This is a genomic window from Kordiimonas lipolytica (assembly GCF_001550065.1).
In genome coordinates this window covers 57,672-172,293 of record NZ_LRUB01000011.1, presented here as the reverse complement: position 1 = coordinate 172,293, position 114,622 = coordinate 57,672, and the positions used below count along the sequence as shown (strand labels likewise).

At 56.5% G+C, this 114,622-nt stretch carries 104 protein-coding genes (2 of these 104 only partly in view); 35 read left to right on the top strand and 69 right to left on the bottom strand.

Annotated features, from left to right (window positions below; genetic code table 11):
* Together KORM41_RS05360 and ssb are read right to left on the bottom strand one after the other, a co-directional pair.
* Window positions 1-467 carry the 5' portion of an SIMPL domain-containing protein gene (locus KORM41_RS05360; RefSeq protein ID WP_068145662.1) on the bottom strand. Its footprint begins 295 nt before the window's first position, so the window shows 467 of its 762 coding nt (coding positions 1-467); it begins with the start codon at window positions 465-467; the stop codon falls past the left edge of the window.
* Window positions 468-582: 115 nt separating this feature from the next.
* Entirely contained in the window at window positions 583-1,098 is a 516-nt protein-coding gene (gene ssb / locus KORM41_RS05355) for a single-stranded DNA-binding protein (protein WP_068145659.1), read from the bottom strand.
* 279 nt (window positions 1,099-1,377) lie between these two features.
* On the opposite strand from ssb, the gene KORM41_RS05350 reads away from it, so the two are divergent.
* From KORM41_RS05350 to KORM41_RS05340, 3 genes are read left to right on the top strand one after another with little or no spacing between them, the layout of a single operon-like run.
* Window positions 1,378-1,920, top strand: a complete 543-nt coding sequence (locus KORM41_RS05350) for a hypothetical protein (protein ID WP_068145657.1) — start codon at window positions 1,378-1,380, stop codon at window positions 1,918-1,920.
* Window positions 1,921-1,952: 32 nt separating this feature from the next.
* A complete protein-coding gene (locus tag KORM41_RS05345) occupies window positions 1,953-3,116 on the top strand; it encodes a DUF1624 domain-containing protein (RefSeq protein ID WP_068145653.1) in 1,164 nt (387 codons plus the stop codon).
* A gap of 37 nt (window positions 3,117-3,153) precedes the next feature.
* Window positions 3,154-4,212: a hemolysin family protein gene (locus tag KORM41_RS05340; RefSeq protein ID WP_068145650.1), complete on the top strand. Its 1,059-nt coding sequence runs from the start codon at window positions 3,154-3,156 to the stop codon at window positions 4,210-4,212.
* Here KORM41_RS05340 and KORM41_RS05335 read toward each other — a convergent pair.
* Window positions 4,209-4,616 (bottom strand): GFA family protein, encoded by a 408-nt coding sequence (locus KORM41_RS05335; protein WP_068145648.1) that lies wholly within the window; start codon window positions 4,614-4,616, stop codon window positions 4,209-4,211. The two genes, KORM41_RS05340 and KORM41_RS05335, sit on opposite strands and share 4 nt — an antisense overlap.
* 266 nt (window positions 4,617-4,882) lie before the next feature.
* Here KORM41_RS05335 and uvrA point away from each other — a divergent pair, with 266 nt between their 5' ends.
* On the top strand, window positions 4,883-7,744 hold the full coding sequence (gene uvrA / locus KORM41_RS05330; protein WP_068145645.1) for an excinuclease ABC subunit UvrA: 2,862 nt from the start codon (window positions 4,883-4,885) through the stop codon (window positions 7,742-7,744).
* Between the two features lie 141 nt (window positions 7,745-7,885).
* Window positions 7,886-8,689, top strand: a complete 804-nt coding sequence (locus KORM41_RS05325; RefSeq protein ID WP_068145643.1) for a substrate-binding periplasmic protein — start codon at window positions 7,886-7,888, stop codon at window positions 8,687-8,689.
* Window positions 8,690-8,708: 19 nt separating this feature from the next.
* Here KORM41_RS05325 and KORM41_RS05320 read toward each other — a convergent pair whose 3' ends face one another.
* Together KORM41_RS05320 and KORM41_RS05315 are read right to left on the bottom strand one after the other, a co-directional pair.
* A complete protein-coding gene (locus KORM41_RS05320) occupies window positions 8,709-9,248 on the bottom strand; it encodes a DUF924 family protein (protein ID WP_068145641.1) in 540 nt (179 codons plus the stop codon).
* A gap of 18 nt (window positions 9,249-9,266) precedes the next feature.
* Complete coding sequence (locus KORM41_RS05315; protein WP_068145637.1) at window positions 9,267-10,412, bottom strand: M28 family metallopeptidase; 1,146 nt, start codon at window positions 10,410-10,412, stop codon at window positions 9,267-9,269.
* Between the two features lie 134 nt (window positions 10,413-10,546).
* On the opposite strand from KORM41_RS05315, the gene trmFO reads away from it, so the two are divergent.
* From trmFO to KORM41_RS05300, 3 genes are all read left to right on the top strand, one after another.
* Window positions 10,547-11,881, top strand: coding sequence for a methylenetetrahydrofolate--tRNA-(uracil(54)-C(5))-methyltransferase (FADH(2)-oxidizing) TrmFO (trmFO, locus tag KORM41_RS05310; protein ID WP_068146123.1), 1,335 nt, complete (start codon window positions 10,547-10,549; stop codon window positions 11,879-11,881).
* A 65-nt stretch (window positions 11,882-11,946) separates the two neighbouring features.
* The gene (locus KORM41_RS05305) at window positions 11,947-13,350 is read left to right on the top strand and encodes a M28 family peptidase (RefSeq protein ID WP_082719768.1); all 1,404 of its coding nucleotides are present in this window, start codon (window positions 11,947-11,949) and stop codon (window positions 13,348-13,350) included.
* 114 nt (window positions 13,351-13,464) lie between these two features.
* A complete protein-coding gene (locus tag KORM41_RS05300; RefSeq protein WP_068145634.1) occupies window positions 13,465-14,049 on the top strand; it encodes a PAS domain-containing protein in 585 nt (194 codons plus the stop codon).
* A 68-nt stretch (window positions 14,050-14,117) separates the two neighbouring features.
* On the opposite strand, the gene KORM41_RS05295 is transcribed toward KORM41_RS05300, so the two are convergent.
* From KORM41_RS05295 to KORM41_RS05275, 5 genes are all read right to left on the bottom strand, one after another.
* Window positions 14,118-14,603, bottom strand: a complete 486-nt coding sequence (locus KORM41_RS05295) for a tetratricopeptide repeat protein (RefSeq protein WP_068145629.1) — start codon at window positions 14,601-14,603, stop codon at window positions 14,118-14,120.
* Between the two features lie 157 nt (window positions 14,604-14,760).
* Window positions 14,761-16,089, bottom strand: coding sequence for an RsmB/NOP family class I SAM-dependent RNA methyltransferase (locus KORM41_RS05290; protein WP_068145626.1), 1,329 nt, complete (start codon window positions 16,087-16,089; stop codon window positions 14,761-14,763).
* Window positions 16,090-16,101: 12 nt separating this feature from the next.
* Complete coding sequence (gene guaB / locus KORM41_RS05285; protein ID WP_068145623.1) at window positions 16,102-17,571, bottom strand: IMP dehydrogenase; 1,470 nt, start codon at window positions 17,569-17,571, stop codon at window positions 16,102-16,104.
* A 149-nt stretch (window positions 17,572-17,720) separates the two neighbouring features.
* On the bottom strand, window positions 17,721-18,434 hold the full coding sequence (locus tag KORM41_RS05280; RefSeq protein ID WP_068145621.1) for an RlmE family RNA methyltransferase: 714 nt from the start codon (window positions 18,432-18,434) through the stop codon (window positions 17,721-17,723).
* The gene (locus tag KORM41_RS05275; RefSeq protein WP_231727158.1) at window positions 18,427-19,458 is read right to left on the bottom strand and encodes a Ppx/GppA phosphatase family protein; all 1,032 of its coding nucleotides are present in this window, start codon (window positions 19,456-19,458) and stop codon (window positions 18,427-18,429) included. The genes KORM41_RS05280 and KORM41_RS05275 overlap by 8 nt, the downstream gene beginning before the upstream one ends.
* 459 nt (window positions 19,459-19,917) lie before the next feature.
* On the opposite strand from KORM41_RS05275, the gene KORM41_RS05270 reads away from it, so the two are divergent.
* Together KORM41_RS05270 and KORM41_RS22160 are read left to right on the top strand one after the other, a co-directional pair.
* Entirely contained in the window at window positions 19,918-20,103 is a 186-nt protein-coding gene (locus KORM41_RS05270) for a hypothetical protein (protein ID WP_068145619.1), read from the top strand.
* 215 nt (window positions 20,104-20,318) lie between these two features.
* A complete protein-coding gene (locus tag KORM41_RS22160) occupies window positions 20,319-20,465 on the top strand; it encodes a hypothetical protein (RefSeq protein WP_231727157.1) in 147 nt (48 codons plus the stop codon).
* 28 nt (window positions 20,466-20,493) lie between these two features.
* Here KORM41_RS22160 and KORM41_RS05265 read toward each other — a convergent pair whose 3' ends face one another.
* The 3 genes from KORM41_RS05265 to KORM41_RS05255 form a co-directional block, all read right to left on the bottom strand.
* Window positions 20,494-21,372, bottom strand: a complete 879-nt coding sequence (locus KORM41_RS05265) for an SPOR domain-containing protein (protein ID WP_068145618.1) — start codon at window positions 21,370-21,372, stop codon at window positions 20,494-20,496.
* A 165-nt stretch (window positions 21,373-21,537) separates the two neighbouring features.
* Window positions 21,538-22,305, bottom strand: a complete 768-nt coding sequence (gene pssA, locus KORM41_RS05260; protein WP_068145615.1) for a CDP-diacylglycerol--serine O-phosphatidyltransferase — start codon at window positions 22,303-22,305, stop codon at window positions 21,538-21,540.
* A 22-nt stretch (window positions 22,306-22,327) separates the two neighbouring features.
* Window positions 22,328-23,020: a phosphatidylserine decarboxylase gene (locus KORM41_RS05255; RefSeq protein WP_068145613.1), complete on the bottom strand. Its 693-nt coding sequence runs from the start codon at window positions 23,018-23,020 to the stop codon at window positions 22,328-22,330.
* 277 nt (window positions 23,021-23,297) lie between these two features.
* Here KORM41_RS05255 and KORM41_RS05250 point away from each other — a divergent pair, with 277 nt between their 5' ends.
* A complete protein-coding gene (locus KORM41_RS05250) occupies window positions 23,298-23,705 on the top strand; it encodes a hypothetical protein (RefSeq protein WP_068145611.1) in 408 nt (135 codons plus the stop codon).
* 29 nt (window positions 23,706-23,734) lie between these two features.
* Here KORM41_RS05250 and KORM41_RS05245 read toward each other — a convergent pair whose 3' ends face one another.
* Entirely contained in the window at window positions 23,735-24,769 is a 1,035-nt protein-coding gene (locus KORM41_RS05245) for a LysM peptidoglycan-binding domain-containing protein (RefSeq protein ID WP_068145608.1), read from the bottom strand.
* A 168-nt stretch (window positions 24,770-24,937) separates the two neighbouring features.
* Here KORM41_RS05245 and KORM41_RS05240 point away from each other — a divergent pair, with 168 nt between their 5' ends.
* Entirely contained in the window at window positions 24,938-25,543 is a 606-nt protein-coding gene (locus KORM41_RS05240; RefSeq protein WP_068145605.1) for an LOG family protein, read from the top strand.
* A gap of 188 nt (window positions 25,544-25,731) precedes the next feature.
* Window positions 25,732-26,946, top strand: a complete 1,215-nt coding sequence (locus tag KORM41_RS05235; RefSeq protein ID WP_068145600.1) for an NADP-dependent isocitrate dehydrogenase — start codon at window positions 25,732-25,734, stop codon at window positions 26,944-26,946.
* A gap of 34 nt (window positions 26,947-26,980) precedes the next feature.
* Here the strand turns inward: KORM41_RS05235 and KORM41_RS05230 are convergent, their stop codons facing one another.
* From KORM41_RS05230 to flgB, 12 genes are all read right to left on the bottom strand, one after another.
* On the bottom strand, window positions 26,981-27,715 hold the full coding sequence (locus KORM41_RS05230; RefSeq protein WP_068145596.1) for a transporter substrate-binding domain-containing protein: 735 nt from the start codon (window positions 27,713-27,715) through the stop codon (window positions 26,981-26,983).
* Between the two features lie 75 nt (window positions 27,716-27,790).
* Entirely contained in the window at window positions 27,791-29,032 is a 1,242-nt protein-coding gene (locus KORM41_RS05225) for an ion transporter (RefSeq protein ID WP_068145593.1), read from the bottom strand.
* A 23-nt stretch (window positions 29,033-29,055) separates the two neighbouring features.
* Window positions 29,056-31,701: an alanine--tRNA ligase gene (gene alaS / locus KORM41_RS05220; protein ID WP_068146116.1), complete on the bottom strand. Its 2,646-nt coding sequence runs from the start codon at window positions 31,699-31,701 to the stop codon at window positions 29,056-29,058.
* 212 nt (window positions 31,702-31,913) lie between these two features.
* Entirely contained in the window at window positions 31,914-32,762 is an 849-nt protein-coding gene (locus KORM41_RS05215) for a TIGR02285 family protein (RefSeq protein ID WP_068145591.1), read from the bottom strand.
* Between the two features lie 183 nt (window positions 32,763-32,945).
* A complete protein-coding gene (recA, locus tag KORM41_RS05210) occupies window positions 32,946-34,028 on the bottom strand; it encodes a recombinase RecA (protein ID WP_068145588.1) in 1,083 nt (360 codons plus the stop codon).
* Between the two features lie 208 nt (window positions 34,029-34,236).
* Window positions 34,237-36,627: a response regulator gene (locus KORM41_RS05205; RefSeq protein ID WP_068145584.1), complete on the bottom strand. Its 2,391-nt coding sequence runs from the start codon at window positions 36,625-36,627 to the stop codon at window positions 34,237-34,239.
* An 80-nt stretch (window positions 36,628-36,707) separates the two neighbouring features.
* A complete protein-coding gene (gene flhB, locus KORM41_RS05200) occupies window positions 36,708-37,787 on the bottom strand; it encodes a flagellar biosynthesis protein FlhB (RefSeq protein WP_068145581.1) in 1,080 nt (359 codons plus the stop codon).
* A 3-nt stretch (window positions 37,788-37,790) separates the two neighbouring features.
* Window positions 37,791-38,549 (bottom strand): flagellar biosynthetic protein FliR, encoded by a 759-nt coding sequence (fliR, locus tag KORM41_RS05195; protein WP_068145580.1) that lies wholly within the window; start codon window positions 38,547-38,549, stop codon window positions 37,791-37,793.
* 3 nt (window positions 38,550-38,552) lie between these two features.
* Entirely contained in the window at window positions 38,553-38,819 is a 267-nt protein-coding gene (gene fliQ, locus KORM41_RS05190) for a flagellar biosynthesis protein FliQ (protein ID WP_068145576.1), read from the bottom strand.
* A gap of 26 nt (window positions 38,820-38,845) precedes the next feature.
* Complete coding sequence (locus tag KORM41_RS05185) at window positions 38,846-39,169, bottom strand: flagellar hook-basal body complex protein FliE (RefSeq protein WP_068145573.1); 324 nt, start codon at window positions 39,167-39,169, stop codon at window positions 38,846-38,848.
* A 10-nt stretch (window positions 39,170-39,179) separates the two neighbouring features.
* Window positions 39,180-39,587, bottom strand: a complete 408-nt coding sequence (gene flgC, locus KORM41_RS05180) for a flagellar basal body rod protein FlgC (protein WP_068145571.1) — start codon at window positions 39,585-39,587, stop codon at window positions 39,180-39,182.
* Between the two features lie 43 nt (window positions 39,588-39,630).
* Window positions 39,631-40,053, bottom strand: coding sequence for a flagellar basal body rod protein FlgB (gene flgB / locus KORM41_RS05175; RefSeq protein ID WP_082719766.1), 423 nt, complete (start codon window positions 40,051-40,053; stop codon window positions 39,631-39,633).
* Window positions 40,054-40,205: 152 nt separating this feature from the next.
* Here flgB and KORM41_RS05170 point away from each other — a divergent pair, with 152 nt between their 5' ends.
* The 3 genes from KORM41_RS05170 to fliP all read left to right on the top strand — a co-directional run bounded on the left by KORM41_RS05170 (window position 40,206) and on the right by fliP (window position 41,687).
* Entirely contained in the window at window positions 40,206-40,589 is a 384-nt protein-coding gene (locus tag KORM41_RS05170; protein ID WP_082719793.1) for an EscU/YscU/HrcU family type III secretion system export apparatus switch protein, read from the top strand.
* Window positions 40,586-40,906, top strand: a complete 321-nt coding sequence (fliO, locus tag KORM41_RS05165; protein WP_068145565.1) for a flagellar biosynthetic protein FliO — start codon at window positions 40,586-40,588, stop codon at window positions 40,904-40,906. The genes KORM41_RS05170 and fliO overlap by 4 nt, the downstream gene beginning before the upstream one ends.
* A gap of 67 nt (window positions 40,907-40,973) precedes the next feature.
* A complete protein-coding gene (gene fliP / locus KORM41_RS05160; protein ID WP_082719792.1) occupies window positions 40,974-41,687 on the top strand; it encodes a flagellar type III secretion system pore protein FliP in 714 nt (237 codons plus the stop codon).
* A gap of 10 nt (window positions 41,688-41,697) precedes the next feature.
* Here the strand turns inward: fliP and KORM41_RS05155 are convergent, their stop codons facing one another.
* From KORM41_RS05155 to KORM41_RS05135, 5 genes are all read right to left on the bottom strand, one after another.
* Window positions 41,698-42,765: an SMP-30/gluconolactonase/LRE family protein gene (locus KORM41_RS05155; protein WP_068145563.1), complete on the bottom strand. Its 1,068-nt coding sequence runs from the start codon at window positions 42,763-42,765 to the stop codon at window positions 41,698-41,700.
* Between the two features lie 45 nt (window positions 42,766-42,810).
* Window positions 42,811-43,221: a VOC family protein gene (locus KORM41_RS05150; protein WP_068145561.1), complete on the bottom strand. Its 411-nt coding sequence runs from the start codon at window positions 43,219-43,221 to the stop codon at window positions 42,811-42,813.
* A gap of 38 nt (window positions 43,222-43,259) precedes the next feature.
* On the bottom strand, window positions 43,260-44,270 hold the full coding sequence (locus KORM41_RS05145) for a M14 family metallopeptidase (protein ID WP_068145558.1): 1,011 nt from the start codon (window positions 44,268-44,270) through the stop codon (window positions 43,260-43,262).
* Between the two features lie 2 nt (window positions 44,271-44,272).
* A complete protein-coding gene (locus KORM41_RS05140) occupies window positions 44,273-45,691 on the bottom strand; it encodes a glutamate--cysteine ligase (protein WP_068145555.1) in 1,419 nt (472 codons plus the stop codon).
* 117 nt (window positions 45,692-45,808) lie between these two features.
* Window positions 45,809-47,392: a peptide chain release factor 3 gene (locus KORM41_RS05135; protein ID WP_068145551.1), complete on the bottom strand. Its 1,584-nt coding sequence runs from the start codon at window positions 47,390-47,392 to the stop codon at window positions 45,809-45,811.
* A gap of 174 nt (window positions 47,393-47,566) precedes the next feature.
* Between KORM41_RS05135 and KORM41_RS05130 the strand changes: the two genes are divergently transcribed.
* Window positions 47,567-48,646, top strand: coding sequence for an alpha/beta fold hydrolase (locus KORM41_RS05130; protein ID WP_082719765.1), 1,080 nt, complete (start codon window positions 47,567-47,569; stop codon window positions 48,644-48,646).
* Window positions 48,647-48,975: 329 nt separating this feature from the next.
* On the opposite strand, the gene KORM41_RS05125 is transcribed toward KORM41_RS05130, so the two are convergent.
* From KORM41_RS05125 to KORM41_RS05115, 3 genes are all read right to left on the bottom strand, one after another.
* Window positions 48,976-51,201 carry a S9 family peptidase gene (locus KORM41_RS05125; protein WP_231727153.1) on the bottom strand — a complete coding sequence of 742 codons (2,226 nt, stop codon included), beginning with the start codon at window positions 51,199-51,201 and terminating at the stop codon, window positions 48,976-48,978.
* 66 nt (window positions 51,202-51,267) lie between these two features.
* The gene (locus KORM41_RS05120; RefSeq protein WP_197420969.1) at window positions 51,268-51,801 is read right to left on the bottom strand and encodes a DsrE family protein; all 534 of its coding nucleotides are present in this window, start codon (window positions 51,799-51,801) and stop codon (window positions 51,268-51,270) included.
* Between the two features lie 74 nt (window positions 51,802-51,875).
* The gene (locus KORM41_RS05115; RefSeq protein WP_068145546.1) at window positions 51,876-52,532 is read right to left on the bottom strand and encodes a TetR/AcrR family transcriptional regulator; all 657 of its coding nucleotides are present in this window, start codon (window positions 52,530-52,532) and stop codon (window positions 51,876-51,878) included.
* Window positions 52,533-52,717: 185 nt separating this feature from the next.
* On the opposite strand from KORM41_RS05115, the gene KORM41_RS05110 reads away from it, so the two are divergent.
* The 3 genes from KORM41_RS05110 (at window position 52,718) to KORM41_RS05100 (ending at window position 55,369) form a co-directional block, all read left to right on the top strand.
* On the top strand, window positions 52,718-53,590 hold the full coding sequence (locus KORM41_RS05110; protein ID WP_231727149.1) for an alpha/beta fold hydrolase: 873 nt from the start codon (window positions 52,718-52,720) through the stop codon (window positions 53,588-53,590).
* Between the two features lie 87 nt (window positions 53,591-53,677).
* Window positions 53,678-54,898, top strand: coding sequence for a threonine ammonia-lyase (locus KORM41_RS05105; protein WP_068145539.1), 1,221 nt, complete (start codon window positions 53,678-53,680; stop codon window positions 54,896-54,898).
* A gap of 78 nt (window positions 54,899-54,976) precedes the next feature.
* Window positions 54,977-55,369, top strand: a complete 393-nt coding sequence (locus tag KORM41_RS05100; RefSeq protein WP_068145535.1) for a bacteriohemerythrin — start codon at window positions 54,977-54,979, stop codon at window positions 55,367-55,369.
* Here the strand turns inward: KORM41_RS05100 and KORM41_RS05095 are convergent.
* The 4 genes from KORM41_RS05095 to KORM41_RS05080 form a co-directional block, all read right to left on the bottom strand.
* Window positions 55,366-56,151, bottom strand: a complete 786-nt coding sequence (locus KORM41_RS05095) for an alpha/beta hydrolase (protein WP_068145531.1) — start codon at window positions 56,149-56,151, stop codon at window positions 55,366-55,368. The two genes, KORM41_RS05100 and KORM41_RS05095, sit on opposite strands and share 4 nt — an antisense overlap.
* A 2-nt stretch (window positions 56,152-56,153) precedes the next feature.
* Window positions 56,154-59,255 (bottom strand): efflux RND transporter permease subunit, encoded by a 3,102-nt coding sequence (locus KORM41_RS05090; protein WP_068145527.1) that lies wholly within the window; start codon window positions 59,253-59,255, stop codon window positions 56,154-56,156.
* Window positions 59,252-60,325, bottom strand: coding sequence for an efflux RND transporter periplasmic adaptor subunit (locus KORM41_RS05085; RefSeq protein WP_082719762.1), 1,074 nt, complete (start codon window positions 60,323-60,325; stop codon window positions 59,252-59,254). The genes KORM41_RS05090 and KORM41_RS05085 overlap by 4 nt, the downstream gene beginning before the upstream one ends.
* A gap of 215 nt (window positions 60,326-60,540) precedes the next feature.
* Entirely contained in the window at window positions 60,541-61,410 is an 870-nt protein-coding gene (locus tag KORM41_RS05080) for a LysR family transcriptional regulator (protein ID WP_068145522.1), read from the bottom strand.
* A 127-nt stretch (window positions 61,411-61,537) separates the two neighbouring features.
* On the opposite strand from KORM41_RS05080, the gene KORM41_RS05075 reads away from it, so the two are divergent.
* The 4 genes from KORM41_RS05075 to KORM41_RS05060 are packed head-to-tail and all read left to right on the top strand — an operon-like array spanning window position 61,538 to window position 67,151.
* The gene (locus KORM41_RS05075; protein ID WP_068145517.1) at window positions 61,538-63,145 is read left to right on the top strand and encodes a carboxyl transferase domain-containing protein; all 1,608 of its coding nucleotides are present in this window, start codon (window positions 61,538-61,540) and stop codon (window positions 63,143-63,145) included.
* A 12-nt stretch (window positions 63,146-63,157) separates the two neighbouring features.
* Window positions 63,158-63,958 (top strand): enoyl-CoA hydratase/isomerase family protein, encoded by an 801-nt coding sequence (locus KORM41_RS05070; protein ID WP_068145515.1) that lies wholly within the window; start codon window positions 63,158-63,160, stop codon window positions 63,956-63,958.
* Window positions 63,955-65,961 (top strand): acetyl/propionyl/methylcrotonyl-CoA carboxylase subunit alpha, encoded by a 2,007-nt coding sequence (locus KORM41_RS05065; RefSeq protein ID WP_068145511.1) that lies wholly within the window; start codon window positions 63,955-63,957, stop codon window positions 65,959-65,961. Before KORM41_RS05070 ends, KORM41_RS05065 begins: the two co-directional genes overlap by 4 nt.
* Before the next feature lie 23 nt (window positions 65,962-65,984).
* Window positions 65,985-67,151: an isovaleryl-CoA dehydrogenase gene (locus tag KORM41_RS05060; protein ID WP_068145508.1), complete on the top strand. Its 1,167-nt coding sequence runs from the start codon at window positions 65,985-65,987 to the stop codon at window positions 67,149-67,151.
* 100 nt (window positions 67,152-67,251) lie between these two features.
* On the opposite strand, the gene KORM41_RS05055 is transcribed toward KORM41_RS05060, so the two are convergent.
* Both KORM41_RS05055 and KORM41_RS05050 read right to left on the bottom strand, forming a co-directional pair.
* On the bottom strand, window positions 67,252-69,384 hold the full coding sequence (locus KORM41_RS05055) for a TonB-dependent receptor (RefSeq protein ID WP_068145504.1): 2,133 nt from the start codon (window positions 69,382-69,384) through the stop codon (window positions 67,252-67,254).
* A gap of 433 nt (window positions 69,385-69,817) precedes the next feature.
* The gene (locus tag KORM41_RS05050) at window positions 69,818-70,846 is read right to left on the bottom strand and encodes an FAD:protein FMN transferase (RefSeq protein ID WP_068145501.1); all 1,029 of its coding nucleotides are present in this window, start codon (window positions 70,844-70,846) and stop codon (window positions 69,818-69,820) included.
* 230 nt (window positions 70,847-71,076) lie between these two features.
* On the opposite strand from KORM41_RS05050, the gene KORM41_RS05045 reads away from it, so the two are divergent.
* The 4 genes from KORM41_RS05045 to lpdA are packed head-to-tail and all read left to right on the top strand — an operon-like array spanning window position 71,077 to window position 76,040.
* Window positions 71,077-72,303 carry a 3-methyl-2-oxobutanoate dehydrogenase (2-methylpropanoyl-transferring) subunit alpha gene (locus tag KORM41_RS05045; protein ID WP_068145498.1) on the top strand — a complete coding sequence of 409 codons (1,227 nt, stop codon included), beginning with the start codon at window positions 71,077-71,079 and terminating at the stop codon, window positions 72,301-72,303.
* A gap of 3 nt (window positions 72,304-72,306) precedes the next feature.
* Entirely contained in the window at window positions 72,307-73,323 is a 1,017-nt protein-coding gene (locus tag KORM41_RS05040; protein WP_068145496.1) for an alpha-ketoacid dehydrogenase subunit beta, read from the top strand.
* Window positions 73,323-74,645 (top strand): dihydrolipoamide acetyltransferase family protein, encoded by a 1,323-nt coding sequence (locus KORM41_RS05035; protein ID WP_068145494.1) that lies wholly within the window; start codon window positions 73,323-73,325, stop codon window positions 74,643-74,645. Before KORM41_RS05040 ends, KORM41_RS05035 begins: the two co-directional genes overlap by 1 nt.
* Window positions 74,646-76,040: a dihydrolipoyl dehydrogenase gene (lpdA, locus tag KORM41_RS05030; RefSeq protein WP_068145491.1), complete on the top strand. Its 1,395-nt coding sequence runs from the start codon at window positions 74,646-74,648 to the stop codon at window positions 76,038-76,040. It abuts the gene before it with no gap.
* Window positions 76,041-76,097: 57 nt separating this feature from the next.
* On the opposite strand, the gene KORM41_RS05025 is transcribed toward lpdA, so the two are convergent.
* On the bottom strand, window positions 76,098-77,111 hold the full coding sequence (locus KORM41_RS05025) for a hypothetical protein (protein WP_156431903.1): 1,014 nt from the start codon (window positions 77,109-77,111) through the stop codon (window positions 76,098-76,100).
* Window positions 77,112-77,538: 427 nt separating this feature from the next.
* Between KORM41_RS05025 and KORM41_RS05020 the strand changes: the two genes are divergently transcribed.
* A complete protein-coding gene (locus tag KORM41_RS05020) occupies window positions 77,539-78,663 on the top strand; it encodes a Leu/Phe/Val dehydrogenase (protein WP_068145485.1) in 1,125 nt (374 codons plus the stop codon).
* A gap of 179 nt (window positions 78,664-78,842) precedes the next feature.
* Here the strand turns inward: KORM41_RS05020 and phhA are convergent, their stop codons facing one another.
* The 5 genes from phhA to hppD form a co-directional block, all read right to left on the bottom strand.
* Window positions 78,843-79,724, bottom strand: a complete 882-nt coding sequence (gene phhA, locus KORM41_RS05015) for a phenylalanine 4-monooxygenase (protein ID WP_068145483.1) — start codon at window positions 79,722-79,724, stop codon at window positions 78,843-78,845.
* A 28-nt stretch (window positions 79,725-79,752) separates the two neighbouring features.
* Window positions 79,753-80,400 (bottom strand): maleylacetoacetate isomerase, encoded by a 648-nt coding sequence (gene maiA / locus KORM41_RS05010; protein ID WP_068145479.1) that lies wholly within the window; start codon window positions 80,398-80,400, stop codon window positions 79,753-79,755.
* Between the two features lie 13 nt (window positions 80,401-80,413).
* Complete coding sequence (locus KORM41_RS05005) at window positions 80,414-81,421, bottom strand: fumarylacetoacetate hydrolase family protein (protein WP_068145476.1); 1,008 nt, start codon at window positions 81,419-81,421, stop codon at window positions 80,414-80,416.
* 64 nt (window positions 81,422-81,485) lie between these two features.
* Entirely contained in the window at window positions 81,486-82,034 is a 549-nt protein-coding gene (locus tag KORM41_RS05000; protein ID WP_068145473.1) for a VOC family protein, read from the bottom strand.
* 74 nt (window positions 82,035-82,108) lie between these two features.
* Entirely contained in the window at window positions 82,109-83,197 is a 1,089-nt protein-coding gene (hppD, locus tag KORM41_RS04995) for a 4-hydroxyphenylpyruvate dioxygenase (protein ID WP_068145469.1), read from the bottom strand.
* Window positions 83,198-83,350: 153 nt separating this feature from the next.
* Here hppD and KORM41_RS04990 point away from each other — a divergent pair, with 153 nt between their 5' ends.
* On the top strand, window positions 83,351-83,803 hold the full coding sequence (locus KORM41_RS04990) for a MarR family winged helix-turn-helix transcriptional regulator (RefSeq protein ID WP_082719791.1): 453 nt from the start codon (window positions 83,351-83,353) through the stop codon (window positions 83,801-83,803).
* Here KORM41_RS04990 and KORM41_RS04985 read toward each other — a convergent pair.
* The 3 genes from KORM41_RS04985 to ald form a co-directional block, all read right to left on the bottom strand.
* Complete coding sequence (locus KORM41_RS04985) at window positions 83,800-84,771, bottom strand: EAL domain-containing protein (protein ID WP_068145466.1); 972 nt, start codon at window positions 84,769-84,771, stop codon at window positions 83,800-83,802. The two genes, KORM41_RS04990 and KORM41_RS04985, sit on opposite strands and share 4 nt — an antisense overlap.
* A gap of 122 nt (window positions 84,772-84,893) precedes the next feature.
* The gene (locus tag KORM41_RS04980) at window positions 84,894-85,865 is read right to left on the bottom strand and encodes an asparaginase (protein WP_068145462.1); all 972 of its coding nucleotides are present in this window, start codon (window positions 85,863-85,865) and stop codon (window positions 84,894-84,896) included.
* A 24-nt stretch (window positions 85,866-85,889) separates the two neighbouring features.
* Window positions 85,890-87,008 (bottom strand): alanine dehydrogenase, encoded by a 1,119-nt coding sequence (gene ald / locus KORM41_RS04975; RefSeq protein ID WP_068145459.1) that lies wholly within the window; start codon window positions 87,006-87,008, stop codon window positions 85,890-85,892.
* 201 nt (window positions 87,009-87,209) lie between these two features.
* Between ald and KORM41_RS04970 the strand changes: the two genes are divergently transcribed.
* Window positions 87,210-87,683: an Lrp/AsnC family transcriptional regulator gene (locus KORM41_RS04970; RefSeq protein WP_068145456.1), complete on the top strand. Its 474-nt coding sequence runs from the start codon at window positions 87,210-87,212 to the stop codon at window positions 87,681-87,683.
* Here the strand turns inward: KORM41_RS04970 and KORM41_RS04965 are convergent.
* From KORM41_RS04965 to KORM41_RS04955, 3 genes are all read right to left on the bottom strand, one after another.
* A complete protein-coding gene (locus KORM41_RS04965) occupies window positions 87,680-88,678 on the bottom strand; it encodes a cysteine synthase A (protein ID WP_068145452.1) in 999 nt (332 codons plus the stop codon). The two genes, KORM41_RS04970 and KORM41_RS04965, sit on opposite strands and share 4 nt — an antisense overlap.
* Before the next feature lie 94 nt (window positions 88,679-88,772).
* Window positions 88,773-89,294 (bottom strand): PAS domain-containing protein, encoded by a 522-nt coding sequence (locus KORM41_RS04960; RefSeq protein WP_068145450.1) that lies wholly within the window; start codon window positions 89,292-89,294, stop codon window positions 88,773-88,775.
* Window positions 89,291-91,093 carry a DUF885 domain-containing protein gene (locus KORM41_RS04955; RefSeq protein WP_231727147.1) on the bottom strand — a complete coding sequence of 601 codons (1,803 nt, stop codon included), beginning with the start codon at window positions 91,091-91,093 and terminating at the stop codon, window positions 89,291-89,293. The genes KORM41_RS04960 and KORM41_RS04955 overlap by 4 nt, the downstream gene beginning before the upstream one ends.
* Window positions 91,094-91,247: 154 nt before the next feature.
* Here KORM41_RS04955 and KORM41_RS04950 point away from each other — a divergent pair, with 154 nt between their 5' ends.
* Window positions 91,248-92,249 carry an isoaspartyl peptidase/L-asparaginase family protein gene (locus KORM41_RS04950; protein WP_068145444.1) on the top strand — a complete coding sequence of 334 codons (1,002 nt, stop codon included), beginning with the start codon at window positions 91,248-91,250 and terminating at the stop codon, window positions 92,247-92,249.
* 3 nt (window positions 92,250-92,252) lie between these two features.
* Here the strand turns inward: KORM41_RS04950 and KORM41_RS04945 are convergent, their stop codons facing one another.
* The 13 genes from KORM41_RS04945 to KORM41_RS04880 form a co-directional block, all read right to left on the bottom strand.
* A complete protein-coding gene (locus tag KORM41_RS04945; protein ID WP_068145441.1) occupies window positions 92,253-94,070 on the bottom strand; it encodes an ATP-binding protein in 1,818 nt (605 codons plus the stop codon).
* An 86-nt stretch (window positions 94,071-94,156) separates the two neighbouring features.
* The gene (locus KORM41_RS04940) at window positions 94,157-94,915 is read right to left on the bottom strand and encodes an SDR family NAD(P)-dependent oxidoreductase (protein ID WP_068145437.1); all 759 of its coding nucleotides are present in this window, start codon (window positions 94,913-94,915) and stop codon (window positions 94,157-94,159) included.
* Between the two features lie 25 nt (window positions 94,916-94,940).
* A complete protein-coding gene (locus KORM41_RS04935; protein ID WP_082719760.1) occupies window positions 94,941-96,635 on the bottom strand; it encodes an AMP-binding protein in 1,695 nt (564 codons plus the stop codon).
* A gap of 29 nt (window positions 96,636-96,664) precedes the next feature.
* Window positions 96,665-97,732 (bottom strand): hypothetical protein, encoded by a 1,068-nt coding sequence (locus KORM41_RS04930; RefSeq protein ID WP_068145432.1) that lies wholly within the window; start codon window positions 97,730-97,732, stop codon window positions 96,665-96,667.
* 430 nt (window positions 97,733-98,162) lie between these two features.
* Window positions 98,163-99,137 (bottom strand): NADPH:quinone oxidoreductase family protein, encoded by a 975-nt coding sequence (locus KORM41_RS04920; protein ID WP_068145428.1) that lies wholly within the window; start codon window positions 99,135-99,137, stop codon window positions 98,163-98,165.
* A 63-nt stretch (window positions 99,138-99,200) separates the two neighbouring features.
* On the bottom strand, window positions 99,201-100,382 hold the full coding sequence (locus KORM41_RS04915) for an acetyl-CoA C-acyltransferase (RefSeq protein WP_068145424.1): 1,182 nt from the start codon (window positions 100,380-100,382) through the stop codon (window positions 99,201-99,203).
* A 16-nt stretch (window positions 100,383-100,398) separates the two neighbouring features.
* Window positions 100,399-101,316: an SDR family NAD(P)-dependent oxidoreductase gene (locus tag KORM41_RS04910; protein WP_068145421.1), complete on the bottom strand. Its 918-nt coding sequence runs from the start codon at window positions 101,314-101,316 to the stop codon at window positions 100,399-100,401.
* Between the two features lie 21 nt (window positions 101,317-101,337).
* A complete protein-coding gene (locus tag KORM41_RS04905) occupies window positions 101,338-101,802 on the bottom strand; it encodes a MaoC family dehydratase (protein WP_068145417.1) in 465 nt (154 codons plus the stop codon).
* Between the two features lie 139 nt (window positions 101,803-101,941).
* Window positions 101,942-102,730, bottom strand: a complete 789-nt coding sequence (locus tag KORM41_RS04900; RefSeq protein WP_068145413.1) for an SDR family oxidoreductase — start codon at window positions 102,728-102,730, stop codon at window positions 101,942-101,944.
* 22 nt (window positions 102,731-102,752) lie between these two features.
* The gene (locus tag KORM41_RS04895; protein WP_068145410.1) at window positions 102,753-103,991 is read right to left on the bottom strand and encodes an acyl-CoA dehydrogenase family protein; all 1,239 of its coding nucleotides are present in this window, start codon (window positions 103,989-103,991) and stop codon (window positions 102,753-102,755) included.
* Between the two features lie 30 nt (window positions 103,992-104,021).
* On the bottom strand, window positions 104,022-105,755 hold the full coding sequence (locus KORM41_RS04890; protein ID WP_068145407.1) for a class I adenylate-forming enzyme family protein: 1,734 nt from the start codon (window positions 105,753-105,755) through the stop codon (window positions 104,022-104,024).
* A 15-nt stretch (window positions 105,756-105,770) separates the two neighbouring features.
* Window positions 105,771-106,889 carry an acyl-CoA dehydrogenase family protein gene (locus KORM41_RS04885; protein WP_068145404.1) on the bottom strand — a complete coding sequence of 373 codons (1,119 nt, stop codon included), beginning with the start codon at window positions 106,887-106,889 and terminating at the stop codon, window positions 105,771-105,773.
* A gap of 14 nt (window positions 106,890-106,903) precedes the next feature.
* Entirely contained in the window at window positions 106,904-108,073 is a 1,170-nt protein-coding gene (locus KORM41_RS04880) for an acyl-CoA dehydrogenase family protein (RefSeq protein ID WP_068145401.1), read from the bottom strand.
* A 228-nt stretch (window positions 108,074-108,301) separates the two neighbouring features.
* On the opposite strand from KORM41_RS04880, the gene KORM41_RS04875 reads away from it, so the two are divergent.
* The 3 genes from KORM41_RS04875 to KORM41_RS04865 all read left to right on the top strand — a co-directional run bounded on the left by KORM41_RS04875 (window position 108,302) and on the right by KORM41_RS04865 (window position 111,516).
* Entirely contained in the window at window positions 108,302-109,735 is a 1,434-nt protein-coding gene (locus tag KORM41_RS04875; protein WP_068145399.1) for an MATE family efflux transporter, read from the top strand.
* A gap of 99 nt (window positions 109,736-109,834) precedes the next feature.
* Window positions 109,835-110,614, top strand: a complete 780-nt coding sequence (locus tag KORM41_RS04870) for a class II aldolase/adducin family protein (protein ID WP_068145397.1) — start codon at window positions 109,835-109,837, stop codon at window positions 110,612-110,614.
* A gap of 23 nt (window positions 110,615-110,637) precedes the next feature.
* The gene (locus KORM41_RS04865) at window positions 110,638-111,516 is read left to right on the top strand and encodes an acyl-CoA thioesterase (protein WP_068145394.1); all 879 of its coding nucleotides are present in this window, start codon (window positions 110,638-110,640) and stop codon (window positions 111,514-111,516) included.
* A 40-nt stretch (window positions 111,517-111,556) separates the two neighbouring features.
* Here the strand turns inward: KORM41_RS04865 and KORM41_RS04860 are convergent, their stop codons facing one another.
* The 4 genes from KORM41_RS04860 to KORM41_RS04845 all read right to left on the bottom strand — a co-directional run.
* On the bottom strand, window positions 111,557-112,258 hold the full coding sequence (locus KORM41_RS04860) for a methyltransferase domain-containing protein (protein ID WP_068145393.1): 702 nt from the start codon (window positions 112,256-112,258) through the stop codon (window positions 111,557-111,559).
* A gap of 179 nt (window positions 112,259-112,437) precedes the next feature.
* Complete coding sequence (locus KORM41_RS04855; protein WP_068145390.1) at window positions 112,438-113,511, bottom strand: phosphotransferase family protein; 1,074 nt, start codon at window positions 113,509-113,511, stop codon at window positions 112,438-112,440.
* Between the two features lie 9 nt (window positions 113,512-113,520).
* The gene (locus tag KORM41_RS04850; protein WP_068145387.1) at window positions 113,521-114,288 is read right to left on the bottom strand and encodes a glucose 1-dehydrogenase; all 768 of its coding nucleotides are present in this window, start codon (window positions 114,286-114,288) and stop codon (window positions 113,521-113,523) included.
* A gap of 18 nt (window positions 114,289-114,306) precedes the next feature.
* Window positions 114,307-114,622, bottom strand: partial view of an SDR family oxidoreductase gene (locus KORM41_RS04845; RefSeq protein ID WP_068145384.1) — the end only. The gene runs 488 nt beyond the window's last position; only the last 316 of its 804 coding nucleotides appear in the window; its start codon lies beyond the right edge, outside the window; the stop codon is at window positions 114,307-114,309.

The following is a 114,622-nucleotide window of genomic DNA, read 5'->3' as shown; positions in this document are numbered from 1 at the left end:
ACTTCATAGTCGAAATAGTTGAGCGCCAAGCCTGCCGCCTGTAGCCGGTCCACCAATGCCCTGAGCGCTGTATCGTTCCCAGATTGAAGCCGAATTGATTGGCGGGCGATCCACTTTGGCGCAACGTCTTTGGGCGCTGTGCCATTCTGCCTTTCCCACCGAGTGCCGCGCGTACCGTCATCATACCATGTCCGGTAGCCTTCAATTTTGGCCTCCACGGTCGACATGCTGGACGCGATTGCCCACGCGTCTGTCATTTTCTCGTTGAGTTGTTGTTGAACGGTATCCGACTCCGCACCCTCAACCCGGAAATAGAGCCAGGCGACAAGGATGTCTTCCTTGACGGTTTTTTTAACCATGACCGTCAACTCCAGGTCGGTCTCGCGTTGACCATCTACTGCATCTGCATTTGCAGATATACTGGCGGTCATCAGCCCAAGGATCATGATGTAGATGAAGTGCTTCATAGCTGCCTCTCCTTTAATGTTATATTATTACATATCATTTTACCAAAGAGGCGACAACCATAAAAAAAGCGCGGAGCAAAAGCCCCACGCTTTCATACTCAAATTACCAGATGCCTTAGAACGGGATTTCGTCGTCCAGGTCGGCACCGCCGCCGAAATTGCCACCTTGCTGACCGCCTTGTTGGCCGCCGCCTTGGCCGCCACCGGATGGGCCCGCGAAGTCACCAGCGCCGTAACCTGATTGGTTGTTGTCGGCAAAGCCGCCGCCCTGGCTGTCACCACGGCCGCCAAGCATGGTCAGTTCGCCGCGATAGCGCTGCAGCACGACCTCGGTCGAGTATTTCTCAACGCCCTGCTGATCGGTCCATTTGCGGGTCTGCAACTGGCCTTCGATATAAACGGTCGAGCCCTTCTTGAGATACTGCTGCGCCACTTTGGCCAGGTTTTCGTTGAAGATGACAACCCGGTGCCATTCGGTGCGTTCCTTGCGCTCGCCCGAATTACGGTCGCGCCAGCTCTCGGACGTGGCGATGGAGAGATTCACAACAGGTGAACCGTCATTCATCGTGCGCACTTCCGGGTCGCGCCCAAGGTTACCAACCAAAATTACTTTATTTACACTACCGGCCATCAGAGCCCCCTTATTCGTCATTCTTGAGTGCCTCTAGCACCCGTGTGGCAGCGACAATAGAACAAGCCAGCCAACGCTTCAAAGAGAAACATGGCCCTTCGCCAAAAAAGAAATTTGTTCTATATTTGTTCTCACCGTAATACAGCAGCCAGCGCGGGTCAAGCCACCGCTTTCACACACCCTGCCCCACGCCAAGCTCGGTTCGTCGCAAGCCTCTATTTTTGCATGAGGAAACGGCATCAGGCTACTGTCGGGGATAAAAGGACATAGGGGATTATTATGACAATCAAGAAGGTCTTCACTATCGCCGCCATTCTGGGCGCATCCTTAACAGCATCTGCCCAGAACCAGACACCGCCAGCAAACACCTGTGAGACCGATCCGGCTTTCCAGCAGTGGAGTTTCTGGGAAGGTGAGTGGTCGGTGACGGCCCGCGCCAACGGCGCGTTCCAGGGCACCAACAGGATCACGCCGGTGGAAAACGGCTGTGCCTTCCGCGAGGAATGGACCAGCGCGAACGGCGGCACGGGGCAAAGCCTGAATTACTATAATCCAAACACCAAGAAATGGCGCCAGGTCTGGGTGTCCGCCGGTGGTGGCGGCTATCTGATTGATTATGAAGGCGGCCTTGAGGACGGCTCCATCAAGCTTGAGGGCGAGATCTTCTATTATACAAACGGCAAGACCTTTCCGTTCCGCGGCAGCTGGACCAAACTGGACGACGGAACCGTACGCCAGTTCTTCGAACAATATAACCCGGAGAAAAAAGAATGGGCCGTTTGGTTTGATGGGGTTTACGCGCGCCTAGAAAAAGGCGAATAATACTCGCATTGCGATAATGTGGGGAGAGATATATGGCTGCTGCCAAGCGTGTGTACCGCCTGGATTCGATCGATTTTCTGCGCGGGTTGGTGATGGTGATCATGGCGCTCGACCATGTCAGGGACTTTTTCACGGACGTCCGCTTTGACCCGGCAGACCTCAGCCAGACAGATAGCGCCCTCTTCCTGACGCGGTGGATTACCCATTTCTGTGCCCCCACCTTTGTGCTCCTGTCCGGCATCAGTGCCGGACTGATGCATGAACGCAAATCCACGACTGAACTCAGCCGCTTTCTTGCCATCCGCGGGCTCTGGCTGATCGCCATCGAGATCACGCTTGTCAGCTTTGGCTGGCAGTTCAATCTTTCAAGCTTCACCTTCGGCCTTCAGGTGATCTGGGTCATCGGGGCTTCGATGCTGGTGATGGCCGCCCTCGTCTGGTTGCCCTTCTGGGCGATCATTGGCTTCGGCGCTGTCGTTGTTCTTGGCCATAACGCCCTTGATTACGGCCTGTTCCCGGCAAGCGACTGGACCAAGCCAACGCCCTTCTGGCATATCCTGCATAATCAGGGCTTCAGCCTGGTGGCTGGCTTGCCCGTGGCGCGCATGTATCCGCTTCTCCCCTGGATTGGCCTGATGCCCCTCGGCTATGCCCTTGCCAGGGCCTATAAGCTGGACCCGGAGGTGCGCCAGCGCTTCCTGCTGCAGCTCGGCCTAGCCCTCACCCTCGCTTTCATAGCTCTCCGGCTTCTGAACGGCTACGGCAACCCGTCACCCTGGTCGGCGCAGGATAGCGGCATTTTCACGCTGTGGTCCTTCCTCAACACCACCAAATATCCGCCCTCGCTGGCGTTCCTTTTGATGACGATCGGCCCGGGGCTTATCATCCTGGCATATGCCGAACGCTGGCAGGGCAAGGTCGTGGGCTGGATGGTCACATTCGGCCGGGTGCCCTTCTTCTATTATCTCGCTCACATTTACCTGGCGCACCTGCTCGCGCTTTTCGCCGCAGAAATGCAGGGCCTTGGCTGGCGCGCCATGGCCACAGCCATGTGGAACATGCCGCAAGGATACGGCTTTTCCATCGGCGTTGTCTGGCTTGTGTGGGTGGGTGTCGTGGCGGCGCTCTACCCAGCCTGTAAATGGTTCGCGGCCCTCAAGGCGCGGCGCAAAGACTGGTGGCTCAGCTATCTCTAGGCAATCACGGGATTTTTTCGTATAAGCTGAACCGGATATGGCTCTACTTATTTTTTATCTCGTGTTGGCGATCTGCGTCTCGTTTCTCTGCTCCGTTGCGGAAGCGGTGCTGCTGTCTGTGCGGCCTGCGTATGTGGCGGCGCTCAGGAAAGGCGGCAAACGCGGCGCGGAGGACCTGACGACCCTACAGGCCAACCTGGACAAGCCGCTGGCGGCGATCCTGATCCTGAACACAATTGCCCACACAGTGGGCGCGGCCGGCGTGGGCGCACAGGCCGCTGTGGTGTTCGGCAACAGCTATATCGCAGTCACAAGTGCCGTGCTGACGCTGCTGATTCTTGTGCTGTCTGAAATCATCCCGAAAACGCTGGGCGCGACCTATTGGCAAAGCCTGGCGCCCACAACGGCCTTCTGCCTTGTATGGCTGACGCGGCTTTTACTGCCGCTTGTCTGGCTGTCTGAGAAGCTGACCCGCGCCATCGCCCGCAAGGACGAGCTGGCCACCACCTTCAGCCGCGATGAGATCGCCGCCATGGCGCAGATCGGCCATGAAGAAGGCCTCTTGGACAAGAAAGAGCAAAAGATCGTCGCCAACCTGATGCGGCTCCATAAACTGTCGGTGAAAGATATCATGTCGCCGCGCGCCGTGATGTTCAGCCAGCCGGCGGGCCAGACGGTGAAACAGTTTCTGGCGAACCACGCCGAAAACCCCTTCTCGCGCATCCCTGTCTACCGCGACCATACAGACGATATCTGCGGCTATGTGCTCAAGCAGGATCTGTTCATGGCAAGCGCCAAGGGCGAAAGCGATAAAACGCTTGAGGATTTCCGCCGCGACCTGCCGATGATGCCCGACACCCTGAAAGCCTCGCACGCCTTCAACCAACTGATGCACCAGCGCGGCCACATCATGCTGATTGTGGATGAATATGGCACCGCTGAAGGCCTTGTAACGCTTGAGGACGTGATAGAGACCATGATGGGCCTTGAAATCACGGACGAGCTGGACACGGTCGAAGACATGCAGGCCTTCGCCCGTCGCCAGTGGCACCAGCGCATGACCGCCCTGGGGATCGACCCCAAAGACTGGTCCTAGTCCTCAGCCTCATATTGCCGCGCACCCGGCACTGGCGGAATGGCCTGCCAGCGGCTGCGGGTGAAAATCTCAACGCTGATCTCGATCCCGCTTGTGTCATCCAGCGTGCCGGTGCTGATGGAAATCCTGTCCGGGTAGTCCCGCCCTTCCCACGTCATGGGCGTGCCGCAGTCCGCACAGAAGCGGCGAACCGCAATCTCACTGGCTTTGCCCTCGCCAGTTGGCGCGGAAATCCAGCGGAACTGGCCCCGGTCAACACTTGTGAAAGGCATAAAGGCCCCACCGGAGTTCTTCTGGCAGTCTCTGCAGTGGCAGTTGTTGGTCTCGCTGCCATCCAGGTTGATTTCATAGCGCACAGCGCCGCACAGGCAACCGCCGGTTCGCAAATCAGTTTTCGGGCTCATGATCGTCTCCTCGCTTATTTGTTCTTTTTTTGTTCTAATTCCACAACAGATGTCAAGACTGATAATGCCCTGCTATGCTTGACCTTTTCCGATTGCCACGGAATTGGCGCGGATATCCTGACAGTTTCTGACAGCAGGCTGGATTATGTTCTTTCTTTGTTCACACCATCATATTATTGTCAGGCGGCTTGACAGCACAGGCATCCAAGGGCCATTTGATGGCGTAAACAAGCGCACAAACACTAGTTCAGATTCAAGAGACCAGCATGCTCACAGAGATTTCCGTCCGCGGGGCCAGAGAACATAACCTGAAATCCGTGGATGTAGATATACCACGCGACAAACTGGTGGTGATCACCGGGCTGTCGGGCTCGGGCAAGTCGTCGCTTGCGTTCGATACCATCTATGCAGAGGGACAGCGCCGCTATGTGGAAAGCCTGTCGGCCTATGCGCGCCAGTTCCTGGAGCTGATGCAAAAGCCGGATGTGGACCATATCGAAGGCCTGTCGCCTGCGATCTCGATCGAGCAGAAGACAACATCCAAGAACCCGCGTTCCACCGTGGGCACGGTGACCGAGATTTACGACTATATGCGCCTTCTGTGGGCGCGCGTGGGCGTGCCCTACTCTCCAGCGACCGGCCTGCCGATTGAAAGCCAGACCGTTTCCCAGATGGTGGACCGCATCATGGCCATGGGAGAAGGCACCCGGCTGTACCTGCTGGCGCCCATCGTGCGCGGCCGCAAGGGTGAATACAAAAAGGAATTCGGCGAACTTCAAAAGCGCGGCTTCCAGCGCGTGAAGGTGGATGGTGAGTTCTATCTGATCGAAGAGGCCCCTACGCTCGACAAGAAATACAAGCACGACATTGATGTGGTGGTGGACCGCCTTGTGCTGAAGGAAGGGCTGGAGCAGCGCCTGGCTGACAGTGTCGAGACCGCGCTTGAGCTTTCGGACGGCCTGCTGGCCGTTGAGATCGCCGCGCGTGACGGTGAAGACGCCAGCCGCCAGCTGATGTCGGCCAAGTTTGCCTGCCCTGAAAGCGGCTTCACCATTGAAGAGATCGAACCACGGCTGTTTTCCTTCAACAACCCGTTCGGCGCCTGCCCAAGCTGTGACGGACTGGGCCAGAAGCTTTATTTCGACCCCGAACTGGTGGTGCCGGATCACAGCAAAACCATCCGGGACGGCGCACTGGCCCCTTGGGCCAACAAGGCCAACAACCCCTCGCCTTTCTATTTCCAGGCGCTGGATGCGGTGGCCCGGCACTATGGCATCTCCATCGACACGCCATGGTCCAAAGTGCCGGAAGACGCCCGTCAGGCCTTTCTTTACGGCACCGGCAAACAATCGGTGACCATCGTCTATGCTGACGGCAAGCGCCGGTTTGAGGTCAACAAGCCATTTGAGGGCGTGATCAACAACATTGAGCGCCGCTGGCGCGAGACAGACAGCAACTGGATGCGCGAGGAACTGTCGAAATATCAGGCCTCCACCACCTGTACGTCTTGTGAAGGCAAGCGTCTTAAGCCTGAAGCGCTGGCGGTAAAAATCGCGGACTGCACCATCGGTGACGTGACAGAGCTCTCTGTCCGCGGCGCGCATGACTGGTTCATGGACCTGCCTGAAAAGCTCACCGACAAACAAAATGCCATCGCCGAAAAGGTATTGAAGGAAATTCAGGAACGCCTTGGCTTCCTAAATAACGTGGGCCTGCAGTATCTGACGCTCAGCCGCTCGTCCGGCACGCTGTCGGGCGGTGAAAGCCAGCGTATCCGCCTGGCATCCCAGATCGGTTCCGGCCTTACCGGCGTCCTCTATGTGCTGGACGAGCCGTCGATCGGGCTGCATCAGCGCGACAATGACCGCCTCTTGGAAACGCTGAAGAACCTGCGCGATATCGGAAATACGGTGCTGGTGGTGGAGCATGACGAAGACGCCATCCGCACGGCAGACTATGTCATCGATATGGGCCCAGGCGCAGGCGAACACGGCGGCGCCATCGTGGCTGAAGGCACGCCTGACGAGGTCATGGCGTCAGAGAAGAGCCTCACCGGCCAATATCTGACCGGCAAACGGGCTGTTCCCATTCCGGCCATGCGCCGCCCCGGCCACAAGGGCAAGTTTCTGACGGTCAAGGGTGCCAGCGCCAACAACCTCAAGGATGTGGAGGGCTCCATCCCCTTAGGCACGCTCACCTGCATCACAGGTGTGTCGGGGTCTGGTAAGTCCACCTTCACCATTGAGACGCTTTATAAGGCCGTTGCGAAGCATCTGAACGGCTCGCGCACCATACCTGGCGCGCACGCTGCCATCGAAGGGCTGGAGCATCTGGACAAGATCGTTGATATCGACCAGTCGCCAATTGGCCGGACGCCGCGGTCGAACCCGGCCACCTATACCGGTGCCTTCGGCCCCATCCGCGACTGGTTCGCTGGCCTACCGGAAGCTGGCGCGCGCGGCTACAAGCCCGGTCGCTTCAGCTTCAACGTCAAAGGCGGTCGATGCGAGGCCTGCAAGGGCGACGGCATGATCAAGATTGAGATGCATTTCCTGCCGGATGTTTATGTGCAATGTGACCAGTGCAAGGGCCATCGCTACAACCGTGAAACTTTGGAAATCAAGTTTAAAGACAAGTCGATATCCGATGTTCTTGATATGACGGTTGAAGATGGCGTTGAGTTTTTCAAGGCGGTTCCCGCGATCCGCAACAAGCTTGAAATGCTGGACCGCGTTGGCCTTGGCTATATCAAGGTTGGTCAGCAGGCTACGACCCTCTCGGGCGGGGAAGCCCAACGGGTCAAGCTCGCGAAAGAGCTGTCGAAGCGCTCAACCGGCAAAACGCTCTATATCCTGGATGAGCCCACAACGGGCCTGCATTTTGAGGACGTCAGGAAGCTGATGGAAGTCCTGCAGGCACTGGTGGACCAAGGCAACACGGTGGTGGTGATTGAGCATAACCTGGAGGTTATCAAAACCGCCGACTGGATCATTGACCTGGGCCCTGAAGGCGGCGATGGCGGTGGTGAGATTATCGCCACCGGCACACCGGAAGACGTGGCAGGCGTGGCCCGCAGCTACACAGGGCAGTATCTTGCCCCCGTTTTGAAGCGTCAGGCAGCCGAATAGCGGTGCACCAGAGAAAATAAAATCTTTTGGATACGGGCGCATAGCAATTATACGCCCATGTTTACATCCTGAAGGTGGTATTTTACATCCAAATGCACTAGATAATCAAAATGTCATGATTATGTGCTACAAGGTTTTGTGATGCGTGCCTCCCCGACCATCCATGCCCTTTGGGTTCTGTTTGCCGCTATTTGCCTGTCACCCTCAGTGACAGCGCAATCCCCTTCCCTCCATCCAAAGCTGATTGAGATCGCCACACGCGAAAATCTCCCGCCCTATGTGGTGGGTGGTGCAGCACATGGCATCGAAATTGATCTGGTAAGGGCCATATTCGACTATAGCGACTATGAACCCGTCTTTATCCAGCAACCGCGGGTCAGGATGATCACTGCCTTTGAAAGCGGCCAGATAAACGGCATCCTCACACAGCATGTGCTGGCCTCCAACATTGGATGCTCCACCGATTGGTACATCGCCCACCAGAATGTGGCGCTGACGCTGGCCTCCAGGAACCTGACGATCGAAGGCCTGGATGACCTTAAAGGCCTGTCTGTCCTTTCCTTTTCTGGGGCAACCCGATATCTGGGGCCTGAATTTCAGGAAGCCGTCACCCAAACCAAGCGCTATACCGAGTCAGGCGACCAGAGCAAACATATCCAGCTTCTGTACAAGGGCCGTTTTGACACCGTCGTTGGTGACAGGTGGATTCTCGCGCTGGCCCAAAAGAGCCAATTCACGGAAACCGGCGAGTATCTTGAGCTGAAACGCCACCCAATCATGAAGCCATCGCTTTATGTCGCCCGGTTCCATGACCAGAAAATCTGCGACGCGTTCAACCTGGGGCTAAGGCGCCTGCGCGCGGATGGCACCTATGCTGAAATCTGGAACGGTTACCGGCAAAGCCTGGCGGTCATGAACGACCGCGACGGCGACCTTCCACAATAACGCGCAGACACCGCAAGCCTCAGAAGCTGCTGCCCGGCTCTTTCAGGAACTCTTCCTCTTCCTCTGTGCTGACGCGGCCAAGGATGGCGTTCCTGTGCGGATAGCGGCCAAAACGCTTGATGATTGCCTTGTGTCGGCGTTCAAAATCCAGTTGTTCCTCAAGGCCAGGCTCTGAAAACAGGCGCACGGCTTCATGGTGCACATGCAGGCTTTCGCTGTGCATATGCGGCATATAGAGGAAAGCGCGCTCGTCCCCGCTCAATCCCTGGCCCGCGCCCGCCCGCACCGCTTCCTGGCTTAACGCCAGCGCCATGCCGTCCGTTGCGAAGGCGCGCGGCGTATCACGGAACATGTTGCGCGGGAACTGGTCCAGCAGGATGATTTCAGCAAGGCGTCCGCGCGGGCGGTCCCGCCAATGGGCGAATTCCCCCAGCGCCGCCTTTTCAAAAGTGTGCAGGAACCGGCGACGGATCAGTTCATCAAAGTCTTTCGATTTTTTCCACCAGGCAACTTCGCCAGCCTCCGTGAACCAGAAATACAGGATATCTTCTGCGCGCATAGCCCCTCTCCCTTACTGTCAGCGTTTAGGAAGCGTGCGGATCACGGCTTCGCCAAAGCGCACGGCATCCTCGACAATCGCCATATCCACATGATAGGCCTTGTCTTCCTGCGTATGGATGTGGGGCATCAGGCCTTCGTCGTCATAGGCCGCCACCGTCAGGCTTGAAATGCCGTCGCGCGCGAACCAGACGCTGTCAAAATCGCCCACATGATGCTTGGCCGCCGTCACATGGCCGTACCGCTTGTCAATCTTGGTTACGGCTGCAGCCGCGCGGGCAAGCGGGCCGTCATAATAAACCGGCGTGAAGCCGCCGCTTTGAGTGACATAGGAAAGGTTCCCATAGCCCACAGTATCGAAATTCAGCACATGGGTTTCGCGCTGTTTCAGCTCATCCCTGTGCTGCCGCCAATAATGTTGCGCCCCCAGCATGCCGGCCTCCTCACCGCTTGTTACCACCAGCCGAACCTCTGTGTCCGGCGGCATGGTCTTCCAGAGGCGCGAAGCCACTTCGGTCGCGGCAGCAACGCCGGTCAGGTTGTCGTTGGCGCCGGGCGTATAGCCAAAGCGCCAAAAATCGATACTGGCCACAACCGCCTGCCCAAGGAGCAGCACTGCGACAATCCATCCGGCCCAATTGGGCAGCGTGACATCCTGCGTGCCCATCGCCGGGATCAGCGCCCCAAGCCCAACGATAAAGGTCCCCATATAGACCGACAGCTTGAAATGCCTCACCTGCTCCGGCCTGTAGGCATAAGACGACGGTGCGCTATCGAGATGCGCCATCAGGATAACAAGCCTGTTCCCCGCGCCTTTGGAGGCTGAGACGTTGGCCGTGACGGTCCGCGCGCCCCACCATATGAGCGGGCTGACGCGCCAGTCGAAATACAGAAGGTGGCTGAGGAAAAACAGGATGCCCGCCGCCAGCATGAAAGCAGGCGCCCAGGGCGACAAAAGCACCACAGCGGCCTGCCCTATGGCAATCATCCAGAAAAAGGGCAGATAGCTGCGCGGGCACTTGAAGCCTTCATCCGTGATATCCACGCCATATTCGCCGGTCAGCTCGGCTATCAGCGCCTCGCGTGCTTCCATCTCGTCTTCGCTGCCACAGCCCCTGTGCGGCCATTCGCTCAGCTTTTCAAAAATCTCGCGTGCTTTCAGCACCCTTGTCCCCCTGAAATGATATCTCGTGCCACCTTTTTCCCTTACAAAATGGGGCCAAGTCCAGTAAATAAGCCCGCAAGTGAAGACACAGGCGCGGCAGCAAAATAGGGCCGCCCATGAAAAGGTATGGTGTGATGGCAAACGAGTTTAAGGAAATCCACATTGTAGGCGGCGGGCTTGCGGGCTCTGAAGCCGCATGGCAGGCAGCCCAGCAAGGCGTGCCGGTGGTGCTGCATGAAATGCGCCCGGTCCGAAAAACAGACGCCCACCACACCGATCATCTTGCGGAACTTGTATGCTCAAACAGCTTCCGGTCTGACGACTATGAAAATAACGCCGTTGGGCTGCTGCATGAGGAAATGCGGCGCATGGACAGCCTGATCATGCAGGCCGCGGCGAAACACAAGGTACCGGCGGGTTCCGCCCTTGCGGTTGACCGCGACGGCTTTTCCGAGGAAGTCACCAAAACGCTTGAGGCGCACCCGCTGATCACCATCGAACGCGGTGAGATCGAAGGACTGCCGCCCCAGGAGTGGGACAATGTGATCGTGGCCACCGGCCCGCTGACAAGCCCAGCGCTTTCAAAGGCGGTGCTTGAGCTGTGCGGTGAAGATGCCCTCGCCTTCTTCGACGCCATCGCGCCGATCATCTACAAGGAAAGCATTGATTTCGGCACCGCCTGGTTCCAAAGCCGCTACGACAAGGGCGACGGCGCGGACTATATCAACCTGCCGATGACCAAAGCCCAATATGAAGAGTTCGTCCATGACCTGAATACCGGTGAAAAGACCGATTTCAAGGAATGGGAGAAAGACACGCCCTACTTTGAAGGCTGCATGCCGATTGAGGTGATGGCCGAACGCGGCCCGGAAACATTGCGCTTCGGCCCGATGAAGCCTGTGGGGCTGACCTGCCCACACTGGGACGAGAAGCCCTATGCTGTTGTGCAGCTCAGGCAGGACAACAAGCTGGGGACCCTCTACAACATGGTGGGCTTCCAGACGAAGCTGAAATATGCCGAGCAAACGCGCATCTTCAAGAAGATCCCGGGGCTTGAGAACGCCCAGTTCGCGCGCCTTGGCGGCCTGCACCGGAACACGTTCCTCAACAGCCCCAAGGTGCTGGACGGCCTGATGCGCATGAAGGCGGATACACGCCTCAGATTCGCGGGGCAAATTACCGGCGTGGAAGGCTATGTGGAATCAGCAGCGATGGGCCTGATGGCAGGCCGGATGGCCGCAACAGAGCGCAAGGGCGGCACGCCGACGCCACCACCAGCCACCACAGCTTTCGGCGCGTTGATCAGCCACATCACAGGCGGCGCGGACGCCAAGACCTTCCAGCCGATGAATGTAAACTTCGGCCTGTTCCCGCCACTTGAAGGACGGGTTCACAGGAAAGAACGCAAATCGGCCATGAGCCGCCGCGCACTGGATGAGCTCACCTCATGGATAAGTGAACTCAGCTAACTTGACCGTGGGGCGTTTTCGCCCCACTCTGCGCCCCGCAACAAAACCAGTTTTAAGGGGCAGCGATGAACAAGCATATGTTTCTGAAGGCCGCCACAGGGGTGGCCTTTCTTTTATCCGCATCAACCGCGCTGAAGGCCGAAACCATCCCGGTGTCGGAAGATACGCGCGCGACAGCAGCCATGCTGCGCGACAAGGCACTTGAGAGCGAGACGGCCTACACCATCCTCGAAAGCCTGACCACCGAAGTTGGCCCCCGTCTGGGCGGCAGCGAAAAGGAGGCCGAGGCCGCACGCTGGGCCGTTGCCAAGCTGAAGGCGCTAGGGTTCGACAAGGTCTATATGGAGCCGGTAACCGTCGCCAAATGGGAGCGCCTGTCTGAAAGCGCCTCTGTCGTGGCACCCTACACCCAGCCGCTGCATATCACGGCGCTTGGCAAATCCGCCGCAACGCCAGAGGGCGGCGTCACGGCTGAAATCGTCCATATCCCGACCTATGAAGCCCTTCTGGAAGCTGACGCAGCGGACATCGAAGGCAAGATCGTCTTTATCTCGAACCGCATGGAACGCTTCAAGACCGGCGCGGGCTATGGCCCTGCTGTGCAGGCGCGGGGCAAAGGCGCCTCTGAAGCAGCGCGCAAGGGCGCCAAGGCCATCATTATCCGCTCCATCGGCACAGACAGCCACCGTCTGCCGCACACCGGCGGCGTGAACTATGACGCGGACGCGCCAAGGATTGCAGCAGCGGCGCTGTCGAACCCGGACGCAGACCTGCTGGAGCGTATGCTTGAGCGCGGCAAGCCCATCAGCATCCACCTGGATGTGCAAACCAAAGAGCATGGCGACGTAACCATGCACAATGTGATCGGCGAGATTACAGGCCGGGAAAAACCGGATGAGGTTGTCCTGATGGGCAGCCATCTGGACAGTTGGGACCTTGGCACCGGCGCGATTGACGACGGGGCCGGCGTGGCCATCACCGTGGCTGCCGCTGATATGATCCAGAACCTGACGAAAGAGCGCCCGCGCCGCACGCTGCGTGTTGTGCTGTTCGCTTCCGAAGAACTCGGCCTCATCGGCGCCAAACAATATGCCGACGCCCACAAGGATGACGTGGCAAACCATGCGATTGGGGCAGAATCAGACTTTGGCGCAGGCCCTGTGTGGGCGCTGGCGTCCAACGTCAGCACCGATTCCCTGCATGTTGTGGACACCATGGCGCAACTGATGCAGCCGCTAGGGGTTGTGCGCCACGGCCGCAAAGCCGGTGGCGGGCCTGACGTGGGCCAGATGGTGAAGCTGGGCATGCCGGGCATGGACCTGATGCAGGACGGCACGGATTATTTTGACCTGCACCACACGGCGGACGATACGCTTGATAAGGTTGACCCGGCAGCCTTGAAGCAAAATCTGGCTGCGTGGGTGGTCTTCGCCTATATCGCAGCAGAATGGCCTGGCGACTTCCGCTAAGCAGCGACCATTGCAGTATCAAAGGAGCGGCCCACCGGTCGCTCCTTTTTCTATACGCACCTCCTATTTCTTGCTAGCCTGTGCCTATATCCAACCTTTGATACGGGGAGATATATGCACACGCCACCGTCTGACTGGCCACAGTTGAGCGAAAAGCTTCAGGCTTTCTATAGCGTCTGGCAGGACCTGCGCGGCACAGGCGGCACAGACATCCCCCTCCGGCGCGACCTCAGCATGTCAAGGCTGGGGCGGCTGGCTTCCTCTCTGACCATATTTGAATTTACCGGACCGGGTGACATGCGCGTGAAAGTGAGCGGCACAGAGATGGACGCACATTTTGGCCGGAACCTGAGTGGCAAAAGGGTCGTTGACATCGTCGGCGAAAAAGCAGCCCAGCCCATGATACGCTTCAACGAATCCCTGACACGCCACCCCTGTGGCGGGTATGTGCGCGACAAGATGCATGTGGAAGGGGGTGGCCGGATCGACGCCACATATCTCACGCTACCGCTCAGGAATGCGGCAGGAGACCTTGTCCAATGTGCATCCCTTTGTGACGCCGGGCGCCAGGGCTTTGCCCTCGCCCCCAGCAAAAGGGCTGTCAGCTTCGATTACCAGCAGTTCGGCGGCGCGCAGCACCTTGACATAGGGTTAGGCGTGCCGGACTTTGCCTTCACACTTAAAAAGCGAAGCCGCTGAGCACGAAAAAGGGCGCCGCACGGCGCCCGTTTCGCATTCATTCGCCGGAACGGGCTTAACCTTCCGGCTCAGCCCTCCTTTTGGGCCATAGACGCATCTGCGTGGTTAGCGTGATAGTCCTCAAGGGCTGCGGTCACGCTTGTAAGCGCGTCACAGCCCTTCAGGCAGAGCCGCGCAAGCTTTTCACGGTTGTTTTCTGCCCGGTCGGCCATATCGCGCTTCAGGAACGCCAGGGCCTGGGCTTCAAGCGCCATCTTGTGGTTTGGTTCAACCTCAAGCGCCCGGCGATAGTATTTCAGGCCCCGGCCCGTCAGGCCCTGGGCCTCTGCCACCTGGCCAAGGCCAACAAGGGCAGCCACATTGGCCGGGTCTGCCACCAGGGCGCGCTCGAACAACAGTCGCGCATCAGTTGCCTTATCCGCGCGCAGTGCCACAGTGGCCTGGGCCACAAGTTCACGCGACAGGGATTGGTGTTTATCACTTGTCTGGGCTGCAGCCGGCAGTGCCATCATGGCGCCGAGGCCTATTGCCAGGAGAAGATTGGATTTACGCATACCATGCCTCTTTTTGTTCTTCTTGCCACCATAACCGCATTTTTAAGCAGTTTTTGCAACAAGAGATGAACGGTGTTTGCCTCGCGCCAAACCGTGCAAAGGTCGCGAGCAGGCCCACGCCAGTTTACCCCCGCAAACCCAAATATTTGGTAAAGGCCTAAACCTGCCGCTCAAGAATGGCCAGGAAGAAGCCGTCTGTGTCGTGCGCATGCGGCGCAAGCTGCAGGAATTCAGGGTTCAGGGCCAATGTTTCAGGCGCATCCCCTGGCAGGCTTTCAGCCCATTGGGTGTGGTAATCAACCACTTTCCACGCCCCCTTCGGCTGGCCGTCAAGGAAAGCTGCCACCACATCCTCATTTTCTTCCGGCAGGACAGAGCATGTCATGTAAACAAGCCTGCCCCCTGCTCGCACCAATTTGGCGCCTTCTGCCAGCAATTTGCCCTGCAGCGCCGTCTGCGCCTTTAGGCTGTCGGCGTCAAAGCGCCAGCGTTGGTCCGGGCTGCGGCGCCAGGTGCCGGTGCCGGTGCACGGCGCGTCGACCACCACCCGGTCCATTTTGCCTTCCATTGGCCCGAATGCAATTTCACGCCCCGCGCCCTCAGCCGCAATCAGATGCACCTGGATATTGCGTGCGCCCGCGCGCTGCATACGCTTCTTCAGGCTCGAGAGCCGTTTGGGCGAAATATCAAAAGCGTGGATCTGGCCGCGGTTTTCCATCTCTGCTGCCATGGCGAGCGTTTTACCGCCAGCCCCCGCGCACAGATCCGTCAGCTGCATGCCAGGCGCCGCCGCCACAAGGCTTGAAGCAATCTGTGCCGCCTCGTCCTGTATCTCGATCAAGCCATCGGAAAAGGCTTTGTGCGCGCCCAGATTAATCGGCCCAGTTGCGCGATAACCAAGACAGGAAAGTTTATTTTTTTCAAATAGTTCTGATTCATTCTTAAGAATTTGATCAAAACTCTTGCCGCTGGCTTTCAGGCTGTTGACGCGAATGTCCAGCGGCGCGGTTTCATTGAGGCTGGCGCCCGCGATAGCCAACTGCTTGCCGAACCTGCGCTCCAGCCCGGGCAAGGCCCAATCCGGCAGGTTATAGCTGGCCTCAACTGGCGCATCGTGCCAATCCAGTCGCTTCAGCTTGCGCAGGAAATCCTCTTCCTCTTCATGCAGCCGTGTGGGGGCGAAGGGATTCTCCTCCCCGAAATAGCGGAAGCTGTCAGGCTCATGGCGCGCTAGATTCACCAGCATCATGTTGCGGGCTGTCGGCGCAGCGCCCAATAGCTTGAGCGCCCACAGGTAAAGCCCCCTCGCCCGCAGGATGCCATAGACATAGTCAGAGATCGCGCGCTTGTCCTTCGAGCCCGCATAACGCCGGGCACGGAAAAATTTCGTGACAAGCACATCGGCCGGCGCGCCTTTTGACGCCATTTTCTCCTCAATATCAGAGAGAAGCTCAATGGCGGCGGAAAGGCGCGCTGCGGGCTGCATCAGATATGCTGCTTATTTAGCTGGATAGTTCGGGGATTCACGCGTGATCGTCACATCATGCACGTGGCTCTCCTTCAGCCCCGAGTTGGTGATGCGAACGAACTGCGCTTTTTCGTGCATTTCCGGAATGGTCTTCGACCCGGTATAGCCCATGGAAGCCCGAAGGCCACCCACCAGCTGGTGCAGAACGGCTGCGGACGGGCCTTTATAAGGCACCTGGCCTTCAACGCCTTCCGGCACAAGCTTCAGCGTGTCTTTCACGTCATCCTGGAAGTAACGGTCGGCAGAACCGCGCGCCATAGCGCCCACGCTGCCCATACCGCGGTAAGCCTTGTAGGACCGGCCCTGGTAAAGGAACACTTCGCCCGGCGCTTCTTCGGTACCAGCCAGCAACGAGCCAACCATACAGGCGTTCGCACCAGCGGCGATCGCCTTGGCAACGTCGCCGGATGTGCGCAGGCCGCCGTCGGCGATAATCGGAATGCCTTGGGCGGAAGCCACTTTGGCAACATCGGATACGGCTGTCAGCTGAGGCACACCCACACCCGCCACGATCCGCGTGGTACAGATGGAGCCTGGGCCGATACCAACCTTGATACAGTCAGCGCCCGCATCGATCAGCGCTTTGGCCGCCTCAGCAGTCGCCACGTTACCGGCCACAAGCTGCACGTTACCGAAAGCTTTCTTGATCTTGGCAACCTGCTCGATCACGCGCATAGAGTGGCCGTGGGCCGTATCAAGCACGATCAGGTCGCATTCCGCGTCTGCCAGCATGCCGGCACGCTCAAAGCCCTTGTCGCCAACTGTGGTCGCAGCAGCCACGCGCAGGCGGCCCTTGCTGTCCTTGGCGGCGTTCGGATTGGCGACCGCCTTTTCAAGGTCTTTCACAGTAATAAGGCCGACACAGCGGTAAGCATCATCAACCACGATCAGTTTTTCAATGCGGTGCTGGTGGAACAGGCGCTTGGCTTCCTCGAAGGATACGCCTTCGTTTACCGTCACCACGTCGCGGGTCATCAGCTCGGAGACCGGCTGATCCATGTTGGTTGCAAAGCGCACATCCCGGTTTGTCAGGATACCAACCAGCTTCTTCGGGCCAACAGAGCCATTGCGCTCAACCACAGGAATGCCGCTGATTTTATGCTGGGTCATCAGGCCCATGGCTGCGGCCAGGGTCTCATCCGGGTGCATTGTCACCGGGTTCACCACCATGCCGCTCTCGAATTTCTTCACCTGGCGGACCATTTCGGCCTGCTCTTCCTCGGTCATATTCCGGTGCAGCACACCAACACCGCCCGCCTGCGCCATGGCAATCGCCATCGGGGCTTCGGTTACGGTATCCATTGCCGCGGACAGAAGCGGCAGGTTGAGTTCAATCGATTTGGTGATCTTGGTGCGAACGTCCACCTGGGCTGGCATTACATCACTGGCTGCCGGTACAAGGAGAACATCATCAAAAGTAAGGCCGAGGCGAATATCCATTAGGGCGATCCTGCTTTCACTGTGGGCGCTTTTCGCGCGCTTTGGGGGCAGATTTCTGCCCCGGCGGATTAAGATATTCGCCGTTCAATACCCCGAAGGCCGCCCAAAAATCAACGCTAAACTTCGTCGCAGGTAAAACTAAGCCGAAACTATTCGGATTCCGCCTCTTTTCGGCCCTTGAAGCCCGTCGCCACCACGAACCATTCCTTGGAATCCTGACGGCTTGACGGTGGCTTGGCGTGCTTGACGCTGGTGAAATGCTTATTCAGGGCCTGCATCAGGTCATTATCCGCCCCGCCCTGCAGCACCTTGGCGACAAAAGTGCCGCCTGGCGCCAGGACCTTGACCGCAAAATCAAGCGCGGCTTCACAAAGCGCCATGGTGCGGATCTGATCCGTCTGCCGGTGCCCGGTGGCCGAGTTGGCCATGTCCGACAGCACAAGATCAGCCGGACCTTCAAGCGCATCCATCAGGCGCTTTTCTGCGTCTTCGGCAAGGAAATCCATCACCCAAATGTCCGCACCTTGGATGGGCTCCACTTCCTGAAGGTCGATGCCGATAATCTGCGCGTCGTCCGGCAGCTCTTCGGTCAGTACTTGTGTCCAGCCGCCAGGCGCACAGCCAAGGTCGATCACACGCTTGACACCCTTGAACAGATTATAGCGCTCCGCCAGTTCCTTGATTTTGAAGGCCGCGCGGGAGCGATAGCCAAGACGCTGTGCTTCAGCCACATAGGGGTCATTCAGCTGCCGCTGCAGCCACCGGGTGGAGGAATTCTTGCGGCCACGCGCTGTTTTCACGCGTACCTTGGCGCCGCGCGCCCGGCTCCGGGTGTTTGATTGCTTGTTCCAGCCGCTAGCCATTCTTCTCTACCTTCTTCTGTGTCCTGTCGCCGCCATGATAAAGCGGGCGTGCCCGCCTTGGCGGCTGCTCCATCTGCATCAGGCCGCGCAGAATGCCTTCACGGATGCCGCGGTCGGCAACACGCAGGCTTGGCACTTTCCACATCCCGAGGATGGCCTCAAGGATAGCACAGCCCGCTACAACAAGGTCAGCCCTTTCCGGGCCGATGCACACCTGTGCCGCCCGTTCATCGTGCGTCATGGTCGCCACACGGCGCGACAGCCCGTGAATATCCTGCGATTTCATCCAGGCGCCGTCCACCTTTTCGCGGATATAGCGCGGCAGGTTGAGGTGCAGGCTGGCAAGCGTCGTTACGGTGCCTGAGGTTCCCAGGAACTGGGTCTTGCGTTTCCGGACCACGCTTGAGACCTGATGCGCGTCTTCAAACGCCTGCAGGTGATCCACCACCAGCTTAACCATCTTGTCGTAATGTTCGATCGGCAGGGTTTCGCCTGGACGGCCAAAGCTTTCCGACAGGTTCACCACCCCCCAGGGAATGGACATCCAGCCGGAAATCTCGGTGCGCTGGCCGGGGTGCACCCGCACCCAGATAAGCTCGGTCGATCCGCCGCCGATATCGAACACCAGGGCGTTCCTATTGCCGGGCGCGATCAGCGACTGACAGCCCATAACCGCAAGGCGCGCCTCTTCGCCCGCGGAGATTACATCCAGGTTGATGCCGGTCTCGCGCTTGACGCGGGCAATGAATTCATCGGAATTTTCAGCCACGCGGCAGGCTTCCGTTGCCACATGCCGCATGCAGGTGACGCCCCGGCGCGCGATCTTTTCGGCGCACACCTTCAGGGCCTCAATCGTGCGGTCCATCGCTTCGTCTGAAAGTTTGTTGTTGGAGGACACCCCCTCGCCAAGCCGGACGATACGGGAAAAGGCGTCTATCACGCGGAAACCGCCCCGCGTTGGGCGCGCAATCAACAGCCGACAATTGTTGGTGCCAAGATCAATGGCACTATAAACACCGCGCAACGGTCGGTCAGACTGCTGGCGGACAGGCCTTTTAGCCGATGTTGAGTTATGCTGCTTTGCGGGAGCAGACGGCTGCACGGCGGAACGCTGCGTTCTCTCCTGCGCCTTGTCTTGCCCTTTTGCACAGCGCTTGCGGCGGCGGGGGCGGCGTTTTCTGCCGGAATTCTTCTGTTGGTGCTCAGCCTGGCCTCCCGAATCTGGAGTGCCTGGCCCTGCCCCGGCCCCTTGGGCCTGTGGGTCTAACGACATACTTTTTCTCTTGTTATCTTTTTTGTCGCAGCCGACCGTTTTATGGTCTTTCAGTCGTGCTGCTCACTTGCCTTATGTTTAGCACCAGGCCGCGCGACAGCGCAATAAATTTCAGATGTAACCAATCCTGTAATTTATTTTTGTTCTATTTTTGTTCTTGACGTGCGCGTCGCGTCATCATAAAAGAACAAAATAAGAACGGAGGACACAATGCCTGGTTTTGAACATCTGATTATTCTTCTGCTGTTTATTCTGATTGGTGGGCTCGGCATGGCCGCGATGCAGGACGGTGCATCGGTGATGTGGCGTTTTCTTTCCAAGAAACTGCCAAAGGCCCCTCGCCCGCGCGTACAGCCGCAATCCCGTATTCCTGACCCGCTGTTTTTCCAGCGCTGAGGCAGACTGCCATAGAAAAACCGCCTGCGTATTCCACGAGGCGGCTTCCCAGAAAATTGATTTTCAGTGTGACTTAATAAGAGGCGCGGCGAACAAACCACAATGTGGCTGAAACACCGCGCCTAATCCGAGCGAACCCCCAGGTGTGCCCGGGCCTTCTCCGTCAGTGGCTGCCTAATCCGTGGGCGCCAAAAAGATTGATCGTACCTCCCCAGATGGATCAATCCCGATCTGAAATCGGTGAAGGAAGCAGCATCCGACAGGATTTGACGGTTGCTGTCAAGGTTGCTTATGCAAATATTGCAATTTTTTTCTACCAAAGACATAAAAAAGCCGCCGTTTGGCGTGAAAACGGCGGCTAATTTCAACGATGGTTGATTTTTCAGGACGCTATTTCAGCGGCTCACCCTGATATTCGGATACCCGGCAATATTGCTCGCCCCCTACTGCCCGGATGTTATCGCACAGCAGTTCTGCGTCCTCTTCCCGCTCAAGCGGCCCTACAATCAGGCGCAGGAACGTGCCAATGCCTTCCTGGTTCTGGGTATAAATGCGTGGAGACAGCCCTTCAAGCTGGCCAGAGAACGCCCTGTAGAGCGCTGACCAGCCGCTATCCACCTGGTCTTTAGACCGGTAGGACGCCAGATGTGCGCCGTAATAGGTGCGGCTGTCATCCTGCGCGTCGTTCGTGGCGGGTGTGCCGCTGTCGATCGCACCTGTTTGAACATCAGCCCCGGTCTGCGATGTGCCCGTTGGCGCGGTCTGCGTATTATCCACAGCTGGCTGGGACGTGGCTTGCGGCTGCGAGGATTGTTGTTGTTGCTGTTTTGCAGGCGCCTTGGTCTGATAGGCTGCATTGCGGTCGATCATCTCAACAGAGAACAAGCGGTTCTCAAGCGACTTGATCTCGGTGCGTACACCGGAAAGGTCATTCCGCACGCGACGAAGCGCTGCTTCTGTCTCTGGGTCTTTCTGGAACGCAGCCAGCTTCTGTTCCATACTTGCAAGGGCCTGGTCCTGATTGCGAACATGCTTCACAAGGTCCACATACAGCCGCTCAAGGGCATTGAAGCGGTCCTTGAGGTCTCGGTTGTCCTCGGATACGCCCTCTACGCTGCGCTCCAGCGTTACCTGGCGCGCTTCAACAAGAACGTCTTCGCCTTGCCAAAGGTTAGTGGAGCCGCCACACGCGCTGGTAAACAGCGCCAGGCAGGCAACAATTGCCCCTTTTCTGGGAAATACTACGGGTGCGCTAAGTCCCTGTGTCATGATCACGCCTTTCTACACATTGCTTTTCGCCTTTATTTTCAAAGGTTAAGCTGCATCCATGCCTTAAGTGGCAATCTTTCTCAGCTATCGAATATGCAAAGGTAGTGCCAATAAAGCCTATCGGGGCAATGATACCACAGATAAGGCGGCTATGCAGGACCAGCGTCAGCCGATGCGCTTCTGTTTGCGGCGACGCTCATAGGCCAGATAGGAAAAAGGCATGCTGGACAGATAGGCAGCTGCGATCACGATAAGCACCAGCCAAGTGCGAACAAACAGCCCCGCGATCACAATGCCAATGATCAGCATCACGGGAACGAACCAGGCCTTCGGCACACGGAAGGCCTTCAGCGAAATGGTTGGGATGGTAGAGACCATCAATACTGCGACAACAACCGCATAGGCCGCCACCACAAGCCCATAGTTGTGGACCACAACAGCTTCAAGGGCGAAATCGACAATCAGTGGCATCAGCAGGAGCGTGGCGCCCGCAGGCGCCGGAACACCGGTCAGGAAACCAAGGCGTTTGCGGGGTTCATCTTCGTCATCCAGCTTGGCATTGAAGCGCGCCAGACGAAGCGCCATGGCGATGGCGTAAATCAGTGCGACAGCCCATCCAAGGCGGTCAAGGCCTTCCAGCACCCACAGATACAGGATTACAGCCGGGGCCACGCCAAAGGACACTACGTCCGAAAGCGAATCCAGCTCTGCCCCAAAACGGCTGGTGCTTTTGAGTAGCCTGGCTACTGTCCCGTCAAGCCCGTCGAAGATGCCCGCAAGCAGAATGGCAAATACGGCCAGTTCCCACTTTCCTGCCAACGCAAACTTGATGGACGTCAGCCCCGACATGAAGGCCATAAGCGTCACGACATTCGGCAGAATCGTCCGGATGGAAATCTTCTTGAACAATAGTGCCTGTTTTTCGTCGCCCATGGTCCCTGCTCCGCCCTTCGGTCTATTCGCTGGCGCTGGCAGCTTTGCGGCGACCGGCTGCCTTGCGGGCGATGATGGTTTCGCCACCGATCATGGTCTGGCCCACGGCTACGGTCGGCTTCTGGCCCTTGTCCAGATAGATATCCGTGCGGCTGCCGAAGCGGATCAGGCCGAAACGCTCACCGCGCTCCACCGTTTGCCCTACTTCAAGGTCACACAGGATACGCCGTGCCACAAGGCCCGCCACCTGGGCATAAGCGATATCGTGTCCATCTTCTGTGGTCATACGAATCAGCTGGCGTTCGTTTTCCTCGCTGGCCTCTTCGGCTGCAGCGTTCAGGAACTTGCCTGGCACATAAGCAACGCTGGTTACTTCACCCGCCGCAGGTGTGCGGTTCACGTGCACGTTAAACACTGACAGGAAAATGGAGATGCGCGTGCGCGGCTCATCGCCCATGCCAAGCTCAGCCGGCGGCGTGGCTTCCATTACCAGACACACAGTGCCGTCTGCAGGGCTAACCAGAACGCCTTTTTCGTCTGGGATCACGCGGTCAGGGTCGCGGAAGAAATAAAGGCACCATGCCGTCAGCACCAAACCGGCCCAGCCAAGGGGTTCCGAAAGGAAAAACAACCCCACGGAGACGGCAAAGAAAATCGCCACAAACAAATGCCCTTCCTTGTGGATTGGCGTCATCACTACATCCATAGCCTTCATCGGCGGCAACCTTTTTCTTTTGTAGGTAAATTTCGCACACACTGGCGATTTGAAGCCCTCCCGTCAAGTCTGACGGGGTGCGTGTGACGCAATATGGCACGATCGCAAAAAAAATCTTGTCCCTGGTGGGAGGATACAGCAAAAGAAATATCAGGCCTTTTAACGGTTGTTTAAGGCGGCGCAGCGATGCTGTAGCCACAGCTTTGAACATCCAAGCCCTTTTGGGCAGCAAGGCTTATATCAGGCGAGTAATCTGGCGTATTGGAAACGGGGCACCATGAAACTTCACGAATCGCTGCAGAAGGTCAAAGGGCATCTTGAAAGCCTGGAGGAAGCGGCCTTTGATCAGCTTGAGTTCGACTGGGAAGGCATAAAATTTCATGCTGCAGCAGATACTGACGCCAACGGCGGCGGACTGATCAAGCTGAATGCCAAGCTGGGCCGCCTCTATTTCACTGTTGAGAATGCCGCCGAACGCACCATGGCCATCGAACGCGTTTATTCCACCAACCGCGGCATCGACGGTGCCTACAGCATCAGCAAAAAGGGCGATGTGACATACCACAGCGTCACCGCCACCAGCCAGAAGCTCAAGGGCAATGACCTTGTGGGCGCGCTGACGCTGATCCTTCTGGAATCCGAAAGCCACCTGCGCGCGCTCCGGTCTCACCTGAAGCCCATCTAGGTTTAAACAATCCACACAAGGGGAAGCGCCTAGCCTTCGGACTTTTCGTCCTTGAGCGGCAGGCGGAACATCTGGCCCGGATAAATCATATCCGGGTCGCGGATCTGTTCGCTGTTTTCGCGGAAAATCACCGTATAGCGCACGCCTGAGCCATAAAGCTGGCGGGCAATCTGCCACAGCGTATTGCCGGGCCGCACGATCACGCCGCCTTCGGCAACGGCTGGGTCAATGGCCTCGCCCGCCTCGAACGGCTGTTCGATCCGAAGCTGCACCTGCCCATCACCGATGGTCTGGTCTACCCGGATCACATGGCTGCCCGGCGTCAGCGCCTGGCCCGCAAGCGCAATCTGCCAGCGGCCTTCGTCACCCGCCCGCATGTTGCCAATGAAATTTCCGTCCAGATACACACGAACATCCACGCGCGGCAAAGACCGGCCGGTGATAACAGCGTCGCCGCCGTCACCATAATCGATTGTATCGACACTCAGGCTTTCACCCACTTCACCAAAGGCGGCTACGCCCGGCTTCTGAAGGACCGTGGAGGCCCCTTCCCCGCTTTTGGGGGTCAGCACGGCCACAACGCCGTTCTGTTCGCGCTCAAGGAAGCGCTGGTTATCGCGTTCAGGCACCGATACCACGACCACATTATCGGCTTCGGCAACTTCTGTGCCGTCGCGTTCGCGGCCCTTTAGGTTCAGTTCAACGGAACCGGCGTCTAGCGGTTCCTCAAGAATCATGACCCACTCGCCGTTCTCGTCGGCTGTCACCTCAGAGACTTTGCGGCCATTTGCAAACAGCTCGATCTTTGCGCCCGGGGCCATCCGGCCCGCGATCACACCCGTGCCGCCGCGCGAAATACGCACAAGGTCAAACTCGGGAACCGGCTTTGCGGCCTGTTCTGCTGCTGGCTGCTGTTCTGATACTTCAGTGGGGGTGGCAGGCGCTTGCGGTGCGGGCTCGTCTGAGAAAAGCACATAAAGAATAGCGCCGACACCAATAGCCGCGCTCACGGCACCGATGGCAATCCGGCGCATATCATCGCTCTTGCTTTCCAGTGGGCCCATAACTCACCATACGTCCTGTTCAACAAAGCCTTAACAATCGGGCCTATATAATGAAAGATGAATTTATTAAAAACATGTCAAAACTTTGACAACTAAACTTTATGACACTGATTTAGCGCATTTTTCCAGTATTTGGCCAGCTTATGGCCCTCCTGCAAGAGGTAATGTATGAAGTCGACACCCCATAGCACCACACCAATCAGGAATGTTTGTGTCTATTGCGGCTCCAGGCTAGGCAACAAACCATCCTATGAAGCACTGGCGTCTGACCTTGGGGGCCGCATTGCGAGCGCTGGCATGGGCCTTGTTTACGGCGCTGGCAGCATCGGCCTGATGGGGGTCGTGGCCCGCGCTGCGCGCGACAGCGGCGCCCCCGTGATCGGCATCATCCCCGAGCACCTGGATGCGGTTGAGATTACGCAAGACGGCCTGACCGAGCTTCACGTCACGCAGAATATGCATGACCGCAAGCGCATGATGTTTGACCGGTCTGATGCCTTTATCATATTGCCCGGCGGGCTTGGCACGCTTGACGAGACATTCGAGATCATGACCTGGGCGCAGCTTAGCCTGCACAAGAAGCCGATTATCCTGATCAATCATGAGGACTATTGGACGCCATTGGTCGAACTTGTGAAGAATGTCGTGGATGGCGGCTTCGCCAGTGCCGAGAATGCGTCACTCCTTACCATTGTCGACACAGCCGAACAGGCGATTGAGAAGTTGAAAGCGATGGAAACCGCCCCATCTGAAGCCAGGAGCGAGCTTTTCTAAGCCAAAGTCAGGGACGCTGACGGCAGAAAAACCGGTCATTAGGGGTAAAATCCGCAAAAAGTCACACTTTTCCTGCGGATGGGCCTTCAACTCTGCAGATTCTGGTGATAGGGTGCGCGCAAAATCCGCACCGGCCCTCTCCCCGGCGCGATACTACCCCTTGGGAAAAATATAAATTTGAGGGAACTATGAGCAAGATTACCGTAAAAAACCCAATCGTGGAAATTGACGGCGACGAGATGACACGCATCATCTGGCAATGGATTCGCGAACGCCTGATCCAGCCGTATCTCGATGTTGAGCTTCTTTACTATGACCTTTCCGTCACCAAGCGTGACGAAACGGACGACCAGATCACCATTGACGCGGCAAACGCCATCAAGGAACACGGTGTGGGCGTGAAATGCGCGACCATCACCCCTGATGAGCAGCGCGTTGAGGAATTTGACCTCAAAAAAATGTGGCGCAGCCCGAACGGCACCATCCGGAACATTCTGGGCGGTACCGTATTCCGCGAGCCAATCATCATGAAGAACGTACCGCGTCTGGTTCCAGGCTGGACCAAGCCGATCGTTATCGGCCGTCACGCCTTTGGCGACCAATACCGTGCGACTGACTTCCTGGTGCCAGGTGCTGGCAAGCTGACCATGAAGTTCGAGCCTTCCGACGGCGGCGAAGCCATCGAACGCGAAGTGTACCAGTTTGAAGAAGCTGGCGTTGCCATGGGCATGTATAACGTGGACGACAGCATCCGCGATTTCGCCCGCGCCTGCATGAACTACGGCCTGAACCGCCAGTGGCCGGTTTACCTGTCCACCAAGAACACCATCCTCAAGGCCTATGACGGCCGCTTCAAGGACCTGTTCATGGAAGTGTTCGAAAACGAATTCCAGGACAAGTTCAAAGACGCTGGCATCACCTATGAACACCGTCTGATCGATGACATGGTGGCATGCGCCATGAAATGGGCTGGTGGCTTCGTATGGGCTTGTAAGAACTATGACGGCGACGTGCAGTCAGACACCGTGGCACAGGGCTTCGGCTCCCTCGGCCTGATGACGTCCGTTCTGATGACGCCAGACGGGAAGACCGTTGAGTCAGAAGCCGCACACGGCACCGTGACCCGCCACTACCGCCAGCATCAGGAAGGCAAGGAAACGTCGACGAACCCGATCGCTTCCATCTTCGCCTGGACGCGCGGCCTGAAGTATCGCGGCAAAATGGACGGCACGCCGGAAGTGGTCAACTTCGCTGAAGCGGTTGAAAAGGTATGTGTCAACACGGTTGAAACCGGCCACATGACCAAAGACCTGGCGCTCCTCATCGGTCCGAACCAATCCTGGATGACCACAGGCCAGTTCTTCGACAAGATCGACGAGAACCTGAAGGCAGAACTGGGCTAATCCCAAATAACTGCTAAAGAATTTGAAAAGCCGCCTACTCTTGGGCGGCTTTTTTTACGACTTCCAGGCCCGCATCAAGCCTGCTGAGAATAGCAGTCGGGACCGCCTTGGTACAGACCACATGCGCCTCCCTGCCTGCAGGCATCCCTTCAAGGCTCAGGAAAGCGAGCGCATCACCCCCTGCCACCTGTGCTTTGTGGATCGGCGCCATCAATTCGTTTTCGATGACAAAATCGATCCGCTTGCGCGCCAGAAGCTCAGCGAGCTTGTCATGACTGCTAGCAATGAAAAGATGCTTATTGTGGCTCTTCTTAAGAAGCTCCAGATGCGGGATGGCATAGACAGCATCGGTCACGAAGCCACCAATGAAATCCGTATCGGTGAACAGCGCTTCTATGGAAGGCAGTGCTTCAAAGGCTGCTTTGTCGGCTTCCCGCACCAGCAGGCCCGAGCGCCCGAATGTGCCGATAGGTGGCGAAAAATGCCACTGCTCATCCTGCTCCGTGCTTTTCTTCCAATAGCCGGCCACACAAAAGGGCTGCGTGCCATCGTCCAGGTTCCGCTTGATGCGATTGAAGGCCCGTTCCTGCCACTCGATAGTCAGGCCGGCTATGGCCGCAGCCTGATTGACAGTGTCGCCAAAAATGCCGGAAACGCGGCCTGCCTCTATTTCCAGAAAGGGGGGATGGTGTTCAACCTGAAACACAAGGCTGTCTTCAGCCTTTGCGGATGAAAAAGCGATCGGCCCCGCCATAACGGCAGCAAGCAACGGAAGAACTGAAAAACACCGAACCAAACCAGGCTCCCTTAAACTAGCTCGAAGCCCCCCAGAGACAGGACACTATCACATTTGAGGGGATCTGGCGACAGCAACCCAATGGTCATAATCCGCTATCATTTCCGTGCGCTCTTCGCCACTTAAAAGTCCGCATTCCACCAGGCCGATCAGGCGCTGGGACGCATATTCCTTAAGTTCGCTCAGAAGCGCTGGATAGATGGACATCAGAATCTGCAATTCTGTGCTGTCCAGCCACATGACACGGCACCGGGTGCGTGCGACAGAAGCGGGCTGACGGCCATGGTCACTGATCAGCGAGCATTCGCCCAGGAAATCGCCCGCACTGAGTGAGATTGCCCGGTGATGGTAGAAGGCCGTGATTTCGCCCGAAAGGATGAAATATATGCCGTTGTCCACATCACTGCGGCGCGTCAGCACTGTGCCGGGAACGAGCGTCACTGACCGCACGCGCGAAGCCAGCTCCTTGGCCACGTCTTTCGGCAACTTTTTCAGTGCCGGCAAATCATCGACAACACCTACGGGCACGACAAATTCGCGCCTGTGCACTTCATCTGAAAAGCCGGAGGCGATGATGCCAATCGGCACGGCGTAAAAGATAAAGCCCATCATCATCACGACACCGCCAATGACTTTACCAAGATCCGTGATCGGCACCGCATCGCCGTACCCTACGGTCGTGAAGGTGGCAAGCGCCCACCAGAGTGCCGCCGGGATGCTGCCGAATGCTTCAGGCTGTGCCTCATGTTCCGCCAGATACATGAGCGTGGAGGCAAACACCTCAAGCCCCACCATAATCACCATGGCGGCCAGAAGCGCCTGCCGTTCGGCATAGATCACGCGCGCGAGCGATGACAGCGCAGGCGAATAGCGCACCAGCTTGAGAAGCCTGAGCAGCCGGAATATCCTGAGCACGCGCAGGTCAAGCCCTGTCAGGTGGCCGAAATAGAATGGGATGATGGCAATCAGGTCAATCAGCGCGAGAGGCGAGAAAATATAGCGGACACGCCGCTCCCAGCCCCTGTCTCCCGGCACTGCCTCGCGTTCCGCGCTGGCCCACACACGCGCCAGATACTCGACCGTGAATATGCCGATAGAAAGGGCGTCAAATGCCTGGAAAATAGGGCCATAGGCCTGCCATAGGCTGTCAACTGTCTCAAGCGCGACCGCCGCCACGTTCAGGAGGATCAGCACAATCATGAAGCCTTCGAACACAGCAGCTTTCCGCCCCGCAAAGCTTCCCAGCTCCAGGAAGCTATATGTGCGTTGGCGGACTGTCTGCTTGTTCATGATTGTGCCTTTCTGGGCTGCTTCTAGCCAGCGATAACCGCCTCAATAGCTTCAAGCGCCTTGGCAGCGTTCGCACCGTCCGGGCCACCGGCCTGCGCCATATCAGGACGCCCGCCGCCGCCTTTGCCGCCAAGCGCCTCAGCGCCCGCGCGCACCAGGTCAACAGCGCTCAGCTTGGCTGTCAGGTCGTCGGTAACGCCAACAAGAAGTGCGGCCTTGCCGTCATTGACGGCCACAAAGGCCACTGCCCCACTGCCGAGGGACTTCTTGGCGTCATCCGCCAGGCCTCGCAGGTCCTTGGGGCTCACGCCGTCCAGCACCTGGCCCAGGAATTTCACGCCGCCGATGTCCTTCGCCGCCGGGCCGGAAGAACCGCCGCCAAGCGCCGCCTTCTTCTTGGCTTCCGAAAGCTCGCGCTCCAGCGTTTTCCGTTCAGCCTGCAGCGCCGAGATGCGGTCTGAAAGCTCAGCCGGGCTGGATTTAACCTGGGCAGAGGCCTCCTTCAAAAGCCGTTGCTGGCCCAGGAGGTGTTCAAGCGCCGCTTCACCCGTCAGGGCCTCGATCCGGCGCACACCAGCGGACACGCCGCCCTCTGAAAGGATAGTAAAGAGTGCAATGTCGCCCAGGCGCTTGACGTGCGTACCGCCGCACAGCTCAACCGAATAATGTGGTTTGGAAGCGCTTGCCTCGTCGCCCATGGACACAACGCGGACTTCATCGCCATATTTTTCACCAAACAGCGCCATGGCACCGGCCTCGATCGCGTCGTCATAGCTGAGGAGCCGGGTTTCAACGGCCGCGTTCTCGCGGATCACCCGGTTCACCTCGCGCTCAACGGCGGCCAGTTCATCTTCGGTCATGGCCTTGGGATGCGAAATATCAAAACGCAGGCGGTCTGGCGCCACAAGGGACCCCTTTTGGGTCACATGATCGCCCAGTTCACGGCGCAACACTTCATGCAGCACGTGGGTTGCGGAGTGGTTGGCCCGAAGCTTCGACCGGCGCTCACCGTCCACCAACATCTCAACCGTATCACCAACTTTCAGGCTGCCTTTCGAAACGGTGGCTTTATGCACATGCAAGGCGCCTACCATCTTGAGCGTGTCAGTTACAGTGATATCTGCGTCGTCGGTCTTCAGCGTGCCTGTGTCGCCCATCTGGCCGCCGCTTTCGCCGTAGAATGGCGTCTGGTTGGTGACAATCAGCACCTCGTCGCCCTCGCCCGCGCTCTCGGTGCGCGCGCCGTCTTTCACAAGGGCAACAACCTTGCCTTCCGCCTGTTCGGTGGAATAGCCGACAAATTCGGTCGCGCCGAACTCGTCATTGATATCGAACCAAACTTTCTCAGTCGCTGCATCGCCGGAGCCAGACCAGGCGGCGCGGGCCTTGGCGCGCTGTTCTTCCATGGCGGCATTGAAGCCGTCCACGTCAACCGTGCGGTCCTGAGCGCGCAGGGCATCCTGTGTCAGGTCAAGCGGGAAGCCGTATGTGTCATAAAGCTTGAACGCCACATCGCCTGGCAGCTCGGTGCCGTCGCCGATTTTGGCAAGCTCGTCATCCAAGAGCTTGAGGCCCTTGTCCAGCATCTGGCGGAAGCGGCCTTCTTCAAGCTTCAGGGTTTCCTCGATCAGACGCTCGGCACGGCCAAGTTCAGGGAAGGCCTGGCCCATTTCGTGGATCAGCGTTGGCGCCAGCTGGTACATCACCAGATCCTTCGCGCCCAGCATGTGCGCGTGGCGCATGGCGCGGCGCATGATGCGGCGAAGCACATAGCCGCGGCCTTCGTTGGACGGCAGCACGCCGTCCGCGATCAGGAAGCTGCAGGCACGCAGGTGGTCTGCGATCACCCGGTGCGATGCGCGCGTCTTGTCATTCTCTGCAGCCCCCGTAGCGTTCACCGACGCTGCGATGATGGCTTTGAACGTATCGATCTCATAGTTGTCGTGGGTGCCCTGCATCACGGCGGAGATACGCTCCAGCCCCATGCCGGTATCAATCGACGGCTTCGGCAGGTTGATGCGCTCGCCTGACGCCAACTGCTCATACTGCATGAAGACGAGGTTCCAGATTTCCACGAAACGGTCGCCGTCTTCTTCCGGCGTGCCTGGAGGGCCGCCCCAGATATGATCGCCGTGGTCATAGAAGATTTCAGAGCACGGCCCACAAGGCCCCGTATCGCCCATGGACCAGAAGTTGTCTGATGTGGCGATGCGGATGATGCGCTCTTCCGGCAGCATCGCGATCTTCTTCCACAGGTCAAAGGCTTCATCATCTTCATGAAACACTGTGACCGTCAGCTTGTCCTTGTTCAGGCCATATTCGCGTGTAATCAGGTTCCAGGCGTGACTGATCGCGTCTTCCTTGAAATAATCACCGAAGGAGAAGTTCCCCAGCATCTCGAAGAAGGTATGGTGGCGCGCGGTGTAGCCCACGTTATCGAGGTCATTGTGTTTGCCGCCGGCACGCACACATTTCTGGCTGGACACAGCCCGGTTATAGTCCCGCGTTTCCGCACCCGTGAAGACATTCTTGAACGGCACCATGCCCGCGTTGACAAACATCAGCGTCGGGTCGTTGTGCGGCACCAGCGGCGCGGACGGCACCACCTCGTGCCCCTGCCCTTTGAAATAATCCAGAAACGCCTTGCGGATATCGTTAGCGCCAGTGATCGGTGCGGTCATGAAATTGGCCTCAGTCCTCGAAAACAAAATTCAGGTGCCGCAAAGGGGTTAGCCCCATTGTTACGACACCGGTTCTTATGGCCGTTTTAGCGTGGCAATACTGGTGTGTCTAGCATCTGCACCGCCTATAGACGCGCTTCATCCATATTTCTTGAAAAGGGTACGACCGGAAGCACCCAAAAGCGCCAGAAAGGATAGGCTTAGCGCTTCATGGCGGCACGGCGCTTGCGGTAGTCCTTGAGCGACCGCGCATCCAGCCACTGTTCATAGAAGCTGTCATAGACGCCGCTAAGGTCTTCCTTGGCGATCATGGCGTTGATCTTGCCGATCAGCGCTCGCCCAATGGGCATGTCGCTACAGCTGAAGCCACCGGACTGGACGCTTTCTTCGCCTGCAATCGGGAAAGCCGTAAAGCTGTCCGGTTTGCCAAGCTGGCGGAACTGGTGATTGACTTCGGCGGGGAACCCGAAGGTATAATCGATGCGGCCATGCAATAGCAGCGCGCCATAGCGGTCAAACGGTATGGTAACCATATGATCCGCTGCGCCGAGCTTGCCCAGGGTCTCGTTGATCAGCTGACTATAGAAGCGTTCCGGCACCACACCAAGCGACAGATGATCCGCTGCCACCAGCTTTGCGATGTCGATTTCGCCGTCGGTGTTGAGGAAGGGGGCAAAAAGCCCGACGTTGCGCTGCATCACGACTACGCGGTTGGTCATGAGATGATAGACATCGTCGCTGAAAGTCGCAAAAGCGGTGCGTTCCGGGGTTCTAAAAAGGGCAGCGCTGCAGAAGCCGTCCAGCTTCTTCATCTGCGCGTAGATGCGGTTGAGGTTAACTGTGACTGTCACATGATTGTATTCGGGCAGCTTTTCGGCCACATAGCGCACGATCTGGTCGCCGTACCCCTTCCCCTCATACTCGCCACTAGCGATGAAAACAGGTGGGAAATCAGGGCTGAGCCAGTGGATGGTCGGCTTGTCAGCGGCAAGCAGCCCCTGCCATGCAGAAGCCATCAAGACAAGAAAAATGGTAGCCCGACGTATCATATGACCCCACAACCACAATGCCCCACCACAATCCAAGGCAGACAATAGCTGTCAAAGGATAATGTTTCCTTAAACCTGCCCTTGCAGCAATTGCGCCGCTGGAACCAAAAAAGCGGCCCCACAAGGCCGCTTTCCCGGAATTCTTATAACTTCTAAGGCGACGACCTGCAGATGGCCAATGCCCTACTTCGCGTCTGCGTCGTCCGCGTCTTCGGCTTTTGGATCAACCAGCATGGCTTCGTTGACGAGGCCCGCATTCTTACGGATCATATTCTCGATCTCGTTGGAGATGTCAGTATTCTCCAGAAGGAAGCGCTTGGCGTTCTCGCGGCCCTGGCCAATGCGCTGGCTGGAATAGCTGTACCAGCTGCCGGACTTTTCAACGACACCAGCCTTGACGCCCAGGTCGATGATCTCGCCCATCTTGGAAACGCCTTCGCCGTACATGATGTCAAACTCGACCTGCTTGAACGGAGGCGCCAGCTTGTTTTTCACCACTTTCACCCGCGTAGCGTTGCCGACGATCTCGTCTTTTTCCTTGATCGCACCAACCCGGCGGATGTCCAGACGGACGGAGGCATAGAATTTGAGCGCATTACCGCCCGTTGTTGTTTCCGGGCTGCCGTACATTACGCCGATCTTCATCCGGATCTGGTTGATGAAGATAACGATCGTGTTGGACTTGGAAATGGAGGCCGTAAGCTTCCGGAGTGCCTGGCTCATGAGCCGGGCCTGCAGGCCCACATGGCTGTCGCCCATCTCGCCTTCAAGTTCAGCGCGCGGCGTCAGTGCCGCAACAGAGTCAACCACCAGGATGTCTACAGCACCGGAACGCACCAGCGTATCGGCAATCTCAAGCGCCTGCTCGCCCGTATCAGGCTGGCTCACCAGCAGTTCGTTCACGTCCACGCCCAGCTTGCGGGCGTAAACCGGGTCGAGCGCGTGCTCAGCATCCACAAATGCCGCGATGCCGCCCGCCTTCTGGGCTTCCGCCACTGCGTGCAGTGCCAGCGTGGTTTTACCGGAACTTTCCGGCCCATAGATTTCAATGATCCGGCCTTTGGGGAAACCGCCGATCCCAAGCGCAATGTCGAGATTGAGCGAGCCTGTGGAGATGGTATCGATCTCGATGCCCGATTCCCGCTGCCCCAGCTTCATAACGGAGCCTTTACCAAAGGCCCGGTCGATTTGGCCAAGCGCTGCTTCAAGCGCTTTTGTCTTATCCATGGAGTTTCCCTTTACCAACTGTAGTTCTGCTGTTGCCATGATCGGGCTCCCTTATTCCACAGGCTGATATCCCTTGCAATGGATGATTTGTCATCCTTGCCCTTGCCACCTTGTACCCTTTTTGTTCTCTCTTCGCAAGAACAAATATTCGCGTTTTGTTCTCACGCCTAGTTCATGCAGGAACACCAAGAAAAAAAGGGCACTACCCCTGTGCCATTTGTGTGCCCATTTGCGCTCAGTGTGCCCGTTAGCCGAGGATGGATTTAACCTTCTCCGCCAGGTCTTTCAGCGAGAAGGGTTTCGGCAGGAAAAGGAACTCTTCCGCCTCCAGGTTTTGCCGGAACACGTCTTCCGCATAACCGGAGACAAAGATCACCGGCAGGTTCGGCATGTTTTTGCGCGCTTCCTTGACGAGCGTGGGGCCGTCCATCGTCGGCATGATCACGTCAGAGATCAGAAGATCGATGGTTTCCGGGTGGGTATTGAGTATCTCAAGCCCAGCCTCACCCGATGCGGCTTCCAGTACCTTGTATCCCTTGTTGGCCAGCGCGCGGGACGCGAACATGCGCACGGGGTCTTCGTCTTCCACGATCAGGATCGTGCCCTTGCCCGTCAGGTCGCGGGCTGGGGCCTCCGGCTTTTGCGCCGCGCTTTCGGCTTCTGCTTCTGCGGCGTGGGCCTTGAAGAACAGCAGGAAACGGGTGCCGTGCCCGAGTTCTGATTCGACAAAAACGAAGCCGCCGGTTTGCTTGACGATGCCGTAAACGGTTGCGAGCCCAAGGCCCGTGCCCTGCCCCACCTCTTTCGTGGTGAAGAAAGGTTCAAAGATTTTGGACATGTTCTCAGGCGCGATACCACACCCGCTGTCAATCACCTCCACCAGCACATAATCGTCGGGCACCACCACGTCGTAGCGTTCAATGAGCGGGTCATCCGGGCCAATCATGCTTGTTTTTATCTCTAGCCTGCCGCCCCCCGGCATGGCATCGCGCGCGTTCACCGCGAGGTTGATAATCACCTGCTCAAGCTGCCCCTGGTCCACCTTCACCGGCTGCAGATCACGGCCATGCACCACCTTGAGTTCAATATTTTCACCGATCAGACGACGAATGAGGTTTGAAAGCTCCGCCAGCACATCGGTCATCATCAGGACCTTGGGCCTCAGCGTTTGTTGGCGCGAGAAGGCCAGAAGCTGGCGTACAAGATTGGCCGCGCGATTAGCATTCTGTTTGATCTGAATGATGTCAGAGAAGGACTGGTCGCCCGCGTCATGCCGCACCAGCAAGAGATCGCAGAAACCGATAATGGCTGTCAGCAGATTGTTGAAATCGTGCGCTACACCACCGGCCAATTGGCCAACCGCCTGCATTTTCTGAGCCTGTACGAACTGACGCTCAAGGCTCTTTTCCTGTGTTGTATCAATGAGATACAGAATAGCGTATGTCTCATCACCGCGCGAGATAGCAGACGAATAAATCTGACCAACCCGTTCCGGCTGGCCGTCATAGACCACGTCGAGCGGCGTTGAAGCCGGCTTGCCGTCATGGGCGAAACCGATGAGCTCCATCAGGTCAGCCCGGTCATCTTCCTTGACCAGGTCAAGAACGCTGGAGCCAACACTGATCGTCTTTCCTGCCGGATGGCGCTTGAGCGGCTGGTTATATTCCTTGATAGCCCCATCCCGGGCAACAACCGCCACAGCGATGGGCGCGGCATCAAAGATGGGGTCTATCAGGAATTCCCGGTCTTCCGGCACCAGGCGCCCGCGAATCTGGTCCAGCTTACGCAGGAACCGGTAGCGTCCGAGGTTTCTATCGTCCTCGCGCGATGGCAGCGGCATATCCACCACATCTACGTCCATCCGCTGTTTCTTGCCAATCAGGAGCTGGGTTTCCCCGGCCTTGAGCTGTATCTTGAGCGGCATTTCGCCCTCTGCCAGGCCCATCCATTCCCTAAGAGTATCATTGATATAGTGGATTTTGCCTGACGCATCTTCCAGGAGTACACCACAGCCGAGACGCTCGAAAAGCGGTGCGCCCCAATCGCCGATCATCTTGCGTTCGTGGTCGAGCCGTTCCCGGTCTCCAACGCGCGAAACGCGCCATAATATGTGATAGCCGGTGCGGCGCCCTGTTAGCTTCAGCTTTTCGCTATCCGCGCGGTCGCTCGCAAACACGCCACGGCCTTGCCCTGTCTGCGCTGCGAGCACCAGTGTTTTCTCAAACGCTTCCTTCACCCCATCAGAGCGGAACAGGTCCATCATTGTTCGCACACGCCCCATGGCAAGCCGGTCAAAAGCGGCGTTGGACGCTGCAATCTCTCCCCGGAAGTCGCTAAGCGCTACAGCCCGCCGATCAAGAGATACCAAGGTCTGGACCAACTCTCGATCTGCAAACTCAGTCTGCTCAAGGGGCTGATGCAGGCCGCCAAGGGCCCGGAGAAGCGTAAGCGCAGTCGCAATCAACAAAATACCGCCCAGAATGGAAGCAACGGCCATACCCCAGCTTACTGCAACCAATGCAGCAATGCCGATGGTGCCAATAAGGCCTGCCAAGGCAACTGTCAGCAGTTTAACACCGGACTTGGCCTCGCTTTGATGCAGCGCTTCCTGAAACGGTCTCGGCAACCGGCTTTCCATAAATGCCTACCCCTTTGGTCCCTGTTCTGCCCACCTATAGTTCAGAGAGTAGTCACCCTGATGGCGAGAAGGCAAGCCCGTTAACGCGATGGCTTGAACCCTGCCCTTTTCAGCTTCAAGATATAACTGATTACCTCTGCCACGGCTTTATAATGGTCTGGCGGCACTTCCTCGTCGATCTCAACAGTTGCATACAATGCCCTGGCCAACGGCGGGTTCTCGACAATCGGCACATTGTGTTCGGTTGCAACTTCCCGGATTTTGAGCGCCACGCCTTCAACCCCTTTGGCAACCACGCGGGGGACATCCATTTGCCCATGCTTGTATTCAAGTGCTACGGCATAGTGTGTCGGGTTGGTGATCACGACATCTGCGTCCGGCACAGCGGCCATCATACGCTGCCTCGAACGCTCCATTCGGATCGCCCTCAACCTGCCCTTGACCTTGGGGTCACCATCGGTTTGCTTGTGCTCGTCTTTGACCTCCTGCTTGGTCATGCGCAGCTTCTTGATGTGCTGGTAAGACTGGTAAGAGAAATCAATGGCCGCAACGATCGCCATCACAATCAGCACACCGATCAGAAGCTTGATCACCATTGTATGGATCAGCGCGACGACATCGATAACCGGCAGCAGCATCAACGTATCCATCCGGCCACGTTCCGGATAGACGATGATGAAAATAACAACCGCCACAGCGATCAGCTTGGCAGAAATCTTGAACGCTTCCACGCCCAATTTATCAGGTGCCCACTTCTTGGCATTTGATGCTGGGCTTAGCTTCTTGAAGCTGGGCTTGATCTTTTCAAAGGTGATGCTTGTCTTATGCTGCAACATGTTGCTGGCTATCGCCGCGAACACAAGCGCCCCAAACGGTACAAGAAGCACCAGGAAAATGCGCCAAACGACTGGCATCAGGCTTTCAAGAGCGCCCACCTGATCGGTGTCCATCAGGTGCAGCGTCGACATATGCACATATAGGACGTTGGTGACAGATGTGCCCATGAAGCCGCCGCCGGCCCCAATAACAATGGCGGCAATGAACAGCATGAAGAAGGTTTTCACCTCCTGACTTTGGGCCACATCACCTTTTTCCTCCGCCTCACGCAGGCGCTTGGGGGTTGGCTCCTCAGTCTTCTGGCTGTCGTCCTGCTCTGCCATTCTCTATCCCAGAAAGCTCACAAGGAGCTCTTCAAACCGCTCAATAAATAGCGCCATCATCGACCCCATAAGGATCATCAACAGGGCGAACCCCATAAAGAGGTTAATGGGCATGCCAATGAAAAACACTTGGAAGGCCGGGATCATGCGGGAAATCAGCCCCAGGCCTGCATTGTAGATGATACCATAGGCCACAAAGGGGGCCGCGATATGAAACCCCAGCAAAAAAGCGCTCGACGTATATTCGACAATGACCATCGCGAAATCCGTATAGGGCAAGCCAAGGGCTACCGGAAATTTCAGATAGCTGTGCGCCATGCCCAGGATCATAAGATGGTGCAGGTCTGTAACCACGATCAGTGTGATGGCGACAAGTGTCAGGAAGGCCCCAACAAGGACGCCTTGGCTACCCTGGCTTGGGTCAAAGGACTGAGCGGCGGCCAGTCCTGTCAGGAAGGCGATCACTGTACCTGCTACATGGGTTGCTGCCAACATGATCCGCGTCGTCAACCCCAGAACCACCCCGATCATGGCTTCACGGATAAGCAGAGCACCCAGAATGATGGCATTATCGGGCATAGGCGGTAGCTCAGCCCGAACCGAAAGATAGACGACAAGAGAAATCACAAAGCCCATTGTTGCCCGTATGCGCCCTGGCACCGACTGGTCGCCAAGCACAGGCATCGTCAAAACAAGGGCAATAAGGCGCGTGGCGACAAGCAAGAACCCGAATGCTTCCGCTGGAAGGACTTCTCCCAGCATGGGTTATCCGCCGGAGATGATGCGTTCCGAAATCCGCAGCATCAGGGCAGACATACTTTGCCCCATGAAGGGCATCGCGATCAGCAAGGCCGCGAAAACAGCGATGATTTTCGGAACAAAGGTCAGGGTCATTTCCTGCAACTGGGTCAGCGCCTGGAAGAAAGCGATTATCAGGCCTACACCAAGACCGACAGCCAGTATGGGGCCTGCAATAAGCAGAAGGGTCAATAGCGCATCCCGCGCGACCTCAATGACGTCACCACTTTCCATATTCTGGTTGCCCCCGCCCGGCTTGGTTAGATTGGCATCTTCAGGATGTCGTTATAGGCGGCGATCACCTTGTCGCGCACTGTCACGACCGTGTTTACCACCATCTCGGCATTGGAAACCGCAGTCACCACATCCACCATATCAGCTTCATTTACCAAAGCCTTGGCAGACGTGATTTCCATGTGTGATGTCGCCTGCTGAACATCACCAACGGCATCATTTACAAGAGCTGAAAAAGCGCTGTTAGACTTGGCGCCATCCAGACCGTCACGAGAACCGAGGCCGGTCTCCTGCATCTTCTTGGTGGCCTGCGAATAGGCGTTGACGGCATCAAGCTGTTTCACATTCATTGCCTATCTCCTAACGCAGCAGATCAAGCGTCATGGTGGCCATCCGACGGCTGGCCTCAAGCGCATTGATGTTCGATTGATAGGTCCGCTGGGCCTGGCGCATGTCCATCATTTCGATCATGCCGTTCACATTGGCCGTCTTGATATAGCCTGCGTCGTCAGCCGCCGGGTTGCCCGGATCGTATTTCTTGCCGAATTCCTTCTGGTCGAACTCCACCTTGCCCGGTTTTACCAGTTCCACGCCCGAAGCGCGGTCCAGTTCGGTTTGAAAGGTGATGATCTTACGCCGGTATGGGTCTGCACCCGGTTCCGATGCGACCGAATTCTGGTTGGCGATGTTTTCGGAGATGACACGCATACGCACTGACTGCGCGCGCAGCCCGGCTGCCGAAGCCATCATAGCCTTTTCGAGATCCATCGCTTGTTCCTTTACACTGGTTCAAGCCGGTCACGACGCTGTTCTAGCGTCCGCCACCTTTGCCTAGGGCGATATTCAACAGCCCGATATTCTTTTTGTAGAGGTTGACCACCATGCCGTACTTCATCTGGTTGTCAGCCAATTTGAGCATTTCTTCTTCGAGAACGACTGAGTTACCCGTTGGGGTTTCCTCCGCGTCCTTGATATCCTGCTTGCGCGCGCTAGAGGCAGAAGCACCACTTGTATCAAGGTGGCGGGCATCCTTCGTACGCATCTGTGTGCTGTGCGTCCGACCGGAAACCAACCCGTCAACGAGACCGGAAAAATTCTGCTCGGTCAGCTCTTTAGCCTTATAGCCAGGCGTATCGGCGTGGCCAATATTTTCACTGATAACAACCTGGTTGTTATTCAGCCATTTCATCCGGCTTCTAAGAGCGGCCATCAGGGGAATATTGGTTAAATCCATGTTTCCAACAGTCTCTTTTTGCGCGCATTACTTATTTCAACATACCATAGCATGCACCGGAACCGGTTAACAAGTTGCAAACACGCGATATTTTTCTTGTACCCCTTAGCCAAGCGCTTGCATTTCCGGCCGATTTATCGCTCAATATCGACATGTCAAACCAGAACCCGACAGATGCACCCAAGCCGGTGCCTGACACAAAAGCCATTGCTGTAAAGAGGGATAGCGAGAACGCTGCTCCCCGAATTACCGCGAAAGGACATGGCTTTAACGCGGAAAAAATTCTGGACATCGCCTTTGCAGAGGGTGTGAAGGTCCGGCAGGACAAGGACCTCACGGAGCTTCTGGATGCCTTTGAGGTTGAAAGCCCAATTCCACTGGAGGCCCTGCATGCCGTCTCACTGATACTGGAGCGGGTATATGCAGAAAACAAGGCAATGGAAGCCGCGCGTGAGCCAGCTTCAGATACAATAGAGACCACCGAGCTGCTGCAACCAATGCCGGCAGAGGACGACGGGGAAATAACCGATCAATGACAAGTGAAGCCATAAGCGCCTTTTCCATCCTCATTATCATGCTGGGCCTGCTAGGGCTGGCCGCATGGGCCGTCAAACGCTTCGGCCTGATCCCGGGACAGCCGCGCATGACAGGCAAGAAACGGGAGATTACCGTCGTCGACAGCCAGATGCTGGATGCTCGCAACCGTTTGGTGGTTGTGAACTGGCGCGGACGCGACTATTTTCTCGGAACCGGCCAGCATGGCATCACTTTGCTTGACGGGCCGGAAGGCACTAACACACCGTCGGGCTTCAAACAGGCGCTAGCAGAGGAAACCAATCGTGAAAGCCATTAAGTTTCACCGCAAGCTGATCATCCGCAGTTTCCTGTTCCTTTTGCCGTTGGGTCTGGCCGCGCTGGCGATGGTGACAACACCTGCAGCAGCACAGTCTCTGAGCCTTGATTTAGGCGAATCCGGCTCACTGAGCGGTCGCGTGGTACAGATGATTCTCTTGCTGTCAGTGCTGAGCCTGGCGCCAAGCATCCTGATCATGATGACCAGCTTCACCCGCATGATCATTGTCTTCTCGCTTCTAAGAAGTGCTATGGGTACGCAGCAAACACCCCCCAATATTGTCTTGATTTCGCTGGCCCTATTCCTGACAGGCTATGTCATGGCCCCTACCCTGACAGCCGCCTGGAACCAGGGAATCCAACCGCTGGTGAACGAAGAAATCGATGAACAGGAAGCCTTCAACCGCGCCTCCGTTCCTCTCAGGAATTTCATGCTGTCCCAGGTGCGGGAAAAAGATTTGGAACTTTTCATGAACCTGTCACCATCCGAGCCGGTTGACACACCAGAGGAAGTCTCACTGACCATTCTTGTACCGGCCTTCATGATTTCGGAGCTTCGCCGCGCGTTTGAGATTGGTTTCCTGCTTTATGTGCCCTTTGTCGTGATCGACATGGTCGTAGCCTCGATCCTTATGTCCATGGGCATGATGATGCTGCCACCGGTGATGATCGCCATGCCTTTCAAGCTGATCTTCTTCGTGCTTGTGGACGGCTGGAATCTTGTGGCCGGATCACTGGTGCAAAGTTTCGGTACTGCCCCGCCGCCCGGGGTCGGGACATAGATGTGGGGGATTAATCCCCCACCCTGATGCGCACAACCTGGGGCGCTTCCAAGCTGCCCAGATACAGCATGTCGCCCACCTGTTCGGCAGACGTAATCATGTAAACATTGCTCCCCATAGGGTCCTGCAGCGTGCGGATTACATTGCCCTGTTCATCAAGCGCAATCACCATCCCCATATGAATGGCCGAAGGCTGCATGAAGGTTGGCAGCTTTGATACCAGGGCCTTGGCCCACGGCTTGGGGTGCAGATTATCCATCATCGGGTTGCGCGGCGACGGGATCGCGAGCCAGAAGGTACCCTTGCGGCTCGCGGAAATGCCATCTGGAAAGCCTGGCAGGTTGTCGATGAAGATATCCGAAGTGCCGGCTTTGTCACCCTTGAGCCAATAGCGGGTCACCCGGTATCGCCCGGTCTCATTGACCAGAACGAAATCCTCATTCTGCGAGAGGGCTATCCCGTTAGCGAAATAGAGGTCACCAAGCAGCTTGGTGGTCTCTCCTGTTGCGGGATCAAACACCAGAAGCCGCCCGTTACCGCGCGCTTCCAGAAGGTCCAGTCGGTAATCGGGCTGGCTATAGGTGTCGCTGGCATCAGAAAAATAGATCTTGCCGTCGCTCGCGATATCCAGGTCATCGGCAAAGGCAAAAGGCACGCCGCCCTCTTCCGTGCTGAGGACAGTCATCTTGCCGTCCTTGTCGAAAGACAGAAGGCCTTTCCAGGCGTCTGCAACAATCAAATTGCCCGCAGCATCGAAATGCAGCCCAAGCGGCCTGCCGCCTTCGATCGTGGCAAACACCTCCTGCGTGCCGTCGTGCAGGATGCGGATAATCTGGCCATCATGCAGCCCACCGTAGATACGCCCTTCACCGTCGACGGCAACGTCTTCGGGCCCGCGACTGATCTGAAGCAGAATGGTCTCCGCGCCAAGTAGCTCGTCATTTGTGGCATAAACGCCTTCAAAACCAGGGCCTTCAGGCGGCGTATAAGCTATGGGATCAATCTTGGCTGGCCACAGAATGAACAATAGCAAAAGGGCCACGACAACAGCCGCGCCACGAATAATAAATTTCCTCACAGAATCCCCCTGTATAAGCCCACCCCCAGGCGGCGCTTCCCAATATTATTCATCCATCATCGGTGGATCGCCCAACTGCTCCCACAGCTCGATCTTGGTGCCCTCCGGGTCCATGATCCAGGCGAACTTGCCGTATTCAAATTCTTCAATTTCACCGATTTGCTCGACGCCCATTTTCTTGAGGCGTTCCAAAAGTTTCTCAATCCCCCGAACCCGAAGGTTGATCATGAATTCCTTGCCTGAGGGGCGAAAATACTCGCTCTCCCGCTTGAAGGGCCCCCATACGAAATAGCCCAGCTTTTCCGGGTCATCATCTTCGCGGAACACAAAAGACGCTCCGGCTCCGTCAAACGGAAAGCCCAGCTTGTCCTGATACCAGGAAACAAGATTCTCTCGGTCACGGCATTTGAAGAAAATTCCGCCCACCCCGGTTATAACACCTTCGGTATCAGACATATTCGCTCCCCTGTTCCGTTCAGGCCAATCGCTCAGGACTATGCGTCCATTGCGATTTCTTCCATAACATAGAACAGGCAATCTTGCCGAACCACATCAACATTTGTGGTCGCCATTGAAGGAATCATCGTATTGCGTGCCTTCAAGAGGCCGCTTGAAACAACAAACAGATCACTTGTGATATCTGCGCCACTTTCATCGACCGCGAAAACTGGCATTTCAAGCCCTTCGCGGAGCTGCGCGACCGCCTCGCCGCTTTTCAGAAGGCCGAAATTGAAGTGGTCGAGATCTGTCCGAAAGCAAATATCACTCCCGCTGGCAGAAAAATCAAAACTGAGCCCAGCCTTAACCTTCACAGTCGCCATGGTTTTCAACAGATGAATGTCATGCGGCGCCACCGGATGGTCCGGGATATGATGTAGGTGAAGGCAGGCATCCAGATACTCAATCGCGTGGGTGAGTGCCGCGTACTGTCCGGCCTGGCCACACTCCAGCGTGACAGAAGGCACATGCTGGGCCATCGCGGCCGATTGCACGCCAAGCGGCCGGGTGAAATACACGACAGTGCGCGAAAACAGCGACGCCAGCTGCAAGTACGCTGTATCCAGCACATTCACACAGCCATAATGGGGATTGCAGCCTGTGTTGTTATGCAGGTCAATGCTGGCAAAAAGCGGTTCTGCCGTGACGCGGGAAACCACATCTTCCATCAAGGATGTTTCAGCACACTTCGGCATGTCAGTACCCGGCCAGGCACGGTTATAGTCCAACTGGCCCGGCAGGACCCGCTCCCCGGTTTTAGCTGCAGCAACATTGCCGATGAAAAGCCACATGGCGCGCGGTAGCAGCCCGCCGCCGTACTTTTTCAAGATAGCCTGCACGGCTTCAAACCCCGTGGGCTCATTGCCGTGCTGCAGTACCGTGACAAAAAGCGGGGGCTTTCGCTGCCCTTCAAGATAAAACAGCGCAGGCCCACCCAGAATAGCTGCAAGGTCACTGACGCTACAGGTCAGCAACTCATCGGGAATTTGGTCATATGTCTGAAGCATACCTAAAGCGGCCACTCATGCACTGGTGTATCCGTTTGCTGCCGCGCCATAAAGGCTTCCAGCATCTCGGCCATGCTGGCACCATGCGCTTTCACATAAGCCCTTTGCCAGGCTGCACCATTCTGGGCTGTTTCCGTACGACTGCGGATGATACCCAGGTACCGTTTGATATCCGCCTCATCTATATTCATTGCTTTCAGGCCCTCTTCCGCCATTGGCAGGAACACTTCCTGAATTAGCTGCCGCATCGGCTTGCCGTCCTCATGATCCCAACGAATGATGGACCCTAGACCATCTTTGGCGGCGGTATAGAAATTATCCCGCGTTGTGAAGAACTGGGCCCGCTTGTGCGGACGGGTTTCAGCGTTCGCCAGATAGGTCACCAGCCCATAATAGAACGCGGAATTCGCGATGGAATCCGAAATTGTGGGTCCCGCGGGGACAACCCTTTGCTCAAGCCGCAGATGCGGGGTGCCGTCCGCGTCCCAACCAACAAGTGGCCTGTTCCAGCGCCAGATGGTTCCGTTCTGAAGCCGGAAGTGATCCAGTTTTTCCGGCTCCCGTCCGGTGACATGCGGCAGCAGGATCGGATAGCGCTGCCGGTTGGCAACAAAGACTTCCGACAGGCTTTCCTCGATAAAGCGAACACCGAAGGTCACACGTTCGGCATAGTCCCAGTCCCCCACGGAGACCGCCTGCTCAAACAGCGGGATACGGCTTTCCGACCACAAATCCCTGCCAAAAAGATAGGGGCTGTTGGCCGACACGGCGACCAGTGGCGCTGAGGCAAGCTTTGAGGCGTTATAATAATCCACGCCCCTGCCCTTCGGCACCTTAAGGTGAATCTGGAAGGATGTTGTTGCAGCCTCAAGCATCACATCCATATGCTCGCTCACCAGATGTTCCCGCCCTTCCACATCAAGCTTGATGGGCTTGCCCTTTCGCATACGAAAGACCTGTTCATTCAATGCCTTATAGCGTTCGGATGCAGACATATTCTCTGTGCATAGGTCGCTGTCCTGCACGGTTGGCAGGATACCGATCATCGCAAGCTTGAGATCCATCCCGTTTGCAGTGTCGCTGGCCTGTGCCCAAAGCCTGGCCAAGTCGGCATGAAGGTTGGACAGGGCCGCTCCTTCGAGCTCTGCCGGGTCGCAGTTGAATTCCACATTGAAACAAGACAGTTCGGGAACCACAAGCGGGCTGCCCACGGCTTTGATAAAGGCCTCATTTTGAGGCACAGGGCGCATGTCGCTGCCAACCAGCCAGGCCTCCAGTTCAAATCCCGCGGTGGTCGGACCGTCAGACAGGGCATCTTCCCGCTCCCAGCTTTCCACCAGATCGGTCTCGATTTTCAGCCTTTTGCCAAACGCCTCATAATCTTCATCTCGAAACTCACTGTGTTCCAGTTCCTGCCCCATACAGCCTCCCTGACAGCATATGTCCATGTGGCAGTATAATGCAGATCAAACAAAAGGCCCACCTTGACCGATGTCAAAGCGGGCCCTGCAATTTTAATCACCTGTCAGCGTGCAGGCTTAGTAAACTTCTTCTTTTGTTTTCAGGAACTTGAGGCTTGGGAAATCGTCCTTCGCCTTATCCAGGTGCCAGTTATTGCGCGCCAGGTACACGGGCGCTCCTGCATGGTCTATTGCCATCGAGGCCCGGTTCTGGTCGGAAAACTTCTTGACCTCCCGCGGGTCGCCCTCAACCCATTCCGCCGTCATCAGGCTGGTGGCTTCAAAGCGGCAAGGCACTTCATATTCTGTTCGAATGCGGTCCGCGAGTACGTCAAATTGCAGCGGCCCCACAACACCGACAACCCAGTCACTGCCAAGAGCAGGCTTGAAGACGCGGGCAGCGCCCTCCTCCGCCAGCTGTTCTAGCGCGCGGCCAAGGTGCTTGGCTTTCATCGGGTCTTCCGGTCGCACCTTCTGCAAAATCTCCGGCGCGAAGGAAGGCACACCAGTGAAACGGATGGTTTCGCCTTCTGTCAGCGTGTCGCCGATCCGCAGGTTGCCGTGGTTCGGCAGGCCGATGATATCGCCCGGATAGGCTTCCTCAGCAACCGCCCGATCCTGGGCCAGGAAAAGCTGCGCGTTATGGATCGCCAGCGTCTTCCCCGAGCGGACATGCTTCATCTTGATGCCCTTTTTAAACCGACCTGACACAATACGCACGAAGGCAATACGGTCGCGGTGCTTGGGGTCCATGTTCGCCTGAATCTTGAAGACAAAGGCCGTCACCTTGTTTTCATCCGGGGCGACCTGGCGTTCTAGCGCTTTACCTGGGCGCGGTCGCGGCGCGAAATCAGCAAGACCCGACAACAGTTCCTGCACACCGAAGTTATTGATTGCTGACCCGAAAAACACTGGCGTCAGTGTGCCTTCAAGATAGTCCTTGAGGTTGAACTGCGGGCACAGCTCGCGAACCATTTCCACGTCTGTGCGCAGCTTTTCAACTGCATAATCCGGCAAAAGCTCGTCAAGCTTTGGGTCATCAAGGCCCTGACACTTGATCCCTTCCGAAAGGCTGTCACCTTTGCCGCGATCAAACAGGATCAGCTGGTCGTGGATAAGGTCATAGCAGCCCTTGAAATCCCGCCCCATACCGATCGGCCAACTGGCTGGCGCCACATCAAGCGCCAGCGTCTGCTCCACTTCATCCAGAAGCTCGAACGGGTCTTTCGTCTCCCGGTCCATCTTGTTGATAAAGGTGGCAATGGGCATGTCACGCAAGCGGCAGACCTCAAAAAGCTTCCGCGTCTGCGTCTCGATACCCTTGGCGGCATCCAGAACCATCACGGCGCTGTCAACGGCAGAAAGCGTCCGATATGTATCTTCCGAAAAGTCTTCGTGGCCTGGTGTATCCAGAAGGTTGAACGTACGGTCCAGATAGTCAAAGGTCATGACAGACGACGCAACGGATATGCCGCGCTCCTGCTCCACCTTCATCCAGTCAGACCGTGCCCGGCGGCGTTCGCCCCTCGCCTTCACTTCACCCGCAGCCTGAATGGCTCCGCCGAACAACAGCAGTTTTTCGGTCAAAGTGGTCTTACCGGCGTCAGGGTGCGAGATGATCGCAAACGTCCGCCGCTTGTCAATTTGCTCTGCCAGGGACATGAAGTCTATCCAACCTTCTTGCGGCGAAATGCCACACTTCCATGCGAGTCGCCGCTAATTTATAAAATTTTAACTAACTGGCGCACATAGAAGCACGCGTCCCGCTCAAATTCGACGGCACACTAGCGACTTCTACAGGGAATGAAAGAGTAAATCCCACCGACATCGCCAAAAATGCTGCAAAAATGCAACAATTTTGCAAAGTGGCTGACATGCACGCGTAACAGGCCTTGCAACCTTAGATCATTCCCTGTATGTCGCGCCCACATGGTTAAGCAGGCACTTATCCATGTATCAGGCAAACAAAAAGTAAATAAATATTCATCAGGCACAAAATTCGTTCAAACTCTATTAGAGGAACAGAAAGTGTCTAAATTACATAGTTTGTCTTTTGACCATCAATATCACCGCCTTTCATTTGAAGGGTTCCCCATTCATTTGAAAGAATATTCCAAAGGACTTACTGAAGTCCCCCTTGTTTTCATCGGCGGTGCCTTTCAAAATATCACTCAGGTTGAAAAACTGAGCAATGCAATTGCCCAAAAATCATGGGTGATTACTGTCGATACACCTGGCAATGGCGATACCGGCATCCTGCCCCACACATACGGCTTCGAATTCATCTGCCGTGCAATCCACAGCGCCCTCAAATCCATTGGTGTAGACCGCATCAACCTGATGGGGTGCAGTTATGGCAGCATCATCGCCATGCGCTACGCCCAGAAATATCTGGGCATCGATAAACTGATCCTGGCGTCCGCCATGGCCGAACTACCGCGTGAGCTTGAATATGATTTCAATCTGTTGCTGTTCCAACTTGAATGGGACCGCATTGAAGATTTCGCTGAAGGGTTCACCAACCTGATGACCAACCCGGATCTGCGCCAGACCAACCGGATTGCCCGCCTTACGGCCGACAAACTCAAATACGCTCTTCTCAATGCTACAACAGGCATCAAGGAGCAGTTCAAGCACAATACGCTGCGTATTCTTCGTGACGGCAGAACCGACCTGAGCCTCATGCCAGACGTCGAAGCCACTATCTTCACCGGTGTGCATGATCATTTCGTGCCGGTTGAAGCCAACATGGCTGTCGCAAATTCATTCAAGAACGGGCGTTTTATCGCCGTTCCGGATGCCGACCACATGATCCATGTAGAGAAGTTCAAGCGCATGATCCAGATCATCCATGAAGCACTTGATTGTGGCGAAGAGCACCGCGAAGAAGGGCTTGAAATGGATAAGGCTGCTTAAGGCGCCCAAGAAACTGCCAGCCTCCACGAACAAAAGAAGGCCGGACGCAGCATCTGCTGTTCCGGCCTTTTAATTTTTACGCCGCCGAGTGGATCACGGATGGGGAGGGGGAAGGAAGAAGTCCAGTCTCCAACAACCGGCAGGCGTTCTTGTGGGCCATAGCTTTTCCGGCGCTGTCTCACGGTTCCGGCATCAGCTTCAGGCCTTTAATGGACTATATAGTCCAGAAAAATAGAATTACAAGACTTATCAGTCCACTTTTGTTGTGCGGCGCCCGTTCACTAATGTTCAAGAACAAAAAAGGCCGGGAAACCCGGCCTTTCCATTGATCAATTGCCCTGAAGCGTTCGCCTGAAAAATTCAAGCGCCTGATTATAGAGGTGCGCCTGCGTGGCTTCGCCCCGAATGCCGTGCTTCTTACCTGGATAAGTCATCAGCTCAAACGGCTTGCCCTTATTCTGAAGCGCCGCCATCAGCTTTACCGAATTATCGAAGAACACATTGTCATCCGCCATGCCATGGATCAGCAAAAGCTTGCCCTTGAAGCCGTCGATATATTTGAAAACACTTGAGTTTTCATAAACATCGCCTGGCGCATCAGGATGGCCCAGGTAGCGCTCTGTATAGGCAGTGTCATACAGGCGCCAGTCGGTCACCGGCGCCACGGACACTCCTGCCTTGAACGTCTCCGGTGCCTGGAACAGCGCCATAAGCGTCATATAGCCGCCATAAGACCAGCCCCAGAAGCCGATATTGTCGCCATCGATATGTTCGAACCCTTTCAGGAAATTAGCCCCTGCCACCTGGTCGGCCACCTCCACCGACCCCATGGCATTCTTGATGTGGCTTTCAAACTTCAGGCCACGATTGGCCATGCCCCGGTTATCCAGCACCAGAACGACGAATCCGTTCCGTGCAAGCATATGGTTGAAGTCCAGCCGCCAGTCGTGACGCACCCTTTGTCCATGTGGCCCACCATATGGCGCCAGTACGGCCGGATATTTGCGCCCCTGCTCCATGTTGGCGGGCTGATACATGCGGTAGTAAAGGTCTGTGCCATCATCAGCCTTGATGGTGCCAAATGATGTTTTTACGCGACTGGCCAGATACGGCTCAAAGGGGTGGCTGGCATCCAGCTTGTTCTCCAGGATTGCGAACCGTGTACTGCCATCCTTCAGGTTGCGAACCATGACCTGCGGCGGCTGATCGGGGCTTGAGAATTTATCGACGAATACATCCTGGCCAACCGTCACCTGGTGCCACCCTGGCTCTTGGCTGATGCGTTTGATCTCGCCGCCATTCAACGGCACGCTATAGAGATGTTGCTCAAGCGGGCTGTCTTTATAGCCGGTGAAATAGACGGTACCCGTTTTATCATCAACATGCTCAATCTCGTTAATAGCCCACTCGCCTGAAGTCAGCGCTGTTACGCCGCGATCCTCCAGATCGTAGGCATAAAGGTGCTTGAAACCGCTACGCTCACTAGCCCAAATCATCAAGGACCCATCAGCCGTAAATTCAAGGCTGTCATGCATATTGATCCAGACGTCAGATTTCTCAGACAGGAAAACATCTACATCCGAACCATCTGCCTCAGCCCAGAGCATATCCAGTTGGGTCTGTGCACGGTTCAGGCGCTGAACAACAACAGAGCTGCTGTCTGGCTCCCAATCAACACGCGCCAGATAGATGTCCTTGTCTTCACCCAGGTCAATCCAGCGCACAGATTGATCTGCCACCGATGCAACACCAAGGCGCACATCCACATTGGTGCTGCCGGCCTCCGGGTAGCGCTGCAGTGTGGTGATCACGCTGCCGTCAGGCTGTACTTCATAGCGGTCCTTGACCGGAACAGCACTTTCATCGAACTGTTCGAACGCAACATAGGCCTCGTTTGGCGACCACCAATAGCCGGTAAAGCGGCCCAGCTCCTCCTGCGCGACGAACTCCGACATGCCATTGGCAACAGTGGCTGTCGCACCTGATGTCAGCTTGATTTCATCCCCGGTCGCCACATTCACCACATAAAGCTCACGGTCGCGTATGAAGGAAACATAGCTGCCTTCCGGGCTGAATTTGATGTCAGTTTCATATTCCGGTGTGGCTGTCAGCTGCTTCACCTCACCGCCAAGGGGCAAAACGAAAACGTCGCCCCCGAGCGGGAACAAAAGCGCCTTACCGTCCGCGCTCCAGTCGTAACTGACAATACCGCTTTTACCGGTTAGCGAGCGGTTGCGCTCCCGCCGCGCCTTTTCTTCCTCGCTCAGCTCTTCTTCCTTGCCGCCAAGAAGAACACTTGAGTCCACCAGAAGCGATGCTTCGCCGGTTTCGACATCATATTCCCACAAGTCCAACTGGGCCTGGTTTTCAGCCTTCCCCCGCAGGAAAGTAATGCGCCGGCCGTCCGGCGACATTTCCAGCCCCTGCACACTTGGGCCGCTGATACTTGGGCTACCCACCAGCCGCTCAATAGTAAGTTCTTCGGCACATACAGTGCCAGTAGCAAAAGCACCAAACGCCAACATTGCGGCGCTTTTGGTTAGGATATTTTTCATTATGTGTCCCCGTTAGTTCCCAGCGTCCAGCAGCCACGTTGAGCCACCTGCCGGAATTTTGTTCTATTAAGGATTGAGCGTATAGCCCTGTTGCTGCAGCTGCGCATGCGCTGTCATCGCCGATAAGGCCATCTTAACGCCCGGCAGCAGGTCTTCTGATGTTATGCCCTGATAGGCGGCAGACTGCCCGCACACATGGAAGGTAACCCCGTGCTCCATCAGCACTTTGATGAGGCCAGCATTCGCGTTTTCGCCGCCATATTTGGCATCATTGGTGACATCGAAAACGGCTTTCCCGTGAATGACCACAGCCAGCTTGATATTCTTCGGGTCCACACCCGCTGCTGCGTGCATGTTCAAAAACCGCGCTGCGCTTTCAAGGCGGCGGCTCACTTTGCCCTCTTCTCCCTTGTCCACAACGTCGAACGCTACCATGAATTTGCTGTCCGCAGGCAGCGTCTCTGCGCCGGGGATAGAAACCACCGGGCCATACTGGGTGATCAGCGGACCTTTGGTGAATTGCGCAGCATCTGCGACTGCCGCCCCAGCCCATAAAACCCCGGCCATCACAGTAGCAGAGCACAAAAAGGCTTTTTTCATCAGAAACTCCCTTAATAAAGCCGCCCCTATCGCGACTAGCAAAGATAGCGCGGCGGCCCAAATCAATTATCTGTTTATTCTTTGGTGCAGATCTTCAAGAAACCGGCCGTAATGAAGGGCACCATCCGTTCATAGGCCGCTACCATATCCCTTGACTGCGCAACGCCGTCCGACAATTTGTCGATCCGGCCAGTATTGGCGAAGGTCAGCGTCAATGCGCCAGAGAGGAAATGATAGGCCCAGTAAAGGTTCTGGGGCTCGGAGTCCGGCAAAGCCTTCTTGAGCGCATCCATGAACCTGCGCGCCATCGGGTCGAAATATTTGGTCATAAGCTGTCCGCCCCATTCCGGCGAGTTGTTCACCTGCGCAATCAGCTCGAAATAATGCCGCCACCCTTCATCCTCTTCATAGCCAAACGCCAGAAGCGGTTTCAGATAGGCATCGATAATCGCCTCAACTGTTGGGCTGTTTTCGCCTGCCTCCTTCTGGCATTTCTCCAGGGCCTCAAGGCGGGTCTGGTTCAACACACCTGCGCGCCTTAGCAGGATCGCATCAAACAGGCCTCGTTTGTTACCAAAATGATAGCTGGCAAGCGCCAAATCCACTTCAGCCTTTTCGGCGACCATCCGCATGGACACCCCGTCGAAGCCGTGCTTGGCAAAGAGTGCCTCGGCGGCATCAAGAATTCTGTCCTTGCGCTTAACCTGCCGGTTTTCTTTGGTTTTAACCAAGGCCTTACCTTCCTCTGGAGCCTTCTTTTGTAGCCCACGCCTTGAGCATTCGTAAATCTCTAATTTTTATGGATTTCATTGCCGGCAGGCTGGACGCTGCAAGTTATCTCTGTATTGTTATCCGGCAATAAGATTTGATTCTATCTGGCTGGTAAAACATGCCCTTGCGGGGCCTGCCAACCTCTATGGCGACAAGAACTATGGCTGAATATACAGACGAATATTTTACCAACCCCGATGGGCTGAAACAGCATTACCGTGACTATAACCGCGCAGGCGAAGACGCTCCGGTGGTTTTGTGCATGCCCGGCTTGACCAGGAATGCCCGCGATTTTGAAGCCATCGCCGAACATCTGAGTGACCGCTGCCGTGTGATCTGCGTCGAACAGCGTGGACGTGGATTCTCCGACTGGGACCCGATGCCCAGCCGCTACCGGCCTGTTACCTATGTAGCCGACATGATGGCGCTCCTGAAACACCTGGGCGTGGGCAAGGTGATCGCAATCGGCACATCGCTGGGCGGCCTGATGACAATCATGATCCAGGCCATGCACCCCGGTACGCTGATGGCCGCCGTTATCAACGATATCGGACCGGATATCGACCCCAAGGGCATTGACCGCATCAAAAGCTATGTCGGCAAGGGCACACCGCCCCAGACTTGGCAAGAAGCGATTGATGCAGTCAAAACCGCCAACGCAGGCGTTTACCCAAACTTCACAGAAGAGGACTGGCGCTGGTATACAGGCAACCTCTATGACGACTTGGACGGCAAACCGGCACTGATGTATGACCCTGCCATCAGCCAGAATTTCGATAGCGACGAAACCCAGGCCGCACCCGACCTGTGGCCCTTTTTCCAGGCCATGTACAGCATTCCGGTAGTTGCGCTCCGGGGTGGCCTTTCGGATATCCTTTCCGCCGAGACGCTTGAGCGCATGGCGGAGAAGCACCCTGACCTCGTGCCCGTGACTGTAGACGGCATCGGCCATGTGCCCCTGATGAACGAGCCGAAATGCATGAAAGCCATCGACGATCTAGTCGCGCGCTTCCTGTAATTTTTTCACCTTTTTATGGACAGTGGATACGGTCTGTGGCAAAGCTGCGGCCATGTCTTTTTGTATTTTTATTTCAGGGAGTGACGCGTGAGTGAACAATTATTGCCGATAAGCGCGCAAGATGTTTACGATGCTGAAGAAGCGATCCGGGGTGCCGTCAAGCGCACACCGATGGAAAAATCCGTTACGCTGTCTGAAATTACCGGCGCAGAATGCTGGCTGAAGTTCGAAATTTTCCAGTTTACCGCAGCCTATAAAGAGCGCGGGGCCCTGAACCGTCTTCTGGCGCTGCCGGAAGACACCAAAGGCGTTATAGCGGCCTCTGCCGGGAACCATGCGCAGGGCATCAGCTATCATGCGGGCCGGTTGGGCATTCCCGCTACCATCGTGATGCCGGAAGGCACCCCCTTCAACAAGGTGAAGCGCACCGAAGAACTGGGTGCGCGCGTCGTGCTGACCGGCAAGGATTTTGAGGAAGCCACCAAGGCGGCCTATGAGTTGGCCGACAAGGAAAACCTGACCTTCATCCACCCTTTCGACGACCCTCTCGTGATGGCGGGCCAAGGCACCGTGGGGCTTGAAATGCTGCAGGACGTGCCCGACCTGGACACACTTGTCGTGCCAATCGGCGGCGGCGGGCTGATTTCCGGCGTGGCAACCATTGCAAAGCACCTCCGGCCAAAAATCCGTATTGTTGGCGTTCAGACAGAAGCCTTCCCCGCCATGAAGGAAAAGATGGACGGCACACAGCTGGCCGGCGACAATATCTCAATCGCCGAAGGCATTGCCGTGAACCAGCCCGGTGAGCGCACCCAGAATGTCGTGCGCCAACTGGTGGATGAGATCGTTACGGTTCCGGAACGCGCTATTGAAGCCGCCATCATCACCATTATGGAGATTGAAAAAGTGGTTGTCGAAGGCGCAGGCGGTATTGGCCTGGCGGCCGTCATGACCCACCCTGAACTATTCCAGGGCCACAAGGTCGGCATCGTGCTTTCCGGCGGTAATATCGACAGCCGGATGCTGGCGAACGCCATCATGCGCGGCATGGCCCGCGATGGCCGCCTCGCACGTTTGCGCATCACCATGATGGATCAGCCCGGCGCGCTGGCACTTGTGACCGATATTGTCGCCAATGTAGGCACTAACATCATTGAAATGCGCCACCAGCGCGAGTTCGGGGCGCTGTCGCTGAAGCAAACGGAAATGGAGCTGGTGGTGGAAGCCAAAGACCAGGAACATGCGCTGAGGCTTGTTCGCGCGCTTGAAGAAGCAGACTTCAAGGTGGACTACGCCAAGACGGTCTAGTCGCCCGCCCAATAAATACACTTAATACTAATTAAAATTCAGTGTATGGTTGCTCTTTGGGGGACTTGGAGCAGCCCGATGAATTATGCTGGCGACTTTCCACAGAGTTGGTTGACGAACATCAAGGAGATTGATGACGACCACCGACACCTCTATGAGATGCTCAACAGTTTCGTAAGCAACAAAGAGCCCACAGCCTATGTCGAGCGGGAATTCCTCGACATGTTTCTGGCGGAGCTAATGAACCACTGCGAAAAAGAAGAGCATATGATGGTCCTCAACAATTATCCCGATGCAGAGAACCATAAAAGCCACCACAGGAAAGTAATCAAACACCTGCTGTCCCTTAGGCATTCAGACATGAGCGCGGTGGACGTAGCCAAGGAATGTCAGAAAGCCTTCATCCGGGACCTTCTGGTGCGCGACATCCCCTTCAAGGAATTCATGCAAAATAAGAAGGCTGAGGCTTAGCCGTCCCCTAACGATTTCAAAGACTGCAACCCACCGATTTGGCCTGGCAGCATGATCAACGGATGCGGCAATGGATAGTGAGCCACCAGCCACTCTACATTCTGCTGTGGTCTAGCCTGCAATTGATTAACTACACCGTTAAATCCGTCCCAGAATTTCTGCTGGCTTTCCATACCGCTGACCAGAAACAAGCTGGTCGGCGCCCCTTGCAGACTCAAGCGGTGCTTAACGCCATCTACGATCGGCTCATAATGAAAAACTGACGGCACAAAGGCAAGATGAGCATCGAACAGCCCGGGATGTTCAGCAAAGGCATACAAAGCATATAAGCCGCCGTATGAATGCCCGGAAATGATGTTCCGCCCAGATGTACGAAAATACGCATCGATATGGGCGCGAAGCTCAACCCCGAGATACTCAGTAAAGGCCGCAGCGCCCTTGTTTGGGGCATAGTCTCGGGTTCGGTTCCCATGGGTATGTACCGCGACAAGGATTACTTCTGGGGTTTCTGTCAGGGCCGCAAGCATACGCGCATTTGCGGCCATCAAGGCACCATGCCTCACCTTTTCACCATCAAGTGAATAAACGACAGGATAGCGGCGAACAGCATTGTCCTCATACCCCGCAGGTAGAAAAACACTGAAGCCCCTCAGCTCATCCAAAACATCTGACCGTAATTGGCCGTCGGTACCGCCTCGATAGAAAAGGGCCAGAAACGCAACAAGGACAGCCGCTGTAACCGCGACCATCCTTGCTAGCCATTTCACAATTTTCTTGTTCAAGCCTACTCCGCCGGGATGCCTTTGGCTTCCTTCTCTTCATGCTCTTTCAACTGGCTGGCCACATGACCGGGCGACTTGGTAAAGCGCGCAAAATAGTCATAGAAGACCGGAATGATGAAGAGCGTGAAGAAAGTGGCCACGATTACGCCGCCGAATACCGTCACACCAATGGTGATGCGGCTGTTGGCCCCTGCGCCCGCCGCCATCATCAGCGGCACGGCACCCATGGCCGTCGAAAGGCCCGTCATCATGATCGGACGCAGGCGGGTTTTGGAGGCGTCCAGGATAGCATCACGGATGTCTTCGCCTTCATCCCGCAACTGGTTGGCAAACTCAACAATCAGGATGCCGTTCTTGGCCGCCAGACCAATGAGCATGATGAGCCCCAGTTGGCTATAGATATTGAGCGTACTGCCAGCCACATAAAGGCCTAAAAGCCCGCCCAGCACCGCAAGCGGCACCGTAAGCATGATAATGAACGGGTGAACGAAGCTTTCGAACTGAGCCGCAAGGATCAGGAACACCACAACAAGCGCCAGCACAAAGATGAAGTAAATATCGCTGCCCGCTTCCTTATATTCGCGGGTTGCGCCCTTATAGTCGATCTTGGTCACGTCCGGGATCTGGTCGCGCACAATGCCTTCGACATGTTCAAGCACTTCGCCCAGCGTAAAGCCTTCACCCAGACTGCCAGACAACGTCAGCGCCCGCACGCGGTTGTAACGCCGCAGGCTGCCTGCACCCGAAACTTCATCCACATTAACAAGGTTCGACAGCGGGATCAGCTCGCCCGTACGGCCGGACGCAACATGGATGTTTTCCATATCCAGCGGCTGGCGACGGTCGGCTTCTTCTGCCTGCAGGATCACATCATATTCTTCGCCGTCCTGCACGAAGGTGGTCACACGCCTACCGCCCATCATGGTCTCAAGCGTCCGGCCAATGGCCTGAATGGATACACCCATGTCAGCCGCCCTCGCCCGGTCAATCCGCACCTTGAACTGCGGCTGGGTTTCTCGGTAGTCCGCGTCCAGCCCCACAATGCCCGGATAATCCTGTAGTTCCTCAAGCATGATCTGCTTGAAACGGCCAAGGTCGTCATAGGTGTCACCACCGATAACAAACTCGAAGGCTTCCCCGCCGCCGCGCCGCGTCAGGCCGGATGTTTCAATCGGGATCGCCATGGCGCCTGGCACATTCATGATCAGCTTTGGCCGCAGTTCATTTAGAATTTCGGTCGAACTGCGTTCACGCTGGTCCCATGGGCTCAGGATCAGGAAGCCCCAACCGCCGCCGCCGTCAACGCGCAGGAGGATGCGAACCATCTCACCGCTGTCCAGAAGCGGCTGCACCTGTTCTTCTATCTTATAGACCTGTTCTTCCATGAACTCATGGCTGGCGCCCTCAGGCCCGCGGATCACCATGAAAAGACCGCCCCGGTCCTCAATGGGCGCCAGTTCGGCAGGAATCCGCTGCTGCAGCCCGGCAATCAGGCCAAAGCAGGTCAGGAAACACAGGGTAATGATAGCCTTGTTCGCCAAACACACCTTCAGGATATTGCCGTAGCCTTCCTGCAGGCGCTTGAAAGCGCGGTCCAGCATCTTGGCGAAGGCCGGTTTCTTGTTGCGGCGGCGCACCAGCTTGGAACACAGCATGGGCGAAAGCGTCAGCGCCACAAGGCTTGAGAAGGCCACAGCCGCCGTCATGGTGATGGCAAGCTCGCCAAATAGACGGCCCACGTTCCCGGTCAGGAACATGATGGGCACGAACACGCCAATCAGCACCATCGTGGTTGCGATAACAGCGAAAGACACCTGGCGCGCGCCGCGGTAAGCCGCCAGAAGCCCGGGTTCACCCTCTTCCACCCGGCGATAGATATTCTCCAGCACCACAATGGCATCATCGACCACAAGGCCAATGGCCATCACAAGGCCCAGCAGCGTGATCAGGTTGATCGATACGCCGGTGATATTCAGCACCCAGAAGCTGGCGATAATACACACAGGCACTGTCACGGCCGGTACCAGCACCGTTTTTATGTTCCCCAGGAACAGATACAGCACCAGCACCACCAGCCCCATGGCAACCGCCAGCGTGAAATAAACCTCGTCGATGGCTTTTTCAATGAAGACAGAGCTATCGTAGGACGCCAGCAAATCCATGCTTTCCGGGAGGGTTTCGCGAATGCGGTCCATTTCCGCTTTCGCGGCTTGGGCAACTGCAAGCGTATTGCCTTTGGACTGCTTCACGACGCCAAGGCCAATGATCGGGATGCCATTGCCGCGGAAAGTCCGCTCATCGCGTTCTGCGCCCAATTCAACACGGGCAATATCGCCGAGCCGCACAAAGCCGCCGTCAGCCCCTTCCCTGATCACCATGGTCTGAAAGTCTTCAGGGCGGGCATATTCGCGGTTCAGGCGCACAATGGTATCGCGGTTGATCGACTGGATCTTGCCGGCAGGTAATTCCACGTTCTCAGAGCGCATCACGCTTTCGATGTCTTGCACCGTAATGCCGCGCGCGGCCATGGCCTGACGATCAAGGTGGATACGGATGGCATATCGCTTCTGCCCGCCAATGCGCACACCTGCCACGCCGTCCACCACAGACAGTCGGTCAACGATGTTGCGCTCCGCATAATCTGTCAGCTGCAGGATATCCATCACCGGACTTGTAAGGCTGAACCAAATGATCGGGCGGGTATCACTGTCTGCCTTGGAGACCTCAGGTGGCTCGACTTCTTCCGGCAGGTTATTGAGGACCCGGCTGACGCGGTCGCGCACGTCATTGGCAGCGGCGTCAATCTCGCGGTTCAGCATAAACTCAATGGTAATGTTGGAGCGGCCATCGCTCGATGTGCTCTCGATCGTCTTGATCCCCGGCACACCGGCAATCGCGCTTTCGATAATCTGGGTAACGCGGGTTTCCACAACAGCCGCATTCGCGCCCGGATAATTGGTGCGGATACCCACCACTGGCGGGTCAACATCCGGCAGTTCACGGACAGAAAGCTGCTGGAAGCTGAGAACGCCGAAGGCGATCAGCAGCAGGCTGATAACCGTCGCAAAAACTGGTCGTTTAACGGAAACATCGGTCAGGATCATGATGCGCCTCCAGCCGCTTTATCCGCTGCCATATCGATAACTTTCATGCCGGCCCGGCCAAGGCGCATGGTGCCCTCGGTTACAACGCGCTCACCCGCCTCAAGACCGCTTGTCACCTCAACATACCCCGGGCGGCGCAATCCAAGTGTTACTTCACGGCGTTCAGCATCATCGCCCTTCACCACAAAGACATAGGTCTTGCCACCAGTTGGGACAACGGACTCCTCAGGCACGCCAATCGCTTGCCAGGACCGGTTAATAACTTCAACCCGCATCAGAAGTCCCGGACGCAATGCATTGTCATCGTTGGGAATTTCCGCCCTAACGATAACCGACCGGGTTACAGGGTCTACCCGGCTATCAATGGTCGTAACCACGCCTTTGAATAGGCGGTCCGGATAGGCGGAAACCTTGGCCTCGACTTCCTGGCCGGGCTTCAGCGTTGCGATAAACCGCTCTGGTACGGAAAAGTCCAGCTTGATGGTGTCGATGGCATCGATGGTTGTGATTGGCGTGTTTGGCGTGATCAGCGAGCCTTCGCTAACCTGCCTGAGGCCCAGAAGCCCGTCAAAGGGCGCCTTGATGCGCTGGTCGGCCAACCGCGCAGCAGAGGCCTCCACACGGAAGCGCGCCTCATCCAGCCGACGCCGCTCAGTATCAAGTGCCGCGGGCGAGGCATTGCCCTGTTTAACCAGATTTTCGATCCGCCGGAAAGACCGTTCGGCTTCGCGCAGATTGGCTTCGGCTTCCTGCAACTGGGCTTTCTCTTCAATGTCTTCAAGTTCCACCAGAACCTGACCGGCCTTAACGATATCACCGTCATCAAAATGCACAGCGCGAACAGTATCGGATACACGCGGTGTCAGGGTCACGGATTCCCTGGCATTTGCTGTGCCAAGAGCTTCAACGATATCGGTAAAGGTGCGCAGGTCCGCAGATGTTGTCACGACACTGACAGCCCGTGGGCCACGGCCTCGTTCACCAACATCGCCATCCCCTATCAACAGCCAAGCTGCAGCGCCAGCCAGTGTCAAGAAGATAGCCCCCAATATCAAACGACCCGAATTCATAAATGCCTCATTTTCTGAAACCGCTCGGACATCATTACGAACGGCACCCAAAACCAGATTAACTCATCAACGCTTTTGTAAAGTTCTTCAAACAGATAGCAATACTATAGCACCATAATTGAGAGACCTTCTGCCCCTAAATTAAATGCAATCATTCAAAATTGCGTCAGCCTGTTCAGGCTTTGCGATAAACGGAAGTTACGAAGGCCTGTGCGTCAGGCACCCAGATAATTCGCAACATGCTGCTCAAATCGTTCGCCAAGCTCGGCAACGCCAACCGGAAGCTGGTATCCCGGCCGAAAAAGCGCAATCTTCCGCTTGTAGTCAAAGCCTTGCAGGTGAACGGCAGCGACCCTGTCGTCAACCAGGCTTTCCGGCACAACCGTTCCGCCCAGGCCCGCCGCAACCATCGCAATCGCACGGCTGTCATTCGGAGTGCGGTACACAAGGCGGGGCCGGATATTCTGGTCAGTAAAATAACGGCTGGTTTCTGAGAGGACCTCACACCGGCTGCGAACAATCATATATTCCTCCGCCAGATCAGCCGCAGACACACGTGTGCGGGCGGAAAGCGGGTGGTCCTTCGCCAGAATGAAGCTGTAGCTTTCCTCATAAAGCGGTAGCGCGACGTCCTCGCCCTGCCCCCGGTGGATCGACAGCGCATAATCCAGGCTTCGGTCATCCAACCGGTTTGTCAGTTCCTGTTCGGTGCCGTCGAAAATTTCAATCGTCGCGCGCGGCTCAGCCTGCTTGAAAGCGGCCAGCATTTCGCCCATGCCCCGGTTCGACAAGGTTGTCAGGATACCAAGCCTGACCACAGGGGCTGCCACGTCGGCCTCCAGCACCTGAACCGCCATGTTGCATTCGTGCAGAATGGCCTTGGCGCGCGGCAGAAAACGCGTACCGGCATCCGTCAGGAACACCCGCCTGTTTGACCGCTCAAACAGCGTGTGCCCAAGCTGGCCTTCAAGCTTCTTGATGCCGGCAGAAAGCGTTGGCTGCGTAACGAAAACACGGTCCGCCGCGCGGGTAAAGCTACCCGTCTCCACAACCGCCAGAAAATACTTCAGCAGATACAAATCCATTATAGACACCGTCTATGGTTTCCATTTTTCCATTCGATTGTACCAATATCACGATCTGCCGTAAACTGCCATGCGTAACCAAAGCAGACCCTGATCTCTGAAAGGGTGCGGACGGGAGACCTCATACATGTCAATCATCCATTCCGGCGTTGTGGCCGGGAGCGCTGATTTTGAAGCCAACGCGGCCCATATGCAGGCCCAGGTAGATGACCTTAAATCGAAGATCGCCCAGATATCCCTGGGTGGGCCAGAACGTGCGCGCGAAAAACATCTGTCTCGCGGGAAGCTTTTGCCACGTGACCGGGTAAACACCTTGATCGACCCAGGCACCGCGTTCCTGGAGCTATCGCAACTGGCGGCTTACGGCATGTATGACGCTGATATCTCTGCGGGCGGCGTCATCACAGGCATTGGTCGCGTTGAGGGCACGGAATGCATGATCGTTTGCAATGACGCCACAGTCAAAGGCGGCACCTACTACCCGATGACGGTGAAAAAGCACCTGCGGGCGCAAGAGATCGCGCGCGAAAACAAGCTTCCCTGCATTTATCTGGTGGATAGCGGCGGCGCCAACCTGCCAAACCAGGACGACGTCTTCCCCGACCGCGACCATTTCGGTCGCATCTTCTATAACCAGGCGCAGATGTCGGCTGAGGGCATCCCACAGATCGCTGTTGTAATGGGCAGCTGTACAGCAGGCGGCGCTTATGTTCCCGCGATGGCAGACGAAAGCATCATTGTCCAAAACCAGGGCACCATCTTCCTGGGCGGACCGCCTTTGGTGAAGGCCGCAACAGGCGAAGTGGTATCAGCCGAAGACCTTGGTGGCGGGGACGTTCATGCCCGCACATCTGGCGTGGTGGACCATCTAGCAAAGGATGACTATCACGCGCTTGGCATCGCGCGGCGGATTGTCTCCAACCTGAACCGGGAAAAGCGCATTCCATTGAAAGTGCGTGAAACACGCGCCCCGCTCTATGACCCACGCGAGATTTACGGCGTAATCCCGAAGGACAGCCGCCATCCCTATGATATCCGCGAGATTATCGCGCGTATCGTGGACGGCAGCGAATTTGACGAATTCAAGAAGCTTTACGGCGAAACGCTGGTGTGCGGCTTTGCCCATATCCACGGCTTCCCGGTGGGGATTGTGGCCAACAACGGCGTGCTCTTCTCAGAAAGCGCGCTCAAGGGTGCTCACTTTGTGGAACTTTGCGCCCAGCGGGGTATTCCGCTGGTATTCCTCCAGAACATCACCGGCTTCATGGTCGGCCAGAAGTATGAAAATGGCGGCATCGCCCGCGACGGTGCCAAAATGGTAACCGCTGTTGCCTGCGCCAATGTGCCCAAATTCACCATCCTGATTGGCGGCAGCTTCGGCGCTGGCAACTACGGCATGTGTGGCCGGGCCTATCAGCCGCGCTTCCTTTGGATGTGGCCGAACGCCCGCATTTCCGTGATGGGCGGGGAACAGGCCGCAGGCGTGCTCGCAACCGTCAAGCGCGACGGCATGGAAGCCCGCGGTGAGGACTGGTCGGCAGAGGACGAAGAGGCGTTCAAGGCACCCATCCGCGACATGTATGAGGAACAGGGCCACCCCTATTACGCCAGCGCGCGCCTTTGGGACGACGGCGTGATTGACCCCGCAGACACACGCCGCGTGCTTGGGCTTGCCCTCTCCGCCTCCATGAACGCCCCGGCTGAAGAAACGCGCTTCGGCGTGTTCCGTATGTAAGGAGTAACTGTCATGTGTGATGTAAAACCACTTCTTTGCAGCATTGACGACCGCGGCGTCGCAACCGTAACGCTGAACCGCGCAGACGTTCACAACGCGTTTAATGACGACTTGATCTGGGAGCTCCAGAACGCCTTCAAGACGCTGGGCGAAAACCCTGAAGTCCGCGCCATCGTGCTGACGGGCGCAGGCAAAAGCTTTTCCGCGGGCGCAGACCTTAACTGGATGAAAGCGGCGGCAGAGTATACCGACGAGCAGAACAAGCGCGACGCCATCGCGCTTTCAGACATGCTGTCGACGCTCAACGGCTGCCCCAAGCCCACAATCGCTATCGTCAACGGTGCCACCTTTGGCGGCGGCATAGGGCTTGTCTCCTGCTGCGATATCGCCATCGCGGTGGATGACGCCAAATTCTCATTGTCTGAAGTGCGGCTTGGGCTGACGCCCGCGACCATCTCGCCCTATGTTGTCGCCGCCATCGGCGAACGCCAGGCGCGCCGATATTTCCTGACTGCTGAGCGGTTTGACGCGACGGAAGCCCTCACGATCGGACTGGTGCATGAAACTGCCCCGTCGCTTCAGGAAGCCTTTTCAAAGGCGCATATCTTCCTGAAGAACATACTGGCAGGCGCGCCTGGCGCTCAGCGGGATGCCAAGGCGTTGATCTCCGCAGTCAAGAACAAGCCGATCACCGAAGAACTACGCACCGACACAGCAGAGCGTATTGCGAAGCGACGCGCCAGTGTTGAGGGCAAGGAAGGCCTGTCAGCGTTCTTTGACAAACGCAAACCGGAATGGAGCATTGACGCATGACGAACCGCATCAAAAAGCTTCTGATTGCCAACCGGGGCGAGATTGCCTGCCGCGTCATGGCCACTTGCCGCCAGTTGGGCATCAAAACGGTTGCTGTCTATTCGGCCGCTGACGCCCATGCCCTGCACGTCAAAATGGCCGACGAAGCCGTATTCATCGGCCCTGCTGCTGCATCCGAAAGCTATCTTGTCGGCGACAAGATTATCGACGCCTGCCGGCGCACAGGCGCCGATGCGGTGCACCCAGGCTATGGCTTCCTATCTGAAAACCCGGGCTTTGCCGAAGCCCTTGAGGAAGCCGGTATCATCTTTGTGGGCCCGTCTGCCGCATCCATGCGGGCGATGGCGCTCAAAGGTGCCGCCAAGAAGCTGATGGAAGACGCGGGCGTGCCCGTTGTCCCCGGCTATCACGGCGAAGACCAGTCTTTGGAAACCCTGACACAGGAAGCTGAGAAAATCGGTTATCCTGTGCTGATCAAGGCCGTCGCTGGCGGCGGCGGCAAGGGCATGCGCAAGGTGTTTGACGCCAAGGACCTTGCAGCAGCAATCGAAGCAGCGGCCCGGGAAGGCCAAAACAGTTTCGGCAACCCCGAACTCTTGATCGAAAAATACATCCAGAAACCACGCCACATTGAAGTGCAAGTGTTTGGCGACAGCGACGGGCATGCCGTTCATCTTCTGGAACGCGACTGCTCCCTTCAGCGCCGCCACCAGAAAGTGGTCGAAGAAGCCCCTGCTCCCGGCATGAGCCTTGAGATGCGCCGCGCGATGGGTCAGGCTGCCGTCACGGCCGCTGAAGCCATTGGCTACCAAGGCGCAGGCACGGTGGAATTCATTGTGGATGTCGCGAACGGGCTTGAGAACGCGCCCTTCTATTTCATGGAAATGAATACGCGCCTGCAGGTGGAACACCCTGTAACCGAAATGATCACGGGCCAGGACCTTGTGGAATGGCAAATCCGCATCGCCGAAGGTAAACCGCTGCCGCTGAGCCAGGACGAAATTGAAGTGCTGGCAGACGGCCACGCGGTTGAAGTGCGGCTTTATGCGGAAGACCCCTTCAACAATTTCGCGCCCTCCATCGGACGTATCGGCATGTTTGACCCGTTTGCTGACACTGTCCCCACAGGCCGCATTGACGCGGGTGTTCAGGCAGGCGATGAGGTCTCCATCCACTATGACCCGATGATCGGCAAGCTGATCGCCTGGGGCGAGGACCGCGAGCAAGCCATCGACGCGCTCATTAATCTTGTTTCCGACACGCCAGTTTCGGGCCTGACGACCAACCGGGATTTCCTGCTGCGCGCGCTCAAGCATCAAGACTTCCGCGCGGGTGATGTCCACACAGGCTTTATCGAGGCTTATGAAGATACGCTGTTGGCGAAACACGTGGTCAGCGCTGAGGATTATGCCATGGCTGCCATCGCGATCGTTGCCGCAAGGAGTGCCCGCGCACATGACGATGACCCTTGGTCAATCAGCGACAATTTCCGGCTGAACCTGCCTGCAACAGAACTGCTGTGGTTTGACGCCGGGGACGGCGAGCTTGTTACCGCCCATGTGGTTGAAGACCGCCAGAATGTATCTGTGACCATTGGCGACAAGACCTTTGCTGCTAAATGCGCTCATCTGGTGGACGGCATTCTAACCTTCAGCCAGGACGGCTTGCGCACGCGACTATTCGCGGAAGTGGACGCTGCTCATGTAACGCTGGTGACGGAAGACCGCACGCTGACGATCAAGCGCCACGCCCGCGATGGCGGTGCGGACGATGAAACCGATGGCCCAGGCACTATCACAGCGCCCATGCCCGGCAAGATCCTGGATGTAAAGGTGGCGGACGGCGAAACCGTTGAACGTGGCCAGCCGCTTCTGGTGATGGAAGCCATGAAGATGGAACAAACGATCAGCGCCCCACGGGACGGCGTTGTTACGGGGCTGAGCCTCAAGGCAGGCGATCAGGTCGCAGACGGCGCCACGCTATTGACGATCAACGACGAATAAATAAGCGAGTAAGGGACAAAAAAATGTTTGAGTTTCCCCATTTGAAATTCGGCCACGGCGAAGACCTGGAGATGTTGCGCGAAACAGTAGCCCGCTTCGCCCGAGATGAGATTGCGCCGCGGGCCGAAGAAATTGATGCAACCAACACCTTCCCATCTGACCTTTGGCAGAAAATGGGGGAGCTAGGCATCCTGGGCATGACAGCGCCAGAGGAATTCGGCGGCGCCGACATGGGATACCTGGCGCATGTGATCGCGATGGAAGAAATCAGCCGCGCGTCCGCAAGCGTGGGCCTGAGCTACGGTGCGCATTCGAACCTGTGTGTCAACCAGATCACGAAGAACTGCAACGAAGAACAGAAAGCCAAATATCTGCCAAAGCTGATCTCCGGCGAACATGTTGGCGCGCTTGCCATGTCAGAGCCTGGTGCGGGGTCTGACGTTGTGTCGATGCGCCTGAAGGCGGAAAAGCGCAACGACGGCTATATGCTGAACGGCAACAAGATGTGGATCACCAACGGGCCAGACGCCGATGTACTGATGGTTTACGCGAAAACAGACCCAGACGCCGGCCCGCGCGGCATCACCGCGTTCCTGGTTGAGAAAGGCATGAAGGGCTTCTCAACCGCGCAGAAATTGGACAAGCTGGGCATGCGCGGCTCCAACACCTGCGAACTGGTGTTTGAAGACTGCCTCGTGCCGTTCGAGAATGTCGTGCGCGAAGAAGGTGATGGCGTGAAGGTGCTGATGTCCGGCCTGGATTATGAGCGTGTTGTGCTCTCTGGCGGGTCGCTTGGCATCATGCGCGCCTGCCTTGATACGGTCATCCCATACGTTCACGAGCGCAGCCAGTTTGGCAAAGCCATCGGCGAATTCCAGCTGATGCAGGGTAAACTTGCTGACATGTACAGCACCTGGGGTGCCTGCCGTGCCTATGTTTACGCTGTGGCCGAAGCCTGTGACCGCGGCGAGACCACGCGCAAGGACGCCGCTGGCTGCATTCTCTATGCATCCGAGAAAGCAACCTGGATGGCGGGCGAAGCGATCCAGACTTTGGGCGGTAATGGCTATATCAACGAATATCCGACTGGTCGCCTGTGGCGCGACGCCAAACTTTACGAGATTGGCGCGGGCACATCGGAGATCCGCCGCATGCTGATCGGCCGCGAACTGTTCAAGGAAACGGCCTAATCAACTGACTTTGGCGGGCGGAAGGCCAAAGCTGAATTTCTAAATGCTAGAGCGAAAAAAGGGAGCCAATGGCTCCCTTTTCTATTCTCTCCCGCGCCCTCTAAAAGCTTACAGTCACAGCAAGCCGGGCATTCAGCGGTGGTGCCACCGTCACCTGATGGGTTGAATGCGACGTTGGGAAGTATGTCTTGTCTGTAAGGTTCTCAACATTCAACTGCACCCGCATGTTGTCTGACACATCATAGTATGCAGCCGCATCAAAGCGCGTGAAGGACGGAAGCACTGCAGTGTTACTGTTATTGATGAAGCTTTCATCCTGATACGTCATGCCCAGGCCGACACCAAAATTATCGGTAAGGCGAATATTGTTCCAGATCGACAGCATATGCTCTGGCAATTCCTGCGGGCGAAGCCCCGTATCGCCAGATCGGTTAACCTGTTCACCGTCCAGATAGCTGTATCCGGCAGAGATGAACCAGTGATCAGTTACCTTGCCGATCACCTGGAACTCAAAGCCACTGATCTTGCTATCGATCACGTCCAGCGTTTCAGGGTCGGAGTCAGCAACCTGCGGTGAGCTTTTCTCGATCTCGAAAACGGCAGCCGTCAGGCTCAGCTTGTCGGAAAAGTCCCACTTGATGCCTGCCTCAAGGTTTTTGTAAGTATCTGGGTCCAGCTCGTTGTTGGCCCCGTTGATGTTGGCAAACTGTTCTCCGCTTCGCGGCAAAAAGCTCTCGCTGTAGCTGGCGTAGATGGAGGTGTTTTCCTGCGGCTTCAGAATCACGCCGAAGCGCGGGGACACGCGGTCGTCCTTGCGGGTCCGGACTTCATCGGCTGGCACATTATAGACTTCAATATCGAAGCTGTCGTAACGGGCACCAATCACAAGATCAGCCCACTCTGCCAGCTCAATCTGATCTTGAATATAAACAGAGAAGGCATCGATATCCACGCGGGTATCGTCATTCAGATCAACAGAGAAATCGTTTGTTGTTGCGACACCCGATGCGTTCACACCGATCCCATTCACCAGGTTCAGCGGCCGGGCAATATCGAAGATTTCATTATCGTCTGACGTCGTGTCCCAGAATGCATTGAAACGGTACTGGTCGGATGATGTTGCGATATATTCAACACCGCCGATCAGCGTGTGGCCAATGCGGCCCGTCTTGCCTTCCGCAACCAAATTGCCTGACAGGATCAGGTTTTCACGGTTGGTCTGATCTTCATAGCCGTCGAGCGTGACCTGATTTGGCGTATTGGCCTCGTCATAGCTGGAGGCATAGAAATTGCCATAGAACTTGTCATAATCGCCATAGAAAGCGCTGACATTACCTTTGACGTTATCAGAGAACTGGTGCTGAACAGCAGCGCGGAACAGGTTCGCCTTAAGCGTCGTCACGTTCACCTCAGGGTCGCCAAAGACGATATCCTTGAAGGCCTCCACTGGCCGGCCATCTTCACCTGTCGGGATACCCCGGTCGATAAAACGCTCATGGTCGATATATTCGTAGGACACATCTACGATGGTATCCTCGCCCAGCAGGAATTTCGCCGTCGGGTTGAAGCCAACACGCTCGCCATCAAAGAAATCTCGGTGATTGTTCAGGCCCTCATACATGGCGTTGATGCGGAAGGCCGCGTTCTCGCCAGCATCAAAATTGCTGTCAACCTGAACGCCATAGGCGCCAAAGGTGTCAATTGAAGCCTGAGCAGTTGTGAAGCTCTCGCCAATCATACCCTTTTTGGTCACCCTGTTCAGGACGCCGCCAGTGCCACCACGACCAAAAAGCAAAGCATTGGGGCCACGAAGAATTTCAACCTGTTCGAGGTTATAAAGGGGACGGTAGTATTGAACGTCATCCCGTGCGCCATCGATATAGAAGTCAGCGGTCGAGCGAACACCACGGAACACGATGGCGTCACGGTGCCCCTCACCCTGCGTATTGCTGACACCCGGTGTGTAATCAACAATCGCGGCAACACTTGTGAAGCCACGCTCTAGAATCTCGCCAGCGGTATACAGGGATAGGCTCTGCGGTACATCGATGATCGGGGTCGGTGCCTTCAGCGAGTTAACCTGATCCGAGAAAAGCACACGACCAGTAACGACAATTTCTTCAGCCACGTCGTATGCATCAAGCGCCTCAACGGTTTCTTCCGCCAAAACAGAGGCGGATAGACCGGTAGACGTCAGCAAAGCGATCAACAAGCTGGATTTGATTTCAGGCATAAAGGACTCCGTGATGATAGTATTCTCTCGCCCTCAGAGCGGTTTTCCATGCTCCATGACCGGTAAGAACAAAAAGCCGATTATAACTTTTGCCTCGTGTTCCGATGCGGAGCCTGCACCGAGTGACGGAGGTGCTTTTAACTTAAGAAAATTGTTATTGCAATTAATAATGCTTCGCAAGAACAAAAAAGATTCAAACACACATGGGACCTGTTGCGGCACCGTATGCCGGATTGACATCAGCAACAGAAAATCCCGTTATTTCAAGGACCTACTCGCCTAATGATATGGTGGAATATGAAAGTGTCCGCCGCTAATCGGCGCATGTCAGGGCACAGCGGGTAGAATCCACGACACCCTGACATGGCTTTTCTTGTTCCAAGGAATAGCTTTGGAAAGTAGCAGGCGTGATTACACCCGGTTTCTCGATCAGCTATAACCCGATCCGGATCGGATCTCCTTCGAGAGGCCTGAGCAAGGCAGCGGTTCCTTCGAAGTTCGACAGGATTTCCTGTGCCTGTTCTGGCGACACAACAGTCAGGACTGTCGACAGCCCGTCAGCAATGGTGGCCGTAGGCGCAGTGACGGTAACGCTGTGATACCGGTTTTCGCTCAGCCCTGTCTTGGGATTGAACAGATGGTGTACTGTTCCGCCTGTATTGAAGGCGGACCCGCTTGGCGCCGATGTCGATACTGCCCCGTCCGTCACCTCCAGCGTGTCAAAAACCCGCCATGGCGCAGTCGCGTCCGGAATATCCACCTTCCAGGGCTGGACGCTTCCGTCTGGTTGAGGCCGCCCGCCAAAGGCGCGGTATTCGCCTATATTGATAAGTGCGTGTTCAAAGCCACGCTTGCGCAAAATCTCATAGGTCCTGTCCGTCAGGTAACCCTGTACAATACCGTTGAAACTGAGCGCCATGCCCTTAGCGGCAAAACGGATATTGGCTCCGTCGACCTGCACCTTGTCCAGACCGATTTTTGCGCGGGCTGCTGCAATAGCCTCCTGCGTCGGGCCCGGATCTCCAGCGGGCCGCGGCGTTGCATAATAGCCTGAATAGAGCTCCCAAAGCGGCTGGATAGTCGGGTCAAAAAGGCCATCGCTGGCGCGCCAGATGCGACGGCTGACCTCCAGTATCTCATGCATCTCAGGGGCGGCGGGCTCAAGCCTACCTGTCTCATTCAGGCGCGACAACTCAGAGCCGAAAACATAGACCGTGAAGATACCAGCCAGGCGCTTCACTTCGGCTGTGACTTCCTTGATCGCTGCAATGGAAGCCGCATCGTGCTCGTGATACAGCGTCATGCTGGTTTCAGCACCAAGCAGGCTGCCATCCCATTGATACGGCGTTAGATTTTTCAGGCTACTGGCGCTGTCGCCACACCCGCCCAACACCAAGGCGGCTGAACTGCCAGCCACGATCTGCAGGAAGCGTCGTCTCGGCAAGTGGAATTCTTCGGTCATACATTTCCCCTGAAATTCCCGCCTAGTCTAGCGGCTGGAACAGTTCGGTCAAATAAAGCATGCCTGCCCACATGTGATTCTTTCGCTGGAATCCGTTATAGTGCCCGCGCGGGCAATCGGTACCAGTCGTCCGCACCGGACAGTATCAGAGAAATATATTGATTTTTGGCAAAAATACGTCAGTATTGCTGACGTTATTTTGACACCCCATAGATTGAGGTCCTAGAGCCATGTCTGAGTACAAGCCGCTGAAATTCCACGTTCCGGAGCCTCCGGGACGCCCTGGCGACGAGCCCGACTTTTCTGGTGTAGTGATTCCCGAAGCAGGCAGTGTACGCCGCCCGGAAATCGATTGTGATGCCGCCGACATGAAGGAACTGGCATCCACCATGGTCCGTGTTCTCAACAAGGATGGTGAAGCAGTCGGTCCTTGGGCCGAAGGCCTGGACGACGATGTCCTTGTACAGGGCCTGAAGAACATGATCCGCGTTCGCGCCTATGACGAACGGATGATGACGCTGCAGCGCCAGGGTAAGACCAGCTTCTACATGAAATGTACGGGTGAAGAGGCAATCGCCGTTGGCTTTCGGGCCGCTATGCAGCAAGGCGATATGAACTTCCCGACCTACCGCCAGCAAGGCCTCTTGCTGTCCACCGATTATCCGGTTGTAGACATGATCTGCCAGATCCTGTCCAACTCCCGCGATCCGCTGAAGGGCCGCCAGCTGCCGATTATGTATTCTTCGAAGGAACACGGTTTCTTCTCGATCTCCGGCAACCTGGGTACACAGTTCATCCAGGCCGTTGGCTGGGCCATGGCAAGCGCCATCAAGGGCGATACCAAAATCGCAGCTGGTTGGATTGGTGATGGTTCCACAGCCGAGACCGATTTCCACGCAGCACTTGTCAACGCGTCCGTCTACAAACCGCCTGTTGTTCTGAACATTGTGAACAACCAGTGGGCTATCTCCAGCTTCCGCGGCATCGCGGGCGGTGATCACGCCACTTTTGCCGAGCGGGCACTTGGATATGACTTCCCTGCCCTGCGGGTTGACGGCAACGACTTCCTCGCGGTTTACGCGGCCTCCAAGTGGGCGGTAGAGCGCGCGCGCCGCGGCTTTGGCCCGACACTCATTGAGTGGGTAACCTACCGCGTAGCGCCTCACTCCACCTCGGATGATCCGTCGCAGTATCGCCCGAAGGAAGAATCGTCCGCATGGCCACTTGGTGACCCGATCTTGCGCCTTAAGAATCACCTGATCAGCCGTGATCTGTGGTCCGAGGAGCGCCAGACGCAAACCGAAGCGGAATATAACGACGAAATCCGCGCCGCAACCAAGGAAGCCGAAAGCTATGGTGTGATGGGGTCCGGTGCGAGCCCGAAAGATATGTTCGACGATGTTTATGAAGTGATGCCGCCGCACCTTCGCGAACAACGCCAGAAGTTGGGAGTATAATCCATGCCGCAGATGTCTATGATTGAAGCCATCCGGGATGCGATGGACGTAAAGATGGGCCAGGACGATGATGTTGTCGTTTACGGCGAAGATGTTGGCTATTTCGGCGGCGTGTTCCGCTGTACCCATGGCCTGCAAAAGAAATATGGCAAACACCGTGTGTTCGATAGCCCGATCAACGAGAGCGGCATCGTGGGTACGGCCATCGGCATGGGGGCTTACGGCCTTCGCCCGTGTATCGAAATCCAGTTCGCTGACTATATCTATCCGGCATACGACCAGATTGTATCCGAGGCCGCGCGCCTCAGATACCGATCGAACAAGGATTTCACCGCGCCGATCACCATTCGCACACCCTGTGGCGGCGGTATCTTCGGTGGCCAGACACACAGCCAGAGCCCGGAAAGCCTGTTCACTCACGTCTCCGGCGTGAAAACGGTTATCCCTTCAAACCCTTATGACGCCAAAGGCCTGCTGATCGCTTCCATTGAAGACAATGACCCGGTGATCTTCTTCGAGCCCAAGCGCCTCTATAACGGCCCGTTTGACGGCCACCACGACCGCCCGGCCTCCAACTGGTCCAAGCACCCGCTGGGTGATGTGCCGGAAGGCCACTATACGGTGCCGATCGGCAAGGCCTCTGTTTTCTCCGAAGGCAAGGACGTAACGATCCTGACATACGGCACCATGGTGTTCGTGGCCGAGGCCGCCAAGAAGGAAACCGGCATCGACGCCGAGATCATTGACCTCCGCACCCTGATGCCGCTGGACGTGGACACAATTGTAGAATCGGTGAAGAAGACAGGCCGCTGCATGGTGCTGCATGAAGCAACCCTGACATCCGGGTTTGGCGCTGAGCTGTCCGCCCAGGTGCAGGAACGCTGCTTCTACCACCTTGAAGCTCCTGTTGTGCGCGTTTGCGGGTTCGATACGCCCTACCCGCACGCCCAGGAATGGGACTATTTCCCTGGCCCGGCCCGCGTTGGCCGTGAGCTTAAAGCAATGATGGAGGCCGTATAATGGGTATTCACAAGATCCAGATGCCCGACGTAGGCGAAGGGATTACCGAAGCCGAAATCGTTGAATGGAACGTAAAGGTTGGCGATGTCGTGAAAGAAGACGATGTTATCGCCGCCGTGATGACCGACAAGGCGACGGTTGAGATCCCGTCCCCTGTTGATGGCACTGTGACCGAGATTTTCGGTGAAATCGGCGTAATGACAGCCGTAGGCAGCGTTATCATCGCACTTGAGGTTGAAGGCGAAGGCAACAACATCCCCGATGCACCTGTAGCAGAACCAGAGCCCGCACCGGAAGCTGAAGCGCCAAAGGAAGACGCCAAGCCGGAAACGCCAAAAGCAGCTGCCCCGGCACCGACCGGAGCGTCTGCGCCCAAATCTGCGCCTGCTTCGGCACCGAAAGCCAAAGCGCCTTGGAAGCCCGGCCCAAGTGGCGCCCCGCGCCCGGAAGGCGAAAAGCCGATCGCGTCACCCGCCGTTCGGAAGCGTGCCATGGATGCAGGCGTGAAGCTTGAGTATGTTTACGGGACCGGCCCTGCTGGCCGCATCACGCACGAAGACCTGGATGATTATATCTCCGGCAACAGCGCGCCAGCCGGTGGCTCCAGCCGCCGCGCGGACACCAGCGTAGAGGAGATCAAGGTTATCGGACTTCGCCGCAAGATCGGCGAACGCATGCAGGACGCCAAAAGCCGCATCCCCCACATTACGTATGTGGAAGAAGTGGATGTGACCGAGCTTGAAAGCCTTCGCGAGCATATGAACGCTACCAAGAAGGCGGACCAGCCGAAGCTGACGATCCTGCCTTTCATCATGCTGGCCATGGTCAAGGCGCTGAAGGTCTACCCAAAGTGCAGCGCGCATTACTATGACGCTGACGGTGTCGTACATCAGTTCGGTGCCGCGCACATCGGCATGGCAGCGCAAACCCCGGGCGGTCTGATGGTGCCGGTTTTGAAGCACGCCGAAGCCATGGATATCTGGGGTATCGCCGCTGAGACCCGCCGCCTGGCGGAGGCCGCGCGCGACGGTTCTATCACTCGCGAAGAGCTCACAGGCTCCACAATCACGCTCTCCAGCCTTGGCCGGATGGGCGGAATTGTCTCCACGCCGGTGATCAACAGCCCTGAGGTTGCCATCGTTGGCGTGAACAAGGTTGCCATCCGCCCTGTTTGGAAAGACGGTGGCTTTGTCCCGCGCAAGATCATGAACCTGTCGTCCTCCTTCGATCACCGTATTATCGACGGTTGGGACGCAGCTGAATTCATCCAGAAAATCAGGGAGCTGATGGAAAACCCAGCCACCCTGTTCATGGAGGACTAAATGACGACCATGAACTGTAACACGCTTGTGCTGGGCGCAGGCCCTGGCGGCTATGTGGCCGCCATCCGCGCCGGCCAGCTTGGTATCGACACCATCATCGTGGAAGGCTATCGCCCCGGCGGTACGTGCCTGAATGTGGGCTGTATCCCGTCCAAAGCACTGATCCACGCGGCGGAAGAGTATGAGAAGGCTGTTCACTATACCTATGAGAACAACCTGGGCATCACTGTCCAGAAGCCAGAGATCGACCTGAAGAAGACAATTGCCTGGAAAGACGGCATCGTGAAGCGCCTGAATTCCGGCGTTGCGGGTCTTCTGAAGAAAGCCAAGGTCAAGTCCGTAGAAGGCTGGGGCACCATGATTGACGGCAAGACCTGTGAGGTTGAAACGGCTGAGGGCAAGGTAACCATCAAGGCCAAGAATGTCATTCTGGCCACCGGTTCCGTGCCTGTGGAAATCCCAAGCCTGCCCTATGGCGGCAATGTAATCCACTCTACTGAAGCGCTGTCGCTTGATGCTGTGCCTGAAAAGCTTGTCGTTATCGGCGGCGGCTATATCGGGCTCGAGCTCGGCACCGCCTACGCCAAGATGGGCTCGAAGGTGACTGTGGTTGAAGCCATGGGCGCGATCCTGCCGCAGTATGACGCAGAACTGACGAAGCCAGTTGCCGCAAGCCTGAAGGACCTCGGCATTGAAGTGATGCTGAACACCAAAGCCAAGGCAGCGACCAAGAAGCAGGACGGCCTGATCGTCGAAACAGCGGACGGCAAGGAAGAGACCCTGCCCGCAGATAAGATCCTTGTCACTGTGGGTCGCCGCGCGAAAACCGAAGGCTGGGGCCTTGAAGGCCTTGACCTGAAGATGAACGGCCGCGTGGTTGCCATCGACGACAAATGCCAGACGTCCATGACCGGCGTGTATGCTATTGGGGACCTGACGGGCGAGCCTATGCTGGCGCACCGCGCCATGGCGCAGGGCGAAATGGTCGCAGAAATCATCGCGGGCGAAAACCGCAGCTTCGACAAGGTCGCGATCCCGGCTGTGTGCTTCACGGACCCTGAGATCGTCACGGCTGGGCTGTCGCCTGATGAAGCAAAGGATGCGGGCTATGAGACGCAGATCGGCCTGTTCCCGTTCCAGGCCAACGGCCGCGCTATGACCATGGAAGCCGAAACCGGCTTCGTGCGTGTAGTTGCCCGCAAGGACAATCATCTGGTACTGGGCATCCAGGCCGTAGGCAAAGGCGTGTCTGAGCTTTCTGCCGCTTTCTCGCTCGCGCTTGAGATGGGCGCGCGCCTTGAAGATATCGCCGGCACGATCCATGCGCACCCGACGCAATCGGAAGGCTTCCAGGAAGCCGCGCTCAAGGCCCTCGGGCACGCGCTGCATATCTAAGCTGCGATACCACACAGAATTGAGAAAGCCGGGGCAACCACCCCGGCTTTTCTTTTGTCAGTTATGCGCTAGCCTGTAGTGCTGGTCCAAATAAAGCCGCATCCAGCCCCTGAGTGCGGATTGCCCTGCAATCAATAATGCAAGCAGTCCGACCCCAAGCAGCAAAGAGAAGATCATCCCGCCCCAAGTCGGCCCGGGTATCAGCGACAAAGCCTTTGGCCTATTGACAGTAACCCGAAGTAGTCCGCCCTTTTCATTCATGGTTGGGGGCAACTGCAGAATCCGGCTGTATTCTATCTCTTGGTCCAGGGCAACCAGAGCCTGCAAGCGCTCAGAAAACGTCTCAGGCTGGATTGTCCTTTGTCCAGCGGCCAATTGGCTCCCGTGGTCATCCAATATCTCCGCGCTGGAGATATAGGGATATTCCATTAGGCCAGAAACAACCTCCTGGCTAAGATCCGCATCCAGGATCAACACTGATCGCGTACCAGCTGTTTCTGCCACATCAAGGCTTCTTGCCACAGCCTGTTCTAGATACTCGTCCGCCGTTTGAACTGTCAGAAGCAGATAACAGACAACAGCAAACAGGCCAAAAGCCAGAGTGCTCCATCTGCTGCTGATGGCCGCCTGTGCCGAAGGACGAACTGTCTTGATTATCAGGGAATCGGCAGGTGTCTCATCCTCTGTCAGGGTTCCCACCCCAATCGCCGTTTCAACAACGACCGACAGCCGGCAACCAGTCACGCCTTCGAAGCCCTTATCTGTCAAGTATCCTATGAAAGCATCATCATTCACTTCGCACTCAGCATCACCGCACATTAGCGCCGCGCGCAAGGCTGCGTTTGATTTCCAGCCAAGGCCCCGCGCCATGGCTTCCGCCCTATGCGCAGATTTCACATGCGGCAGATTAAGCCCCAGCTCCTTCTTAATCAGCTGGGCGTGCTTAAGTGTTATGAGAATTGTCATCCCATGTTCCTTCAAATCGATGTCAGTTCGCCGATTACACTGCCATCCTGAAAAACATGGATGAAGAATAGGATAAGGGTAACGTTTGACTCGGCGACAGGTCATGTGGGCTACCAGACACGAACTTATGCTACCCCCGGCTTCACCAGCCGTCAATGCCATGCATCTGAGTCGTAGGTTCCCCCTACGGAATGCATAGGAAATTTAGGCACTTGGCAAAAATTACTTGTCCTTGATCACAAATTACAAAAATGCCCTGAAAAGCTATCTTAAGATTGCGAAATTCAAAAAACTTCGAAAGCTCATTTCCCAAAATAAGTGCGATAATTCGTCCAGATAAATGATCTGGCTTTTTGGGGAAAACTCCGCCGGAAAGCAGAAGATGTGGTTACCAGAACGGACCGGCCCAGCCCAAACGAAAAGAGCACGCCGGCCAAAAGGGAACGCCCCTAAAGCCCCACAATGGTAGCGACAGGGTATGACGAGTAACCGGGGAAACCCGGCACGGGATTAATTGGGAAGGATTTCGACTATGCCCGTTTTCGATTCACGCAGCTTCAAGAACCACGAACAGGTCGTATTCTGTTCTGACGAAGCAACTGGCCTGAAAGCCATCATCGCAGTGCATTCAACTGCCCTCGGCCCTGCCACAGGCGGCACGCGCTTCTGGGACTATGCTGCAAACCACCGTCGTTCCGCGCCAATCGATGTGGCCGAAACCCGCGGCGAGCAGGATGCCGTTTATGACGTTCTGCGCCTGTCGCGCGGCATGTCCTTCAAGAACGCGATGGCTGGCCTGCGCCTTGGTGGCGGCAAGTCCGTTATCATCGGCAACCCGAAAGAGCTTGGCACGCCTGAGCTGATGCGCGCCTTTGGCCGCATGATCAACCGCCTGGGCGGTAGCTACTATGCCGCGGAAGACGTTGGCACCAGCCCCGATATGCTGGCCGCTGCCGCAGAGACCACTAATTTCGTATGTGGCCTTGAGGGCGGTGACTTCGGCACGGGTGACCCATCCCCGCACACTGCGCTGGGCGTATACACTGGCATCAAGGCTGCTGTGATGCACCGCCTTGGCAAAGCCAGCCTCGACGGTGTTACTGTTGCGGTTCAAGGCCTTGGACACGTGGGTCAGTATCTGGTTGACCATCTGCGTGCAGACGGCGCCAAAATCATCGTGACTGACATCGTTGACGCCAACATCCAGGCTGTTCTGGCGAAAGGCGAAGCGGAAGTTGTTGCCCCTGACGCCATCCACGCAGTTGAGTGTGACGTATTCGCACCTTGTGCCCTTGGCGGCGTGCTGAACCCGAAATCCCTTGGCGATATCAAAGCCACCGTGATCGCGGGCGCGTCCAACAACCAGCTTGAGACCGAAGGCAAGGAAGACGAAGAACTGCGTAAACGCGGCATTCTTTACGCGCCTGACTATGTGATCAACGCAGGCGGCATCATTTCGGTTGAATCCGAAGTGTACAAGGAAAAGCCAAATGCTGCAGAACGCGAAGCCAAGGTGCTTCGTATTGGCGAGACGCTGACGAAAATCTTCAACGCCAGCGACAAGGAAGGCCGCCCAACGGGTGTGATTGCCAACGAAATGGCTGAAGACATCATTCGCCGTGCGAATGAAGCCAAGCTGGCAGCCGCCGCTGAATAAACCATAAGAAACTGAGACTTTCCTCCAGAAAGTTCCTGAAGGCTCCCGCTATCCGCGGGGGCCTTTTTCTTATCCCCTACACTCTGCCCCGGCGACGCACAAAAAAAAGGCCGCCGCAGCAGCGACAGCCTCAATCAGGCCCCCAGGCCAGCCCAATTTATTATTATAGTGACATCTCTTTAGCTCGCGGCCTTCGCCAGGCGACCGCCCGCATTTGCATAGGCCTGCGTGCCGTGATTGTGTACTTTGTCGGTCTCCAGCACCGTGTCGGGCGTATAGACCGTTGTATTGGCCTCAAGCTCGTCGTAAAGCGGGCCAAAGTCCTGATAGGTGGCCTCCAAGAGCTCTTGGAAGCTGTCGATCACCCAATAGGTCTGTTGGAAATCATCAATGCGGTAGTCTGTCTTCATCAGACGCATCAGGTCAAAGTGGATACGGTTCGGGCTCTGGTCCTCGAGGCAGAAGATGCTCTCCGCCTTTGAACTGACAATCCCCGCACCATAGATGCGCATACCCTTAGGGGTGTTGATCAGGCCGAACTCAACCGTATACCAATAGAGCCGCGCCAGGTTCGTTAGCACGCCCCGCCCAGCCGCGCGCTGGCCGCCCTTGCCATATGCTTCCATATAGTCAGCAAACGTGGGGTTCGCCAGCAAAGGCACATGGCCGAACACATCGTGGAACACGTCCGGCTCCTGCAGATAATCAAGCTGCGCTTCCGGGCGAATGAAGTTACCAGCCGGGAAGCGGCGGTTTGCCAGATGGTCGAAGAACACATCGTCCGGCACCAGGTCCGGCACCGCAACCACTGTCCAGCCTGTGATTTCCTTTAGCCGTGCGGACAATTCGTCAAAGCGCGGGATACCGCCATCAGACAGCTTCAGCGAATGCAGACCTTCCATGAATTCATCACACGCGCGACCTTCCAGCATCCCTTCCTGGCGGGCATAAAGCCGGTCCCAGCGGTCATGCTCTTCGTCGGTGAAATGCTCCCAATTCTGGTCCACCGTATAGTCTTCGTTCACGTCAACTTCGCGACCAAGGCGTGTTTTAATTTTCATGGGTCCCTCCTAACAAAAGCCGTTACGCCTAGGGCGCATCCGGCTGGTTTTCTGGTGCCGCGTCAACAAAGGCCTGCACGCCCCTGCACGCTTCATCAATCCGCAGAATGGTGGGGAATGCTTCAAGCGGCGTACCGAAACGCCGCGCGTTCCAAACCTGCGGCACAAGATAGACATCCGCCATGCCAGGCGTATCGCCAAAGCAGAAACGGCCTGTGTGGTCACTTGAGGAAAGCATGGCCTCAAGCGCCGTAAAACCTTCGGTTATCCAGTGATGATACCACGAATTGGTGGCGTCTTCATCGGCGCCCAGTTGGCTCTTGATCCGCATCAGCACCGACAGGTTATTGAGCGGGTGGATATCGCAACCAATCAGGCTCGCCAGCTGCCGGACATAGGCACGGTCTGCCATACCGGACGGCAGCAAAGGCGTATCCGGATAGGCTTCATCCAGATATTCAAGGATAGCAGGAGACTGGCTTAGCGCCACACCGCCATCAATGAAATAAGGCACGCGCCCCTGCGGGTTCAGCTTAAGATAGTCGTCTGACTTCTGTTCGCTTACACCCGGTTTCAGGTTGATCGTGCGGTGATCGAAATCAAGCCCCTTCAACCCAAGGGCAATGCGCACCCGAAAGGCTGCCGAGGAGCGGAAATAACCGTAAAGGATGCGCATAATATTCTCCGCCCTAGCCTTTGGTGACAACCTGATCGATCGCACCGAAGATGGACGCGCCGTCACGGTCGAACATCTCGATTCGAATCGAGTCGCCGAACTTCATAAAGCTCGTGGACGGCTCACCGTTCTCAATCGTTTCGATCATGCGGATTTCGGCGATACAGCTGTAGCCCACACCGCCTTCGGAAACAGGCTTGCCCGGGCCGCCGTCCATCTTGTTCGACACAGTGCCAGAACCGATAATGGCGCCAGCGCCCAGCGGACGGGTTTTCGCGGCATGCGAAACCAGCTTGGCGAAATTGAACGTCATGTCGATGCCAGCTTCAGGCTTACCGAACATCTCACCATTATACTGGGACACCAGCGGCAGGTTGACCTTGGTGTCTTCCCATACGCCGTCAAGCTCATCGGGCGTCACGCACACAGGGCTGAAGGCGCTGGATGGCTTGCTTTGAAAGAAACCAAAGCCCTTCGCCAACTCGCCCGGGATCAAGCCACGCAGCGATACGTCGTTTACCAGCATCAGCAGTTTGATGTGGTCAGCCGCGTCCGCTTCGGACACGCCCATCGGCACATCATCGGTGATCACGGCGATTTCGGCCTCAAAATCGATACCGAAGCCTTCGTCCTGCGGCATTACGATATTGTCGCGTGGGCCCAGGAAGGTGTCGGAGCCGCCCTGATACATCAGTGGATCGGTCCAGAAAGTGGCAGGCATTTCGGCATTGCGCGCTTTACGCACCAGCTCAACGTGGTTCACATATGCGGAACCATCAGCCCACTGGTAGGCACGCGGCAGTGGTGATGCGCAATCGGCCTCGTTGAAGGCTTCGCCTTCAACCGCACCGGAATTCAGCGATTCATAAAGCGCGCGCAATTTCGGCAGCGCCGTTGCCCAATCGTCAATTGCGGCCTGAAGTGTCGGCGCGATATCCGCGGCCGATGTCATACGTTTCAGGTCTTTGGAAACAACCACGAGTTTGCCGTCGCGGCCGTTTTTGAGAGACGCAAGTTTCATAGACTTAATTCCTTAACTCAATTGTTCCATCTGGCAGGCCCCGCCCCGCCAATAAATTCAGTGACTAACCGTCGAGCGCCTTGAATTCGCCATTGCCATGCAACCAGGCTGCGTGTTTCGGCGCTTTCTTGGTCTTTGACCATTCCTCAAGCATGTCCGGGCCAACCCGCTTCAACTCTTCAAGCATGCCCGGCTCGTCCGTATTGGCCGCCAGCTCGATGCGGTGACCATTCGGATCAAAGAAATAGAGCGACTTGAAGATTGTGTGATTGGTTGGGCCAAGCACGTCAATACCCGCTGCCTCAAGACTTTCCTTTGCAGCCAGAAGCTCGTCCATGCTGCCCAGCTTGAATGCAATATGCTGCACCCACTCTGGTGTATTGGTGTCGCGGCCCATCTCCGGCTGGTTAGGAAGTTCGAAGAAGGCAAGCACATTGCCATTCCCTGCATCCAGGAAGATATGCATGTAGGGGTCTGGCTCACCTGTTGATGGCACTTCGTTTTCTGCGATCGCCAGCATGAAATCCATATTCATGTGCTTTTGATAAAATTCGACAGTTTCCTTGGCATCGCGGCAACGGTAAGCCACGTGATGAACACCTTGAAGCTTCATGGTTCAACCCTTCTCAATACTTGAACAGATCAATGCAGGGGCACTGGGGGCCCCTGCCCGGTCCTTGCCGCGATTTAGGCCGCGTCTTCGTCAACCTTCAATGCACCACGGCGGATCTGGTCACGCTCCATGGATTCAAACAGCGCCTTGAAGTTGCCTTCGCCGAAGCCGTCATCTTCCTTACGCTGGATGAATTCAAAGAATACAGGGCCAAGGCGCGTTTCAGAGAATATCTGAAGCAGCAGACGTGGCTTTTCACCCTCGGTCGTACCGTCTAGCAGAATACCGCGGGTCTTGAGCTCATTCACTGGCTCGCCGTGGCCAGGCAGACGCTCTTCCAGCATTTCATAGTAAGTTTCAGGAGGCGCAGTCATGAACGGCACGCCAGCTTTCTTCAGGTTATCCCAGCATTTGATCAGGTCGTCACAAGCGAATGCGATGTGCTGAATGCCTTCGCCGTTGTAGGCCATCAGGAATTCTTCGATCTGACCGCTGCCGCCGGCAGCCTCTTCATTGAGCGGAATACGGATCTTGCCGTCAGGCGCCGTCATGGCTTTGGACAGCAGACCGGTGTATTCGCCCTTGATGTCGAAGTAGCGGATTTCCTTGAAGTTGAAGAATTTCTCATAGAAATTCGCCCAGTAATCCATGCGACCGCGATAAACATTGTGCGTCAGGTGGTCCAGCGTGTGGAAACCGCAGCCAACAGGATGGCGGTCAACACCTTCGATCCACTCGAAGTCGATGTCATAGATGCTTTTGCCGTCTTCGAAGCGGTCAACCAGGTAAAGCGCTGCACCGCCAATGCCTTTGATGGCAGGCAGGCGCAGTTCCATTGGGCCGGTAGGCACTTCGATCGGCTGAGCGCCTTTCTTGAGGCACTCTTCATAGGCAAAGTGAGCGTCTTTGACGCGGAAAGCCATGCCGCACGCGGATGGGCCATGCTCTTCAGCATAGTAGGCCGCTGGGCTCTTCGGCTCATAGTTTGCGATAAAGTTGATGTCGCCCTGACGCCACAGTGTCACGTCCTTGGAGCGGTGATTGGCCACGTGGGTGAAACCCATGGACTCGAATACCGGCTCCAGAATACCTTTTTCAGGCGCCGTAAACTCAACAAATTCAAAGCCGCAAAGGCCCATTGGGTTCTCAAAGAGATCGGCCATCTTCCAACTCTCCTATATGTCCTATATACAAAATGGAAAGGCGCACAAAAAACCGCTTCGGAAATTTCCGGATTTCTGGACGCCGTGTTAATTTCTCTTGAACTCATATTAGTTTCAAACGAAACTAATTGCAAGAGTATGTATGAGGTGACGATGAAAAAAGTTTCAGAGGACGCGATCTGTCTTGCAGATTTCCTGCCCTACCGGCTTTCGGTGCTTTCAAACCGGATCAGCCGCGCAATTGCGGACGGCTATGAGGAAAAATTCCAGCTTAGCCTACCGGAATGGCGGGTGATGGCTGTACTTGGGGAGGAAAGCGATCTCTCTGCGGCGCAAGTTGCCGAACGAACCGCTATGGACAAGGTGGCCGTCTCGCGCGCGGTTAACAAGCTACTAGACAGCGGCAGGCTCGAGCGTCACTTCTCACCAGAGGACAAACGCCGCTCGGTCCTGACCCTCTCCGCCGAGGGGCGCACAATCTATAATGAAGTGATTCCCATTGCCGTGGGCTATGAGAGCAGGATTCTAGACCAACTGAGCGCGGTTGAGAAAGAGGCCCTGACGAGCCTCCTGGACAAGCTGGAGACAATACAGCTGCAGGCCTAACCGGCCCTTAGCGGTTCTTCATCTGGCATCCCGAACAGATAGCCCTGCAGATAATCCACGCCGGCGCTTTCCAGCATGCGGGCGGTCTTCTTGTCTTCCACGCCTTCGGCAATCACCTTGATATCCGACTGTTTCGCGGAATCGACGATATTTGCCACCAGCGTCCACTTGCGGCCATCGTCGTTCAGGTCATGGGTCAGCGACTTATCTAGCTTGATAAAGTCAGGCTGTATTTCCGTAATGCCGGACAGGTTGTTAAAGCCGGTACCAAAGTCATCCAACGCGATGCGAATACCGCGGTCCTTCAGGCGGCGCACGAGGCTACGAACGGTTTCCAGATCAGATAGTTGCTGGCTTTCCACAATCTCGAACACCAAATGGTCTTCAGCCAGTCCGCTTTCGCCAAGAACATTGGCAAGCCATGCTTCCATGCCCTCTTCAGTATCAATGGTGAAGGGCAGGACGTTTACAAACACGCTTTCTTTCATCTTGAAACGCTTGGCCGTTCGGGTGGCGCATTCACCAGCCGCCATATCAAGGGCATAAAGCATGCCCGCGGCTTCGGCCGTTTCAAACAGCACTGGGGCCGGGATTTCCGTGCCATCCGTGTGCAAGCCGCGTATCAAGAATTCATATCCCATGACATTCTTGTGGTCTTCCACACACACGATAGGCTGCAGAAGGGATTTGTATCGCCTCTCAGCCAGCAGGTCGCCTAGCCACTGCGCCGACAGGCGAAGCCCAAGCTCCTCGACCGTGTGCATATTGCCGAATTCCTGAAGGGTTGGCTTGGCGTTGCCAGACAGGAGCGCGCGAATAGCCCTGCGCTCCTTCGAACCGAAAGCCTGCTCCAGCACCGGCAGAACCGATTCCATATCGTCTGCCAGGAAACAGACAACGAGCGGCTCGCCCGTTGGCACTTCAATAAATCCGGCCTTTATGAGAACAGTGCGAAGACGGTCACCCAAATGCTCGTCATGGCACCAGAAAAAGGCATGTCCCAAACCTGAGACTATTGGAAACAAAGACTGATCAGGCAACACTCGACCCCTCAAGCTGTCTGCCGTTAACTATAACAATTAGCTCACACTCAACCACTTTTCACCACCCGGGTAAAGGTCTGTTTCCAATTAGTGACACCCTGCCCGAGCAAGGCCGAAAGCAACAAGCGAGCCTTGCGCGCCCGCAACCACCCAGCAGGCACCAGCCCGCGGGACAGCAAGTCGATTTCGGCACCACGATAACCATAAGACCTTTCGAATATCTTACCGCCTCGCGCACGCGTCGACAAAATAACCGGCATGCCCTTCGCCAGCGCCTCTGCCTTATCTGCCCAGACCTCAGACAGATGCCCAGCACCATATGCTTCGATGACCACGCCTTTGTATCCTGCGTCCGCCACCAGATCGAGCATACGCCCGTCGTCATCCAGAACAGCACTGATAAGGGCAACCGGGGCGAACTGGCCGGTCGCGGAAAGGCCAACATTGCGGACAGGACAGTCCCTGCGCCAGTGCAGTTCCCCTTCAGCAATGGTGGCGATTGGTCCCGGTTCTGACTGGAAAGCCTGCAAGCTGGATGTATGCTCTTTCGCAACAAACCAAGGGTCATGAAGCTCACCATTCATGACAAGCGATACGCCACGAAGACGGCTGTCGGTTGCGGCAAGAACGGCATCATAAAGGTTGGCCGGCCCATCCGCACCCGGCTGGTTAGGCGTGCGCATGGCGCCGGTGAAGACGACAGGTTTGTCACTTTGGTTGAGGAGACTGGCGAGAAACGATGTCTCCTCCATCGAATCAGTGCCTTGGGTCACAATCACTGCATCGGCATCGCTTTGGGCTACCCGCTCCATCAAATCAGCCATCATGGCCATGGTCAGGTTCGCACTGCCTTTTTGGACGACTGTTTCAGCGCGCAGGGCAGCCATATCTTCAAGGCCCGGAACGGCCGAGATCAGGTCGCGTGCACTCAGTGTTGGCGTGACCCCCGCGCTTGCGCCGGGGGTCATCGCAATGGTTCCGCCTAGGGCGAAAACCTGGATGACGGGTTTGTTGTTCATACCCGCCGTATATACCAGTTGACGTTACGCGCCAATAGCTTCCAGCGCTGGCGTGTAATCCAGGTTCTGGTCGCGTGCTACAGCTTCATAAGTGATCTTGCCTTCACACACATTCAGGCCCGCCAGCAGGTGCTTGTCATCCGCAAGTGCTTGTTTCCAGCCCTTGTTGGCGATGGCAACGGCATGACGCAGGGTCGCGTTGTTGAGCGCCAATGTGGACGTACGCGCCACACCACCCGGCATGTTGGCAACGCAGTAATGTACTACTTCGTCAACGATGTAGGTTGGGTCCTGGTGAGTCGTCGCTTTGGAGGTCTCGAAACAACCGCCCTGGTCGATGGCCACGTCAACAAGCACGCTGCCGCGCATCATCTTGCCGATCATCTCGCGGGTCACCAGCTTCGGTGCAGCCGCACCCGGGATCAGAACCGCGCCAACCACAAGGTCAGACGCCAGGCAATGCTCTTCAACAGCATCCTGGGTGGAGAAGACAGTCTTCACAGTACCTTTGAAGATGTCGTCGAGCTGCTGCAGGCGACGGATCGAACGGTCAAGGATCGTTACGTCCGCGCCCATGCCAACAGCCATGCGGGCTGCGTTGGTGCCCACCACGCCGCCACCGATCACGGTAACCTTGGCAGGCGCAACGCCTGGCACGCCGCCCAGCAGCATGCCGCGGCCACCCTGGCTCATTTCCAGTGCGTGGGCACCGGCCTGGATCGACATACGGCCCGCAACCTCAGACATTGGCGCAAGAAGGGGGAGGCCGCCAAAGTCGTCGGTTACGGTTTCGTATGCGATCGCGATCGCACCGGATTTGATCAGACCTTGGGTCTGCTGGGGGTCCGGAGCCAGGTGGAGGTAAGTGTAAAGAATTTGGCCTTCGCGCAGCATTTCGCACTCAACTGCCTGCGGCTCTTTCACTTTCACGATCATGTCAGCTTTCGCGAAAACCTCGGCTGCCGTATCAATGACAGTGGCGCCAACAGCTTCGTACATGTCGTTGGTGAAGCCGATCTCGAAACCGGCGTTATTTTGAACGATTACATCGTGGCCGTTTGCGATCAGTTCGCGAACGGATGCTGGGGTAAGACCTACGCGATATTCGCGGTTCTTGATTTCCTTAGGAACACCTACAAGCATTCTGCCCTCCTAAAAACTGGTATTGCTTGCTTTTGGAATGGGGTCGACTGACGGCCCTATGCTGGTCGTTCCAGTCCCCTCACTTCTCTGGAGCGGAATTTACTCCAAAGGTGTTAGAATGTCCTTGCAAAGACATGCAATTTCACTCAGTATTTTGCATGCTAATTGTGAATTATTTATTTTTAACGCAGGAATCTGCGAATGATTAAACTTGATAAGATTGATCGTGCCATCTTGGATGCCCTACAGATGGACGGCAGGCTGTCAAATGTGGAGCTGGCGGACAAGGTCGGACTATCTGAATCCGCCTGCCTCAGGCGTGTCAAAAGCCTGGACGATAAGGGCGTGATAATGCATTACGCCGCCCATCTGAACGCCAGTGCTGTAGGCCTGCCGGGCACGGTGTTTGTGCGTATCTCGCTTGAAGACCAACAGGAAGAAAAACTTCGCCGGTTCGAGGAATCCGTCCGCAGCGTTGTCGAAGTGATGGAATGCTATCTGATGAGCGGTGACGTGGACTATATGATCCGCGTGGCAGTAAAGGACGCGCCAGACTATGAACGTATCCACAATATGCTGACACGCCTGCCTGGCGTGGCGCGCGTGCACTCAAGCTTCGCCCTCAGGAACGTGCTCCGGCGGACACGGCTACCCCTGCCCGCCCAAGAAAACTAGAGCCACTCAGGAACCGGCAGGTTCTTTGATTTCAGGAATTCCGGGTTGAACAGCTTCGACTGGTAGCGAAGACCGCTATCACACAGAAGCGTCACAATGGTGTGCCCTGGCCCCATCTGTTTCGCCAGACGAATAGCGCCCGCCACGTTGATTCCGGTAGATGAGCCCACACACAGGCCTTCCTTCTTGAGCAGATCAAACGCGATCGGCAGCGCCTCGACGTCCGGAATTTGGAATGCCTCGTCGATCGGCGCGCCTTCGAGGTTCGCGGTAATCCGGCCCTGGCCGATGCCTTCAGTGATGGAACTGCCTTCGGCCTTGAGTTCCCCATGCTTGACATAATTATAGATGGCCGCGCCCATCGGGTCCGCAAGTGCGACCACGATATCCTTGTTAAATTCCTTCAGCCCCATGCCGGTACCCACGAGCGACCCGCCTGACCCGACAGCCGTGATGAAGGCATCCACCTTGCCGTCGGTCTGTGCCCAAATCTCCCGTGCTGTGGTTTTGATATGGGCCTCGCGGTTCGCCACATTGTCGAACTGGTTGGCCCAGATCACGCCGTGCTGTTCCGTCGCGGCGAGTTCCTCCGCACGGCGCTTTGCCACATGGTTGAAATTGCCCGGGTTCGAATAGGGCGCCGCGGGCACAAGCTCAAGCCCCGCCCCCATGATCTTGAGCGTGTCGATCTTTTCCTGGCTTTGGGTATTGGGCATCACGATCAGCGTACGGTAGCCCTTTGCATTGGCCACCACCGTGAGGCCAATACCAGTATTACCTGCCGTACCCTCTACAATCAGCCCACCGGGCTCCAGAAGGCCTTTCTTTTCGGCGTCCTCAATGATGTTGAGCGCCGGACGGTCCTTCAGCGACCCACCAGGATTGGCATATTCCGCCTTTCCAAGAATGGTGCAGCCCGTCAGTTCTGACGCGTATTTGAGTTTGATAAGCGGGGTATTGCCGATTGCGGCAATTGCGCCAGTGAGGGCTGTCATGATGCACTCTCCAAAAAGAAACTCTTTCTTAATTGGCTAGCGTTTTGACAAATTCAAGAAAAAAATCAACCCACTTATTTGTGATTTATGGAAATTATTTCTCAGGCGCATGGAATTGGTTCAGATAAAGAATAGCCTCGACCTTGTCTCCGTCGCCCATAAAAGGCAGGGACAGCGTATCGTAAGTCTTATAGTCCTTTTCGGGCGACCAGGCGAGCGGCAGGCCGGTTATCAGCATTGGCTGTACCTTACCAATAACCCACTTTGCACGCCTTGTAAGCGCCTCGGTATGCGGATAGCTGTCCACATAATTTCCCGTTGCGTCATAGCCGATGGCATTCGCGAAGGCAGATCCCATCAACCGGCATTTCAGGCGAAACGGGTCGTATTCCACATCAAAAATAGTCAGGAAAGGCAGCGCCTCACTGATCTTCATAGGGGTCAGGTCAGCCCGCTCAGGGGCGACTTTCCCGCTCCTGAGCTCGTGCCATGTATGAAGAAATCTGGCCGCCAGAGGCCAACAATGGCTGGCAATATCCGGCCCGATGAAAATCCGAGCCGGCGCGGACAGTCCAATCAGGGTTTCAAGGCTGTCTACCGGTGTGTCTGCGTTCATTGGCCCTCATTCAGCTCTGACTGGACCCAACCGTCAATTCGCGCTTCAAGAATATACAGCGGAATACCCCCAGCAGACAGGACTTTATCGTGAAACGCCCTTACATCGAACTTGTCCCCGAGGGCCTTGGTCGCCTTCTGGCGAAGTTCAACAATCTTCAACTCGCCCATCTTGTAGGCCAGCGCCTGCCCTGGCCAGGCGATATAGCGGTCCACCTCCGTGCGGATATTATGCTCTGAAAGCGCCGAGTTTTCGGTCAGCAACTTGATGGCCTCTTCCCGTGTCCAGCCTTTCGAATGGATGCCCGTGTCGATCACCAGACGACAAGCGCGCCACATCTCATAAGTCAGGCGTCCAAAGCGTTCATAAGGCGTTTCATATAGACCGATTTCCTCACCAAGACGTTCCGAGTATAGCCCCCAGCCTTCGCCGAAAGCGTGCGGGTACTGGTTCAGGCGAAACTCAGGCACATTTTCAAGTTCCTTTGAAAGCGCAATCTGAAGGTGGTGGCCCGGCACTGCCTCATGAAGGGTCAGCGCAGGCAGCGTATAAAGCGGCCGTTTATCGAGCGCATAGGTATTCACCCAATATTCGCCGCCCCGCGGGGCATCCAGCGGCGCGCCCGAATAACGCCCCGTTGTATAGTTAGGCGCCAGCACAGCTGGCACGGGCTCAACCCCGTATGGTTGCCGAGGCAGCTTGCCAAACAAGGACGGCAACTTGCCATCCACCTTTTTGGCCAGATAGCTGGCAAACATTAGCAGTTCTTTTTCTGTCTTGGCATAAAACTGTGGGTCCGTGCGCAGGAAGGTCAGGAAATCCTGGAAGCTGCCTTCAAAGCCCACCTCTGCGATAATGGATTCCATGGCAGCCCGGATGCGCGCAACTTCCTTGAGGCCAATCTGATGTACTTCATCCGCAGAGATATCGATGGTGGTATAGTAACGCACCATATCCTCATAATAGGCTGCCCCACCCGGCACTTCACTGATCCCCAGGCTTTCCCGCGCCGCCGGATAGTAGGCTTCGCGCATGAACTGCGCGAGCGCTGCATAGGCGGGTATCACCTCATCTGCGATCACGTTTTTAGCTTCAGCGCGCAGCGCAGCTTTGTCTGAATCCGACAATGTGGCGGCCATATTGACAAAAGCACCATAGAAGGGGATGGCGTCTGCGCCTCCCTTCGCAAGAACGTCAAAGCTTGGCATCAGGCCGTCCAGCACCACCTTGGGCATGGTGAAGCCTTCTTTCATGCCGGTGCGCATATGCTCAGTGTTTTCCGCGAGATACCGCGGGATATCCTTCAGCCAGCGTATGTAGGCGCGGTAGTCCTCAGCAGTCCGGAAATTGATGGATTGCCAGGCCCGGGTTGGATAGGTGTGGAAACCGCTATCGCTGAAAAGCGGCTGACGCCATGTACGGTGCTTAGCCTCCAAGAGTCGGCTTTCCACCATATAGCGGAACATGTCATAGTTCAGCTGGCCTTCTTCATCCAGCCGGTTGCGATTGATCGCCTCCAGGCGGTTCAGGAACTCCTCGTTCCTGGCGGCTCGCCGCTGATGATCCTTGAGCGCCTGGGCACTCAGATGATCCGCAACCGGGCGCGGCTTGCCGCGTGGCCCTGTGCCCGGGTTTTCCTGGTAATAGTAAGCCCGCTCATCCTGAAAAAGCAGCTGCAGCTTTTCCTCCGCACTTTCCCCGCGCTCAACAGCCGCACCAGATACGCTGGTCAGCACCAAAGCTGACGCCAGCAGTCCCGTCTTGAACCACGCTCCCATGAACCATCCCTTTCCCGACACCTTCGGCCTCCTGAGAGGCCTGGGTTTCATTTGTGATCAAACACTTGATGTTCCTTCCTTCATGCGGAACAATCCGCCTTCTGTCAAATGGGAGCGAAACATGTGGTATAAAAAAATCGTCGCCGTCGCGGCGTTTCTTGCGTTGGGAGCATGTATGGGCGAAACACCAGAAAAACCTGATTATGCGCTTGTCATCCATGGCGGCGCAGGCACCATAACGCCTGATAAACTGACGCCCGAGCTTGAAGCCGCAATCCGATCCGAGCTGTTGGCAGCCCTTGCGGCAGGAGAAGCTGTGCTCAAGAATGGCGGTGAAGCGCTGGATGCAGTCACGGCAACGATCCAGGTGCTGGAAAATTCGCCCCATTTCAACGCCGGTCGCGGCGCTGTATTCACCGCAGAAGGCACGAACGAACTGGATAGCTCCATCATGGACGGGCGCACGCTGGATGCCGGCGCTGTCTCCGGCGTCAAAAACATCAGGAACCCTATCCTGCTGGCCCGCGCTGTGATGGAAAAATCGCCACATGTGATGATGATGGGGCACGGTGCAGAAACCTTCGCCGCCACGCAGGACATTGAGGCGGCGGACGACGCCTATTTCTTCACCGAACACCGCTGGAGACAATATCAAGACGCCAAGGCCAGAAAGGTAGGCCCCATGTTGGACCATGACGGCAAGGCACCCGCTGATGCTGGCAAGACCGGTGCTGCGGAGGATGTATTGAACGGTGACTATAAGTTTGGCACGGTTGGCGCTGTCGCCCTGGACAATGCTGGAAACTTGGCGGCAGGCACATCAACCGGCGGCATGACATTCAAGATGCATGGCCGCGTGGGCGACAGCCCGATCATTGGGGCCGGCACCTACGCCAATAATGAAAGCTGCGCAGTGTCTGCCACGGGCCACGGTGAATTTTTCATCCGCGCAACGGTTGCCCGCAATATCTGCGCACTAATGGAATATGCAGGCCTTGGCCTTCAGGAAGCTGCTGACCGCGTGGTTATGGATCAGCTGGCGCAGATGGGTGGTGACGGCGGCATCATTGCGGTCGACAAGGACGGCAATATGTCCATGACATTTAACACACCGGGCATGTTCCGTGGCAGTGTCAGCAGTCGCGACCCAGCAGAAACTGGCATCTACAAGGAATAGAGGCTACCCGCCCAATTCATCCAGAAGCCCATCCAGCGCATCGGCACCGCTCGTGTCGGTCGGGCTGGGTGGCTCCTGCAGACTGCCTTTCCTGACGGAAGCCTTGGCAGTTTTTGGCGCCTTTTTGCCGGATTTCCCCGCTGGCTTTTCCGCGGCAGTCGGGGGAATGTCAGGCAACATCCCTTCCTTCACAATGGCGTGGATTTCTTCGCCCAACACCTGATTGATCACCATCAGCAGCCGCTTGCGGTTGATCGGCTTGGTCACCACGTCTTCCATACCGGCCTGACGGAATCGTTCGATCTGCTCTGGGAAGGCATCCGCCGTACAGCCCACAATTGGCACCTTGGACTTTTCGCCGTCCATGGCGCGGATCCATTTTGTGGCATCAATACCGCCCAGAACAGGCATCTGGATATCCATCAGGATCAGGTCGAAATCCTGCTCTTCAGCGAGAGCACATGCCTGAGCGCCATTTTCAACCGCAACCAGTTCATGGCCAAGCTTGCCAAGCATATTGTCGATGATCCGCTGGTTGATCAGATTGTCATCTGCCACCAGTATCCGTAGCTTCCGACTGGCCGCTGCTTCCATGATGGACAGGTCTGAATCATAGCCGAAGTCGTCGACGAGGTCGTCTTCGTTGCCTTCGCGGCACTGGAAGGTGAACCAGAAGCTGCTGCCCTCGCCTTCCTCACTCTCCACTCCGATGTCACCGCCAAGCAGAACCGTCAATTGCCGACAGATCGCCAGCCCGAGGCCCGTTCCGCCGAAACGCCGAGTAGTAGATGCATCAGCCTGGGTAAATTTCTGGAACAGGCGCCGCTGGGCATCTTTGCTGATGCCGATACCGGTATCAGTTACCACGATCTTGATGCCAAGCTCCCCGGCAGAGGCATAATCACGCGATGCCTGTATAGTCACACCGCCTACCTCGGTGAATTTCAGGGCATTGCCAACCAGGTTAAACAGGATTTGCCGCAACCGCGTCGGATCAGTGATAATCACGTCCGGTACATCATCTGCGCATTCCCAGGTAACATCCAAGCCCTTTTCTTTCGCCTTGGGCTCCAGGAAATGGATGGTATCCGAAATTACCCTTTCGATCCTTGCCGCCTGGAAATCCAGCTCCACCTTGCCCGCTTCAAGCTTGGAGATATCGAGAATATCATTGATCACGGTCAGGAGCGTCTGGGCAGACTGCTGCAGTGTCTGGGCGAAATAGATCTGGTTTTCGTCAAGCTGCGTGTCCATCAGCAGGTCGATCATGCCAATCACGCCGTTAAGCGGCGTCCGTATCTCGTGGCTCATGGTCGCCAGAAATTCGGATTTGGCGACGTTGGCGGCTTCTGCTGCATCCCGCGCCTTGGATAGCTCATTGGCAAGTTTTGCAAAGGCTTCACGCTGTTCTTTGAGAACCGCCTCGTTCCGGCGTTTGTCCTGGACCACCTGCTGTAGATTATACTCCACCTCAGAAAATTCTATCAGCCGGGCCCGTGCCTTTTCCGCTGTGGCGTGAACCGTCTCCAGCGCAGCCTGAAGGTCAGGCCGGTTGCTCAGCTCTTCAAGAGCTTCGAGATATCGGATTTTATCCCCGTTCACCCAGCTTTTCAGGTGCTTGAGGAACTCGCCTTCAGGCTCGACCATATGGGTCTGGATATATTGGCGCAGCGTAAAACCAGCGATGCCGCCGATAACTGCGGTCGCCAGCAGTGGCCAAACGGGTGGTGGAGCCTCAGCCGCAAACAGGTAAACAGGACCCGCGGCCATGACCGCGAAGATTGCTGCTATCCAGGGAATGAATTTGACCATTCGGGTCATATACACCGGCCATCAGAACATGGGTTGTTTAGGCAAGATTAGTCTCTTGCCGACAATTGCGCAATATATGTAACCAGACCGAGTATTCAGAACTGAATCCTGCGAGTGAAGCCACCATCTACCACCAGGTTGGTCCGCGTAACCCATGAAGCTGCCGGACTGGCAAGAAATGCCACACAGTTTGCTACTTCCTGCGTTGTCCCTAGCCGCCCGAAAGGATGCCGCGCCGCAACGCCGTCATAGGCCTCTTTCTGCGCGTCCTTTACCTGTCCCCAGAATCCGTCATCCACGTGAATGGGCCCAGGTGACACGGCATTTACCCGCACCCCATGCTGGGCAGCAAGATCACCCAACTGGCTGGAATAGGAAATAAGCGCTGCTTTGGCTGTGTTATAGGGTGCTGGTGCCCCCATGGCTTCCACACCCGCAATACTGGCAATGATGACGATTGCACCATCGTTTCCCTGCACCAGTTGCGGCAGCAGGCTTTCGCAGCCCCTGACCGTTGCCAGTATGTCCACCTCAAAAGCGGTACGCCAGCCTTCTTCCCCCTGCCCTGCGCCACCTGACACATTGGGAATAAATATGTCCGCGCCGCCAAGTGCCCCAACAGCTTCCTCAAGCCAGGCAAGATAGGCATCTGCCTGCCGCACGTCGACGGCACGCCCGCAAACCTCATGCCCCGCGTCAGACCATTCCTGGACCCTTGCGGCTACTTCATCTTCCTTGCGGGCGCAAAATGCGACCTTGGCGCCCTCATTCAGAAAGGTTTGGGCAATTGCCAAACCAATCCCGCGCGTCGCCCCCGTAATGATGACGCGTTTGTCTTTAAGTCCCAGATCCATAAGCAGCCCCTATTTGAGGCTTCCCCTAAATCGATGCCGCCATATCCCGCAGTTCGCGGCGCAGTACCTTGCCAACAGGTGACTTGGGAAGCTCGTCTACAAAGCATACAGTCTTAGGAACCTTGTAGCCGGTCAAGTGTTCTCTGCAATGCCGGATCACTTCATCGTCCGTAAGGTCTTGGTCTGCCTTGACAATATAGGCCACCACTTTTTCACCAGTCTCATCATCTGGCGCGCCAACAACGGCGGCTTCAGCCACCCGGTCAAAGCGCGTCAGCACGTCTTCAATATCAGTCGGGAACACATTGAAGCCAGATACAATTACCATGTCTTTCATACGATCAACGATCGACAGGTACCCTTCCTCGTCAAAGATGGCCACATCGCCTGTGCGGAGCCAACCGTCGTTGATGGCTTCATCGGTGGCCTCAGGGTTGTTCAGATAGCCTTTCATAATCTGGGGACCTCTCAGCCACAGCTCGCCTGGCTCGCCGCGCGGGCGGTCTTTGCCATCTTCGCCCACGATACGCACTTCCGTGCCCGGGATTGGACGACCGCACGTGCCGCGCCGAGGTGGCTGGTCAAGCGGCATGGATGCCACAACGCAGGTACCTTCCGTAAGGCCATAACCTTCATAGATTGGTGCGCCAGTCAGCTTTTCCCAAGCATCGGCCGTGGCGGGCTGCAAGGGGGCGGCCCCGGACATGCACAGACGCAGGGAACTTGGCGGCATAGACGTGAACCATTTTTCCTGCATCAGGCCAAGGTATAGCGTGTTCACACCCGGCATGATGGTGATATCAAAATTCTCGAACACAGGTTTCAGGTTTGAAAGCGGCCTGGGCACCGGCACCAGAACCACATGGATGCCCAGGTGCATGCTGTTGATGGCACCAACTGCCAGTGCGTAAACGTGATAAAGCGGCAGGATCAGCATCAGGGCATCATCCGGCTGCGCCTTGAAAGCCCCTTCCCTGTGGTTTGCCTGCGAAATATTACCCACAACATTGCGGTGCGTGAGCTCCGCCCCCTTGCTGCGGCCCGTTGTGCCGCCGGTATATTGGAAGATGGCAACGTCATCGAGCCCGGCACCTTCGCGGTATGCGGCGATATTTGCGCCCGCTGCAAGGTGCTTCCGCCCTTTCCGGATAACGCCGTGGATCGACCCGGCCTTTTCAGCGCCAAAATCAGGCACGGCCTTCTTGATGTATTTGAGCGCGAACCCCAACAAGTGGCGTTTCATCCCCGGAAAGAAATCAACCAGCGAAATAGGGTAGATGCGACTGACCGAAGTATCTTTGATGGATTCCTGAACCCGGTCGCCGAATACATCGATGACAAACCAGACCTTGGCACCGCTATCCTTCAACTGATGATTGGTTTCATCCGGCGTATAGAGCGGGTTCACGTTGGTGATCACCAGCCCTGCCTTCATGATACCGAAGGCAAGAACCGGGTATGCCAGTGTGTTGGGAGACTGGATCGCGACCACATCGCCCGGCTTCAGCCCCAGTTCTTCGCGCAGGTAAGCCGCCACGGCGTCGGAATATTCACCAAGCTCCGTATAGCTCATGGTGTGGGAGTGGCCGGTGGGCAGCACGCAACTGAAGGCGGACTTCGCCCCATGGGTGCGCACGCAATTGTCCACCATTTCGCCAAGGTGCCCCGCGAGCATGTCCTTTTCGGTAAACGGCACCTCGTCCATCAATGATCCCTCCATTTGTCTCCCACTTCCCTAATAATAGCCCACTATTCAGGTGCGGCTTCAAGTCTATTCATCAGCGCGTCCTGATTTTGGCAGAGTTCCCCAAACTCTTCTGCCAGCCGGTAGCTCATGTCCACCACCTGGCGCCAGTAAGGCAGGCGCTCGCTGTCTTCCATATCGGTGAAATTCTTGCGGTCCGGTATCCGGCCGTTTGGCAGGCTGGCCACGAACTCGTCTGTTGGCGCCAGGATCAACTGCTGATCCAGCACGTCACCCGTCACCCGCCGGGTCTGGCGCGCCTTGTCGAACCAGCCTGGCACCAAATGGCCATAGAAGTGCGGATAGAGCACAATGCCGTCGTTATACTGCCACGGTATCTCGAAATGATAGTCGATCACGCCGCCGTCCCGGTAAACGCCCTTGGGCGCCCCCATGATGTCACGCACTGCTTCCACCACAAAAGGGATTGAGCCAGAGGCCATCAAGGCGTCGTGGATTGCGTCCGCCTGCAGCTTCACGTCTATCCGCTCAAAGCCTGCCCAGGCACCCGAACAGGCAACATGGTCACCAGAATGAAACACCGCGCGCTGGAAGAAATTCCCCAAAAGTGGCCTGCTGATGCTGTTAGCCGCAAAAGCGCCAAGAAGCCCGGCCCCTTCAAGAAGCCTTGACTGGCTGGCCGTCGCGCCCAAGCAGCGCACGGCCACGATATTGAGATTGCGGGCTTTGTTGCCGATTATGGCATCACGCGCTTCGGGCCCCATCACCTGGTCCAGAATGCGGTATGAGGCTTTTGATACAGCCTCGGGCGTTGCGCCATCTTCCTTGCGGTAGCTGAAATAGGCGTCTTCAAAAGTCCTGAACATCGCCCCAGCGTCGGGATGTGACGCGAGTGTCATGCGCCAGGCACCGATGGATGAGCCGACCATGTCAATAGGGCCCTTGGCATCCTTCAGCCATTCGCCGAAAACATACTGATCCAACCCTCGCAGGATCAGCCACTTCGGGCCGCCGGAGGCGCCAACCACAAGACGCACAAGGTCAGGCGTCAAGCCATTTTCCTCAATGCGACGGCGCGCTTCTTTTCCTGCAATAAGTCGTAAGGCTTTCATACACTCCCCGATCATGCTCACCTGATTGGTTTACGTTCACGGAAAGGAAGATACAGCCATACGATCCTTTTTCAAGACTAACCAGTCCAGAAATTTGAAAATCTATGCATAACGCGGTCAATTAAGCCAGACCGAGCAAAACGGAAATCACAGAGCGCGCTTCGTTGGTCAACAGCTTGGGCGTCCGGCACAGTATTTCCAGCTCCGACAAGCTCACCCAATCCTGAAAGGTCTGGTTTTGAATGGATTTGATCGTACAGCGCAAAAGGCTGGGCCGATTGTATGTCGCGACGACAATTGTCACCAGTGGCACAAGCTGCCTCCCAAAAAGACAGCCAGCTTTTGCCACGCTTTTTAGTAAAAATCAATTAAATGGAAAAAGGCCGCGACACATGCCGCGGCCCGCCTTATTTGAAATGACTGCGTCCTTTTATGGCTTTAAGATCACCTTCCCTTTGGCGCGTCGCTCGCTAAGGCACGCGAAGGCATCGACCACATCATCCAGCGCATATACATCGTTCACCAGCGGCTTGATGGTGCCTTTTTCGAACATGCCGAACATATCAACCATATTCTGCACCTGAACTTTCGGGTTGGCCCGGGCGAAATTACCCCAGAAAACGCCAACGATCGAACATTGCTTGAGCAGACAAAGATTGAGCGGCGGACGCGGGATATCGCCTGCTGCGAACCCGATCACCAGATGCCGCCCACCGGGCGCCATGGTCCTGAGTGCGGCTTCAGTATAATCGCCGCCCACAGGGTCGTAGATCACGTCCACACCCTTGCCGCCGGTGATTTCCTTGACGCGGTCCTTGAGCTCTTCCTTGGAATAATTGATCAGGTGATCTGCCCCCGCATTCTTGCAGAACTCAAGCTTTTCGTCCGTGCTGGCAGCAGCAATCACCGTGGCGCCCATGGCCTTGCCAAGTTCAACTGTCGCGAGGCCAACACCACCTGCCGCGCCCAGGACCAGAAGCGTTTCGCCCGGTTGGATATCCGCACGCTGCTTAAGCGCGTGATAGCTTGTGGCATAGGTGATGGTGAAACCGGCAGCCACTTCAAACGGCATGCTTTCAGGCATCGGCACCAGCGTCATCGCGGGCGCCACAGCCTTTTCAGCGAAAGCACCCTGCTGATTGAAGAAAATCACCCTGTCCCCGACCTTGACGTTGGTGACGCCTTCACCCAGTTCCGCAACAACACCTGCGCCCTCGCCGCCTGGCGTGAAAGGCAATTCAGGCTGGAATTGATATTTGCCTGCAACCATCAGAACGTCGGGGAAATTCAGCCCCCCTGCCTTCACATCGATCAGCACCTCACCCTTGCCCGGGGTTGGGTCTTCGATTTCTTCAACTTTCAGATTGCTGGCTGGGCCAAGCTCGTGGCAACGAACGGCTTTCATTTCAAATCTCCTGAAAAAACGGCAGGCCCCTCAGGGCCCGCCTCTTTTGGGTCGGTTTTCGCCTTAAGCGACTTCGAACAGTCCAGCCGCGCCCATGCCGCCGCCCACACACATGGTGCAGACAACATATTTGGCACCGCGGCGCTTGCCCTCAATGAGCGCATGACCAACCATGCGCGCACCGGACATGCCGTATGGGTGACCAATGGAGATCGCACCGCCGTTCACGTTCAGAAGTTCATCCGGAATACCCAGCTTGTCACGGCAGTAGAGAACCTGCACGGCGAAGGCTTCATTCAGTTCCCACAGGCCGATGTCGTCCATCTTCAGGCCGTTCTTTTCCAGAAGCTTTGGAATGGCGTAAACTGGGCCGATGCCCATCTCATCCGGCTCAAGACCTGCAACCGCAATGCCGCGGTAGATACCAAGCGGGTTCAGGCCGCGCTTTGACGCTTCCTTGGCTTCCATCAACACAGATGCGGAAGAACCATCAGACAGCTGGCTGGCGTTACCGGCCGTAATGGTGCCGCCTTCGATCACGGTCTTGAGACCGTTCAGGCCATCAAGTGTGGTTTCAGGCCGGTTGCCTTCATCTTTGTCCAGGGTCACGTCGTGGAAAGTCATTTCCTTCGTTTCCTTGTTCACCTGAACCATTTTGGTGGAAATCGGCACAATCTCGTCGTCGAACTTGCCGGCTTGTTGGGCGGCTGCTGTCCGCTGCTGGGACTGCAAGCCATATTCGTCCATGGCCTCTCGGGAAATGCCGTAGCGCTCTGCCACTGTTTCTGCCGTCTGCAGCATCGGCATATAGGTATGCGGGTGCATTTCCACGAGGGATTTGTCCACAGCTTGCCAACGGTTCATATGCTCGTTCTGCACCACAGAGATGCTGTCCTGACCGCCACCGATGGCAATATCCATGCCGTCAGAGATGATCTGCTTGGCCGCAGTGGCGATTGCCATCATGCCCGAGGAGCACTGGCGGTCGATGGTCATGCCGGACACGGTGACCGGAAGACCAGCACGCAAGGCTGCCAAACGGCCGATGTTCGATCCTTGCGACCCCTGGGTCAGCGCACTGCCCCAGACCACATCTTCGATTTCGCCGCCTTCAAGGCCTGCGCGCTTCACAGCGTGCGCGATTGAGTGTGCGCCAAGGGTCGGGCCCAAGGTGGCATTGAGAGACCCGCGATAAGCTTTGCCGATCGGCGTCCGGGCTGTTGATACGATTACTGCTTCCCGCATGGGAGTTCTCCTTAAATTACATTTTCACGCCGAGCGCTGCGGCGGCTTTTCCGATAAATTTCATTGATTGTTGCCCGCCCTGCACCAGCTCCTGCTGGCCGTCAGGGTTAGAGATGTCGTCCATGCCCGCACGGACGTTCTCTGGTGTCTGGTCTTCCGGCTTCAGGTAGATGCCGTCAGTCTCGTAAACCACTGCCTTGGCATAGCCACCAGCGCCTGCAGCCAGAATGGTGCGGTTTGGCGCGTCCTTGTCACATAGGGTGATCAGGCCTGCCGTCACGGATTCAGGCGTTGACAGATCAAGCGCAGCCTGCGGCAGCAAGCCTTCAGTCATGCGCGTCGCCGCCATTGGCGCCAGACAATTGACCCGGATGTCATATTTTCCGCCTTCAAGACACAGGGTGTTCATGAAGCCCACCAGCGCCATCTTGGCCGCGCCATAGTTGGCCTGGCCAAAGTTGCCGTAAAGCCCGGATGATGACGTGGTCATGACGATCCGGCCATAGGCCTGTTCGCGCATGATCTCCCACACCGCTTTGGTGCAGGTCACAGAGCCCATCACATGGACTTTCATGACGAACTCGAAGTCCTCAAGGTCCATCTTGGCGAATGTCTTGTCCCTGAGGACGCCCGCATTATTGATCAGCACATCAATGCGGCCCCATTTGTCCATGGTTTTCTGAACCATGTCGGCCACCTGCGCCGCGTCACATACGTTGGCGCCGTGGGCCATGGCCTCGCCGCCCGCATCGGTGATCTCTTTCACAACGGCCTCTGCTGCTGCGGACGAACCACCTACACCATGCACATCGCCGCCCAAATCGTTCACCACCACCTTGGCACCGCGCCGCGCCAGCTCAAGCGCGTGGGTCCGGCCAAGACCTCCGCCCGCACCGGTTACAATCGCCACCTGGCCTTCGAAACTGATACTCATAAAATGTCTCCCAACCTCAGATTATTCGCTAACGACGATCATGGACAGCCACTCTGCGACCAGCGCCGGGCGATCCTCGCCTTTGATCTCGATGGTAATCTCATTCTTCAAAAGCAGCCGGTTACCCGGCTTCTCATCCACACTAATGAGCTTCACGCGCGCCCGGATGTCGCTGTTCACCTTCACGGGGCTCATGAAGCGCACCTTGTCGCAGCCATAGTTAATGCCCATCACCGTGTTCTTGACGCGGATTGAAGCACCAGTAGAAAGCGGCGTCAAAAGCGACAGGGTCAAAAAACCGTGTGCGATGGTCGTACCGAAAGGCGTTTTGGCCGCAGCCTCCGGGTCGATATGAATGAATTGGTGATCATTTGTCACATCTGCAAATGCATTGATCCGGTCCTGGTCAATATGCATCCAGTCTGAAACGCCCGTCTCCCTGCCAATGAAATTTTTAAGGTCTTCTTTAGCCACAACCTCTGTCATATCCGCCCCTTTCACCTTTCAAAATCCCCCTATTGGGGTATCGATTCAACAATGCGAAACAAGTGTTTGTTCCGACTCAGTTTTTACGATTCGAATCAGAATGCTTCGACCGATTCGTTTTTGCGTCGTTTGTGCGCTATCACGGCAATGCCGACAATCCCCCGTCCAGCGGAATGATCCCGCCGGTAATATAGCTGCCTGCCCGTGACGCCAGCATCAAAAGCACGCCTGCGATGTCCTCCGGTGTACCACAACGCCTCAGTGGAACGCCTTCCTCCATCGCCTTGCGCCGAGCCTCGTCGCCGGTGATGTGTGCCATCATACGGCTAGGGAATGGCCCCGGCGCAATAGCGTTCACTGTAATGTTATCGCCGCCCAGTTCGTTCGAAAGCATCCGCGTCAGGTGATGCACTGCCGCCTTGGACGCGCCATAACTGTAGGCGCTATTGGATACAGGCCGCGTCCCCACCACTGACCCCAGGTTGATGATCCGGGCCGGGTCTGACGCTGTAGCCGATTTTCTGAGCATGGGAAGAAGCCGGCGCGTCAGGTCAGCAACCGCCGTCACGTTCAGGGTAAAGACTTCTTCCCATTTGGACCGCGGGAATTCCTCGAACGGCGCTCCCCAGGTCATCCCGGAATTGTTCACCAGAATATCCAGCTTGTCTTCGTGCGCAGCCATGGCCTTCGCCAGATGGACTGTGCCCTCTTCCGTCTTCAGGTCTGCCTGAAGCGCAACAACCTGACCGGGGCCCACAGCATTGAGTTCCTCAGCGACCGCTTCGCAGCTCTCGAGCCGCCGGGAGGCGATATAAACCTTGCACCCGGCACGCACGAGCGCCTCGGTGGCCATGGTACCGATGCCCGAGCCACCGCCCGTCACCAGCGCCACTTTGCCTTCAATGCTGAAAAGGTTGGAAATCTCCATGCCTTTTTCCTTCAAACTGCCTTTAGACGCTGTTGGAGCGGTATTTCTTGAGCTCGGTGCGTGCAATCACCATGCGGTGCACAGCATCCGGCCCGTCAGCGAAACGAAGCGTGCGCTGGCCGTGCCACATGGCCGCAAGCGGGAAGTCCTGGCTGATGCCCTGCCCGCCATGCATCTGCATGCTTTCGTCGATCACCTTCAGCGCCATCCTGGGCGCCACCACCTTGATCTGGCTGATGTAAGGCTGGGCGGCCTGGGTACCGATCGTGTCCATCATATGGGCAGCCTTCAGGCACAGAAGCCGGGCCATCTCAATCTCGATCCGGCATTCAGCGATGATGTCATAGTTGGCACCCAGCTTCACAAGCGTCTTGCCAAAAGCTTCCTTCGACAGCGAGCGTTTGATCAGCAGTTCAAGCGCGCGTTCAGCTGCACCAATGGAGCGCATGCAGTGGTGGATACGGCCAGGGCCCAAGCGGCCTTGGGATACCTCAAAACCACGGCCTTCGCCCAGCACCAGGTTTTCCTTAGGCACGCGTACATTGGTGAAGCGGATATGCATGTGGCCGTGTGGCGCATCGTCATGGCCGAACACCATCATGGGACGCAGAATTTCAATACCTGGCGTGCCCGCTTCCACCAGAATCATGCTGTGCTGGTTCTTGCGCGGCGCTTCGTCGCCCGCTGTTTTCACCATGGTCACATAAACCGCACAGCGTGGGTCGCCCGCCCCGGATGCCCAGTATTTCTCGCCATTCAGGACATATTCATCGCCATCAAGCTCAGCCGTCATTGCGATGTTGGTGGCGTCAGAGGATGCCACGTCAGGTTCCGTCATCAGGTACGCAGAGCGGATCTTGCCCTCAAGCAGCGGCTTGAGCCACTTTTCCTTGTGCTCGGCTGTGCCGTAGCGTTCGATCACTTCCATGTTGCCAGTGTCGGGCGCGGAGCAGTTGAAGCTTTCTGCCGCCAGGTGCGACCGGCCCATTTCTTCCGCCAGATAGGCATATTCAACAGTCGTAAGGCCATAACCTTCCTTGCTGTCTGTCAGCCAGAAGTTCCAGAGCCCGGCTTCTTTTGCCTTGGCCTTCAGGTCCTCAAGAATTTCGGTCATGCGCGGCGTGAATGCAAACCTGTCGCCCATGCCGCCCACTTCATGATGGTATTCGTCTTCAACCGGCACTACGTGCTCGTCGATGAAGGCGCGAACCTTTTCCCTGAGTTCCTGGCCGCGTTCGCTAAGCCCCAAATCCATAGACATGCCTAATTCCTTCTTCCTCTAACTCGATTATTATGCTGCTGCAGCCGCCCAAAGGCCGCGATATGTTTCCCTGATGCCCTTGCGGTCGATCTTGCCTGAAGCAATGAGCGGCAGCGGGTCATGGGAGATCCAGATTTTCTCCGGCACCTTGAAGCCAGCCAGGTGTTTCGCCACCTCGGCCTTAAGCTCCTCTTCGCTGATATCCCGGTTCACGGAAACCACTGCGCCCACAAGCTCACCAAGGCGCTCGTCCGGCAGGCTGAAGACCATCACGTCATCGACAGCCTCGTGGGCATGCAAGACGCCTTCAATCTCCAGCGAGCTGATGTTTTCGCCGCCGCGGATGATGATGTCCTTCAACCGGTCAACGATATAAAGATAGCCCTCTTCGTCCAGATACCCCACGTCGCCCGAATGGAACCAGCCGTTCTTGAACGCGCGGGCCGTGGCCTCGGGGTTGTTCCAATATTCACGAATATTGGTCACGCTCTTGATGCACACTTCGCCCGGTTCGCCCGTCGGCATTTCCTTGCCGGTTGCCGGGTCAACGATCCGCACATGAATAAGCGGCGGTGTTGGCTTACCCGTACTGGTTGGGCGCTCGACATACTCATCGGCCGATAGAACAGCAGTCAGGCTGTTGGTTTCCGTCAGGCCATAGCCAATACCCGGGTTTGCGTTCGGGAAGGATTTCTTGATCAGTTTGACGTGCTCAGGTGGACGCGCGGCCCCGCCGCCGCCAATGTCCACAAGCGTGGAGAGATCGTATTTCTCCCTCAGCGGTGACGCTGCCATCTCATAGGACATGGTCGGCACCCCGGTGAAGGTGGTGACACCCTCTTTTTCAATTAGCTTGAAGGCGTCTTCTACATCCCACTTGTACATCATCACAATCTTGCGCCCGACGGTGGCAGACACAAACAGAACCGGCAGAAGCCCCGTAATATGGAAGAACGGCACCGCTACCAGCATCACCGGCTGGAAATCCGGGTCCGGGTTCGTGCGGCCCAGCATCTTCAGCGAAAGCGCAATACAAATCCAGTTCATGATCAAGCTGACAACGGCCCGGTGGGTCGAAAGTGCGCCCTTCGGGAAGCCGGAAGACCCGCTTGTGTACATGATCATGGCTAGGTCGTCTGGCCCGAGGTCCACGCTTGGCCATGCCAGCGGCTGTTTGCCTTTCATCGCATCTGCCATTTGGGACACGTTCGCTGCTTCTGGCGCTGGATCGCGGGCGACAATGATTTTCATGTCGGCGGCGCCCTCAAGCGCAAGGAAGCGCCGTGCCCGCTCGCCGTCCACAACGGCGACTTTAGCACCACAGTCCTTGATGCCCCAGTCGACCTCTTCTTCGGTCCACCAGGCATTCATCACCACGGCCACACCGCCCGCGGCAATAATGCCCATATAGGCAATTGGCCATTCCGGGTAGTTACGCATGGAAAGCGCAATCCGGTCACCCTTTTTGACGCCGAAATCGTCAACCAGTGCCTGGGCAAACTGCGACGCCCGGGACACCGCATCCTTGAAAGTATAGCGCTCACCGTCATAGACGATGAATTCCTTATCGCCATGCCCCAGGAAAAGCATGAAGACTTCCCTCAGGCTTGGCGGCTGGTGGGCGAACACCGTATGGCTGACACCGTCGATTTCAATCTCTGTCGTCTCGAACGGCATGCCAGGCTTTGTCAACATGCCAATCACCTGATCGGACGGCGTGCTGGGGTCTACGCTTGGTAGCTGAAGGTCGTCAAATGCACCCATGGTTCAGTCTTCCGATCAATAGCCGGAACAGGCTGCAAACCTGTCCGCGTGATAATTGAAGTCGCCGTAGAAGTGTTGCAGCACCCGCGCACGCTTGATGTAGAAACCAAGGTCGAACTCGTCCGTCACGCCCATGCCGCCATGCATCTGAATGGCTTCGTTGGTGGCTAGCTCCGCTGTTTTGCTGGCTTTGGCTTTTGCAAGGCTTGCAAACCAGCGGATATCACCGCCCGCATCAGCCACCTGAAGCGCCTTCAGAACGGCAGAGCGGGTCACTTCCACTTCGCCGAACCATTCTGCCGCCCGGTGCTGAAGCCCCTGGAAGGAACCGATTGGCACGCCAAACTGCTTACGCTCCTTGATGTAATCCATTGTGATCTCAAGCGTCTGCTGCGCAATTCCCAGCAACTCCGCCGCCACAACAATGCGGCAGCGGTCAAGCACGGGCTCAAGCACATCCATGGCTTTGCCCTCTTCGCCCAATAGTTCCGCGGCATCTACACCTTCAAAGGTCATTTTAGACCAGTTGCAGCTATCCATGGAGATCACACGGTCCACGATCAGGCCCGGCGTGCCCCTGTCCACCATATAAAGGCTAAGGCCGTCACGATCGCCTGGTTCGCCTGAACTGCGCGCCAATACGATAATCTTGTCTGCCACATGGCCATCCGGCACAAATGTCTTCAGGCCGTTCAGCTTGCCGCCCTCAACCTTCATCGCCGTGCCTTCGGGGTTGTGTCTGCTGGTCTCATCAAGCGCCAGCGTCACAATTGTCTCGCCAAACGCGATCGCAGGCAGGTGTTCTTTTTTCTGCTCAGCGCTTCCTGCCGCCTGAATGAGCGACGCGCCCATGATGCAGCTTGAATGGAACGGCGCGGCAACCAGTGTCTTGCCCATGGCTTCCGCCACGATGCCGGCACCCACACAGCCAAAGCCTGTACCATCATATTCTTCGTCAATCATCAGCCCGGCAAAGCCCATGTCGCACATCGCAAGCCAAAGGTGCCCGCCATAGCCGACCTCGTCTTTGCTATCGCGGAGCGACCGGATCAGGCTAATCGGCGCTTTTTCTGCAAAGAAGCCCTCTGCGGACTCTTTCAAAAGCTGCTGTTCTTCATTCAATACCATTGCCATGGTGCAACTCCCCCTTAACTCGGCAGGCCAAGCACACGCTTGGCAATGATGTTGTGTTGAATTTCCGTGGTGCCGCCCTCAATGGAGTTGGCTTTGGTCCTAAGCCAGGTACGTGGGATTTCGCCGTTGTTGGAGAACTGGCCTTCCCACTCAAACGCATCAGAGCCGTTGATCTTGACGATCAGCTCATGCCGGTCCTTGTTGAGTTCCGTGCCGTACGCCTTCAGGAAGGACGAATAAGCGCCCATTTCATTGCCAGCCTTGGCCTCATCCTGTGCACGCTCCATGGTGAACATGAAGGACATGGCGTCAATTTCATGTTCTGCAATCTGGTGCCGCAGCATTGTTTCCGGCAACTCACCTGCATCGTTGGTGCCCAGCTTGTCCACCGCTAGGCGATTGAGCGGCACCGGAAGGCCCATTTCGGAAATGCCTGTGCGCTCGTGCGTCAGCAGGTATTTCGCGACTGTCCAGCCCTTGTTCACTTCGCCCACAAGGTTCTTCTTGTATGCCTTCACGTCATCGAAGAATGTCTCGCAGAAAGGCGAATAGCCGGAAATCAGCTGGATTGGCTTCGTGGACACGCCTTCAGACGCCATATCAAACAGGATGAAGCTGATGCCTTCATGCTTGTTTGTCGGGTCGGTACGGATCAGGCAGAAAATCCAGTCTGCTTTGTCGGCGTAGGACGTCCAGATCTTCTGACCGTTGATAATATAGTGATCGCCCTTGTCCTCGGCCTTGGTGGCCAATGAGGCAAGGTCAGAGCCCGCATTGGGCTCGGAATAGCCCTGACACCAGCGAATTTCACCGCGTGCGATGGGCGGCAGGTGCTCAAGCTTCTGCTCGTGGGTACCGAACTTCAGAAGCGCAGGGCCAAGCATCCAGATACCGAAGGATGTCAGCGGTGAGCGCGCCTTGATGCGTTTCATTTCCTGCGCCAGGATTTTGGCTTCGTCTTTTGACAAACCGCCGCCGCCATATTCCTTTGGCCATGTTGGCACAGTCCAGCCGCGCGCGCCCATGCGCTCTAGCCACAGCTTCTGGTCATCGCTTTGGAATACAAAATTACGGCCACCCCAGCAGATGTCCTTTTCGCCTTGCGCAGGCGTACGCATCGATGCAGGGCAATTTTCTTCCAGCCAGGCCCGCGTTTCTTCGCGGAATGCCTCTAGATCGCTCATTTTTACAGTCTCCCCAGATGTCGCCCCAACAGGAGCGGCAATGCAAGTCTCAGGGGTAAGGAGTAAGGCGGTTTTGCCCTACGGCAAGGTATGGAGCGAAAGTTTCTGGCCTAATTCACTGTCATGTCAAAAAAACTTTTATTCGGCTGGCCTCCGCGGGAAACAATCCTATTTCACGGTCGGTCTATGTTGTCTATCGTGTGGGCGACACATTCAAGATTGAGGCTTATGGCTGGATTTTCCTATCAAACCGTCTGGCGGCTCGCGGGGCCGAATATTGTCAGCAATATCCTGATGGTTTCCATTTCTTTCGCACACCTATGGATCGTTGCGCCCCTTGGCCAGGAAATGAGTGCCGCCGTGGTGGCAGGCGGGCGGGTGCATTTCCTCCTGATGGCGGCTGCCATGGCGCTGTCTGTTGCGACGACCGCCGTTGTGGCCCGCGCCTGGGGCGCGGACGACACAAATGAAGCTTCGGCGTCTACTGCAAGTTCGCTTGCGCTTGCAGTCATGATCTCCATCGTCCTTGGCACCGCGACCTATTTCGCAGCCCCCTATCTGGTCAGGATGTTCAGCCTGGACGGCCTGACAGCTTCGCTTGCTGTGGATTATATCCAACCAGCTGCACTGCTGAATATGGTTTTTGCCCTGATGCTGACCATCGCCACGGCTTTTCGTGCCATCGGGGACGTCATAAGGCCGCTCCGTTATATCGCCGTGGGCGCCGGGGCCGCGATCCTGTTTTCCTATGCGCTGGTGCGGGGCGCGTTCGGCGCGCCCGAAATTGGTATTGCGGGCATTCCCTGGGGCACAGCTGCCGGACAGGCCCTGATCGTTTTGTGGTTCATGATGAACTGGCTGCGCGGCAAATATGTTTTCCGCCCCCATATTTCAGGTGCGCTGGAGCGGCAGCGCATCGGCCAGCTGGTCAAGATAGGTGCCCCAGCCGCCATTGAGCAGGTCTTGATCCAGATGAGCTTCCTTTTGTTCATGATGCTGATCAGCGGTTACGGCACTGCGGCCTTCGCGGCTTACGGCATCGGCATCACCATCCTCAGCATCACAATCGTTGTGGGGCTTGGGTTCGGCACCGCAAGTGCCACGCTCTCCGGCCAACTGATCGGCGCAGAAAAACATGATGAAGCCGTTGCAAGCGGCTGGGCGGCCATGCGGCTAGCCATGGTTGGCATGTGTGGGCTTGCCTTCATCACCTATGCCTTCAAAACGCCGCTTGCCAACATCCTGTCCGCAGACCCGGTCGTAAGGGCAGACACGGAATATTTCATTCTTATCCTCGCGCTGATCCAACCCCTGATGGCGATCGAGTTTGCAATCGGCGGCGCGCTAAGGGGTGCTGGCGACACACGCTATCCCCTGTTTGTCACCTTTTGCGGTATGATTGTGGGGCGCTTGTCTGTCGGCTTCATGGTGCAGGCGCTTGGTGGGCCGGTTGAAGCCATGTATGCCGTCATCATTGGCGACTATGCCATCAAGGCGGCGCTACTGGTGCTTCGGTTCCGCAAGATCGACTGGCGGGAGATGGAACTGCACCCCCACGCCCCCATCGCGCTTCAATCCGTCGCCGGTATCAGCCGGGGCCCTGTGCGTAGCTTCTTTGGCCGCCGCTTAAACCAAAGCGGAAGCGAGGAAAACCAACCATAACAGCAATTTTCCATTCAAGCTTTGGACATAGCCTTCAAATGACCTAGTTTCAGGTCAGGAAGACATCAGGGGCATCGCCCAAAGATACCGGAGGGGAAAATGGCTAAACCAGGCATGTTGGATATCAAGAGCGTTAAAGACCAGGTCTCGGCAGAAGAATGGCAGGCCCGGGTGGACCTCGCAGCGGCCTATCGCATGATGGCCTATATGGGCTGGGACGACCTGATCTATACCCACCTCTCCATGCGCGTACCAGGCACGGACCACCATTTCCTGATCAACCCGCTTGGGCTGATGTTTGAGGAAATAACGGCTTCGAGCCTTGTGAAGGTGGACCTGAACGGCAAACAGTTGATGGACACACCTTTCATTCCAAACGCTGCGGGTTTTGTGATCCACAGCGCCATCCACGCCGCACGCGACGACGCCAACTGTGTAATGCATCTGCATACAGACTATGGCATCGCCGTATCGAACCAGAAAGACGGGCTTTTGCCCATGTGCCAGACAAGCATCGTGCCGTGGGCCATGGTTGCCTACCATGACTATGAGGGCTTTGCCGTGAATGACGGCGAGAAAGAGCGGCTGGTCGAAGACTTCGGCACCAAAAACGCCCTGATCCTGAGGAACCACGGCACGCTCACGGTGGGCGACACGGTAGCAAAAGCTTTCGAAGCCATGTGGTTCCTGGAGCGCGCCTGCAAAATTCAGGTGCTGACACAGTCCACCGGTGCCGCCGTTCATAAGCCAAGCCAGGAATCGATCGACAATGCCCTGCGCGACCTGCGTGTCGTGGCTGGCGCAAACGGGGCTGACAATTTCGTCTGGCCCGCTATTCTTCGGAAGATGGAACGGCTTGACCCAAGCTTCCGTGACTGACCAATAAAAAGCCAAGAGATTTTATGACCAATGTTCAGCCTATAATTGATGAGCTGGCTGTCGAGCAGCTTGATAAATTGCTGTTTCGCGGCACGCCGAACCAGTGGCCAAACAAACATGTGTTTGGCGGCCATGTGATCGCACAGGGTATGGAAGCCGCGACGCTGACTGTAGACAAAGCTTACAAGCTGCATTCCATCCACTGCTATTTCCTGCGGCCCGGCATCTATAGCCAGCCGATCCTTTATGACGTGGACCCAATCCGCGACGGGCGCAGCTTTGTCACCCGGCGGGTTGTTGCGATCCAGAATGGAGAAGCCATCTTCTCCATCGCCGCATCTTTCCACGTTGGCGAACAAGGCCTTGAGCACCAGATTGATATGCCTGATGTGCCGCAGCCGGAAGACCTGGACGACGATGAGGCATACTATGCCCGCGTGCTGCGCGCCTTCGGCAAACAGCCCAAGGACAAGCCTTTCATGCCGTTTGAGATGCGCTCAATCGACCGTATGGACCTTGAAAATCCGCAACCGAAAAGCCCTGAAACTGGCTACTGGTTCCGCCTGAAGGAAAAGATCGACGGCGACCAGAACCTGCATGCCCGCCTGATGGCCTATATCTCGGATTTCGCCTTCCTGTCTTCAAACCTGCGGCCCCACGCTATGATCCCGCGCGACCCGCGCCTCAAGACGGTGGCGAGCCTTGATCACGGCATGTGGTTCCACCGCGAGAATTTCCGTGTTGATGACTGGGTTTACTATAAAACTGACGGCTACTGGAGCGGCAAGGGACGCGGGCTTGCCCGTGGTGCGCTCTATGACCGTTCTGGCCGCCTTCTGGCGTCCACGGCACAGGAATCGCTCCTCAGGCTCAATCAGGAAGAAAAAGAGGCCCTCTCCTGACAGGGAGGGCCTTTTGCTTTTTTTGGGCTTACTAAAGGGTCTATTTCAGGCCGTATTTCTTGCGCCAAACCACGTAGCGCACTTCAACGCCGCTCATGATACTGCGCCGAAGCCCAGAGGCTGACTTGACCATATCGAGTGTCTCGATGGCCATTTTCTTGTCTTTCTCTTTTGGCTCCCACGTGTCCAGCGCCATATAGCTCTCGCGGATTTGGCCCGCCGTTTCTTCGCTGACATTATAGTTGCCGACCAAATCGAAATACTGATCCAGCGTGTTCTTCTTGGCGGGCAGATTGTTAGACACCTGCGAATAAACAAAATAGCCGTCAGCGCGAACCATGCGCTGGACGTGCGCGGTCCACTCATGATCCTCGCGGAAGGCGCGCAGGTCATCCATGCAGAAAAGCGCGTCGAACTTCATCTTCTCGCGCCTCATTGGATCATCCAGATGGTGGGCAGGATGAATTTTTGCTGCAGTCGTTCCTACGAACATGCGCTCCAGGTGTTCACGGCATTCCGCCCTGCCTTCATAGGCATCAACCGTATAGCCACGCTCGACCATGGTTTTGACCAGACGGCCGCCACCCGGGCCTATAACGCCAACACGTGCCCTGCCAGGCAGGTCACTGAACATGGCCATGTCTTCGATGATGTCCAGGCTGATCGGGCGCTCGCAATAGTCCATATTCTGCCCGTTGAAGAGCAAGTCCAGTGCGAGTGAGAAAGCGAGTTTTTCAGCCACAAATGTCCCCTATGCCGTGCTTGGTCCGTGGTGCGAGAATAGCCGCATAAAGTGAACCAATGATAAACAAATCTCCGCAATTGTAGCGGAGTGTATATAGCCTGAGAATATCTGCCTGAACGAACAAAAGCCTCCGGCTGATTACGCCGAAGGCTTTTCGCTATAGCATAGAATTTTTGTTAAATGCCAGATTTTTCAATCAGTAAGCGGGCATAGTTGCCGATCTGATTGGTGCGGACACCAAAGCCGGCAAAGGCCTTATTCTTGGTCTGGCCATGGTAATAGCGATAGTAAATCTGCTGCAAAATCACCGCCAGGCGAAACACACCATACACCAGATAGTAGTCGAATTTCGACAGGTCATGGCCTGTCTTTTCGGCATAAAGCTCGCAGATTTCCTCCCGGGTCAGCATGCCGGGCGCCATGCAGGGCTGCATGCACATGGCGATCATCTCGTCCGGATCACCCTTTTGCGACCAATAGGCCAGCGTGTTGCCAAGGTCCATCAGCGGATCACCAAGCGCGCTGATCTCCCAGTCCAGAATCGCCTTGATCTCGAACGGGTTGTCTTCACACAGGATCACATTATCCAGCCGGTAATCGCCATGCAGCACCGCGTGGCCCACCTCACCGGGTGGCATGTGATCTTCAAGCCATTTGCGAACGTCCGCGAAATCTTCGACATCGTCGGTGATCACGCGCTCGAACCGGCGGTTCCAGCCGGTGACCTGGCGCTCCACATAGCCCTCAGGCTTACCAAAATCGCCAAGGCCCGCGGCCTTATAGTCCACCTGATGCAGCTCGATCAGCTTATTAAAGAAAGACAGGCACAGCTTGCGGCCCTCTTCCTCGCCAAAGCCCCAGCTTGCAGGGATGGTGCGGTCCAGCTTGCGGCCTTCCACCTGCTCCATCACATAAAACTCGGCACCCAGCGGGCTGCCTTCATCCGGCACATGGAAATAGGTCTCAGGCACCGCCGGGAAAACCGGCTTCAAGGCGTTCATCACGCTATATTCGCGGATCATGCTGTGACCGGACTTCGGGCGCGTACCGAACGGCGGACGCCTGAGCACCAGGCTCTTGTTCTGGTACTGGATCGAATAAGTCAGGTTCGAATGGCCACTGGCGAACTGGCGGATCGTGGGCGTGCCTTCAAGGCCGCCGATACGCTCCTTGATGATGCTGTCGATCAGCTTGCTATCCAGCTCCTCACCCTCACGCACATCAACGGTTTTATTCAGTGATTCTGTCATATGCGCCTCCTATGCCGTCCAGCCGCCGTCCATCACCAGCGTGGTGCCGGTGGTGAAGGCTGCAGCGTCAGATGCCAGGTAAAGCACGCCACCAACCATGTCCTCCGGCTTGCCCGCACGCGGGATCGGGAACTGGCTGGTATACTGTGACAGCATATCCTCGTTAGAGGTAAACACCGCTGTCATCTTGGTGTCCACAAGGCCGGGGCAAATGGCGTTCACCCGAATGCCATCATGGCCATACTCGCGGGCGTAGGCCTTGGTCATATTGATCATGGCCGATTTGGTCATCGAATAAATGCCCTGCAGGTGCCCCGGCGACAGGCCGTTAATAGACGCCACATTCACAATCGCGCCGCCGCCCTGCCCTTTCATCATCTTCACCGCTTCGGCGGACAGATAAAACGGCCCCTTCAGATTTACATCGATCGTCTTGTCAAAAGCGGCCTCGGGCGTTTCGCCTATCAGGCCGTAAAACGGGTTGGTACCTCCGCAGTTCACCAGCACGTCCAGGCGGCCATACTCTGCCTTTATCCATTCGAACACGGCTGATACGTCTTCCATCTTGCCGGCGTGGGCTGCTTTGGCTTTGGCATCGCCACCGTCTGCCCGAATGCTTTCAGCCACCTTCTCACAGGCTGCCTGATCGCGGGAAGAAACAATCACTTTCGCGCCATTGGCAGCAAAGGCCCGGACGATGGCTTCGCCAATCCCGCGCGATGAACCGGACACAAAAACCACCTTGTCGGTGAAATCCATTAACTTGGTATAATCCATTGAAAAAACTCCCAAAAATCAGATCGGGCGGCCAGTGGTCGCAAGCTGGTTGCGGCGGAATTTTCGCATCCCCCCAACCCAGCGGTCATAATCGTTGGCCTTGTGTTTGAAATAGCCTTCCACCTGCTCATGCGGGCGGATCATGAAGCGCCCTTCCCGCATCATTGCAAGCGTACGCGTGGCCAGTTCCTCAGCGGGCATGATGCCGTCCGCGGCTGCCGAGCTTTTCTCTGCGCCTGCCGTCATCTTACTGGTCACGGCTTGCGGGCACAGACAGCCCACATAGATGCCGTCGTCACCGTGGGCGATGGCAAGGCTTTCCGCAAAACCAACG

What these genes read in the sequence shown, in the direction of transcription:
- KORM41_RS04950 (WP_068145444.1), top strand. Translation starts at nt 91,248, where the DNA reads ATGGGCGAAACACCAGAAAAACCTGATTATGCGCTTGTCATCCATGGC.
- KORM41_RS05350 (WP_068145657.1), top strand. Translation starts at nt 1,378, where the DNA reads ATGACAATCAAGAAGGTCTTCACTATCGCCGCCATTCTGGGCGCATCC.
- KORM41_RS04920 (WP_068145428.1), bottom strand. Translation starts at nt 99,137, where the DNA reads ATGAAAGCCGTTCGTTGCCACGAGCTTGGCCCAGCCAGCAATCTGAAA.
- KORM41_RS04990 (WP_082719791.1), top strand. Translation starts at nt 83,351, where the DNA reads ATGAAAAAAGTTTCAGAGGACGCGATCTGTCTTGCAGATTTCCTGCCC.
- KORM41_RS04970 (WP_068145456.1), top strand. Translation starts at nt 87,210, where the DNA reads ATGATTAAACTTGATAAGATTGATCGTGCCATCTTGGATGCCCTACAG.
- KORM41_RS05185 (WP_068145573.1), bottom strand. Translation starts at nt 39,169, where the DNA reads ATGAATGTGAAACAGCTTGATGCCGTCAACGCCTATTCGCAGGCCACC.
- KORM41_RS05290 (WP_068145626.1), bottom strand. Translation starts at nt 16,089, where the DNA reads ATGCAGCCCGCAGCGCGCCTTTCCGCCGCCATTGAGCTTCTCTCTGAT.
- KORM41_RS04880 (WP_068145401.1), bottom strand. Translation starts at nt 108,073, where the DNA reads ATGAGCGATCTAGAGGCATTCCGCGAAGAAACGCGGGCCTGGCTGGAA.
- KORM41_RS05325 (WP_068145643.1), top strand. Translation starts at nt 7,886, where the DNA reads ATGCGTGCCTCCCCGACCATCCATGCCCTTTGGGTTCTGTTTGCCGCT.
- lpdA (WP_068145491.1), top strand. Translation starts at nt 74,646, where the DNA reads ATGACGACCATGAACTGTAACACGCTTGTGCTGGGCGCAGGCCCTGGC.
- pssA (WP_068145615.1), bottom strand. Translation starts at nt 22,305, where the DNA reads ATGGGCGACGAAAAACAGGCACTATTGTTCAAGAAGATTTCCATCCGG.
- KORM41_RS04885 (WP_068145404.1), bottom strand. Translation starts at nt 106,889, where the DNA reads ATGGCAATGGTATTGAATGAAGAACAGCAGCTTTTGAAAGAGTCCGCA.
- KORM41_RS05090 (WP_068145527.1), bottom strand. Translation starts at nt 59,255, where the DNA reads ATGATCCTGACCGATGTTTCCGTTAAACGACCAGTTTTTGCGACGGTT.
- KORM41_RS05145 (WP_068145558.1), bottom strand. Translation starts at nt 44,270, where the DNA reads ATGCTTCAGACATATGACCAAATTCCCGATGAGTTGCTGACCTGTAGC.
- KORM41_RS05235 (WP_068145600.1), top strand. Translation starts at nt 25,732, where the DNA reads ATGAGCAAGATTACCGTAAAAAACCCAATCGTGGAAATTGACGGCGAC.
- KORM41_RS05130 (WP_082719765.1), top strand. Translation starts at nt 47,567, where the DNA reads ATGCTGCAAAAATGCAACAATTTTGCAAAGTGGCTGACATGCACGCGT.
- KORM41_RS05040 (WP_068145496.1), top strand. Translation starts at nt 72,307, where the DNA reads ATGCCGCAGATGTCTATGATTGAAGCCATCCGGGATGCGATGGACGTA.
- KORM41_RS05240 (WP_068145605.1), top strand. Translation starts at nt 24,938, where the DNA reads ATGAAGTCGACACCCCATAGCACCACACCAATCAGGAATGTTTGTGTC.
- KORM41_RS04905 (WP_068145417.1), bottom strand. Translation starts at nt 101,802, where the DNA reads ATGACAGAGGTTGTGGCTAAAGAAGACCTTAAAAATTTCATTGGCAGG.
- KORM41_RS05205 (WP_068145584.1), bottom strand. Translation starts at nt 36,627, where the DNA reads ATGGAAAGCCGGTTGCCGAGACCGTTTCAGGAAGCGCTGCATCAAAGC.
- hppD (WP_068145469.1), bottom strand. Translation starts at nt 83,197, where the DNA reads ATGGCCGATCTCTTTGAGAACCCAATGGGCCTTTGCGGCTTTGAATTT.
- KORM41_RS05020 (WP_068145485.1), top strand. Translation starts at nt 77,539, where the DNA reads ATGCCCGTTTTCGATTCACGCAGCTTCAAGAACCACGAACAGGTCGTA.
- KORM41_RS05245 (WP_068145608.1), bottom strand. Translation starts at nt 24,769, where the DNA reads ATGGGCCCACTGGAAAGCAAGAGCGATGATATGCGCCGGATTGCCATC.
- KORM41_RS05045 (WP_068145498.1), top strand. Translation starts at nt 71,077, where the DNA reads ATGTCTGAGTACAAGCCGCTGAAATTCCACGTTCCGGAGCCTCCGGGA.
- KORM41_RS04895 (WP_068145410.1), bottom strand. Translation starts at nt 103,991, where the DNA reads ATGTCTATGGATTTGGGGCTTAGCGAACGCGGCCAGGAACTCAGGGAA.
- KORM41_RS04900 (WP_068145413.1), bottom strand. Translation starts at nt 102,730, where the DNA reads ATGGAGATTTCCAACCTTTTCAGCATTGAAGGCAAAGTGGCGCTGGTG.
- KORM41_RS05335 (WP_068145648.1), bottom strand. Translation starts at nt 4,616, where the DNA reads ATGAGCCCGAAAACTGATTTGCGAACCGGCGGTTGCCTGTGCGGCGCT.
- KORM41_RS05250 (WP_068145611.1), top strand. Translation starts at nt 23,298, where the DNA reads ATGAAACTTCACGAATCGCTGCAGAAGGTCAAAGGGCATCTTGAAAGC.
- ssb (WP_068145659.1), bottom strand. Translation starts at nt 1,098, where the DNA reads ATGGCCGGTAGTGTAAATAAAGTAATTTTGGTTGGTAACCTTGGGCGC.
- ald (WP_068145459.1), bottom strand. Translation starts at nt 87,008, where the DNA reads ATGCTTGTAGGTGTTCCTAAGGAAATCAAGAACCGCGAATATCGCGTA.
- KORM41_RS05150 (WP_068145561.1), bottom strand. Translation starts at nt 43,221, where the DNA reads ATGTCTGATACCGAAGGTGTTATAACCGGGGTGGGCGGAATTTTCTTC.
- KORM41_RS05265 (WP_068145618.1), bottom strand. Translation starts at nt 21,372, where the DNA reads ATGACACAGGGACTTAGCGCACCCGTAGTATTTCCCAGAAAAGGGGCA.
- KORM41_RS05305 (WP_082719768.1), top strand. Translation starts at nt 11,947, where the DNA reads ATGAACAAGCATATGTTTCTGAAGGCCGCCACAGGGGTGGCCTTTCTT.
- KORM41_RS05140 (WP_068145555.1), bottom strand. Translation starts at nt 45,691, where the DNA reads ATGGGGCAGGAACTGGAACACAGTGAGTTTCGAGATGAAGATTATGAG.
- KORM41_RS05080 (WP_068145522.1), bottom strand. Translation starts at nt 61,410, where the DNA reads ATGGATTTGTATCTGCTGAAGTATTTTCTGGCGGTTGTGGAGACGGGT.
- fliO (WP_068145565.1), top strand. Translation starts at nt 40,586, where the DNA reads ATGACAAGTGAAGCCATAAGCGCCTTTTCCATCCTCATTATCATGCTG.
- KORM41_RS05300 (WP_068145634.1), top strand. Translation starts at nt 13,465, where the DNA reads ATGCACACGCCACCGTCTGACTGGCCACAGTTGAGCGAAAAGCTTCAG.
- guaB (WP_068145623.1), bottom strand. Translation starts at nt 17,571, where the DNA reads ATGGATATTCGCCTCGGCCTTACTTTTGATGATGTTCTCCTTGTACCG.
- fliR (WP_068145580.1), bottom strand. Translation starts at nt 38,549, where the DNA reads ATGCTGGGAGAAGTCCTTCCAGCGGAAGCATTCGGGTTCTTGCTTGTC.
- KORM41_RS05295 (WP_068145629.1), bottom strand. Translation starts at nt 14,603, where the DNA reads ATGCGTAAATCCAATCTTCTCCTGGCAATAGGCCTCGGCGCCATGATG.
- KORM41_RS05065 (WP_068145511.1), top strand. Translation starts at nt 63,955, where the DNA reads ATGACGAACCGCATCAAAAAGCTTCTGATTGCCAACCGGGGCGAGATT.
- KORM41_RS04935 (WP_082719760.1), bottom strand. Translation starts at nt 96,635, where the DNA reads ATGGAGGGATCATTGATGGACGAGGTGCCGTTTACCGAAAAGGACATG.
- KORM41_RS04980 (WP_068145462.1), bottom strand. Translation starts at nt 85,865, where the DNA reads ATGAACAACAAACCCGTCATCCAGGTTTTCGCCCTAGGCGGAACCATT.
- KORM41_RS04930 (WP_068145432.1), bottom strand. Translation starts at nt 97,732, where the DNA reads ATGAAAGCCTTACGACTTATTGCAGGAAAAGAAGCGCGCCGTCGCATT.
- KORM41_RS05345 (WP_068145653.1), top strand. Translation starts at nt 1,953, where the DNA reads ATGGCTGCTGCCAAGCGTGTGTACCGCCTGGATTCGATCGATTTTCTG.
- fliP (WP_082719792.1), top strand. Translation starts at nt 40,974, where the DNA reads ATGGTGACAACACCTGCAGCAGCACAGTCTCTGAGCCTTGATTTAGGC.
- KORM41_RS05035 (WP_068145494.1), top strand. Translation starts at nt 73,323, where the DNA reads ATGGGTATTCACAAGATCCAGATGCCCGACGTAGGCGAAGGGATTACC.
- KORM41_RS04965 (WP_068145452.1), bottom strand. Translation starts at nt 88,678, where the DNA reads ATGACAGCCCTCACTGGCGCAATTGCCGCAATCGGCAATACCCCGCTT.
- KORM41_RS04870 (WP_068145397.1), top strand. Translation starts at nt 109,835, where the DNA reads ATGGCTAAACCAGGCATGTTGGATATCAAGAGCGTTAAAGACCAGGTC.
- maiA (WP_068145479.1), bottom strand. Translation starts at nt 80,400, where the DNA reads ATGCGCATCCTTTACGGTTATTTCCGCTCCTCGGCAGCCTTTCGGGTG.
- flhB (WP_068145581.1), bottom strand. Translation starts at nt 37,787, where the DNA reads ATGGCAGAGCAGGACGACAGCCAGAAGACTGAGGAGCCAACCCCCAAG.
- KORM41_RS04865 (WP_068145394.1), top strand. Translation starts at nt 110,638, where the DNA reads ATGACCAATGTTCAGCCTATAATTGATGAGCTGGCTGTCGAGCAGCTT.
- KORM41_RS05050 (WP_068145501.1), bottom strand. Translation starts at nt 70,846, where the DNA reads ATGACCGAAGAATTCCACTTGCCGAGACGACGCTTCCTGCAGATCGTG.
- KORM41_RS04910 (WP_068145421.1), bottom strand. Translation starts at nt 101,316, where the DNA reads ATGAGTATCAGTTTCGAAGGCCAGGTGGCGATTGTAACCGGTGCGGGC.
- KORM41_RS04960 (WP_068145450.1), bottom strand. Translation starts at nt 89,294, where the DNA reads ATGAACGCAGACACACCGGTAGACAGCCTTGAAACCCTGATTGGACTG.
- KORM41_RS05070 (WP_068145515.1), top strand. Translation starts at nt 63,158, where the DNA reads ATGTGTGATGTAAAACCACTTCTTTGCAGCATTGACGACCGCGGCGTC.
- KORM41_RS05000 (WP_068145473.1), bottom strand. Translation starts at nt 82,034, where the DNA reads ATGAAGCTTCAAGGTGTTCATCACGTGGCTTACCGTTGCCGCGATGCC.
- KORM41_RS22160 (WP_231727157.1), top strand. Translation starts at nt 20,319, where the DNA reads ATGGATCAATCCCGATCTGAAATCGGTGAAGGAAGCAGCATCCGACAG.
- KORM41_RS05270 (WP_068145619.1), top strand. Translation starts at nt 19,918, where the DNA reads ATGCCTGGTTTTGAACATCTGATTATTCTTCTGCTGTTTATTCTGATT.
- KORM41_RS05215 (WP_068145591.1), bottom strand. Translation starts at nt 32,762, where the DNA reads ATGATACGTCGGGCTACCATTTTTCTTGTCTTGATGGCTTCTGCATGG.
- KORM41_RS05170 (WP_082719793.1), top strand. Translation starts at nt 40,206, where the DNA reads ATGTCAAACCAGAACCCGACAGATGCACCCAAGCCGGTGCCTGACACA.
- KORM41_RS04875 (WP_068145399.1), top strand. Translation starts at nt 108,302, where the DNA reads ATGGCTGGATTTTCCTATCAAACCGTCTGGCGGCTCGCGGGGCCGAAT.
- KORM41_RS05125 (WP_231727153.1), bottom strand. Translation starts at nt 51,201, where the DNA reads ATGAAAAATATCCTAACCAAAAGCGCCGCAATGTTGGCGTTTGGTGCT.
- KORM41_RS05280 (WP_068145621.1), bottom strand. Translation starts at nt 18,434, where the DNA reads ATGGCTAGCGGCTGGAACAAGCAATCAAACACCCGGAGCCGGGCGCGC.
- KORM41_RS04855 (WP_068145390.1), bottom strand. Translation starts at nt 113,511, where the DNA reads ATGACAGAATCACTGAATAAAACCGTTGATGTGCGTGAGGGTGAGGAG.
- KORM41_RS05255 (WP_068145613.1), bottom strand. Translation starts at nt 23,020, where the DNA reads ATGAAGGCTATGGATGTAGTGATGACGCCAATCCACAAGGAAGGGCAT.
- KORM41_RS05085 (WP_082719762.1), bottom strand. Translation starts at nt 60,325, where the DNA reads ATGAATTCGGGTCGTTTGATATTGGGGGCTATCTTCTTGACACTGGCT.
- KORM41_RS05320 (WP_068145641.1), bottom strand. Translation starts at nt 9,248, where the DNA reads ATGCGCGCAGAAGATATCCTGTATTTCTGGTTCACGGAGGCTGGCGAA.
- KORM41_RS04890 (WP_068145407.1), bottom strand. Translation starts at nt 105,755, where the DNA reads ATGGGTGCATTTGACGACCTTCAGCTACCAAGCGTAGACCCCAGCACG.
- KORM41_RS05120 (WP_197420969.1), bottom strand. Translation starts at nt 51,801, where the DNA reads ATGAAAAAAGCCTTTTTGTGCTCTGCTACTGTGATGGCCGGGGTTTTA.
- KORM41_RS05025 (WP_156431903.1), bottom strand. Translation starts at nt 77,111, where the DNA reads ATGACCTGTCGCCGAGTCAAACGTTACCCTTATCCTATTCTTCATCCA.
- flgB (WP_082719766.1), bottom strand. Translation starts at nt 40,053, where the DNA reads ATGGATTTAACCAATATTCCCCTGATGGCCGCTCTTAGAAGCCGGATG.
- KORM41_RS05060 (WP_068145508.1), top strand. Translation starts at nt 65,985, where the DNA reads ATGTTTGAGTTTCCCCATTTGAAATTCGGCCACGGCGAAGACCTGGAG.
- KORM41_RS04940 (WP_068145437.1), bottom strand. Translation starts at nt 94,915, where the DNA reads ATGGATCTGGGACTTAAAGACAAACGCGTCATCATTACGGGGGCGACG.
- uvrA (WP_068145645.1), top strand. Translation starts at nt 4,883, where the DNA reads ATGCTCACAGAGATTTCCGTCCGCGGGGCCAGAGAACATAACCTGAAA.
- recA (WP_068145588.1), bottom strand. Translation starts at nt 34,028, where the DNA reads ATGGCAACAGCAGAACTACAGTTGGTAAAGGGAAACTCCATGGATAAG.
- KORM41_RS04915 (WP_068145424.1), bottom strand. Translation starts at nt 100,382, where the DNA reads ATGCGGGAAGCAGTAATCGTATCAACAGCCCGGACGCCGATCGGCAAA.
- fliQ (WP_068145576.1), bottom strand. Translation starts at nt 38,819, where the DNA reads ATGGAAAGTGGTGACGTCATTGAGGTCGCGCGGGATGCGCTATTGACC.
- KORM41_RS05135 (WP_068145551.1), bottom strand. Translation starts at nt 47,392, where the DNA reads ATGTCCCTGGCAGAGCAAATTGACAAGCGGCGGACGTTTGCGATCATC.
- KORM41_RS05100 (WP_068145535.1), top strand. Translation starts at nt 54,977, where the DNA reads ATGAATTATGCTGGCGACTTTCCACAGAGTTGGTTGACGAACATCAAG.
- KORM41_RS05075 (WP_068145517.1), top strand. Translation starts at nt 61,538, where the DNA reads ATGTCAATCATCCATTCCGGCGTTGTGGCCGGGAGCGCTGATTTTGAA.
- KORM41_RS05005 (WP_068145476.1), bottom strand. Translation starts at nt 81,421, where the DNA reads ATGAAACTTGCGTCTCTCAAAAACGGCCGCGACGGCAAACTCGTGGTT.
- KORM41_RS05110 (WP_231727149.1), top strand. Translation starts at nt 52,718, where the DNA reads ATGGCGACAAGAACTATGGCTGAATATACAGACGAATATTTTACCAAC.
- KORM41_RS05055 (WP_068145504.1), bottom strand. Translation starts at nt 69,384, where the DNA reads ATGCCTGAAATCAAATCCAGCTTGTTGATCGCTTTGCTGACGTCTACC.
- KORM41_RS05225 (WP_068145593.1), bottom strand. Translation starts at nt 29,032, where the DNA reads ATGAACAAGCAGACAGTCCGCCAACGCACATATAGCTTCCTGGAGCTG.
- KORM41_RS05340 (WP_068145650.1), top strand. Translation starts at nt 3,154, where the DNA reads ATGGCTCTACTTATTTTTTATCTCGTGTTGGCGATCTGCGTCTCGTTT.
- phhA (WP_068145483.1), bottom strand. Translation starts at nt 79,724, where the DNA reads ATGAAAATTAAAACACGCCTTGGTCGCGAAGTTGACGTGAACGAAGAC.
- flgC (WP_068145571.1), bottom strand. Translation starts at nt 39,587, where the DNA reads ATGGATCTCGAAAAGGCTATGATGGCTTCGGCAGCCGGGCTGCGCGCG.
- KORM41_RS04850 (WP_068145387.1), bottom strand. Translation starts at nt 114,288, where the DNA reads ATGGATTATACCAAGTTAATGGATTTCACCGACAAGGTGGTTTTTGTG.
- trmFO (WP_068146123.1), top strand. Translation starts at nt 10,547, where the DNA reads ATGGCAAACGAGTTTAAGGAAATCCACATTGTAGGCGGCGGGCTTGCG.
- KORM41_RS04945 (WP_068145441.1), bottom strand. Translation starts at nt 94,070, where the DNA reads ATGACCCGAATGGTCAAATTCATTCCCTGGATAGCAGCAATCTTCGCG.